Genomic DNA, 111931 nt, shown 5'->3' on the forward strand with positions numbered 1-111931 from the left:
CTGTCGGTGGTGCAGCGGGTTGTTCGTGGGCCTCGGCGGCGGACGGCGCCCTGTCCTCGGCCGCGCCGTCCGGTCACCAGCCCGCGACCGGCCCGGCCACCTCAGCACCGAAACCGTGCCGGTCGCTTGTGGAGGCACGGTGGCGCGACTGCCTGGCCAGCCGGCAAACGGCTGTCCACAGGGTTCGCGGCGCACGTCGAAGGCCGATCTGGGAGGGCGCATGAGTCTGTTCGATGAGGTTGAGGCGGTGCTTCGGGGAGTGCCTGCGCTGCGGGATGAGCTGCGGCGGATGGGGGAGCCGGTGCGGGTCGCGGTGGCTGGGCAGGCGCGGGCGGGGAAGTCCACGGTGATCGAGGCGTTGGGGGTGGGTGGGGTCGAATTCGTGGAGGTGGTGGCCGCCGGCCCCCCGACATCCAGCGTAGTGGTGGGGACCGACAGCCTGGGGGTGGCTGACGGCGGGTTGTCCACAGGGGTTGACGCGGTGGTGTTTCTTGTGCGGCAGCTCGGGTCGGTGGTTGCCGGGGTCGATCGGGTGGGGACGATCGTCGTGCTGTCCCGGGCCGATGAGGCCGGTGGCGGGCGGGTGGACGCGATGAGCTCGGCCCGGCAGATCGCCCGCAGGTACAGCGACCAGCACGGCGTGACGGTGGTGGCGGTCGCGGGGCTCTTGGCGCGCGCCGCGGGGACGCTCACCGAGGCCGAGTTCGCGACGCTCAACGATCTGGCGACCCGGCCGCGGGCGGAAACCGATTCCGTATTACTGTCAGCCGATCGGGTCGGCGACCCGGAACTCGTCCGGCGGTTCGGGATGTTCGGCATCCGGATCTCCGTGACATTGTTGCGCCAGGGATTCGACGATCCGGAAAAGCTGGCCGCCGAGCTGGCCCGGCGCAGCGGGATAACCGAATTGCGCGAGCAGATCGGCATTCAGTTCGGTCAGCGGCGGTCATTGCTCAAAGCGAGAACGGCATTGACCGCGGCGCGGCACACCGATGCCAAAGCCGAAGTGGAACGGCTCGTCGCCGGCGCCCACGAGTTCGCCGAGATCCAGCTCCTGGACGCCGTGCGGGCTGGCACCGTACACATCCCAGAGGACATCCGGGCCGAGACAGAACGCCTGCTCGGAGCCTATGGTGACGCTGTCAACGTGCGACTCGGCCACGTCGGCGACCCGAGGCGGACCCTGCTCGCGACCCTCGAGGACTGGCAGCGCCGCGCCGAAAGCCCGTTGTCCAGCCGTCAATTCGCGGCCGCCGCCCGGGTGATTGTCCGGACGTGTGAAGGCATGCTCGCGCAGATCACGATCACGCAAAACCGGTAGCCACGCAGAGTATCCTGAGGTAGAAAATAACGGGTTTCGGCGGACCGCCCACCGGGAATGAAACTGTTTCATGAAATGGTGTGGCCGGATGAAGGTCGAGGGCTGGAAATGGGCCAGCGGGCACCGATCGTGACAGCCGGACCGGTTAGCACCGAACCCATCCGCAAACTGCGCGACACGATCATCGCGAACCCCGCGGCCCCGCTGCGGCTGGCCATCGTCGCCCCCGGCGGATACGGCAAATCGACCCTCCTGCGCGAGCTGAGCCGCGCCTACCGGGACGCCGGCGTCGATGTCGTCACCGACTGGCCGACCACCGGCGCGGACGACTGGCGCAAGACCGCGATGCTCGTCGACGACGCCCACCTGCTGCCCGGACCGCAACTGCGGCTGCTGCGTGAGGTCGGCTGCGCCCGCCTGGTCGTCACCGCCCGCCCCTGGCCCCGCCCGCCCGAACTGGCCGAGCTGATCCACACCCTCGGCCGCGGCCACCCGCCGATGACCCTCCCGCCCTGGGACCCGCGGACCGTCCGCCGCGTCGCCGACCCCGGCGGCGCCGAGATCCACGACCTCACCGGCGGAGTACCGCGCTGGGTGACCAGTCTGGCCCGCGCCTGGCCGTGGAACGACGTCCCCGTCGACGTGCTGCGCCCCGACCTGGAAGCCCTCGACCCGGACGTGGTGCGCTACCTGATGGCCGTGCACAGCGGCATGGGCCTGCGCCTGGACCTGCTCAGCGGCCTGCTCGGCCGCGACACCGATGGCGTGACCGACGTGATGCGCGCCGCCCGCGCCACCGGCCTGCTCACCCAGGACGGTGCCCTGCTGCCGTTGTGCGCCCTGGCCATCCCCGAGGTGGTCCCCGCCGAGCAGTACCTCGGCGTCCTGCAGCGCCTGGCCGAACTGCAGCTGGACCACGCCGAACCGATCCTGCCGTTCGCCCGCTTCCTGCTCGGCAGCGGCGCCACGGGAGCCACGGTGGCCGCCGTGCTCGACCAGGCCGCCCGCGAGGTCGCCGGACACGACCCCGAGACCGCCGCCGAACTGTTCGGCGCGGCGGTCTCGGCCGGCCGGCCGCTGACCGCGGTGGTCGCGGACTGGGCACGAGCCGCCGCACTGGCCGGTGACCTGGATACCGCGCTCCGATTGGCCGACCAGGCCATATCGGGCCAGGAACCGGCATGCCGGGCCGCTGCCGCCCGAGTCGCGGCAGCGGCCCTGGCCCACCGCGGCCAGTGGGCCCGCAGCGCCGAACTCTACGGGTGGGCCGGCGACGGACCGTTCGGCGCCATCGCGGCACTGGCCACCGGCAACCCACCCGTCCCGGCGACCCGCGCCGACGGACCGCCCACCCTGCTCGACGGCGCCGCCGTGCTCATGGCCGAGGGTGTGCGAGCCTCCGTCTCCGGCAGCCCGGTCGAGGCGCTTTCCTTACTGGTGCGGGCATCCGCGTTGCTCGAACCGGCCGGCCGGGACGCGCTCGTCCCCGACAGCCCGGCCGCCCTGGCCGCGCTCGTGGCGTTGCACTGCGGCGAACTGGACGTCGCCGAGTCCGTCATGGACAGTGCCGGCGGGATGGGCGGCGCGGTCCTGCGCAACCGGCACGCCCTGCTGCGCGCCTGGACCTGCATGGCCCGCGGCCGGCTCGCCGACGCCTGGCAGCTCTCCGCGAACCTCACCGATGCGCACCCCCGCGACCGGCTTTTCCACGTGGCACTGGACATCGGCCTGGCCCGCCGGTCCGGCGACACCATGACGTTGCGTCGCATGTGGACACACGTGGGCGACTGCCTGGTGCGCCACCCGGTCGACCTGTTCACGCTCCTGCCGCTCAGCGAGTTCGCCGTGGCCGCGGCCCGGCTGCGCGACCCGGCCCGGCTCGGCACCGCGCTGAGCGATGCCATGGCGCTGCTGCACCGGCTCGGCGATCCGCCACTGTGGGCGGCGCCGCTGCACTGGGCGGGCCTGCACGCCGCTCTCGTCATCGAGAACCCGGAGGCCGCCGGGGAACACCTGCGCGTGCTGGCGATGAACCCCACGTCGTACGGCGCCGCGCTCACCCAGGCCGGCAAGTGCTGGCTCGACGTGGTGGCCGGCCGGGTCGACCCCGACCAGGTCCAGGCCGCCGCGCACGCCCTGCTGGACGCCGGGCACTGGTGGGACAGCGCCAGGCTCGCCAGCGAGGCCGCCATCCGCACCACCGACCGCAAGGACATGGTCACCCTGCTCGACTGCGCCCGGCAGCTGCAGTCCCGCCAGCAGAGCACCCGGCCGCCGCAGCAGAGTCCACTGGAGACCGACAGCCCGCTCAGCGACCGCGAACGGGAGGTCGCCGACCTGGTCGTGCAGGGCATGACCTACAAGCAGATCGGCGACAAGTTGTTCATCTCGGCCAAGACCGTCGAACACCACATGGCCCGCATCCGCCACCGGCTCGGCGTGGCCAACCGCAGCGAGCTGATCACCCAGCTGCGTGCGCTGCGCCCAGGGACGGCTTAGGGTTTGGGCGCGCTCGGGGGCGCGCCCAAACCCTGGCTGTCCGCGAGCACGTCTCCGCTCAGTGCGGGCAGTTCGCCGGCGTGAATGAGACCGTTGATGCTGCACGAGGTCGCCGAACCGCTTCCCGCGTACAAGTTGGTTCCCGCCATCGCGAACGAGATCTCGGCGTCCCGGTTCGGGGGCCGGGTCGAGCCGCACGTGTAGTGCTGGGTCCCGGCCTCACCGTTGCCGCTCGACGGGGCGGCCTGGCTCGTGCTGGCCGATGCGAGGGTGGTCAGCGCGGTGAGGCCGAAAGCGGCATTGAGGGCAGCGAAACGACGCATGAAGTCTCCTTCCTGCACGGGTGTCCGCCCAGACTGTGCGCGGCCCATCGTGTGGGTTGCTTGCACGGTTTGTGCACGCGCATGCTCAGCGTGGCTGGGTCAGCAGGGTGTCGAACACCAGGCTGAAGAAGGCGTCGAACGCGGTCATCGACTGGTCGGCCCGCGCGGCGATCGCGGTTCCCTCCCACGCGTTGAGGATGAACAGGGCGGTGTCGGCCGCCTTCAGGTCCGCGCGGATGCTGCCGTCCGCCTGGGCCTGCTCGATGCACGCGGTCAGCAGGGCGCCCCAGCTGGTGAACGCGTTGTGCACGGCGGCGCGGATCGGGGTGCTGTGGTCGGCCATCTCGGCGCCGAAGTTGCCGAACAGGCAGCCCTTGGTGTACCCGGACCCGGTGATCTGGTCGCGCAGGAACGTGAAGTGCTCGCGCAGCCGGTCCAGCGGCGGGACGCTGGTGTCCTGCAACCGTTCCATCCGCAGCGTCTGGCCGTAGCGCTCCAGCACCACCAGGGCGAGGGCTTCCTTGCTCTCGAAGTGGTTGTAGAACGAACCCTTGGGCACCGCGGCCGCGTCGGTGATGTCCTTCACCCCGGCGCCGTTGAACCCGTGCTGGTGGAACTGCTGCAGGCCGGCTTCGACGACCTGCTCACGAACGCTTCGCTGAGGCACGCTCCCATTCTGGGCGACCGGCGGCCCGGACCGGAAATCGGACCGTCACGTCCAGCCCGCCGCCCGGCCGCGCGGACACCGACAGCCAGCCGTCGTGGGCCAGCACGATCGCGCGCACAATGGACAGTCCCAGCCCGGCCCCGGCCCGTCCGCCCGGACCGCGCACGAAGGGTTCCAGCAGGCCGTCCACTGTGTCCGGTGCGATCGGCCGGCCGGTGTTGATGACCCGTAGAAACGCCGTGCCACCGTCGGTTCCGGTCACCACCCGGACATACCCGCCGGGATGGTTGTAGCGCAGCGCATTCTCGACGAGATTGCCAGCCATCCGCTCCAGCAGCACGGGTTGCCCTCTCACCGGAGCGTGCTCCAGACAGGTCTCCACAGTCACATCCGCGTCCGCGATGTCCACCACCGACGCCAGATCCACCGGATGCCGGTCACCCGTGCTCGCCTGGCTGCGCGCCAGCGCCAGCAGACCGTCGAGTGTGCGCTGACTCCGTGACACGGCGGCGCGCACATCGCACGCCATCTGCCGCAACTGCACCGGGGAGGGATCCCCGTCCAGCGTCACGTCGATCGCCGTGCGCATCGTGGTCAACGGGGTGCGCAGCTCGTGCGCCGCGTTCGCGGTGAACAGCCGCAGGCCGGCCAACGCCTGATCCCGTTCGGCGACGCCGCGTTCGATCCGGTCCAGCATCCCGTTGACCGTGCTCGCCAACGCCGCCAGCTCGTCCCGCGGTCCCTTCACCGGCACCCGCCCGGACAGGTCCTCGGCCGACAACCGCCGCGCGGTCGCCGAGATCGCCCGCACCGGCCGCAGGATCCGCCCGGCCACCAGCCAGCCGAGCACCGCCGCCAGCACCGTGACCACGGCCAACGCGATCGACGCCCGGCCGAGCAGCTCGCTCAGCGTGGCCTCGCGCAGGTCCCGCAACGCCTGGTCGTCCGGCAGCGGCGGCAGTGCGGCAGCGCCGCTGATCCTGATCGACAGGATCCGGTGCCCGAGCCCTTCCCGCATCAGCAGGTACGTCAGACCGGTCAGCGCCACCCCGGCGAGCAGCACCAGCCCGGTGTAAAGCAGGGCCAGCCGGGCCCGGGCGGTCACGGTCCGATCCGGTATCCGGCGCCGGTCACCGTCTCGATCACCGGCGGGCCGCCCAGCTTGCGCCGCAACGTGCCGACCGTGATCCGCACCGCGTTGGTGAACGGGTCGGCGTGCTCGTCCCACACCTTGTCCAGCAACACCTCCGCGCTCACCACGTCTCCGGCGAAGGCCAGCAGCTGCTCCAGCACACCGAACTCCTTCGGCGTCAGGTGTACCACCCGCCCGGCCCGTTCCACCGACCGCCGCGCCGGATCCAGCACGACATCACCGGCCCGCAGCAACGGCGGCCGTGCGGGCGCACTGCGGCGACCCAGCGCCCGCACCCGCGCCACCAGCTCGGTGAACGCGAACGGCTTGCCCAGGTAGTCATCGGCGCCCAACGTCAGCCCGGCCACCCGGTCCTCGACCGCACCCGAAGCGGTCAGCATCAACACCCGGGCCGCCCCTTGCTCCGCCAGCCGCCTGCACACCGTGTCGCCGTGCACGACAGGCACATCCCGGTCCAGCACCACCACGTCATACGGCGTGAACTCGCATTTCGCCAATGCCAGCCCGCCATCGAAGGCCATGTCCACGGCGAACCCGTGCTTGCGCAGCCCGGCCGCGATGTACCCGGCCAGCGGCTGTTCGTCCTCGACCAGCAGCACCCGCATCGGCCCAGCATCCCGGCCGGGACATAAGGATCCGATACGCACCGGGCCCGGCGATGCCGAGTCGCCTACCAGCGCATACGCTGAGCGCGACCGGCGCCGAGCAGCTGCGGAGGAAACTCGCCATGCCCCACACCGTGGACTTCGAGACCGTGTCGACCGCCGGACTGGAGTCCTCACCGGTCGCCGAAGCACTCGCCGGCCTGCGGGCCAACGAGGCCCGGTACTTCAGGAACAAGTACGACCACGTCTTCACCGTCGAGCCCGCGAGCGAGGCGACGGCGGTTATCGACCGGGTGCACCGGATCCTCGAGGAGGAACGCGACATCGTCATCGCCTCCCGCCCGCTCGAGGCGACCGAGTTCCAGGTCGAGAACATCCGGATGGCGTACGTCTTCTACGAGAGCGGCCTGTCGATCAACGTGATGTACACGCTCGACGAGGGCGGGAAACGGGCGGTCGGGTTCAAGCTCTCCGACGGGATGGACGTGCCGGCGGAGCTGTCGTCGTTCAAGTTCGCCCGGCAGCGCTCGAAGCTGGCCGGAACCATCCGCGGCTCGTACTTCGTCATCAAGAACGAGTACTGACCCGGGCGATGATCACATCTTGATCGGCTCCGCACCGCCCGGTCATCAGTGATAGGAAGGCCCTGTGACCCAGACGCTGCCCCCCACCACGCTCGCCGAAGACGAGGCCGTCACCTTCACCAGCGAGCTCATCCGGATCGACACCACCAACACCGGCGACCCGGACACCGTGGTCGGCGAACGCGCCGCGGCCGAGTACGTCGCGGAGAAGCTCGCCGAGGTCGGCTACGAGACCACCTACGTCGAGTCCGGGGCGCCCGGCCGGGGCAACGTCATCGTGCGGCTCGCGGGCGAGGACTCCAGCCGGGGCGCGCTGCTGGTGCACGGCCACCTGGACGTCGTGCCCGCGGACGCCTCCGAATGGTCGGTGCACCCGTTCTCCGGCGCGGTGCAGGACGACTACGTGTGGGGCCGCGGCGCGGTCGACATGAAGGACATGGTCGCCATGACCCTGGCGACCGCACGACGGCTCAAGCGCGACGGGATCACGCCCAAGCGCGACATCATCTTCGCGTTCCTGGCCGACGAAGAGGCCGGCGGCCAGTACGGCGCGCAGTGGCTGGTGGACAACCGGCCCGAGCTGTTCGAGGGCGCCACCGAGGCGATCAGCGAGGTCGGCGGGTTCTCCATCACGGTCAAGGACGGGGTGCGCGCCTACCTGATCGAGACCGCGGAGAAGGGCATCGCCTGGATGAAGCTGCGCGTGCGCGGCCGCGCCGGGCACGGCTCGATGATCCACGACGACAACGCCGTCACCAAGCTCACCGAGGCGGTCGCCCGGCTGGGCCGCCACCAGTTCCCGCTGGTCCTGCGGCCCTCGGTGCGCGAGTTCCTGCAGGGCATCTCGGAGATCACCGGCCTGGCGTTCGACGAGGACGACCCCGAGGGCTCGGTGGCCAAGCTCGGCAACATCGCCCGGATGATCGGCGCCACCCTGCGCGACACCGCCAACCCGACCATGCTCAACGCGGGCTACAAGTCCAACGTCATCCCCAGCGTCGCCGAGGCCACTGTGGACTGCCGGATCCTGCCCGGCCGCGAGGAGGCGTTCGAGCGCGAGCTCGACGAGATCCTCGGCCCGGACGTGGAACGCGAATGGCTGGGCCTGCGCACCCTGGAGACCACGTTCGACGGGCCGCTGGTCGACCACATGACCGCGTCGATCACCGCCGAGGACCCGGGTGCGAAGACCCTGCCCTACATGCTCTCCGGCGGCACCGACGCGAAGTCGTTCGCCGAGCTGGGCATCCGCTGCTTCGGGTTCGCGCCCCTGCGGCTGCCCGCCGACCTGGACTTCTCCGCGCTGTTCCACGGCGTGGACGAACGCGTCCCGGTGGACGCGCTCAAGTTCGGGACCCGGGTGCTGGACCGGTTCCTGCGGTCCTGCTGAGCCGGTCCTGCAGGCGCGCGTGCCGGAACTGGTACAGCGCGCCGACCTGACGCAGCACACCCCGGCGGTGGGCGTCGTCGAGGAACCGCATCAGCCGCACCGGCATCCGGCCGGTCACAGCCAGCCACGCGCGGTGCGCCACGAACGCGCCCCACGCCCGGGACAGCCCGAAGGTGACCGCGACCGCGAGCCCGAACAACGCGCCGACCAGCACGGCACTGCCGATGCTGGTCGCGCGCGGGAACACCTGCCCGCCGACCAGCACCCCGGCCGCGCCATATGTGAGCGCGCCGACGTTGCCCATCATGAACCGGCCCAGCAACGCCGACGCCAGCCCGGCGGCCACCGCGAGCAGCAGGTCGAAGTGCCCGTCCCAGATGGTCACGAACCGGACCTCCTGGGTGAACGCGAACGCCATGCCGTAGAACAAACCGAGCGACACCGTGAACGCCAGCATGAACATCCACGCGGCGACCCGGTCGTTGCTCAGCACGATCCCCGGGCTGGACACCTTGTTCGCGTCCACCGGCGTGGTCACCCACACCAGTGACCCGACGCCCAGCCCGAACACCACACACAACACCGCGACCAGCGGCGGCGACAACGACCAGCCCAGACCCAGCGCGACCCCGATCAGCACGCCGATGCCGAACCGGGCCAGGAACCGCCGCCCGGTGCCGCGCACCCGGAACTCCACCCGCAACGGGCCCGGCCGCGGCCCGACCGCGTGCGCGATCGTCCCGGCCAGCCCGAACGAGAGCCCATACACCCAGCCCACCAACGGGCCACCGGCCAGCCAGCCGGTGAGCCCGAACAACAGCCCGGACGGCAACCCGAGCAGCAGGCCGCGAGTGGCCCGGGGAAGCGCGCGGTCCAGCCGCCACCACGCCAGATCCCTTGTCCGCCAACGGTCCAGGTGGCCGGCCAGGAACGTCAGCCAGCGGTGCGCCTGGTCCGGGTCGTAGCGGACCGGCGCCGGGGACGTCTCGTGCCGCAACGGTTCCGGCCGCTGCTCGTACGCCGCGGGCAGGTACGCGTCGAGCAGCTGGTCCTCGACCGCGGTCCGGTCGGCGGCCTCGGTCAGCGTCGCGGGCGTGGAATCCGGGTGCGAGTAGGCAGTGCGCGCGAGGTCGACCATCAGCGGTGTCCGCAGCGCCTGCGCCAGCGGTCCGCGCGGGTCGCGGCGCAGGTGGTCGATCACCGGCTGCCAGCGCGCCTCGCCGCGGCGGCTGCGCGCGGTCAGGAAGTCGATCGCGTCCTGCAGCCCGACCGGCTCGATCTCGACCACCGCGGCCCGCGACAGGATCGAGCCGTCCTGGTCGGTGGCCCGCTCGTACTCCTCGGTCCGCGAGGTCACCACCAGCGGCCGGTCCCCGGACGCGACCTGGTCCAGCGCGTCGATCGCGGCGGCGTGCAGCGCGGGCGGGATCTCGTCGAGCCCGTCCAGGATCGGCATGATCCGGCCGTCCAGGATCAGCCGCGCGGGCGCGTCCGGACCGTACGCGGCTTTGTTCGCCAGACCCGGATAGTCCTGTGTCAGCCGCCGCTCCAGCCAGCGATGCAGGTGTTCCCGGCGCGGATCCCAGGACTCCAGCGAGAACAACACCGGCACTGGCTCGCCCGGCTGTAAGTCCTTGAGCAGCCCCAGCGTCAGCAGGATCGCCACCACGGACTTGCCCGCGCCCGGTTCGCCCAGCACGACCAGCTGCCGGGTCGGTACCTGCCTGAACTTGGCGACCAAATCGGTGAGACCGCCGCTGAGCGCCTGCTGGCTGCTCGTGGTCACCGGCCTGCCGGTGCTGGACCAGGTGAGCGGCACGGGATCCGGGCGGTTCAACGACCGTAGCTCGGCCTCGGTGCTCCACTGCCGGGCAACGGCGGCGGCGAGTTCTCTCGCGGCCCGGTCCAGCTGGTCCGGGGGAGCGTCGACGGTCTCGGTGGCCTGCCGCGGGGACAGCTCACCGCGCAGGACCTTCTCGTGCAGCCGGGTCAGCTCCGCGCTCGGGTCGATGCCGAGCTCCTCGGCCAGGTAGGTGCGTAACCGCTGGAAGACCTCGATCGCCTCGGCCTGCCGTCCGCTGGCCGCCAGCGCGCTCATCAGCTGTGCGTGCAGGCGTTCCCGCAACGGATGCTGGGTGGTCAGCTCGACCAGCTCATCGGTGATCTCGCGGTGCTCGCCCAGCGCCAGCTGCCAGTCGATGCACTGCTCCAGAGCTGCCAGCCGCTGCTCGTCCAGCCTCGTGGCCCGCGGTTGCAGCGCGGCCGCGCCCAGCCCGTCCAGCGCCGGACCTCGCCACAACGCCAGCGCCTTGCGCATCCGGGCGACCGCGTCGGCGGGTTCGAGCTTGCGGGCGGCGGCGATCCCGTTGGTGAACCGCAGCAGATCCAGGTCCTCCTCCGAGACCACCACGCGATACCCGGGTCCCTCGGTGACGATCGACTTGCTGCCCAGCCGGTCCCGCAACGCCGACACACAGTTCTGCACCTGCTTGGTCGCGGTCGCCGGCGGCTCGCCGTCCCACACCGCCTCGACCAGCTTGCCCACCGGCACCGCCGTGTCCGGCGCGAGCAGCAACGCAGCCAGGACCCGCTGGTGACGCGAGCTCGGCAACGCCAGCCGCTCACCCTCGCTCCAGACCTCCAACGGCCCGAGCACCCGGTAGTCCACCGCCTGCGGCCCTCCCGTCGCGAGTGCCCATCGTATCGGGCCGCAACAGGGCGGTTACGTGCGGGAATGACGAGACGATGACAGCCGGGGGACGGGCTCTGGCAGCGTTGTCACCACGCGAAACACGGTGAGATGTTGTTCGCGTGTCAGAGGGGGAGGGAAGTCTCGTCGGGCCAGAGGACCGCAGCCTTCGGCCCGGCGAGAGGAACCTCGGCCCGGTTGTGGCCGGTGGTCCGTCGAATCACACCCCCCTCGACGGACCTCCCGCCGCAACCGGGCCGCCCCGCTCCAGCCGCCTCAGGTGCGATGGCGAAGATCGGCCACTTTCGGTGCGCATGGCGTGGGATAGGCGTCGCGGCCGGAACTGGTCCGCCGGGCGGCCCAAGATTCCGATGCTCGGTTTCACGCTACGGAAGCGATGCCGACAATCAGCGGCCGCACGATACTGGGCATTCCCTGCCAGCGGGTCTCGGTGATCGACTCGATCTCGAACCGCTCCCGCAGCATCGGCAACGTGTCGCGGTCGCACCGGCAGCCCTGCGCGAACCCGGCCCACAGCCCGGCGAGCCGCCGCTGCCGCCGGGCCAGCCGCCTGTCCCGCGCCAGCACGTGCTCGCAGAACAGCAGCCGCCCGCCGGGTTTCAGCACCCGGCGGATCTCGTCGAGCACCGGCTCCACCTCGGGAACCGTGCACAGCACCAACGTCGACACCACGGTGTCCACACTCGCGTCCGGCATCGGCAGCGCGTCGGCCAACGCCGGCAGCGCCTTGTCGCCCGCCCGCGCGGACAGCCGCCGGAACATCGCCGGCACCGGCTCCGTCATCGTCAGTCCGGTCAGCCCGGCGGGGTAGTGCGGCAGGTTGAGACCGGTCCCCGCGCCGATCTCGACCACCCGGCCGTGCGCGGCGGCCAGCAGCTTCTCGCGCCGCTGCCGCATGCCCAGCCGTTCGCCCCTCGCCACCACCGGCTCGTACAGCATCGCCCCGAACCGCGTCGAGAGCGTGTCTCGAACCAGGTTGTTCTCCATGCGCCCCAGCACACCAGCCCGCACCCGGCCGCCGCATCGCCGCTTCCGGCCATCCCCCATGGCCCGGACCGGCCACCCCCGGATGTCATTCAGCGGTCAGGCGGGCTCGCCGCGTGGTCAGGAAGGCGCGTTCGGTGTCGTTGGTGGCCAAGGCGATCGCCTCGTCATAGGCCGCGGCGGCCTCGGAGGTGCGGCCCAGACGGGTGAGCAGGTCCGCGCGGGTGGCGGGCAGCAGGTGGTAGCCCGGCAGATCCAGCTCGTCGACGACGGCCAGCGCCGCCGCCGGTCCGTGCACCTCGGCGACGGCGACCGCGCGGTTGAGCGCCACGATCGCGGTCGGGGAGTGCTGCAGCAGCTGGTCGTACAGGGCCAGCACCTGCGTCCAGTCGGTCGCCGGGCCGTCGGTGTGCACGGCGTTGATCGCGGCCTGCAGCTGGTACGGCCCTGGCTGAGCCCGGCGCAGGCACTGCCGCACCAACGAGTGCCCTTCGGCGATCAGCTGCCGGTTCCACAACGACCGATCCTGCTCCGACAGCACCACCAGCTCACCCGACGGCCCCACCCGCGCCGGTCGCCGCGCCTCGGTGAGCAGCAGCAACGCCAGCAGCCCGATCACCTCCGGCTCATCGGGCATCAGCTCGGCCAACGCCCTGGCCAGCCGGACCGCCTCCAGGCACAGGTCGGTGCGCAGCAACTCTCCCGACGTGGCCGCGTATCCCTCGTTGAACACCAGGTAGAGCACCGTGAGCACGGACGCCAGCCGATCGGGCAGTTCCGCGGCATTGGGCACCCGGTAGGGGATGCCCGCGTCGCGGATCTTCTTCTTCGCGCGCACGATCCGTTGCGCGACAGTCGTTTCCGGCACCAGGTAGGCCCGTGCGATCTCGGCGACCTCCAGTCCGCCGAGCAGCCGCAGGGTCAGCGCCGTCTGCGCGAGCGGGGACAGCGCCGGGTGGCAGCAGGTGAACATCATCCGCAGCTGGTCGTCGCGCACCGGTCCCACCTCCTCCGGCTCGTCGGGTTGGTGCAGCAGCAACGCCTGCGCGTGCCGGGCCTCGCGGGTGGACTCGCGGCGCAGGCGGTCGATCGCGCGATTGCGGGCGGTGGTGACGATCCACGCGCCCGGGTTGGGCGGCATCGCTTCCGCCCACTTCTGCACGGCCACTGCGAACGCGTCCTGCACGGCCTCCTCGGCGAGCCCGATGTCACCCAGCAGTCGCGTCAGCGTGGCCACACACCGGCCGTACTCGGCCCGGTAGACGCCGTCCAGATCCATCCGCGCTCAGTGCCCCAGCACGATGTCGAACGGCCGCACCTCGATCGGCTGCCCACACGCCAGGGCGCACTTCTCGGCCCACACCAGCGCCTCGTCGAGGTCCTCGCACCGGATCACCCAGAACCCGGCGAGCTGCTCCTTCGTCTCGGCGAACGGGCCGTCGGTCATCGTGGTCGTGCCGTTGGCCGGACGAACCACCGTGGAGGCGTGCGACGGCAACAACCCGCCGACGAACACCCACGAACCGGCGGCCTGCATCTCCTCGGTGACCTTGCCCGTGCGGGCCATCTGCTCCCGCCTCTCCTCCTCGGTCTCCGGCTTGCTTTCGTCGAACTGAACAGCGAGCAGGTACTGCTTCATGAACGATCTCCTTCACCAGATCGGGCCGGCCCCCTCACCCTGGCTACGAACCGGCGCGCCCCCATTCGACACCACGGATCACACGGATCTGGGCCCTCAGCCGGCGAGCAGCTGCTCGCGCAGGATGTCGGCGTGGCCGCAATGGTGGGCCAGCTCGCGCAGAACCTGCAGGTACACCCAGTGCAGCGTGCGCGGTCCGGATCGGTGACCGGTCACGACGGTGTCGAGGGGAAGGTCCGCGACCGCTGCCCTGGCGGTGGCGCAGGCGTCCCGGTGGGCTGCCGTGATCGAGGCGATGGTGTCGTCGGCGTTGAGCTGGAAGGACTCGTCAGGGCTCGTGACCAGGCCAAGCTGCCGGCGCGACGTGCCGCCGACACACTCCTCGAACCACACCCGCTGCATCCACGTGACGTGCTTGAGCAGCCCGAGCAACGTCGTCGCCGAGGTGACGAGCCGGCGGCGGACCTGTTCCTCGGTCAGACCGTCGAGGGTCGCCTCGATGGCGCCGCGGTAGTCCTCGATGAACGCCTCGAGCTGTGCGCGTTCGTCATCCAGCAGAACATCGAACGAACCCATCAAAGCCTCCCAACACTGTGTGGACCCCGCCACGATCTTGCTCGATCGATCACCGGCACCGCGCGGCGACCCACCACGAGTCCGGTGACCAGCCACTAGCCTGGTGGTGTGCAGCGGATCCGGTTCACTCGGGTGCACGGCCGCAAGATCGCCTGGGCGGCCGTGGGGTCCGGGCCGGTGCTGGTCATGGGCGGGTGGTGGTGCAGCCACCTGGAGCTGAACTGGCGCGATGACGTGTTCCGCCGGTTCCTGCTGGGCCTGGCCGACCGGTTCACCGTGATCCGGTACGACCGGCCGGGAACCGGACTGTCCGATCAGGACGGTCCGCTCGGCCTGGATCTGGCCGGGGAGGTCGATGTCCTGGCGGCCGTCGTAGCCGAGGCGGGGGAGCGGGTGTCGCTGTTCGGCGGCTCGTCCGGCGGCTGCATCGCGATGGCCTACGCCGCGGCGCACACCGACACCGTCGAGCGCCTCGCGCTGTACGGCAGTTACGCCAACGGCGCCGACATCGCGAGCCCCGAGGCCCGCGACGCCATCGTGGCGATCACCCTCAACCATTGGGGCGCCGGCTCCCGGCTGCTGGCCGACGTGTTCATGCCGAGCGGCACCCCCGCCGACCGCGAGGCGTACGTCCGCTTCCAACGCGCAGCCGCCACCCCGCAGGACGCGGCCCGGTCACTGGCCGCCGTGTACGACTACGACGTACGCGAACACCTGCCGCACATCACCATGCCCACCCTCGTCGTGCACCGCCGCGACGACCGCGCCATCCCGTTCGCCCTCGGCCGCGACCTCGCCAGAACCATCCCGGACACCCAGTTCGTCGCCCTCGACGGCGCCGATCACCTGCCCTGGCACGGCGACACCACATCGATCACCCACGCCGTGACCACATTCCTCGGCGCCCCCACCCCACCACCGTCGGTGAAAGACCTCTCCCCACGCGAGATCGAGATCCTCCGCCTGGTCGCCCAGGGCCTGAGCGACCACGAGATCGCCGCCCACCTCGTCCTGAGCCCCCACACCGTCCACCGCCACGTCGCGAACATCCGCACCAAACTCGGCCTGTCCTCCCGCAGCGCCGCGGCCGCCCATGCGGCGAAAGCAGGCCTCATCTAGCGGTGCCGTCCGTCCGTTCAGCCGTCGCGAACCGACCGGCGGGATCCCTATTCTCTTGCTGGACAAGGCCACTGGGAAGGGATCGCCAGATGCGCAGAGTTCTGTCGCTGTTCGCCGTTCTCATCGCGGCCCTCGGTCTGAGTGTGGTTCCGGCTGGATCGGCGGCGGCGTTGGGTGGCGAATCGTTGTTGTGCCGGATAGTGCCGGTGTCGGGGAACCCGCCGTTCACTCCGACCTGCAGCAACCGGAAACTGATCACGGGGACCTACAGCGCCGGGTTCCACGTGTTCGACACGTCCGGCACGTACGACAGCATCACCTGGATTCTGCCGGCCGGCTATCCGCCGAACCCGGGCTGCGGCGGATTCGACTGCTCCATCAACATGAGCAGCTCACGCGACCAGGACGCCGTTGTCTCGGTGGTGCTCGTCCAAGGCGGAGCATCGGTGACCTTGACTGCCCGCGCACATATCAACGCTGTCTGCGGAACCGTTCTCTGCTGACGAAACCGGCCTGCACTTCGGCCGGGCGGCCGAGCGGTGCACGTCGCGCAGCCGGCTGTCAGTCAGCAGATCGCCCGGCTGGAGCGGGAACTCGGGGTCCGGCTGCTCGACCGGTCCCCGCGGCGGGTGCGGCTGACCGCGGCCGGGCAGCGGGTGCTCGACGCTCTGCGTGAGCGCGCGCCCGGGTTCGACGTGGTGCTGGTCGATCTGCCTTCCACCGTGGATCGGGTGGGCAGCCCGGACCGTTCGCCGATGCCTTGACAGTGGCTCGGGGTGTGGCCGGCGGCGACTTGGGGTATTGAGGTGTGATGCAGGTTGACCTTGGCGCGCTCACCGCTGTCCTCGACGGACGCTGGGCCGAGCTGCGTGGACAGCTCCGCCACCGGATGAGCGCCACCAAACCGGCCCACTCCACCGGCTTGGACACCGAGACCCACCGGAGTCAGGTGTTCGACCAGTTGCGGGAGCTGGTGGACAGCGGACACCCCCGGCTCGGGTTCGACCCGGAGTATGGCGGCTTGGGCGACATCGGTGGGTCGGTGGTGTCGTTCGAGATGCTCGGATACGGCGACCTTTCCCTGATGGTCAAGGCCGGTGTCCAATGGGGACTGTTCGGCGGCGCCGTGCAGATGCTCGGCACCGAACGGCACCACGAGAAGTACCTGCGCGACATCATGTCCCTCGACCTGCCCGGCTGTTTCGCCATGACGGAGACCGGCCACGGCTCCGACGTGCAACACCTGCGAACCACCGCGACCTACACCGACGGGTCGTTCGTGATCAACACCCCGGACGACGACGCGCGCAAGGACTACATCGGCAACGCGGCGCGCGACGGCCGGGCCGCGGTGGTGTTCGCGCAGCTGATCACCGGCGGCCGGCAGTACGGGGTGCACGCGTTCATGGTGCCGATCCGCGACGAGTCCGGCCGGCCGATGCCCGGTGTGCGGATCGAGGACTGTGGCCGGAAAGCGGGCCTCAACGGTGTTGACAACGGGCGCCTGTGGTTCACCGACGTGACCGTTCCCCGTGCGGCGCTGCTGAACCGGTACGGCGACGTGGCCGAGGACGGCACGTACACGAGCCCGATCGAGAGCGACAGCCGACGGTTCTTCACCATGCTCGGCACCCTCGTCCGCGGCCGGGTCAGCGTCGCCGGAAGCGCGGGCAGCGCGACCCAACGCGCCCTGACTCTCGCCGTCCGCCGTGCCGAAACCCGCCGGCAGTTCCAGCACCCGTCCGGCGGCACCGAGGTCGTCCTGCTCGACTACCTGGCGCACCAACGAAAACTGCTCCCGGCACTCGCGACGACCTACGCATTGCATTTCGCCCAGGAGGAACTGGTCGAGATGCTGCACGAGGTCCAGACCACGGCTCAGCCTGACGAGCGCGCCCAACGCCTGCTGGAGTCACGGGCCGCCGGTATCAAAGCCGTCGCCACCTGGCACGCCACGGCGAGCATCCAGACCGCCCGCGAAGCCTGCGGCGGCTTCGGCTACCTCGCGGAAAGCCTGCTGCCGGACCTGAAAGCCGACACGGACGTGTTCACCACCTTCGAAGGCGACAACACCGTGCTGCTGCAACTGGTCGCCAAAGGACTGCTGACCGACTACCGCGACAACTTCGCCGACCTGAGCCCACTGGCCACCGCCCGCCTTGTCGCGGAACAACTCCTGGACACGGTCTGGGAACGTCTCCCGGCGCGCAAGATCGTGTCGCCGGAGCCGCGTGACCGCAAGTGGCACCTGGACCTCTTCGAAGACCGCGAACAGCACGTGCTGGCCGGCTTGGCACGGCGGCTGCGGGCGGCGGCCTCGGATCCGTTCGGCACGTTCAACTCCGCCCAGGACCACGTGCTGCGAGCCGGACGCGCCCACATCGACCGATTGGTTCTCAACGCTTTCGTGGCAGCGATCGAAGGATGCACGGACGTGGCGGCCGCGGAGTTGCTGAACAGGGTGTGCGATCTGTACGTGCTGGCGAACGTCGAGGCGGACCGGGCCTGGTTCCTCGAACACGGCCGCCTGACGCCCGCGATGGCCAAGAAGGTGGTCGCCGAAGTCAACGCCCTGTGCCGGGAGCTGCGGCCGCACGCGCGGCCGCTCGTGGACGCCTTCGCCATCCCCGAGCAGTACCTTTCCGGGTGACCATCACCGGTGGGCGATGGCGATGTTGTCGAAGCCGGCGGCGGTGTTGAACACGCGGACCCCGTCGGCGCCGGTGGTGTAGCTCGTGTCGGTCACGGAGATCTTGGCCGTTGACATGTCGTCGACGTAGACCTTGATCGACGAGCCGACCGCCTCCACCCGTAGGTGGTAAGTGGTGCCGGACTTGATGGTCATGCCGACCGAAGCCAACTGGGTCCAGTTGTTGTTGGCCTTGCCCAGAAGGACGCGGCCCGTTGCGCTGATTCCGGCGTAGTAGCCGCGATAGCTGTCGGTGCCGGTGGTGGGCTGGGTGACCCGGAAGACGACGCCGCAGTCGCCGACAGCCGAGCGGGGAGTGATGTCGGCGTCGTAGCTGAGATTCGAGAAGTTCGTGTCCAGCAACGCCTTGCCGCCGAAGGACGAGGAGGTCTCATACCGGCCCGTCACGGCCGACCACGAACCGCCGTAGGTCGTCCAGCCCAGGGTGTTGCCGTCGGCGAAGTTGTCCTTCACTTTCATGGTCACCGGTTGGATGGTGCCGTCGGCGTTGAAATACATCCGGTCGTAGCTCAGCTGCCGGTCGTTCGCGCCTGACCGGCTCAGCGGGCGGCGGTGGTAGAGGATGTACCAGGTGTCGGTGCCGGGGATGTTCAGCACGGAGTTGTGGCCGGAACCCACCGCAACGGCAGAGTCTTGGCTCAGGACCTTGCCGAGCTTGGTGAACGGGCCAGTAGGCGAGTTGGCCATCGCGTAGGAGACGGAGTAGTTCGGCCCGCCCCAGTAGTCCTCGGACCACATCAGGTAGTACTTGCCGTTGCGCTTCAGCATCTGCGGGCCCTCGGTGTAGTTCGCCGGAGTGATCTCCTTGAACACCGTCCCGTCGGCGAAGCTGCCCAGGCTGGTCATGTTCTCGTTGAGCTTGACCACGTTCGCGTGTCCGTGGCCGCCGTAGTACATGTAGGCCTGGCCGTCGGAGTCGATGAACACATCCTGGTCGATGGGCTGGGCACCGTTGACGTACTGGCCGATGAGCGGTTTGCCGATGGCGTCGGTGTACGGGCCTTCGGGCCGGTCGGCGACCGCGACCCCGATACCGCCCAGCTCGGCGTTGCCCTGGATGTCGTTCGCGCCGAAGTACAGGAAGTACTTTCCGTTGCACTGCACCGGCGCTGGCGCCCACACGGCTCTGGTGGCCCACGAGACGTTGGCCGTGGTCAGGATGTTCGGGTGCTTGGTCCAGGTGATCAGGTCAGAGGAGGAGAAGGCGTCCAGGTAGGTCTGTTCCGCGTAGGGCCGTGACGAGGTTGGGAACACCCAGTAGGTGTTGCCGTAGACCGCGACATCGGGGTCGGCGTACCACCCGTCCACGAACGGATTTCCCGCCTCCGCAGTGGTGAAGTCGGGCGCAGCGGACGCTGCGGTGGACACCGAACTGATCAACAACACGGCCGGCACTGCGGCGGCAAGGCGGCGAAGCCAGGTTCCCGTCATTTCTCGTCCCATCTGCTACGCGCTCCGGGCGGGCACCCAGTTTTGCAACGTTGTAAATGCGCGCACAACGTGTCGGGGCAAAGCTGTCCAGATCCTGTCGTGGAGTAGCTATGTGACGGCCGTCGGCGCCGGTGGCAGCACCACGGACGTCATCCACCTCTCGGCAGGGTGATCGCCAGTCAGGGCGTGGATGCCAGTTCGCGGGCAGCCTCGTTGAAGCCGCGAACCCGTGCGGTGGCCGAATCCGCGCGCCAGAGCAGGCCCCACTGCAGCGGTGGCGCGTCGTGCAGCGGGACATAGGCGACGTCGGGCCGTGTGTAGTAGCGCCGGACGCTCGCGCCCACCGTGAACACGCCTTCGCCGGCGCCGACCATGGTGAGCATCTCCTGGAAGGTCGCCGCTGACCGGCCGTGCCGGATCGTCCGTCCCGACGGTGTGACCGTGGGGGTGCGATCGGCCCGTAACGATTCCGGCAGCGTGTCCGGGAGGCCAAGGAGGGTGACGCCGGCAAGGTCCTCTATGGACAGTGCGTCGCGAGCCGCGAAGCGGTGTCCCACCGGCACGGCCAGTAGACGCGCTTCGGAGACCAGGACCGGGCCGCTGACGATGCTCGGTTCGTCGACCGGGAACGTGGCCAGCGCGAGGTCGACGACGCCGTCACGCAGCCACGGCATCAGCTCCGCCATCTGCGCCTCGCGGATCTCCACCGAACATTCGGGATGGCGCTCGCGGAACAGCTCGGTGACCCCGACCAGCAGTTGACCACCGGCCGCGCCGGTGAAACACACCCGCAGCGTTCCCGCGAAGCCGCGGCCGGTCTCGACCGCCCGGGTGAGCGCGTCGCCGACCCGGTCCCAGGCCGGCCGGAGGTCCTCTTCGAACCGCCGGCCCACCGAGGACAGCTCCACCCGGCGGCTGGTCCGGTTGAACAGCGGCACACCCACCCGCCGCTCCAGCTTGCGGATGGTCTGGCTGATCCGCGCGGTCGACACCCGCAGCCGTTCGGCCGCGCGACCGAAGTGCAGCTCCTCGGCCACCGCGAGGAACGCCTCGATCTCGTGCCGCTCGAGCACGTCACCACCTCCGGATCGTTAACCGTGACTTCACGATCGTGGCACACATCGATGTTGTTCCCCGACCCGGCCCGCTCCACAGTGGAACTCACACCAAAGCCCTTGACCGGCAAAGGAAGTAGCTGATGAAAGACCTGCGTTCCGTGGTACGGGGCCGCGTTCTGCTGCCCGGAGACGAGGAGTTCACTGATGGGGCCAAGCCGTGGAACCTGGCCGTCGCGCAGCCGGTCACCGCCGTTGTCAACGCCGTTGACGCGGCCGACATCGCCGCTGTGGTCCGGTACGCCCGCGACAACGGCCTCGCGGTGGCGGCCCAGCCCAGCGGGCACGGCGCCAGCGGCAATGCCGACGGCGTGATCCTGCTGCGCACCGGTCGCCTCGACTCGGTTCACGTCGACCCCGGCACCCGCACCGCCCGTGTGGGCGCCGGAGTGTCCTGGGGTGACGTCCAATCGATCGCGGGGCGATTCGGTCTCGCCGGGTTGTCCGGCAGTTCGCCCGCGGTCACCGTGGCCGGTTACACCCTCGGCGGCGGGCTGAGCTGGTTCGGCCGCAGGTATGGGTGGGCCGCCGACAGCGTCACCGCGTTTGACATCGTCGACGCCGACGGGAACCCGGCCCGGGTGACCGCCTCGTCCGATCCGGCGCTGTTCTGGGCATTGCGGGGCGGCGGGGGAGACTTCGCCATCGTCACGGCGCTTGAGTTCACCCTGCATCCCGCTCCCTCGCTGTACGGCGGACGTGTGCTGTGGCCCGCCGATCGTGCCCCGGACGTGCTGGACGTGTTCCGTTCCATCACCGCCGACGCACCGGACGCGTTGACCGTGTGGGTCGATCTGCTGCACTTTCCCGGCGCGGACCCGCTCGTCGCGCTCGACGTCACCTACCTCGGCGATCCGGCCGACGGGCACGCTCTGCTGCGTTCCCTGGACGCCATCGGCGCGCCGATCTCCGACACGCGCGCGCCCATGCCGATCGCCGAGCTCGGCAGCATCACCGCCGAACCGACCGACCCCGGCGCGGGCATCGCGCGCGGCGAACTGCTGACCGAGCTGACCGACGTCACCGTCAAAGCACTGCTGGCCGCGCCCATCGCACCACTGCTCAGCGTCCAGATCCGGCACCTCGGCGGCGCCTTCGCCCAACCTTCCGACAGCCCACACGGGCCGCTGACCGAGCCCTACGCCATCTACCTGTTCGGCCTGCCCGGCGACGGCGTCCCCGCCCGGCAGAACGACCTGATCACCGACCTGACCCCGCACATCAGCGGCCGCAAACCGTTCACCTACCTGGCGCCCGGTGAGAACGCCGCGGCCGCCATCACACCCGACGCCCTCACCCGGCTGCGGACGATCAAGCGGGAGCGCGACCCGCAGGGCGTGTTCCGGAGCAACTTCCCGGTCCTGGACTAGCTTCCAGACTGTCAGGGACGCGGCTGAGACAGTCACCCGCTCCTGTCGGGGAGCGGGTGATCACCCGATCGTGGTGCGGCACACGGAGTAGGGTCGGCCTGTTGTGTCCACTATGGAGGCAGGCGGTCGGTTGTGGGCTGGGTTCGGCGGACGGCAGTGGCCGGGAGTGCTTTGGTCCTGGTAGGCGTGATGACGGGGTACAGCTCGGCGCGCACGGCGGTGTTGCTGCCCGATCTGCGTGAGGCGCCGCCCGGGTGCCAGGAGGGTTCGTCGCCCGGAGTTCCTTGCGCCGCCTTGGATGTCTGCATGGTCGACGACCCGCAGGCGCCGAGCTCCACCTGCCTGGACCGCGGCCCGGCTCAGGCGGTGCGGATCAGGTTCACCTCATCGGTGGACAACGTCGGTGACGGCCCGTTGGTCCTCTATGGACATCGCGAGTCCACCCGCACGGCGACCATGTCCGTGCGCCAGGCGTTCCAGGCCGGCGGATCGGGCCCGATCCCGCAGTCGTTCAACGAGGCGCAGCAGCCGATCCCCGGCTCGATGTACTACGAGCCCTCGAAGTCCCACGTGCACTGGCACTTCCTGGACTTCGAGCACTTCGAGCTGCGCACCGCCACCGGTCAGACCCTGGTCACCGACCGCAAGAACGGCTTCTGCCTCGGCGACCGCTACACCACCTACGACGCCGGCACCCTGCGCAACACCCCGGACCCGGACGACACCACCACTCCACAAGGGACGTTCGCGAAGTTCCTGGCGGACAACAACTGCCGCCACCACGAACCCAACGCCCTGGACGTCACCGAAGGCATCTCCGTCGGCCACGGCGATGACTACAAATACGACGTCGACTACCAATGGCTCGACATCACAACCATCCCCACCGGCACCTACACCCTCGTAGCCACCGCGAACCCCGACCGCCGCCTCCAAGAAACCGACTACACCAACAACAGCTCGTCGCTCGCCGTCTCCATCAAATGGCACACCTCGAAAACCCAGGCCCCAGACCTCAGGGTCGTCCGCGTCTGCCGAGGCACCGACCGCTGCTAACCGACCGCGTGAACCCGCCGAGCCAACGCGGGAAGACCAGGCATATGGCTGGGGGCGGTCAGAACTCGGCGTTGAGGCAGGCGAGGCGGGCGCCCGCGGTGCCGGCGTGGCCGGGATCGGTGTGGGTGTGGGTGGCGTGCAGGACTATCGAGTAGGCGTGGCGGGTGCCGAAACCCCAGAGGGTGTGGGCGAAGACGAGGGCGTTGCCGGCGCGGTCGGTGGTGAAGTCCAGCCAGATCTCGTTGCGGGGGTTGGCGTAGGCGGGGTCGACGGACGGCTGGACGGGGTCCGGGACGTTCTGGAAGTGCGGGCCGGAGTCGTTCGGGTTGGGGCCACACGGTTTGGTGTGCACGTGGGCGCCGTACTGACGTTTGGGGAGCAAGCCCTGGACCGTGAGCATGACGGAGGTCTGCTTGCTCGAGATGGCGACCGTGGCCAGCGACGAGCCGGCCGGGACCAGCGGGGAGTAGGTGACCGCGCCGGTGCCGGGGGAGTAGGGCGCCATCGTGGCGGCGGCGGTCGTGACACGCAGCTCGCCGTTCCAGGACGGGGCGGCGTGAACCGGGCCCGCGGCGGCAGCGGCGGCGGTCATGGCCACGGTCAGTGAGCGAAGGAACACAGCCCGAAGGATGCCGTATTCACGCGAACACCGCTCGTCGGGAGAATTTATTTAGCATAAGGTAACTATGTGGAGCAGATGACCTTGACGCGCCCGTCGGAGCGCTACAAGTGGATCGCCCTGTCCAACACCACGCTCGGCGTGCTGATCGCCAGCGTCGACGGCTCGATCGTGATCATCTCCCTGCCCGCGATCTTCCGCGGCATCGGCCTGGACCCGTTGGCGCCCGGCAACATCGGCTACCTGCTGTGGATGATCCTGGGCTACCTGCTGGTGTCGGCCGTGCTGGTGGTCGCGCTCGGCCGGCTCGGGGACATGTTCGGCCGCGTCCGGATGTACAACTACGGCTTCGTCATCTTCTCGCTCGCCTCCCTGGCCCTGAGTCTCGATCCGCTCACCGGCGGACCCGGCGCGCTGTGGCTGATCGCGTGGCGCGTGGTCCAGGCGTTCGGCGGGTCCATGCTCACCGCCAACTCCGCCGCCATCCTGACCGACGCCTTCCCGGCCCGGCAGCGCGGCATGGCGTTGGGAGTCAACCAGATCACCGCGCTGGCCGGGCAGTTCCTCGGCCTGCTCGCGGGTGGGCTGCTGGCCACGATCGACTGGCGCGCGGTGTTCTGGGTCAGCGTCCCGATCGGCGTCATCGGCACCGTCTGGAGCTTCCGCAGCCTGCGCGAAACGGGGGAGCGGCGCGCGGCCAAGATCGACTGGGTCGGCAACATCACCTTCACCGCCGGCACCGGCATCGTGCTCGCCGCGATCACCTACGGAATTCAGCCGTACGGGGGACATCCGACCGGCTGGACCAACCCGCTCGTGCTCGGTGGCCTCATCCTCGGCGTCGCCCTGCTGGTCACGTTCTGCGTCGCGGAGACCAGGATCGCCGAACCCATGTTCCGGCTCCGCCTGTTCCGCATCCGCGCGTTCGCCGCGGGCAACCTCGCCGCCCTGCTCACCGCGGTGGCCCGCGGCGGCCTGCAGTTCATGCTGATCATCTGGCTGCAGGGCATCTGGCTGCCGCTGCACGGCTTCACCTTCGAGGAAACCCCGCTGTGGGCCGGGATCTACATGCTCCCGCTGACCGTCGGCTTCCTCATCGCCGGGCCGGTCTCTGGGTACCTGTCCGACCGGTTCGGTGCGCGCCTGTTCGCCACCAGCGGCCTGATCCTGGTCGCCGGCGCGTTCCTGGGACTGCTGGCGCTGCCGGTGAACTTCTCCTACCCGATGTTCGCGGCGCTGCTGGTGGTCAGCGGCATCGGCCAGGGCATGTTCTCCGCCCCGAACACCTCGGCGATCATGAGCAGCGTCCCCGCCCACCAGCGCGGGGTGGCCTCCGGGATGCGCTCGACCTTCCAGAACTCCGGCACCGCGCTGTCCATCGGCGTGTTCTTCTCGCTGATGATCTCCGGCCTGTCCAGCTCCCTGCCTCAGGCACTCAGCAACGGACTACAGGCCCAAGGCGTACCACCGGGCACGGCGGCGCAGGTGGCCGGGCTGCCACCGGTGAGCACCCTGTTCGCGACGTTCCTGGGCGAGAACCCGATCGGTCACCTGCTCGGGCCCAGCGGCGTCCTCAACACCCTGCCGCCCGGCCACGCCGACACGCTGACCGGGACCCTGTTCTTCCCGAACGTCGTCACCGGCCCGTTCCACAACGGGCTGGTCACCGTCTTCACCGCCGCCGCGGCAATGGCGGCCATCGCAGCGGTCGCCTCCCTGCTGCGTGGCCGTCACCGCGCGGCCGGGTAGGTACCTAGATCATCAAGCCGGGCACGCCCGCGCGTGTCCTTTTGCGGCGCAGCACCACTTTGCGGGTGCCGTCCGAGTAGAGCCGCACCCGGGAGAGCTCCCACCCCGAGTACTCCGCCTGGATCGCGAGCTGGACCGCCGCAGTCACCCGGGACACCCCTGGCGGCAACTTCAGCGGCCGGTACTCCCAATCCCCTTCGACCACCCCATCGTTCATGGCTGCATCACCTGAACACCTCCACCGGTCGCCGACGCGACGAGCACGCGTCCGCTGTCCGGATCGACAGTCACCGAGTTCGGTTGCACGACAGTGGGAAACCGGTACTTCTCCTGCGGCTCGCCACTGGCGACGTAGTAGCCGACCACCTCGTTCCGTTCGGTCAGGGTGACCCACGCGAGGTCACGCTTCGGGTCGTATGCGATGCCATAGGGCGCGCCCGGGACCGGGTAGCGCTGTTTGAGCAGGACGGGGCCGGTGGCGAACGCCAGCAGGGCCCCGCCGCGGGTGTCGGTCACCAGGACCCGGCCGAACCGGTCGGTCACCGCCTGCCCCGCCCCGGCGCCCGCCCGCTGGCCGGCGCCGATCTTGCCCTCGCCGACGTTCACGTCGAACAACGCCGTGCGCATCCGGTCGAGCACTACGGCGTTCGAGCCGACGGACAGCACCTGGTCGGCGCTGAACAGCCCGCCGGAGATCTGCCTCTGGGATCGCCCGCCGGACACGACGTCCACGGACTTGCGGTCTTGCAGCGCCACCAGGGTCTGGTCACCGGCCTGGCTGACGCCCGCGGGCGTGCCGTCGACCGGCACCGAGGACACCGAACCCGACGGCAGCGAGATCCGGACCACCTGCCTGGCGCTGCCGACCGAGGCCAGAGCGCCATCGGAACCGAGGCTGAGCGCGGTCGCCGGGCCGGGCAGGGCCACGGTACGCGCGGGTTCACCGAGGTTGTCCAGTGACAACAGCAACACGCTCGCCTTGTCAGTGGCGAGCGCGAGGGTCCTGCTCTTCGGGTCGGCGACCAGCGCCGTCACAGTGGCCCCGACCGGCACCACCGTTCCCGCGGGGGAGGAGGTGCCCGGGGAGGTTGCCGGGCTCGCGGCCGTCACGGACTCGCTGACCTGCAGTTCGTCCGTCGGCTCCGACGTCGAGCACCCCGCCAGCAGCGTCGTTCCCGCCGCGAGAGTGGCTACCAGTCGACGCAACAGCAACCTCCGACACTCACACACGACATGCTTCCTACACGCCGCGTTAACTCAGCATCCCCGATATCGGCCCCTAGGTCACGCACTCCGGGCACTTGTCACCCGAGTCGCTGCTCTGGGTAGCCCAGCTCGATGCCGCTGACGTCATCGAGCGCGGCCCGGATCGCGGCCGGCAGGGTCAGCTCCTCGGTGGCCAGCGACCCGGCCAGCTGACCGGTGTCCCGGGCGCCCACGACCGGCGCGACCACGCCCGGACGGTCCCGTACCCAGGCCAACGCGACCGCGAGCGGGGACGTTCCCAGCCCGTCCGCGGCGGTGGCCACGGCCTGCACGATCCGCGCGGCCCGCTCGGTGCGGTGGTGCTCGACATAGGGCGCGTAGTGCGAGGACGCGCCGCGCGAGTCGGCCGGCGTGCCCGTGCGGTACTTGCCGGTGAGCACGCCGCGGCCCAGTGGCGCCCAGGGCAGGATGCCGATCCCGTGGTGCTCGGTGGCGGGCAGGACCTCGCGTTCGATGCCCCGCTCGGCCAGCGAGTACTCCACCTGGGTGGACACGATCGGGGTCGCCCCCGGGGACATCAGCTGCATCGTCGCGGCGGTCGCCAGCTGCCAGCCGGAGTAGTTCGACACCCCGGTGTAGCGGACCTTGCCGCTACGCACCGCGGCGTCCAGGGCCGCCAGTGTCTCATCCAGCGGGACGTTGTTGTCCCAGGCATGAAGCTGCCACAGGTCGATGTGGTCGACCTTGAGGCGTTTGAGCGACCCGTCCAGCGCCGAGAGCAGCGCCCCCCGGGACGCTCCGCCGCCGAACGGGCCCTCGGTGCGGCGGGCCACCGCCTTGGTGGCGATGATGATCTCGTCGCGGGGCACGACCTCGCCCAGCATCGCGCCGAGCATGCGCTCGGCCTCGCCGTCGGCGTACACGTCGGCCGTGTCGACCAGGGTTCCGCCGGCGTCCACGAACGCGGCCAGCTGGCTCGCGGCTTCGTCGGCGTCGGTGTCCCGGCTCCAGGTCATCGTGCCCAGCGCCAACCGGGACACCCGCAGGCCACTACGGCCGAGGTGTCGGTGCTCCACAGCCGGTGAGCCTAGGGGCTGGCGATCTCCACCACTGGGTAAGGGCCCTTCTCGGCTCTCAGATCTCGTAGGCGAAGATTCTCGGCGGCACGGAGACGGTGACATCAGCTGGGAGTAGCGGCGTTGGACTGGTTGCAGGCGATTGTTCTCGGACTGGTCCAGGGCCTGACCGAGTTCCTGCCGATCTCGTCATCGGCACACCTTCGGGTGGTTTCCACACTCGGCTGGGGGACCGACGCGGGGGCGTCGTTCACCGCGGTGACCCAGCTGGGCACCGAGGCGGCGGTGCTGATCTTCTACGCCCGCACCATCGGCCCGCTGCTCGCCGCCTGGTTCAAGGGCCTGGTCAACGCCGAGACCCGGCGCACCGAGCAGTACCGGATGGCCTGGTACGTGATCATAGGCTCGATCCCGGTCACCGTGCTCGGCGTGCTGTTCAAGGACCAGATCCGCTCGTCGTTCCGCAACCTGTGGATCACCGCCACGGTGATGATCGTGTTCGCGGTGATCCTGGCGGTGGCCGACGAGATCGGCAAACAGGTCCGCACCAAGATCGATATGAAGGACGCGTGGGGCATGGGCCTGGCCCAGTCGCTGGCACTGATCCCCGGCGTGTCCCGCTCCGGCGGTACCCTGACCGCGGGTCTGTTCCTCGGCCTGGAGCGCAAGGCCGCCACCGACTACTCGTTCCTGCTGGCCCTGCCCGCCGTGATCGGCGCGGGCCTGTTCTCCATCCCGGACATCGCCGACACCACCGGTCCCGGCCCGCACCCCTCGGTCGCGCAGATGATCGTGGCCACCCTCATCGCGTTCGTGGTCGGCTACGCCACCATCGCCTGGCTGCTGCGTTACGTGGCCAAACACAGCTACGGGATCTTCGTCTGGTACCGGATCGCCCTGGGCATCGTCCTGATGGTCCTGCTCGCCACGAACACCATCCCGGCCACCTGACTGGCGCTGACGATAAGCTCCGGTTATGGCCACGGTGATCCTGTTACGGCATGCCCGCTCGACGGCGAACGGTTCGGGTGTGCTCGCCGGCCGCGCCCCGAAGGTGGCGCTGGCCGAGGCGGGGGTCACGCAGGCCGAGAAGCTGGCTGACCGGTTCGCCGACGTGCCCCTGGCCGCGATCATCGCCTCGCCGTTGCTGCGCTGCAAGCAGACGGTCGCGCCGATCGCCGCGGCCAAGGGCCTGAAGGTGGTCACCGACGCCCGGCTGTCCGAAGTGGACTATGGCGAGTGGACCGGCCGCAAGCTCAGCGCCCTGGGCAAGGAACCGCTGTGGAAGGTCGTCCAGCAGCACCCGTCCGCGGCCGTGTTCCCCGGCGGGGAGGGGCTGGCGGCGGTGCAGGCCCGCGCCGTGGCGGCCATCCGGGCGCATGACGCGCGGATCACCGAACAGCACGGGCCTGGCGCCGTGTGGGTGGCTTGCAGCCATGGGGATGTGATCAAGGCCATCCTGGCCGATGCGCTGGGCCAGCACCTGGACGCCTTCCAGCGGATCGTGGTCGACCCGGCGTCGGTGTCCGTGGTCCGCTACACCGACACACGGCCGTTCGTGTTGCGTACCAACGACACCGGGGGAGAGCTGGCGAGCATCGTGCCGCCGAAGCCCAAGAAGGGCAAGCAGGAGTCCTCCGACGCGGTGGTCGGCGGCTCAACTGGTAAAGGCTAGATCCGCCACGATCGTCACGATCCCGGACAGCACCATGGCGATGCCCGCGGTACGGGCTCGCTTGGCATCCACGCGGGCGGCCGCTCGCCAGTAGAGGCCGAACCCGATGGCCATCAACAGAACCTCCACGGCCACGGACGCCGCGGGCACGCGCCACAGCCCGAACCCCAGCTTGGGCAGATCGCCCGCGTTCCCGGGCAGCAACGGCAGATCCATCCGGTGCACGACCAGATCGAGCACCCAGTGCGAGAACACCACACCGCCCAGGATCAGCCCGGCCCGCCGGCCGAGTCGCCACGCGGCCACCGCACCGAAAATCGCTGCCAGCACGAGAGAACCGACCAGCGAATGGGTGTAGTCGGCGTGGATGACCGCCTCGCCGTACCCGCCGTCGGTGCCCGGCAGGGGATCCAGTGTCTCCACCTTGAACGCCAGCAGGGGAGCGAAGACCACGTCGAGCCACACGGTCGCCAGCATCAGCGTCCACAGTGGAATACGGGTCTGGCTGGCCTTGACGGCCGCGGCGAAGCCGAAGTGTCCGGCGATCATCTGGTCTTCCCCCAGGGTAAGCGGGCGTCCAGGACGCCGAGAACGACAACGAACAGAACTATCCCCAGTACGAACGACATCAGGTCTCCTCTCTGGCCAATGTGGACAAACCCTGGATGAGCATCGCCTTGAGCGTGGCGAAGCTCGCGTCGAGGTCCTGCGGCAGGCCGAACCCGCCGCCCGCCTCCAGGCTGGTGAAGCCGTGCACCGCCGCGCGCAGCGCCCGGGTGACGTGCACGGTCTGGTCCCGGCTGAAGCCGAACGCCCGCAGCCCGGCGAACGCGGCCTCCGCGGTGCCGTGCATGGCTTTCGCCACGTCCTCGTCGGCGAACGACAGCGGCGCGGCCAATGCCGAGGCCCGGTTGGGATACCGGCGCACGTAGCCGCGGTAGGCGTCCAGCAACCCCGCTATCGCGTCGGCGCCGGAGTGCCCGAGGGCGGCCGACCGGATGGCCTCGGTGACCTCGGTGAGCACCCGGATGTCCACCAGCCGGCGCACCGCCGCCAGCCCGGTGACGTGCTTGTACAGCGACGGCGGCGCGACCCCGGCCCGCTCGGCGATCTTGGCCAGGGACAGCGCGTCCGCGCCTTCTTCGTCGATCACCGCCAGGGCGAGTGCCACGACCGCGTCCTGGTTGAGACCCGCTCTAGGCGACATGGCTAATCCTCATAGCCAGAAAGCTACGAGGATTAGCCAAAGATGTCAAGCGGTCTCAGGCACGGGCTCGGCGAGCTCGCTTCGCAGGTGCGCCAACATAAGCGGCGAGGTGCTCGCCGGTCAGGGTGGACCGGTCCGCGACGAGGTCGGCCGGCGTGCCCTCGAAAACGATCTTGCCGCCGTCGTGGCCGGCGCCGGGGCCGAGGTCGATGATCCAGTCCGCGTGCGCCATGACCGCCTGGTGGTGCTCGATCACGATCACCGACTTACCGTTGTCCACCAAGCGATCGAGCAGACCCAGCAGCTGCTCGACGTCGGCCAGGTGCAGGCCGGTGGTGGGCTCGTCGAGGATGTAGATCCCGCCCTTGTCGCCCATGTGGGTGGCCAGCTTGAGCCGCTGGCGCTCACCGCCGGACAACGTGGTCAGCGGCTGGCCGATGGTCAGGTAGCCCAGGCCGACGTCCACGAGCCGTTCCAGGATGGCGTGCGCGGCCGGGATCCGGGCCTCACCCTCGTTGAAGAACTTCTCCGCGTCGGCCACCGACATGGTCAGCACCTCGCTGATGTCCCGGCCGCCGAGGCGGTACTTGAGCACCTCCTGGTCGAACCGCTTGCCCTCGCAGACCTCACAGGTGGTGGCGACCCCCGCCATCATGGCCAGGTCGGTGTAGATGACCCCGGCGCCCTTGCAGTTCTCGCAGGCGCCCTCGGAGTTCGCGCTGAACAGGGCCGGCTTGACGCCGTTGACCTTGGCGAAGGCCTTGCGGATCGGTTCCAGCATGCCGGTGTAGGTGGCCGGGTTGCTGCGCCGCGAACCGCGGATCGGCGTCTGGTCGACCAGCACCACACCCTCACGGCCCGCCACCGAGCCGTGGATCAGCGAGCTCTTGCCGGACCCGGCGACCCCGGTCAGGACGGTCAGCACGCCCAGCGGGATGTCGACATCGACGCCGCGGAGGTTGTGCAGGTTCGCGCCGCGCACCTCCAACGCGCCCGACGCCGGGCGCACCGAGGGCTTGAGCGACGCACGGTCGTCCAGGTGTCGTCCGGTGAGCGTGCCGCTGGACCGCAGGCCCGCGACGGTGCCCTCGAACACCACCTCGCCACCCTCCGACCCGGCCCTCGGGCCCAGGTCGACCACGTGGTCGGCGATCGCGATCGCCTCCGGCTTGTGCTCCACCACCAGCACGGTGTTGCCCTTGTCCCGCAACCGGAGCAGCAGCTCGTTCATCCGCTGGATGTCGTGCGGGTGCAGCCCGATCGTCGGCTCGTCGAACACGTACGTGACGTCGGTGAGCGCCGAGCCGAGCTGGCGGATCATCTTGACGCGCTGCGCCTCGCCGCCGGACAGCGTGCCCGCGGGCCGGTCCAGTGACAGGTAGCCCAGCCCGATCTCCACGAACGACTCGAGGCTCTCCCGCAGCGAGTTGAGCAGCGGCGCGACCGACGGCTCCTTGACGCCCTGCACCCACTTGGCCAGGTCCCGGATCTCCATCGAACAGGCGTCGGCGATGTTGATGCCCTTGATCTTCGAGGACCGGGCCAGCTCGCTCAGCCGCGTGCCATGGCACTCCGGGCAGACGGTGAACGTGATCGCCCGCTCCACGAACGCCCGGATGTGCGGCTGCATCGCGTCGACGTCCTTGGACAGGAACGACTTCTGGATCTGCGGGACCAGGCCGAGGAAGGTCAGGTTGATCCCGTCGACCTTGATCTTGGTCGCGTCCTTGTACAGCAGGTCGTTGAGCTCCCGCTTGGTGTACTTGCGGATCGGCTTGTCCGGGTCGAAGAAGCCGCTGCCGCGGAAGATCCGGCCGTACCAGCCCTCCATGTTCATCCCGGGGATGGTGATCGCGCCCTGGTTGATCGACTTCGACTCGTCGTACAGCGCGGTCAGGTCGAAGTCGTTGACCTCGCCCCGGCCCTCGCACCGCGGGCACATGCCGCCGGTGATGCTGAAGCTGCGCCGCTCCTTGATCGTCCGCCCGGCCTTCTCGATCTGCACCGCGCCCGCGCCGCTGATCGAGGCCACGTTGAACGAGAACGCCTGTGGCGAACCGATGTGCGGCTTGCCCAGCCGGCTGAACAGGATCCGCAGCATCGCGTTGACGTCGGTGGCGGTGCCGACCGTCGAGCGCGGGTCGGACCCGATCCGCTGCTGGTCGACGATGATCGCGGTGGTCAGCCCCTCCAGGACGTCCACCTCGGGCCGCGCCAGCGTCGGCATGAAGCCCTGGATGAACGCGCTGTAGGTCTCGTTGATCATCCGCTGCGACTCGGCGGCGATCGTGTCGAACACCAGCGAGCTCTTGCCCGAGCCGGACACACCGGTGAACACCGTCAGGCTGCGCTTCGGGATCTCGACCGTGACGTCCTTGAGGTTGTTCACTCGGGCGCCGTGCACGCGGATCAGGTCGTGGCTGTCGGCGGCGCGCGTCTTGGGCTTGGTCACTGGTGTCTCCTTCTCGGGCGGGGCGCCGGGCCGCAGCCCGAAGTCCATGCCGCACACACTATGTGCGGCATCCGGCCGGTGCTTCTCGATTCCTGACCGATCGCGGTACGCCGGTTATGTCCGGAAAGATCATTCCTACGACGGGTTCACCACGGGTCGACCGTCTGGTTACGTTCTGTGTCTCCTACCTGCGGGAGGCTCCCATGCCCCGTTACCGGGCCCTGTTCACGGGCACGATCGCCGCTGCCGTGTCGGCGGCGGTCGTGCTGTGGCCGCAGTCCACAGAGGTCACTGCGGCCGCGACGAACCTGACCAACTACGTCTACCGCGTCACCGGCTCCGCAGCCCAGGCCGGCAAGCTGTTCAGCGGCGGCTTCGACGTGCTGGAACAGCGCGACGGCAACGACCTGTTCGTCCTCGGCACCGACAAGGACGGCGCCCGGCTCAGGGCCGCCGGGTTCACCGGGACCGTCGAGCAGGTCCTGCCGCCCCAGGACTTCCAGCCGCAGGCTCTGGCCGAGGCCGGCGTCCAGGACGTCAACGAGACCTACTACGGCGGCTACCACACGGTCAACGCGCAGTACTCGCACCTCGACCAGGCCGCCACCCAGCACCCGGACCTCGTCACGAACGTCACCTTCGGACAGTCGTGGCGCAAGAGCCGCGGCATGGCCAACGGCTACGACCTGCGGGCCATCTGCATCACCAAGAAGCAGGCCGGTGACTGCGCGCTGAACCCGAACTCCGCCAAGCCCCGGTTCTTCCTGATGAGCCAGATCCACGCCCGCGAGATCACCACCGGCGACATCTCCTGGCGCTGGATCGACTACCTCGTCAACGGCTACAGCACCGACGCCACGGTCAAGGCGTTGCTGGACAGCACCGAGATATGGGTCGTGCCGATCACCAACCCGGACGGCGTCGACATCGTCCAGCGCGGCGGCAACACCCCGGTGCTGCAACGCAAGAACGCCAACAACACCAACGGAAGCGGCTGCGCGGGCAACGGCTCCAGCCAGATCGGCGTGGACCTCAACCGCAACACCAACAGCCACTGGGACACCACCGGCATCTCCCACCAGCCGTGTGCCCAGACCTACGACGGTCCCCGCGCGGACTCCGAGGTGGAGAACACCGCACTGGAAGGCCTGTTCCGCAACCTGTTCCCGGCCCGCCGCGGCACCGGTGACAGCGCTCCGGCCCCGGCGGACTACAAGGGCGTCATGATCACCATGCACAGCGACGCCAGCATGGTCCTGTTCCCGTGGCAGTACGACTCCCGCGTGCACACCGGCAACGACGCCCCACTGCGCGCCATGGCCAAACAGATGGGCTCGATCACCGGCTACCAGTACGGCCAGGCCGGCGAGATCCTGTACAACGCGTCCGGCGGCACCGACGACTGGACCTACGACAAGCTCGGCGTCGCCAGCTTCACCATCGAGGTCGGCGACAACAACGGCCGCGGCTGCGGCGGCTTCACCCCGAAGTTCACCTGCCAGGCGAGCTACTTCTGGCCCAAGATGCGTCCCGCCCTGGTCTACGCGGCCCAGCACGCGAACGCGCCCTATCGCACCACCTGAGTGACGGCCGGGGTGCCGGGTCCGGGCTCGGCACCCCGCGGCACTGGACGGTTTCTACTGCTACCTGTGGCAGTTTTCACCCCGCAGGTGCTCGCGGCGGTGGACGTCTGCGCGGGCTCAACGCCACCGGTGCGCGTCGCGTACTGGCCGGAGCGCCGGACGGGTTCGTGCTTCTAGCCAGACAGGCGGGTGACGACTAGGAGGATGCCGAGCGCCGTACCCCGCCGACACCGCCGGTCACGTCTTGAGCACCGACCCAGTCCCGGGCGGCGCCGAAGCGACGACGAGGGCGAACCCCACTGTCATCACGACCACCGGGACTAGGAATGTCCACATTCGACTGCGTTCCTGCAGCACCGTGATCCGCACACCGCGCACGCGTAACCGATCCGGCACTGCTATCGCGCTGCCTGGTTCAGCACGAGCAGCGCCTGGTCCCGGGCGGACGCGGCCCGCTGCCGCTGTCTCTTCGCCCGGTAGGTCATCACCAGCACGGCCACCAGCGACACCAGGACCGCCGATGCCCATATGATCCTGGTCCCGTCGCTCTGGTCGATCGCGAACACCAAGGACCATCCGTTGACGACTGCGCTGCTACCGACGACGATGCTGGACACCACCGGGTGGTAGGGCAGCCGCAGGATGGAGTCCGCCTGCCACACGACGAACGGGGCGTACTCGGCGGGCACCGGGCCCCCGTTGGCGACGATCCGGCCGACCGTGAGCCGGGTGCCCACATCGAGGCCGGCCAGGACGGGGGGCCGTAGATGCCGGACGATGAGTGCTGTGCCGCCGGTCAGCACGCCCAGCGCGGCTCCAGCCATCAAGCCCGTGGTCACCGACGCGCCTTCGACCGGCATCGCGGCCGCGATGCCCGTGAATACGGCGGTCAGTACCAGGACCGGCAGCAAGAACGTCCACATCGGACTGCGTTCGAACAGGACCTTGACCCGCACCTCGAGCATCCGCAACCGATCCACCATCGCTATCGCACCGCCTCGTTCTCACGAGAAGCACCTGTTGGTGCGCCACTTCGGCGCACCCCGCATGATCACCTGTGCTGGCCTGCCCGAACTTCCGCGCCACCCTCAACGTCGCGACGAGCGACGCCGATCGCGGCCGTGAGTCCCCAGATCCCCACCAGTCGATCCCTTGGTCCGGCTCAGGATAGGGGAGTGCTGACAGCCATAGCCACGAGGATTGCGCCCGGACATCCGGGACTGCCGAACAGAGGTTAAGCCGCGTCGATTCGCCGCTTTACCGCCCGATTCGCCTAGATGTCCGGCTCGCGCGGTTTCCGGGGGAGTTGAGCGGGGTGAATGCGCGGGCATTTCCCCGTGGGGCGCGAAAGCCGAGTCGAGACTCTCAGCCCTGAAATCCCAGCTTCACCCTGGTGGCTGGATCCCTGCCCGCACTTCACTAATTTCAGGACTACATCCACAGTGTCATCTCACTGTGACGAAACTCGGCTCACTTTCTACCGAAACGCCAACCATCCAGCGAAATCCAGTTCCGAAAGCCCCGAAGGAACGGGTGTTTTCCCATTTTCACAGTCGTTCTCGGTAGACCGTTCGGGGGCTGACCGGGTGTCATCCGGTCGGTACGGTCAGTGAACCGCTCGGGCCTTTCCTCCCGTCTGGGCGTTTCCCTGCACGTGATCCGGAGGTCTATTTCATGCTGCGTTCCCGGCGCGTCCTGCTGGCCGGGTCCGTGCTCGGCGCGTTGCTCATGACGACCGGTGTCGTCACCGCGACCAGCGCCGAGCAGGCCCAGGACGCCCAGTTCATCCGCCTGGTGACCCGTACGTTCGACCCGGTGCGCTCCGGTGCGGCGAAACCCGCCGCGCAGTCCGGAAACGGCGCCTATCTGGTTCAGTTCCGCGGTGTTCTGACCGATGTGCAACGCGCACAATTGCGGGGATTGGGTGTGCGAATCGGCGCCTACATTCCCGATTTCGCGTATGTGGTGCGAATGGATCCGGCGGCGGGTAAATCCGTCTCGCGGCTCGGGTTCGTCCGCTGGGTCGGCGATTACCAGCCGGCCGACAAAGCCGGGCTGGAGCGCGCGAGCCTGGCGCCGAGCGAGTACCTGATCACCCTCGTCGAGCCGGACGCCGCCGACCAGCGCACGGTCGCGGCCAAGATCGCCCAGCTCGGCGGGCAGAGCGTGGTGGTCTCGGAGAGTCGTCAGCACATCGGCGCTGTCCTGGGCGCGAACCAGGTCGCGGCGCTGACGCAGCTGCCGGAGGTGCTCGCGGCCGGGGCGGTGTCCGCGCCGGAGACGGACATGAACATCGCGCGGGAAGCCAGTGGTGCCAACGCGATCGAGACCGCGGGCGGCTACCGCGGGCAGGGTGTGCGCGGTGAGGTCATGGACGGTGGCCTGCGGGCCACGCACCAGGAGTTCCGGGCCCGGCCGCCGGTCCTGCACGGCGCCAACTCGTCGGACACCAGCCACGGCACCTCGACCTACGGCGAGATCTTCGCCTCCGGGGTGAGCGCGATGCGCCGCGGCATGCTGCCCGAGGGGCAGGGCATTTTGGCGACCTACAACAAACCCGACCGCTACGCGCACACGAAGGAGCTGGTCAACCCGGCCGGCCCGTACCGCGCGGTGTTCCAGAGCAACAGCTGGGGCAACGCCCTGACGACCTCCTACACGACCCTCTCGGCAGCGCTCGACAAGATCGTGTTCGACCTGGACCTGTTGATCTGCCAGTCGCAGAGCAACGCGGGCACCCGCAGCTCACGGCCCGAGGCGTGGGCCAAGAACGTGCTGTCGGTCGGCGGCCAGTACCACTTCAACACGTTGTCCCGCACGGATGACAAGTGGAACCGCGGCGCGAGCATCGGCCCGGCCGCGGACGGCAGGCTCAAGCCGGACATCTCCAACTACTACGACGCGATCGACACCACATCGTCCACAAGCGACACTTCGTACACCTCGTCGTTCGGTGGCACGAGCGGCGCCACGCCGATCACGTGTGGCAATGCCGGTCTGCTGCACCAGATGTGGGCCGACGGCGTGTTCGATGGCGGCCCGGGCAAGGCGCGGGACGTGTTCACCAGCCGCCCGCACGCGTCCACGGCGAAGGCGCTGCTGATCAACACCGCCAACCAGTACCCGTTCACCGGCACGGCGGCCGACATGACCCGCACCCACCAGGGCTGGGGCTCGGCGAGCGTCGGGAACGCCTACAACCAGGCGAAGGCGTACAACTGGAAGCTGCCGGTGCTGGTCAACGAGACCGATCTGCTGACCCAGGGCCAGACCCGGCGCTACACGGTGAACGCGACGGGCAAACCGTTGAAGGCCACGCTCGTCTACACCGACCCGGCGGGCAGCCCGACCGCGTCGGTGGCGCGGGTGAACGACCTGTCGTTGAAGGTCACCGCCCCCGACGGGACTGTCTACTGGGGAAACAACGGCCTCAACGAAGGCACCCAGTCGACACCCGGTGGGGTGGCGAACACAGTGGACACTGTCGAGAACGTGTTCCTGGACGCACCCACCGCGGGCACCTGGATCGTCGAGGTGGTCGCGACCCAGATCAACGCCGATGGTCACGTCGAGACCGCGGCGACGGACGCCGACTACGCTTTGGTCGTTCAGTAACAAATCGGACTGCCGGGCTCGCGCCGATGCGCGAGTCCGGCAGTTCCGCGTCATCGCGTGAAGTCGCGTGGAAGCCGCGTGAGACGTCTCCGTGCTCCACAGTGGTCCGGTCTCGGCAGTCAATCCGGATGACCATCGGTGGATGCCGGGGCCACCATGGTGCGGTGGAGCTTGATGTGGCGGGCTTTGTCCGGGATGGCTGGATCGCCGTCCGTGGTGCTTTCGATGCGGCGACGGCGGAGGCGTGCAGGGAGCTGATCTGGGATGCGTTGGGTGAGCGGGGTGTCCGTGGCGATGACCCGTCCAGCTGGCCGGTTTCGATGCACCTCGACGGCCTCGGTGGCGGTCCGTTCGACGCTGCAGGGACTTCACCCGCGCTGACTGCCGCCTGTGACCAGCTGATCGGCGAACATCGGTGGACCTCGCCGGTGAAGGCCGGTGACGCGGCGGCGGTGCGCTTCCCGTCGGAGGAACGGGGCAACGCCGGGTACCACATCGAGGGCAGATACGACGGGCCTGGTGGGTACTGGGTCAATGTCCGGTCGCGGGCGCGCGGATTGCTGGCGTTGCTGCTGTTCACCGATGTCGGGCCTGATGACGCACCGACCGTCGCCGGCCGCCCAGGCGATCGTCGCCGGGCTGGCCATGAGCGGAGGATCGGACCCGTCCACGCTCAGATCGGCAGCGCCGAGCGCTTGTTGACGGCCTCCACCAGGACTTTGGCCCATCCGCGTGTGGTTACCCACACCGAGCCGTCCTCGGTAGCGCCCGCCACGACCAGCCCCACCAAACCCAGTTCGGTCAACGATTCCGCGGCCACCGCAGCCGCATCCTCAGGCACAGCACCGACCGCGAACTGATTACTCTGGGCTACCGGCGGTGTCTCGATCGGGGAAAACCGAGCCTGGGACGCTCGAAGCCGTGTGGGACAGCAATTTCCAGCCGTCGCATTTCTACACGGCGGCCGAGTACGCCGCGTTGGGTGTCGGCGAGCAGCAGTACGAGCTGCAGGAGGGCGCGTTCATGCTGCTGCCCGGTGCGCCGCCGGAGCGGATGAACGCGGTGATGGCGCTGGCGATCCAGTTGCGGGTGCAGGAGCCGCAGGCGAGGTTCGTCGCGGGCGCCGAGGTGGACCTGGAGCTGGCGGACGCGTCGGCGCCGGGCACGGTCCGCCGCCCGGACCTGGTCGCGGTGTCGGCCAAGGCGCCGGAGACCGGTCTGGTCAAGGCGGCGGATGTGCGGCTGGTGATCGAGGTCGTCGCGCCGGGGTCCGCACGGACGGCGAACGTGGTCAAACGCCGTGAGTACGCCGACGCCGGGATTCCGCACTACTGGATCCTCGACGTCACCAGCACGCCGGTCTCGCTGCTCGCCTGCGAACTGAACGAGTCGGGGTACGTCGACAACGGCCCGGTCACCGGCCGGTTCACCGCGACGGGCCCGTACTCGCTGACCATCGACCTCGCCGCGCTGGTGCGCTAGCGGACAGCTTGGGTGAGCCAGGCAGCGGAGCCGTAGAACACCCCGTCCGCGGTTTGGTGCTGGGCCATGTCCGCGCGCATAGCGGCGATCTTGGCCGCGGCGGCCGGGTCGCTGGGATCCAGGCCGACTTGCTCGGCCACGAACGCGCTGGCGTCATCGGCGTCCGTGCCGAAGTACATGGGCTCGGTCAGGCTGGTGAACCGGATATCGGTGAACCCGGCCTCGGTCAGGATCGCGCGCATGCTGTCCGGCTCGCTGAAGCCGAGCGGGTTGCGCGCCTGGGCCGGAGCCGGCCGTGCGTCGTCCTGGAGGGCCCGGAAGAACAGGCCGACCCACTCGTTGCGGTTGGGCTGCTGCCAGCTCAGCAGCGCGATCCGGCCGCCTGGACGCAGGGCGCGGGCGATGTTGGTGAACGCGGCGACCGGGTCGCCGAAGAACATCACCCCGTTGCGGCTGATCGCCACGTCGAAGTGGGCGTCCGGGAACGGGTGCACCTGCGCGTCACCCTGCACGAACTCGACGTTCGTGAGGTGCTCCCCGGTCGCGAGCCGCCGGCCGAGCTCCAGCATCCGCGCGGACAGGTCGATGCCCGTCACGGCTTTCGCGCGGCGGGCGGCGTCGCGGGCGGTCTGCCCGCTGCCGCAGCCGATATCCAGAACCGTGTCGGTGCCGGTGATCTCGGCGGCGTCCAGCAGCTGGTCGTGGTAGCCGCGGACGCCTTCGTCGATACGATCGGCACGTTTGGCCCAGAACGCACCCCGGGGCCCGTCCCACAGGGCCAGTTCGTCCACATTGGAAGGATCGACGGCAGCGCTCACAAGCGGAGCCTACGCCGTCAGCTTGGGGATCACCTGCTCGCCGAACAGCCGGATCGCGGCGAGCACGTCGTCCGGCGGCAGCCCGCCGACGTCGATCAACACGAGGTGCGCGTCCAGCCCCAGCAGGCTCTGGAGGGCGTTGAGGCGGTCGGCGACCTCGTGCGGGTCGCCGCAGACGGCCGAGCCGTTCATCAGCCGGTCGACATCGACCGGCTGGCCGTCGCCGCGCAACGGGTCGGCGAACGCCGCGTAGGCCGACAGGTAGGGGCGCCAGCGGTCCCGGGCGTTGTCGGGGGCGACGTACACGTGGCTCGGCAGGGCGACCCGGCCCGGCGCCGACAGGCGATCTCGGTAACGGGTGACGACATCGACGTAGGCGTCGGGGGAGCGCAGGGTGCTCGGCAGCATCAGCGGCATGCCGAGTTCGGCGGCCAGATCCGACGAGATCGCCGAGCCGCTTCCGATCCACACGGGGGGATGCGGGACCTGGATCGGCCGTGGGGTGGTGGTGACGTTCTCCAGCGGGGTGCGGAACCAGCCGTGCCAGGTCACGTTCGTCTCGGTCAGCAGTTGCAGCAACAACCGCAGATACTCGTCGAACCGTGGCCGCAGGTCGTCGTGCTGGATGCCGAACGCCTCATCGGTCGCCGGGGACACCCCGCGGGCGACGACGAGTTCCGCGCGGCCGTCGCACAGCACGTCGAGGGTGGCCAGCTCCTCGGCGACCCGCACCGGATCGCGGTGGGGCAGCAGGGTGACGCCGGTGGACAGGCGCAGGGTGCTCGTTCGCGCGGCGATCGTGGCGAGCATCAGCTCGGGCGCGGAGACGATGTAGCGGGTGAAGTGGTGCTCGCCGATGGCGACACCGGTGAAGCCGGATTCCTCGGCGACCACGGCCTGAGCGCACATGGCGTGCAGGCGGTCACGCTGGGACACCGTGCGCCCGGTGCGCGGGTCGGGCAGGTGATCGCCGAGGATCAGCAGGTAGACATCGGGCTGCACGCTTGCGGATGGTACGCGTGGGCGGGCCCGGAAGCCCGCCCACGCCCATCGGTTACAGCGTGCCGCACTGGCCGGATCGCGGCCCCTGCACGGTGTTGACCAGGCCGTTGTTGGCCGGCGGCGGGTTGTTGCCGGAGCAGCTCACCGGGCCGGTGACGCTGGTCGACCCGACCACCGGACCGGCGCTGTCCACAAGGGACACCGGGCCGTTGATGGCCGCCGCGCCGACGCTGACCTCACCGGTCGCCCGGTTGATCGACACCGGGCCGGTGACCTGCGTGCCGATCAGGGCCACGGCGCCGGGCTGGTAGGCGTTGACCGGGCCGTTGATCGTGCCGCCGAAGGCGTAGAGCGAACCGCCCGCGTTGATCTGGACCGGCCCGTTCTGGGTCGCGTCCTGCAGGCAGACCACGCCGGTGACGGTCAGCGGGCCGTCGTGCTTACCGGTGATCGTCTGCGTGCACGCCGGGGTCGGCTTGGCCAGGAACTCGACCTCCGCCACGGTGGCCTGTCCCTCGAACTCCAGCCGGTACTGGGTATAGCGGCTGGGCTTGGCGACCTGGAACGCCTTGGTCTGCTGGCGCCACGCGAACGACTGGCCCTTGCGCTCGTCCACCACGGCCCAGTTCTTGCCGTCGAACGAACCCTTGAGCACCCAGTTCGCCGGGTCGCGGCCGGTGGTCTTGCCCGACGTCACCGTGTAGTACGTGACCACGTCGTGCGGACGGGCCGCGGTGTAGGCGACGGTGTCCAGGGTGGCCTCGGTCTGCGAGCTGTTGTCGAACACCTCCGCCGGGCCACTGTTGGTGCCGTTGCCGGACACGTCGCGCAGCGGCTGCGGCACGGCGTTGCCCTTGGTCAGCGACGGGAACACCGCGTCGGCGCCGGTGCCCCAGTTCGACGGTTTCGGGCCCATGTCGAAGTCCAGCGTGCCGCCCGCCGCGAGCAGGTCGTGCGGCAGGAAGGTCTTGTCATAGGCCTTGCCGTTGACCTTCAGGCCCTGCACGTAGACGTTCTGCGCGTTGTTCTTCGGCGCGTTGATGACGAGTTTCTTGCCGTTCTCCAGGTTGATCGTGGCCTTGGTGAACAGCGGCGACCCGATGGCGTAGTTCGGGCTGCCCATCTGCACCGGGTAGAAGCCCAGCGCGCTGAAGATGTACCACGCGGACATCTCGCCGTTGTCCTCGTCACCGGCGTAGCCCTGGCCGATCTCGCTGCCCAGGTAGAGCCGAGAGAGGATCTCGCGGACCTTGGCCTGGGTCTTGGAGGGCTGACCGGTGAAGTCGTACATGTACGGGATGTGGTGCGAGGGCTGGTTGGAGTGGCCGTACTGGCCCATCCGCACGTCCCGGGCCTCGATCATCTCGTGGATGATGCCGCCGTACGAGCCGGGGAACCGCGCGGTCTCCGGGGTGGCGAAGAACTGGTCCAGCTTCTGCGCCAGCTTGTCCCGCCCGCCGTACAGGTTGGCCAGGCCCTGGCCGTCCTGCGGCACGGTGAACGCCATGTTCCAGCCGTCGGTCTCGGTGTAGTCGTAGCCCCACACGCGCGGGTCGTACTGGTCCTTGGTCCAGCGCCACGACCCGTCGTCGTTGCGGCCCTGGAAGAACCCGACCGACTTGTCGAACATGTTCACGTAGTTCTGCGCCCGGTTGCGGAAGTACTCGGCGTTCTCCTTGTACTCCTGCCTGCGCGGGTCGTTCGGCGCCGCCTTGTCGTACAGCGCCTGGGCCAGTTGCGCGATGCCGAAGTCGTTGACGTAGCCCTCCATCGCCCACGACATGCCCTCGCCGACCGACGTCGGCGTGTAGCCGAGGAAGATCGACTTGTCGATGCCCTTGCGGCCGACGCTGGAGTTGGTGACGTTCGGCGGGGTGACCGTGGCGTTGCGGATCGCGGCGTCGTAGGCGGCCACGGCGTCGAAGTTGCTGATGCCCTTGACGTAGGCGTCCGCGAACGCGACGTCCGAGCTGGTGCCGGTCATCAGGTTGGCGTAGCCGGGGGAGGACCAGCGGGCGATCCAGCCGCCGTCGCGGTACTGCTGGACGAACCCGTCCACCATCTCGCCTGCCTTGCTGGGCGTGAGCAGGGCGTAGGCGGGCCAGGTGGTGCGGTAGGTGTCCCAGAACCCGTTGTTGACGTAGACCTTGCCGTCGACGATCTTGGCGCCGGTCTGCGTCGGGGTGTTCTGGCCGGTGTTCGGCGACCAGGCGCTGGCGTACTGGTACTTCGGCGCCTGGGCGGTGCCGGTGTTCTCGAACCCGGAGTTCGGGTACAGCAACAGCCGGTACAGGTTGGAGTACAGCGTGGTGCGCTGGTCGTCGGAGGCGCCCTCGACCTCGATCACCTTGAGCTGGTCGTCCCACGCCTTCTGCGCGCGGTCGCGGACCGTCTCCAGCGTGTCGCTCGCGGAGACCTCCATCTCCAGGTTCCTGCGGGCCTGCTCGACGCTGATCAGCGAGGTGGCGATCTTCATCGTGACCTGGCGGACGTCGCCGAACTTGAAGTAGCCGGTGACGTTCGAGCCGCCGCCACCGGGCAGCTTGCCGCTCGCGGTGACCGGCTGGTCGAAGGTGGCGTAGACGAACAGCCGGCCGGCGCCCGCGGACAGTCCACTTCGGACATCCGAGTAGCCGGTGATCGTCCTGCCGGCCGCGTCCAGGGTGAGACCGCCGTTGTTGTTCACGTTGTCGAAGATCAGGTTCGCCTGGCCGGGGAAGCCGAACCGGAACACCGCCGCGTGGTCGGTCGGCGTGAGCTCGGTCTTCACCCCGTTCTCGAACTGGACGCTGTAGTAGTGCGCCTTGGCGACCTCGTTGTCGTGCTTGAACGGCAACGCCCGCGCACCACGGTTGGCGTTGGGCACGCCGTCGGCGGTGGACGGCATCACCTGGAAGGTCTGCCGGTCACCCATCCAGGGGCTGGGCTCGTGGCTGGCCGTGAACGCCTGCAGCGTCGGCAGGTTGTCGGCGTTGTTGACCTTGCTGTAGTGGTACAGCCAGTCGGTGGAGTCCGCGTTGGTCATCGGGGTCCAGAAGTTGAACCCATGCGGGACCGCGGTCGCCGGGTAGTTGTTGCCGCGCGAGAAGCTGCTCGTGGCGTTGGTGCCGCGGGTGGTCAGCACGTAGTCCGACAGGTGGCTGCGCGCCGGGGCCTGCGGGCTGCCGACGACGCGGATGTCGTCCACCCAGCCCTTGAACCCGGTGGGGCCGTTCGGGTTGTCGTAGGCCAGCAGGATCCGGTCGATCGTCTTGCCCGCGGCGACCGCGCCGATGGACGAGGCGATGTTGTTCCACTGGTTGGTGTACAACGCCTTCGAGGCACCCTGGCCCTGCGGGGTGAGCGGGAACCCGCGCTGGTCGACGGCCTTGAGGTCGCTCAGGTAGGTGCCGTCGGTGAACGCCAGGTCGACCGACGCGTACGTGCCCGGATAGTTCAGGTCGTCCAGCAGGAACTCGGGGAAGATCTTGTAGGACAGCTGCGTGGTGGGCGTGACGACAACGTTGACGTCGAACACCTTGTTGTACGAGTACGCGCGGCCCTGGGCCAGATGCGTGCCGACGTACCGGAACGCCTTGAGACCGGTGAAGCCGACCTTGGTCTTGCTGGTGTAGGCGCTGGTCGGGCCGTTGCCGATCTGCGTGGTCATGTTCGGCGCGATGGCGATGCGGGCCTCGGCCTGCGGAGTGGTCTCGGAGAACTGCACCTCGGCCAGCTGCACGATCGGGTCGCCGTTGTTGGCGGTGAAGTCCAGCCGGTAGTAGAGGTAGTCCGCGCCGCCGGTGAACTTGTACTCCTTGGTCTGGAACCGCTGGTCCCAGCTCTGCCCGGTCTGCTTGTCCAGGTCGGTCCAGGACTGGCCGTCGTTGGAGCCGCGCAGGGTCCAGTCCCGCGGGTCGCGGCCGGGGAAGTCGTTGGCCGAGGTCAGCGCGTAGCGCACGACGTTGACCGGTTCGCTGAACTTGAACTGCACCCAGCCGGTCGACTCGAACACCAGCCACTTGGTGTTCGGGTCGTGGTCGACCAGGTTCTCCTTGACCTCACCGGACCCGGAGTTCTCGCCGTTCGCGGTGACCTCGGTGACCTTGTCGGTGATGTCGCCGGGGATGCGGGTGGGGTCGTCACCGTTGACGCCCGAGGCCTTGGGCGTGCCGTCCGGCAGGGTCTCGGCGGTGTCGGTCCACGCCGGCTGCGGGTCGCCCGGTTCGAACGACGAGTAGAAGTCCGTGTTGCCTCCCGGCTGCGCCTGCGCGGGTGCCGCGAGCACCGTCGTCGACAATGCCACGCCCACGGCCGCGGCCGCCAGGCGGGAGATCAGCGGTCTTGGCCAGGCATTTCGCCGGTAGCCCATGTTTCGCCTCCGCGTTGAGGAACGCCCCTGCCCCCGGGGCCGCGAACAGGGGAACTCAGCCATGACATCGATGTCAATAGCTCGTTGAGACCTGACACCGAACTGTCTCGCGACTACGACACCTGGCCTACGACGACCGGGGGAGTCCGGAGAGGACGGTGTCCACAATGGCTTCGGCGAAGCCGCTTTCCAGTGCGGTCTGCCGGATCAGCACGCGGTACCAGACCGCGCCGGCCAGCAGGTCGATCACCATCGCCGGGTCGACGTCCGCGGTCAGCTCACCGCGCTGCCGGGCCCGGTCGAAGATCGGTTTCTCGCTCTCCATCCGCTCCGCGCAGAACATCCGCACCAGGCCGGCCAGGCCGGGCCGCTCCAGCCCGCCGAGCGCGGCCGTGGCGACCTTGCCGCTGGGCACCGCGGTGAGCATCCGGATCACCTGGTGGGTCACCGCGATCAGGTCGCCGCGCAGGCTGCCGGTGTCCTCGGTGTTCTTCTCCAGCACCTCGCGGTCGATCATCGCCGCGGCCAGCAGGGCGTCCTTGGAGGGGTACCAGCGGTAGATGGTGGTCTTGTTGACCTTGGACCGCGCGGCCACGCCTTCGATGGTCAGTCCGTCGTAGCCGTGCTGCATCAGCAGGTCGAGGGTGGCCTGGAAGATCGCGGCCGCCTGGCGCGGGCCGCGGCCCTCGGTGCGGGTGGCGCGAAACACAAGCAAAACACTACGCGACGTTGCGTTGTCCCAGCGCGGCTCGGTACGGTGGAATGCAACGCACCGTTGCGTTGCATTCACCCCTGTGGAGGAACTGCGATGGGCAGCAAGTGGACGGCCGCCGACATCCCCGATCAGACCGGCCGGACCGCCGTGGTCACCGGCGCCAACAGCGGATTGGGCCTGGTCACGGCCCAGGAGCTGGCTCGCGCGGGTGCTCACGTCGTGGTCGCGTGCCGGGACCTGACCAAGGGCTCGGCCGCGGTCTCGACCATCCGCTCGGCAGTCCCCGATGCGTCGCTGTCGCTCGAACGGCTGGATCTTGCCGACCTGTTGTCGGTGCGCGAGTTCGCCGAGGTGATGGCCAAGGAGCACGACGGCCTCGACCTGCTGATCAACAACGCTGGCATCATGGCCGTGCCCAAGGGGACGACGGCCGACGGCTTCGAGTCCCAGTTCGGCACCAACCACCTGGGCCACTTCGCCCTGACCGGCCGGCTGGCCGAAATGCTGTCCGCCCGGCCGGGCAGCCGTGTGGTGACCGTGTCCAGCGGCATGCACCGGATCGGCCGCATCCGGTTCGACGACCTGCAGAGCACCCGCCGCTACCAGAACTGGCTGGCCTACGGTCAGTCGAAACTGGCCAACCTGCTGTTCGCCTTCGAACTCGACCGCCGTGCGCCGTTCGGCAGCTACGCCTCGCACCCCGGTTACGCCAACACCAACCTGCAGAACGCGGTCACGCAGGCCACTGGCAGCAAGCTCGTCGAGCGGGCCGTGTCGCTGTTCACGCGCACCTTCGCCCAGTCCATGGAGATGGGCGCGCTGCCGAGCCTGTACGCGGCCACGTATCCCGGTCTTCCCGGCGGCAGCTTCATCGGCCCGGACAACTTTTTCGAACAGCGCGGCCACCCCACGATCGTGCGCGCCCGCAAACCCGCGTACAACGAGGCCGACGCCCGCCGTCTCTGGGAAGTCTCCGAGGAGCTGACAAACGTCACATTCCCGTTCACCGGGGCGGAAAACAAGTGACCCTCAACGTCCATTGAGGACAATTCTTGGTTCGCCGGGATACGAAGGTCAGATCAACTCCCGGGTTTGGTGAATCTCTTGCGGGAGAGCGGCTTGCCGGCCCGTGAACGCCCGGTTTGCCGCTCTGGTACCGAAAGCGGTCCTATCGAAACGTCGTCGCGATATCACGCTGTTGTGCACCCCGAACTGATTGGTCTATACCTTGTCCGGGGTGCAATCGAAGTGCGCGTCGAGGAGGACCCGTGAACCCGTCCCGTTGCTGTTGCCCGGTCCATGATTCGCCACGCCGAACGGGACTGTTCGGCAAGCTGTTCTCCGGCTGGTTATCCGATTCCGTGATCGTCTAGGCCGGCAGGTGGGGGTGTCCTGCAGACAGGCCTTGGTGGGCAGGCAGACCGAGACCACGGCACTGCACCAGGTGCTGGACCGGCTGGCCACGGGCCGACCACAGGTCGTGGAGATCTACGGGGATCCGGGGATCGGCAAGACCAGGCTGCTAGACGAGCTGGCCGGCCTTGCCACGGACCGCAAGCTGGCCCTCCTGGCCGCCCGGTCGAGCGAGTACCAGCAACACATCCCGTTCGGGGTGGTCACCGAAGCGTTGAGCGGGCTCGGTTCCCGCGACGAACTGGCGACGCCGCAGAGCAGCGACCGGTACCGGGCGTACCGCTCGGTCCGCGAGGTGCTGATCCGGCACGCCCAGCCGCCGGGGCTGGCGTTGCTGTTCGACGATCTGCACTGGGCCGACGAGGCCTCGCACGATCTGCTCGAACAGCTGCTGCTGGACATGCCACCGGTCGCGTTGCTGGTCGCGGTCGCCTACCGGGACCACCACGTCCCGCCCGGGCTGCCGGCCGCGTTCACCCGCACGAGGGCGGACGTGACCCGGCTGGCGCTGGAACCGTTGACCGAGAGCGACATCGCGGAGCTGTCGCCGGACCTACCGGTCCGGCGGCTGCGGCTGGTGCTGCGCGCCAGCGGCGGCAACCCGCTCTACCTGGACGCGCTCGGCCCGGTCGACGACGCGACCCTGGAGGTGCTGGCCGACCAGGACCGTGCCGACCCGCGGGACATCCCGGGCCGGCTGCATGCGTTGCTGGACACCGAGTTGCGCCGGCTGGACCCGGTGCAACGGCTGGTGGCCCAGGCCATCGCGATCGCCGGTGACCCGGCGGAGCTCGATCTGGTGCTGGGCATCGCCGACCGGCCGGAGGCCGAGGTGTTCCCGGCGCTGGATGCCCTGGTCGCGCTCGGCGTGGTGCATCCGGCCGGGTTCCGGTTCCGCTTCCGGCATCCGTTGCTGCGCATGGCCGCCTACCAGTCGGCCGGACCGGCCTGGCGGATCTGCGCGCACCGCCGCGCGGAGCTGCACCTGCGCAGCCGGGGCGGGTCGTTGCCGTTGCGTGCCCACCACCTGAGCCGGGCCGCCCGCTACGGCGACACCGACGTGGCCGGGGTTCTGGTCCAGGCCGCGGTCGAGACGCTGGGCACCGCACCGGCCGACTCCGCGGTGTGGACGCGCACCGCGCTTCGGCTGCTCCCCCCGGACGCCGACACCACGACCCGCACGGATTTGCTTCTGCTGCAAGCAGATGCGTTGGGCCGCAGCGAAGGACTGGCCGAGAGCAGGCGGATCCTGCACGAGGTGATCGAACACGCCGGGCCCCGGCGCTGGGAGGCGGTCCTGCACTGCGCGACCGCCGACCGCCTCCTGGGCCGGCTGGATGAAGCCCGTGCCCTGCTGGAGACCGAACTCGGCGAAGCCGTCCCGGCGGCCGGCCGGGGCGCGCTCACCATCGAGCTGGCCGCGACGAACCTCCTGCTCGACGACCCGCAGCGGTGCATCCGGCACGCCACCGCCGCGGTCGCCGACGGGCTGCGCATCGGCGAGCGATGCCAGGTCGCGTCCGGCCGGGTACTGCTCGGCATGGCGTCGCTGCGTGACGGTGACGTCGTGGCCGCCCGGCACCGGCTGACCGAGGCGGCCCGGCTCGTCGACGGCCTGTCCGACGCGGAACTCCGGGAATGGCTGAGCATCCTGCCGATGCTGGCGTGGCTGGAACTGCATCTGGAGCGCTACCCGGACGCCGACCGGCACCTGGCCCGAGGCTTGGAGATCGCCCACACCTCCGGCCTGGCCCGGGTTCTGCCCTACCTGTACACCGTGCGGTCGGCGCTGGCCGAACGCACCGGCCGCCTCGATGTCGCCTGCTCCGCGCTCGTCGACGCCCGGGACGCCTCCGCGGCGATCGGCAGCACGGAGACCAACGGGATGGCCGGGGCGGTCGAGTTGTGGGTGACGTTGTGGCATCGCGGCCCGCAGGCGGCGCTCGACCTCGCGGACGGCGCCCGGCCTCGGTCCCGTTGGTGGGCCGAGGAAGCCGACGCCGCGCGGGTCACCGCCCTGCTGATCGCGGGCCGTCCCACCGCGGCCGCCACCCAGATCGCCGAGCACCTCCAGATCGGCAAAGGCGGCCTGACCAACGCGCACTGGTATTCCTCCTTAGCGCTGGCAGAGCTCGCGTTGGGCGCCCGGGACGAGGCCGTCAAGCTGTCGGAGGACGCGGTGCGGTTCGCCGACGAGCTGGATGTGCCCTACCAGCGCGGGATTACCCAGATGGCGTACGCCCGGGTGCTCGCCGGCTGCGGGCAGCACGGTCAGGCCTTGGCACAGGCGGAGCTGGCGGTGGACTGGTTCGTCACCGCCGGGGCGCCGCTGCACGCCGCGATGGCCCACGGTGTCGTCGCGGAAAACCTTGCCGCGTCAGGGGATCTGCAACGGGCCCGGGTGGAGTTCGGCCTGGCCAAATCCGGCTACGCGGCCTGCGGCGCCACCTGGCTGCTGACCAAGGTGCGCAACAGCGAAAGCCGCCTCGGCGCGCGCACCCCGCGGCCACGCCGGGCGGGCGAGGCCGGCACCGTCGAGGTGCTGTCGGACCGTGAGCGGGAGATCGCCCAGCTGGTGGCCAACGGCATGACCAACCGTGAGATCGCCGCCCGCCTGTACCTGTCCGCCAAGACCGTGGAGGGACACCTGGCCCGCGTGTTCACCAAGCTCGACGTCAAGTCCCGCGTCGGCGTGGCCCAGCGCCTCGCCGCCGCGGCCACCTAAGGCAGCAGCAGCGGCCGGAAGAACTCGCGGATCTCCGTGACGAGCGCTTCCGGCCGCTCCAGGGCGGCGAAGTGACCGCCCCGGTCGAAAACGACCTCAGTCCCGGCCGGTTCCCGAGTACACCACCGGCCGGTCCATCCAGGCCGTGTGGGAGTCGAGAGCCTCGGGTGCACCGGCGCAGATGACGTACCGGCCAGGAGTGATCGTCGAGTACCGGCCGTAGAGCGCGGCCACGCAGTCGTTGTGCAACTGCTTGGGCGACACCGGTTCCTCGGGCGCGAGGTACGCCACCAGCTCACCGTCCACAAAGAACACCCCGCTGGCCGCCCCAGGCAGGACGTCGGCCAGCAACCGCCGTACCGCCGCCAGCTCGACCCAGCCGTACTCGTGCTGAACCCACCCCTCACCCCGCTCCACCGCAACCACGCCGGTGATCGCGGACACCTCACTGATCGGCACCGGCCCCGCCGCCGACGCGACCACCAGCGCCTCCAAGCCGCGCAGCACACCCTCGATATCGGCCTCCGGCAGGTAACGGGTGTCGCCATACAGCGCGACCTGCAGGTGGCTGCCCGCGCTGAGCACCGTGAACAGGCACGCCACCGGGTAGAACGTCTGCGGCAGCCACACGAAACGGCTGCTGTCCTGTCCCTCGTCGGACAGGACCGTCCGGTCTTCCATGGTCGCGCTCACGTCGTTGACAACGCAGTCACGGTGGAACCGGGTGCCGCGGTTGGTGGCGATCGCGTCCAGGATCGGCCACAGTCCCTTGGCGTCGAACTTCCCGTAGCGGTAGGAGTTCATCGTGGCCAGCCGGACCGCGCGAATGGTGTCGTCCACAGTGGAGTCACCCAGGTCGAACGGGATGAGCGCGTCCTGCGCGACCGTGCCGACATACGCGGCCATATCCGGACGGAACCTGTTGCCGCACATGGACACCACCGCGGCCGCCGAGGTACCGGCGCGGACCGCCAGCAGCGTCGCCGCCATCGCCAGCAGCACCGTCGAGTGGCTGACCCCGGTCCGTTCCACCGTCGCGGGCAGCGCCAGCCCGGCCTTGCGGGACCCGAAGTAGGCCTCCCGCGACCCGGGCTGGCCCTGAGTGGGCATCGCGAACATGCTCTGCGGCAGGCGGCGCAGCTGGGTGTCCCAGTACCGCAACGCCGACGCGGCCCGGCGCCGCGCAGGCGGTTCGGCCTCCTGCGCGGCGACATCCAGCGGCTGCGGCACGGCAGGCCCGGCGATCCGCGCCGCGGGATCGTCCAGCATCGCCGCGAACTGACCGGCGAGCAACTGCATGCTGGTGTAGTCGGCGGCCAGATGGGACAACGCGAGCGCGACCAGATAGGGCACGCCGTCGCGGGTCGCGATCGAGACGCGGAACGGCAGATCGCGCCCGAAGTTGAACCGGGTGGCCATGATCCGCTCCCGCAGCACGGACTCCGCGTCCTCCTCAGCGAGTTCCCGCACGTCGGCCACCAACGTGCCCGACCCGATCACGTGCTGTGTCGCGGGCGGCCCCGGCTGGATCGTCGTACGCAGACTCTCGTGCCGCGCCAGCAGAACAGCGACCGAGGCACGGATGTCCGCCAGGCCGCGGCCCGGCGGCACCGGGACGAACCGGCACAGGATGTCCGACCGCTCCTGCTCCTGCTCGCCGATCCACTCCAGCACGTTCCCCTGACCCAGCGTGACCGGGCCACTGCCCGCCCGGTGACCCGCGAAGTCCACCTCGAGATGTTTCATGGCCGCACGCTAGCCAGCCGGGGTAGCGCGAGCATGGGGTGAAACCCTTGCTCGGTCACCGGTTTTCCAGCCGTGGTGTGGACCGGCCGCGCGGCCCGCGGACACCATCGAGCACCGTGAGCACACCTCTGACGCTGCACCGCCACGCCGCCGCCGACGCCCGCGCCCTGCTCGACGAGGCCGTCGCCGTGCACCAGGAGATCTACGCCGGCCAGGGCGTCCCGTACTTCTCGGCCGACCGGTTCCGCGACCGGCTCGCGGTGGCGTTGCGCCAGCCCGAGTTCGAGCTGGTGGCCGCCTGCGACCAGGACCGGATCACTGGCTACCTCTACGGGTTCGCGCTGCCCCGCTGGACCCGGTGGTGGACGCCGTTCGCGGGCGTGCTGCCCGCCGAGCTGACCAGGGAGACCGGCGACCGCACGGTGTTCATCCAGGAGATCATGGTCCGCGCGCCCTGGCGGGGCCGGGGCATCGCCCGCCGCCTGCACGACGAGTTCCTCGCCGCCCGCGCCGAACAGCGCGGCCTGATCTGCGTCGAGCCGGGCAACGAACCCGCCCGCTCGGCCTACCTGCGCTGGGGCTGGCGGCCGCTGGGCAGCACCACGTTCGACCCGGCCGGGCCGGTGTTCGACTGCCTGGTCAAGACCCTTGCCCCCGGTGAACAGGGGTGCCCATAGGGGTTTGCCCGCATGCTCGCCGGGGCCGGGGATCCCTAGCGTCGACCGGCATGCGAGCCACAACCCTGGAGCGGGTCGAGGCGTTCCTGCCGGACCGATCCGTGCCGATCGAGCACCTCGGCGACTCGCTGGGACTGCACAAGTACGTGGTACGGATGTTCCGCAACATCCATGGGTTCGACCGGGTGCACGACGACCCGGCGCTCGACCTGTTCGGTCTCGTGGCCGCCGCGGGTGAACGAGTCGTGCGCGAGCTGCCGGACCCGGGGGTGATCCGGTACCTGCTGTTCGCGCACACCGTCCTGGACGTCACCCCCTCGCACATCGACGCCGCCGACGTGCTGCGCCAGGCACTGGGCCTGGCCGCCGACGTCGAGGCGTTCGGCGTCAGCCACCAGCACTGCGCGAGCGGCCTGGCCGCCATCGACATCGCCGGTGAACTGCTGCGCGCCGACGGCGACCCGGCCGCCCGCGCCCTCGTGCTGACCGGCGAAAAGCCCGTCACCGCGCGGTTCCGGGTGGTCAACAACACCACCATCCTCGGCGAGGCCTCGACGGCGTGCCTGGTCAGCGCGGGCGGTGACGGCGACATCATGCGCTCGTACGCCACCAAGACCCAGGTGCTGTTCTCCGACGGCGTGTACCTGGCCGACGACCGGGTGCAGGAGTTCCACGACAACTACACCCCGTTCCTGATCGAGACGGTCGAGCGCGCGGTCGAACGCGCCGGGGTGACGCTGGACGACATCACCCTCCTGGTGCCGCACAACGTGAGCCGGCTGCTGTGGCTGCGCACTCTCGAGGAGCTGAAGTTCGACCGCTCCCGGGTCTACTTCGACAACATCCCCCGCTACAGCCACTGCTGCTGCGCGGACCCGTTCCTGAACTACACCACGCTGCGCCGCGAGGGCCGGCTGGTCCACGGCGGCCTGTACCTGCTGACCTCGGTCGGCATGGGCGCCACCTACTCGGCGATGGTGGTCGAGCACACCGGAGAGGGCTCATGACCGGATATCTGCGCGCGATCAAGTCCGCCCTGACGGGTTCGCCGGACACGCCTCTGGTGCTGCTGTGCAACTTCGAGGCCGAGGCGCAGTGGGCACGGCGGCACGTCGGGCTGCCCGGTGTCGGGTTCTCCGCGTCCACCGACATGGTGCACCGGATGGAGGAACTCGGTGTGCTGCTGGCCGGTCCCGGCGACACTCTGGTGCTGTCGCACGATCTCGACCCCGGTTTCCGGTCCTACATCGCGGAACTGGGCTTCGAACCGCCCGAGATCGTGGTTCCGTCGGATGTCCGACCAGGACGGTCCACAACGGACAATGCTATCGCCTCACCCGGCACCGTCGACCGGTTGACCCGCACTGGCGGCACGCTGCTGCCGATGGGCACCTCGGAGGCCGAACAGAAACTCGCCGCCGAGACCGGCCTGCCGCTGGCAGTGCCCAGCGCTGAGGTGTTCGAACGGGTCAACAGCAAGATCTACAGCCGCCGTCTGGTCGAGGCGGCCGGGCTGCGTCCAGTTCCGGGGTACTGCTGTGAGACCGCTGATGAGTTCCTCGCCGTGCTCGACACCTACAGCGACGGCACTACTCTCGTGGTGAAAGACGCCTACGGGGTGTCCGGCAAGGGCCTCCTGGTGCTCGACAGCCGCGCCAAAGTGGACGGTCTGGCCAAGCTGGTCCGCCGCCGTGCCACCAGAACCGGCGACGGCCGTCTGCATGTGGTCGTCGAGCACTGGCTGCCCAAGCGGTTCGACCTCAACTACCAGCTCACGGTCGCCCGCGACGGCACGATCACCTACGACTTCGTCAAACAGGCGCTCACCGAAGGCGGTGTCCACAAGGGACACTTGTCGCCGGTCGACCTGCCCGCCCGTCAGCACGAGGAACTGCGCCAAGCGGTGGACGCCGTCGGCACGCGGCTGTTCGCCGACGGGTTCCACGGCGTCGCCGGGGTGGACGCGATCCTGGGCGAGGATGGCGTGCTCTACCCGGTCCTGGAGATCAACGCCCGGCTGAACATGTCGACCTACCAAGGCGGCGTCACCGAACGCCTGGTCCCGCCCGGGCACGTCTGCCTGGCCCGGCACTACCCGCTGCGGCTGGCCGCGCCGATCACGTTCGCCGATGTGCGCCGGGTCCTCGGCCCGCTCCTGGCCGACCGGAGCGTGATCGTCACCTGCTTCGGCACGGTCAACGCGAACGCCTCGGGCGAACCGCCGTTCGACGGGCGGCTCTACACCATGCTCGTCGCCCCCGACCGCACCCGCCTGGCCGGACTGGACTCCGCCGCCACTGCCGCGCTGAAGACCTTGGAGGACTGATGACCAGTGAGTTCACCGTGCAGGGCCGGCCGATCAGCGAACTGGCCGACGAGTTCGGCACGCCGATGTACCTCTACGACGGCGATGTGCTGCGGGACGTGTACGGCTCGCTGCGTGCCCGGCTGACCCCGGAGCTGGACATCTTCTACTCCGCCAAGGCCAACCCGAACGTCAGCGTGTGCGCCGTGCTGCGGTCGCTGGGCGCCGGGCTGGAGGTGTCCTCGATGGCCGAGCTGATCACCGCCCGCCGCGCGGGCGCCGCCGTGCAGGACATCATCTTCCTCGGGCCGGGCAAGTCCGTGGCCGAACTGCGGGCCTGCGCCGAAGCCGGTGTGCACGCGATCGTGTGCGAGTCGCTGGAGGAACTGGAACTCGTCAACGGCCTCGGGTTACCCCGGCCCGTCGATGTGATGCTGCGGGTCAACCCGTCGTTCACCGCCAAGGGCGCCCGGCTGTCGATGGGCGGCAAACCCCGCCAGTTCGGCATCGACCAGGAGGTCCTGCTCCGCTCGCGGTCGTTCCTCCGGTCGTTGCCCGGCGTGCGGGTGATCGGTGTGCACGGCTACATGGGCACCCGGATCCTGGACGCGGCCGCCATCGTCGACAACACCCGCGGGATTCTCAATGCGGCCGAGGAACTCTCCGCCGAGCTCGGCTTTGAGCTGTCCACAGTAGACGTCGGTGGCGGGATCGGCGTGCCCTACTTCGACAACGAGAAGGACATCGACCTCGACCAGCTCGCCGTCGGGGTCAACGCCGCCGTCACGGACTTCCTGGCCCGCAACCCCGGCCGCCGGGTGATCACCGAACTGGGCCGCTACCTGGTCGGCTGGTGCGGCACGTACGTCGTACGAGCCCGGTACGTCAAGGAGTCCATGGGGGAGTGGTTCGTCGTCGCCGACGGCGGCACCAACCACCACATGGCCGCGGTCGGCATCGGCAGCTTCGTCAAACGCAACTTCCCGGTGCGCTCGCTGACCCGGTACACCGACCCCGAGCTGCGGCCCTACAACGTGACCGGTCCACTGTGCACACCCAACGACGTTGTGGCCAAACAGGTCGCGCTGCCCGAGGTCCGCCCGGGCGACCTGCTCGGGGTGGAGCGCTCCGGCGCCTACGGCCCGTCCGCCTCACCCGGCCTGTTCCTCAGCCACGGCTACCCGGCCGAGGTCCTGGTCCTCGACGGCACCGCGCACCTCGTGCGCCTGCGCGACACCGTCGACGACCTGCTCAACAAGCAACTGCTGATCGCACTCTAAGGAGACTCCGAACATGGACCGCGCGAGCATTCTCAAGACCGTCACCAACGCGCTGACCGAGGTCATGCAACGCGACTACTCCGATGCGACCGAGGAGACCCGCCTGTTCGAGGACCTGCACCTGGACTCCACCTCGGTGCTCACCCTGCTGATGGCGCTGGAGGACCACACCGGCATCGAGGTCGACCCGGAGTCCTTGCAGATGGACAACTTCCGCACGCTGGGCACCCTGGCCGACTACCTGCAGGCCAATCTCGACGTCGCCGTATGAGCCTGTCGCTCACCGCGGCGGCCGCCTACGTGGCCGACTACCGCAACCCCTACGAACGTGACGAGTGGCTGGTCGCCTACCAGACCGACCTGCTCGCCCCGTTCGGGGTGGCCTTCGAGGAGCAGCGGCTCGAACGCGGCCCCGGCATCCTGTTCCAGGAACTGGCCGAGCACGCGCTCGACCGGCTGCCCGAGCCGCCCGCGCCGGACCTGATCGTGGTGGCCTACGGGATGAACGACCTGTACCCGTTCCGGTGCATCGGCGGGCATGTGGACCGGTTGCTGGGCGGTGGCTCGGAGAACTTCGCGGTGTCCGAACAGGGCCTGCGCGCCCCGTTCACCGCGTTGCGCATCGCCGACGCCTACGCCCGGTCCGGCCGCTGCCGGCAAGGCGCGGTTGTCGTGGTCGAGCAGAGCACGATCGGCAACGACGATCCGATCGCCCGCGACGGGCTGGCCGACTCGGCCGCGATCCTCGTGCTCGGCTCCGGTGGTCCGTGGCGGCTGGGGACGATCCCGCCCGCGTCTCCGCACTTGACCGCGTTGATCACCCAGGCAGCGGGCGGACAGCCCGCCTTGGTGGTGGCCGGACCTTGGACCGACCCCACGGCGGTCGCTGCTGCGGGCCTGCCGGTTCATCAGGTCTCCCGCGGCTCGTACTGCACCAGCGTCTGGCTGGATCTGGCCCGGCACCACGAAACCTGGGCGCACACCGAGAACGCGCTCGTGCTGTGCGACACCGACCCCCGCACCGGGCGAAGCCACGCGGCGTTGCTGCGCCGCCACACCGAGGAGAGCGCATGAGTGCCTATGCGGCGCAACTAGACCTACTGCACCGGCAGGCGGGTGGCACCACGCCGGTCGCGTCGGCGTCCGGCGTGGTGCTCGGCTCGCTCAACGTCGTTCCCGATAGCCCCGACCATCCGCTGGCGCGGTTCGGCCTGGGCGTCGGACATGCCGTGCCCTCCACGCCGGATGCCCGCGAGGAGTTCGCCACCGGGCTGCTCGGCCTGCACCGAAGCCTGCTGCGGCAAGGAATCGCGCACGCGATGCGGCACCTGGCCAACCGGTCCTCGACCGGCGCCCCGCTGCTGGACCGGCAACTCGTCCAGGCCGCGCTGGCCGATGTCGCCCTGGAGATCCGCGAGACCGCGGCGCTGCCGGTCGCCGATCCCGCTGCCCGCTGGCGGGCCCACCAAGCGCTCGTGGCTGCGGGACGGCTGCTGCTGAGCCTGCTCGGCGCGAGCAGCTTCCTCGTCTCCGGCCCCGGCGGCGACCTGCACCTCGCCGAGGTCACCGGCAACGTCTACCTGCGTGAGGAGGCGGCATGACCGCGCTGTCGGAGGACCTGCTGGACGACTCGCTGCTCCGGCTGCGCGAGCGCTGCCGGGAGGTCGCCCCGTCCCTGCGCGACCTGGGCATGGCGCTGGACCGTGACCCGGACGCGATCACCGAGTACCTGCACCTGCCCGCGTTCGACCTGCTCGACCAGATCTTCACCCCGCCGGAGTACCAGAAACGCACGGATGTCGAGTCGTTCGACCCGAGCTGCACCGCCCTTGTCGTGATCCTGGAGGCCATCTCCCACGGTGACCCGAACGCCGTACTGGCCGCGCCCGGCGCCGGGCTGTCCCGGGACGTCGTGCGGGAACTGGGCGACGATGCCCAGCGCGACGAGTACTTCGGCCGGGTCGTCGACGGTCCCACGTGGACGTTCTTCGGGCTGACCGAACCGGGCAAGGGCTCGGCCGCGTTGGAGCTGGAGACCACGCTCACTCCCGCTCCGGACGGCGACGGGTTCCTGCTCAACGGCGAGAAGCGCTACATCGGCAACGGCGCCCGGGCCCAGATCGGTGTCGTGTTCTGCCGTCGCGCGCCGGGTCCGTGGGGGATCGAGGTGGTCGTGATCGACCCGTCCGATCCCGGGTTCGAGGGCTCGCTGTTGCCGATGGTCGGCCTGCGGGGTGCCCGGATCAGCCGTCTGGTGTTCAACAACGTGCGCATCCCCGCGGACAAGGTGCTCGGCCGTCATCGCCCGCCCAGCCGCCGCGGTGTTTACGGGGCTTTGCATGCGTTGCTGCGGTTCCGGCCCGGGCTGGCGGCGATGACTCTCGGCCAGACCCAGGCCGTCTGCGACTACCTTCGTGCACATCGACCGGTGCTCCCGGCCTGGGACCGGTCCAGAGTGGACGGACTCGAGGACCGGGTGTCCGCTGTGCGGCAGGCGGTCCACGAGGTCGCCGCCGACATCGACCACGGGGTGGTCAACCAGCACCGGGTCGGCGCGGTCAAGATGCGCGCGGCCCAGCTCGGCGAACGGGCCACCCTGCTGGCCGCCGAACTGCTCGGCCCGGCCTCGCTGATCGAGCACCCGTGGCTGGAGAAGGCCTACCGGGACCTGCGCGCGTTCGAGTTCATGGAGGGCACGAGCAACTTGCACCGGCTGTCGGTGTTCCAGGGTCTGCTGAAGAACGACTTCCTCCCGGGAGGCGAGCCGGATGCGGCTTGGGATTGACCTGGCCACCCGCGACGAGCTGACGCGGCTGCTGGCCCGCGACTGGTTCCGGCGGTTCGCCTTCGCCCGTGCCGAGCTGGACCACGCCGCCACCCTGGCGGCCGGCCGGGCGGCCGAATTCCTGGCCGGCCGGTTCGCCGTGAAGGAGGCCGTGCTCAAGGTCCTGGGCACCGGCCTGTTCCAGGGCGTGGTGCCCAGCCACATCGTGGTCACCCGGTCCGGATCCGGCGAGCCGTCGATCGCGCTGACCGCGTCGGCCGCCGAAGCGGCCCAAGCGGTCGGCGTCAGTCACGTGACAGTGTCGATCACCCACAAACGCGACCTGGTCGCCGCCGTGGCGATGGGATGGTGACCCGGATGGTCATCGAGGCACGCGGCCTGCGGCGGGTGTTCGGCGCGGTGGAGGCGGTGCGCGGAGTCGACCTGCGGGTGGCCGCCGGTGAGATCGTCGGCCTGCTCGGGCCCAACGGCGCGGGCAAGACCACCACACTGCGGATGCTGACCACCTTGCTGCGCCCCACATCCGGCACCGCCACCATCGTCGGCGCGGACCTGGTGTCCGAGCCTGCCTTGGTGCGTAAGCGGATCGGCTACGTCGCCCAGAGCAGCGGCACCGACCCACGCTGCCGTGTGCTCGACGAACTGGTGCTGCAGGCGTCTCTGTACCGGGTGTCGCGTCCGCGGGAACGGGCGTTGTCGCTGTGCGAACTGCTGGGGCTCTCGTCGTTGGCGCGTCGACCGGTCGGCCTGCTGTCCGGTGGGCAACGCCGCCGCCTGGACATCGCGCTGGGACTCGTTCACTCGCCGGGTCTGCTGTTCCTCGACGAACCCAGCCTCGGCCTGGACCCACCCAGCCGCGACGAACTGTGGGCCTACGTCCGGTCCCTGCGCGACCAGCACGCCACCACCGTCCTGTTGACCACGCACTACCTCGACGAGGCCGACGCGCTGTGCGACCGGTTGCTCGTCATGGACCACGGCGAGGTCGTCGCGGCGGGGGAGTCGGACGTCCTCAAGAGCGGCTTGTCCGGCGACGTGATCACCATCCAGGTAACTGGCGCGGATGCCGCCATCCTCACCGCACTTCGCGACCACGAGGCCGTCCGCTCGGTCGCCCACGACGACGCCGAACTGCGGCTGACCGTCCACAATGGCGACCGGGTCCTCGCCGACATCGTGCGCCTGCTGGACGCGGCCGGGCTCGCACCCACCTCCGTGGACCTGCGCCGCCCCACCCTCGACGACGTCTTCCGCGCCGTCACCGGCCACCCACTCGTGGATGCCGGGCCGGAGCGGGCCACCCTCGGCAGGGAGCACACCCATGCATGACATCCGGCTGATCTTCCGCCACCAACTGGCGATGTCGCTGCGAAGTCCACTGTGGATGGTCGTCGGCCTGCTTCAGCCGTTGGTGTACCTGGCGTTCTTCGGACCCCTGCTGGCGGGTCTGCCGCTGGGCGCGAACTCCTGGCAGGTCTACATCCCCGGGCTGCTCGTCCAACTCGCCCTGTTCGGCGCGGCCTTCGTGGGTTTTACCGTGATCGCCGACGTCCGCTCCGGCGTCATCGAGCGTCTGCGCGTCACACCCGTCAGCCGCGCGGCGCTGCTGCTCGGTCGGGTGCTGCGGGATGTTCTCTTGCTGGTCAGTCAGGCCGTGCTCCTGCTGGCCGTTGCCCTGATCTTCGGCCTCAGGGCGCCACTTCCGGGTGTTCTGCTGGGTCTGGCCCTGGTCGCGCTGCTCGCCGCCAGCCTCGCGGCGCTCTCCTACGCCCTGGCCATGGCCACCCGCAACGAGGAATCCCTGGCGCCGCTCCTCAACAGCGTCACGGTGCCGCTCCTGCTGTTGTCGGGCATTCTCCTCCCGATGTCCCTCGCCCCTGCCTGGCTGGACATCGTGTCCCGACTGACCCCACTGCGTTACGTTGTGGACGGCATCCGCGCGGCCTTCCTCGGCGAGTACACCAACACCGCTATCCCCATCGCGTTCGCCGTCGCCGTCGGTCTGGCCGCCCTCACCATCGCCTGGGGAACCCGGCTGTTCCGGCGCGAAGCCGCCTAGCGCGTGGTTCGCGGCGAGGAACCACGCTATATCCTGGGCACCTTTCCCTCCCGTCCCAACCACTCCAACGCCTCCCGCACCGCCTCCAGCGAGCTGTACCGCGGCCGATATCCGAGCATCCGCTCCGCCTTCGCGATGCTCGCGTTCGGGCTGTGCGCGATGTGGTCCCACGTGAAGCGGGCGGCCTCAGCGGTCGTGGTCTCCCGCCACTGCTCCCACGGCAGGAACGTCAGGTTGGCCTCCTGCCCGTACCACCCCGCCACCGCTTCGGCGTAGCCCCGCAACGTCAAGGCCGCCGATGACACCACGTGGAAGCTCTCACCCACGGCCGCCGCCCGGTGGGCCATCGCCGCGGTGAACGACTGCGCCACGTCATCGGCGTGCACGTGATGCAGGGTCTCCATGCCCAGGTTCGGCAGCGCGACCTCGGCACCCTCAGCAAGCCGCCGGTACACATCCAGCTCCAGGTTCCCCGCCGGGTTGATCGGCACCCACCCGGGCCCGACGATGTGCCCGGGATGCAGGACGGTCGCCGGAAACCCGTGGCGCTGCGCCTGATCCAGCAGCCACGCCTCGATCTCCGCCTTCTGCACCCCATACTCGCCAAAAGGCTGCCGCGGCACGTCTTCGGGTGTCGGCACAACCGCGCTCGGCCCGTGCACCCAGATCGTCCCGCAGTGCAGGAAATGCCGGACCCGACCGGCCACGGCCTGCACGATCTGCCGCGCGCTGTCCAGCGTGAAGCAGATCAGGTCGATCACCACATCCGGCTCGAGCTCCCGAACCCGATCCCCGAACGCCCCCGCCCGCCGCTCCTCCTCATCCCGGTCGACCACCACCGTGGTGACTGCCGCCCACGCCCCATCCTCCCGGTACCGCGCCGACTTCCCCCTGGTCAACACCGTCACCTCATGCCCAAGCGCCACCAACCTCGGCACCAGGTACCCACCGATGTGCCCCGTCCCACCGATCACCACGACATGCGCCATGCCCCGATCCTTCCCGGCCGGACCCGTCGCGTCGACTGCCACGGCCGGGACCCGGGACCGGCCGGTACGCGTGACCCGGGATAATGGGTTTTGTCAATGCTCGTGAAGGGATGTGTGCGGCAAGTGGATCAGTCGATGGAGGCGGACTGGGTCTCGCGGTTCGCCGACGAGGTCGTCGCGGAGGCGGCTCGCCGAGCCTCGGACGGACCCGTGGTGGCGGCGTCGGGACTGAGCCCGTCCGGCCCGATCCACCTGGGCAACCTGCGCGAGGTGATGACCCCGCACCTGGTCGCCGACGAGATCGCCCGGCGCGGGCATGACTGCGAGCACATCATCTCGTGGGACGACTACGACCGGTTCCGCCGCGTTCCCGCCGGGATCGACCCGTCCTGGGCCGAGCACATCGGCAAGCCGCTGACCTCGGTACCGGCCCCGCCCGGCAGCGACCACCCGAACTGGGCCGAGCACTTCAAGGCCGCGATGATCGAGGCGCTGGACCGGCTCGGCGTGCGCTACCGCGGCATCAGCCAGACCGAGATGTACACCAGCGGCGCGTACCGCGACCAGGTGCTGCTGGCCATGCGCGAGCGGGCGAAGATCGACGCCATCCTCGGCCGGTACCGCACCAAGAAGAAGACCGAGGAGCAGGACGCGGACGGGTCCGGCAACGAGCAGACCGGCGCCGCGTACTACCCGTTCAAGCCCTACTGCACCGCCTGCGGCCGTGACCTGACCACGATCACGAGCTACGACGACGAGACCACCGAGATGACCTACACCTGCGAGTGCGGGCACGGCGAGACCGTGCTGCTCTCGGAGTTCACCAGCGGCAAGCTGGTGTGGAAGGTCGACTGGCCGATGCGCTGGGCCTACGAGGGCGTGCAGTTCGAGCCCTCCGGCGTGGACCACTCGTCCCCGGGGTCGTCCTTCGAGGTCGGCGGCCAGATCGTGCGCGAGGTGTTCGGCGCCGAGCAGCCGATCGGCCCGATGTACGCGTTCGTCGGCATCACCGGCATGGCCAAGATGAGCAGCTCCGCCGGCGCGGTGCCCACCCCGGGCGACGCGCTGGAGATCATGGAACCGGCCGTGCTGCGCTGGCTGTACGCCCGCCGCAAGCCCAACCAGTCCTTCAAGATCGCCTTCGACCAGGAGATCTACCGGCTCTACGACGAGTGGGACTCGCTGAGCCGCCGGGTCGCCGAGGGCAAGGCCGGTCCGGGCGAGCTGCAGGCGTACGGCCGGTCGGTGCGTACCGCGGCCGTCGAGCTGCCGGACACCCCGCGCCGGGTGGCCTACCGGACGCTCGCGTCCATCGTCGACATCACCACCGGCGACGAGCAGCAGACCCTGCGGATCCTCGGCGGCATCGACACCGCCGACCCGATCACCGACCTGGCGCAGGTCCGGCCGCGGATCGACTGCGCCCAGCGGTGGGTCGACGTGCACATGTCCCCCGAGCAGCACACCCGAGTGCTGGCCGAACCGGACGCCGAGCTGCTCGCCGAGCTGGACGACACCCAGCGGCAGATGATCAAGACGCTGGTGGACCGGCTCACCGACGAGTGGTCCCTGGACGGGCTGACCACGCTGGTCTACGGCGTGCCGAAGCTGCAGGCGGGCCTGCCGATGGACACCCCGCCGACGCCGGAGCTCAAGGTGGCCCAGCGGTCGTTCTTCGCGCTGCTGTACCGGCTGCTGGTCGGTGGCGACACCGGGCCGCGGCTGCCCACGCTGCTGCTCGCGGTCGGCGCGGACCGGGTCCGCACGCTCCTCGGCGGCTGACCGTCACGCTTCCGGTGATCGCCACGTCCGCTCGCGGGCGGGCGATCACCGGGCGGAAGTGCCTGGCTGGGAAGATGACCGGATGACTGCGTTCGTCCGGGCCCACACCAAGTTGTCGTCAGCGCCGCACGTGCCGGAGATCCGGCTGTACCTGGCTGACGACGCCTTCGACCTGTGGGAACGGGTGGAGGCGGAGGTGGGGGAGAAGGGGCTGGCGCCGCCGTTCTGGGCGTTCGCGTGGGCGGGTGGGCAGGCGCTGGCCCGGTATGTGCTGGACAATCCGCGGATCGTGGCGGGTAAGCACGTGCTGGATCTGGCGGCGGGGTGCGGGATTGTCGCTCTCGCGGCGGCGAAGGCGGGGGCCGCGCGGGTGGTGGGCAACGAGATCGACCAGTTCGCGATCGACGCGATGCGGCTCAACGCGGAGGCCAATGACGTGACGATCGAGACCGTGCTGGGCGACATGGTCGACGGGGACGCGGACGGCGCCGATGTGGTGCTGGCCGGGGACATCTTCTACGACAAGGCGATGACCGCGCGGATGATGCCGTTCATCGGGCGGCTGCGCGAGCGCGGCGCCACGGTACTCGTCGGGGATCCGGGACGGGCGCACCTGCCGCGGGCGAGGTTCCGCGAGCTGGTCCGCTATGACGTGCCGGTCCCCAAGGCGTTGGAGGACGCCGAGATCAAGACCACGATCGTGTTCACTCCGGCTGATGACGACTGATCACCGACGCGAGGGTGTAGACCGGTGACGAGTCGAGCTTGTGCCGGGCGGCGTCGTAGCCGCGGGTGACCCGGATGTCGTTGTGGGACAACAGGTCCTGCACCTTCTCGATCGGCACCCCGTTGGCCAGCAAGGTGGTGGCGACGGTACGGCGGGAGGTGTGCGGGGTGATGGTGTCGGCGGCGGCGAGACCGGCTTCCTTGGCGTAACGGCGCATCGCGAGCCACACGTCGCGCTGGGTCAGCGGCCGGCCGCCGGCCCTCGCCGGGTCGTGCGGATGCGGCGAGGTGGCCAGCAATGGCCCGGACAGCTCACCCTCCCGTTGGGCGCGCAGCTGGAGGTAGGCGTCCAGCGCGGCGAGCACGGGCGGGGCCAGCGGGACGAAGTCGCGGGTCTGGCCTTTCTTGGTGTACCACAGGATCCGGTGCCCACGGTCGTACGCCAGGTCCTCGACCTGCGCGGTGGTCACGCCGGACACCCGCAGTCCAGTGTGGAACATCAACGACAGCAACGCCGAATCCCGGTGCGCCGCTTCAGTTCCCAGCCGGGCGGCGCGCTGGGCGACGTGGTCGAGCAGCTTGGCCGTCTCCGCCTCGGCCAGCGCCGGAAAAGGGGACTGGCGGTCCACCTTCGGGCGTTTCACCGCCGACACCGGGTTGCGGTCGGTGACGTCGTTGTCTTCCATGTACTGGTACCAGCTGGAGATCGCGGCCAGCCGACGGGCCACAGTGGACGATGACGCCTTGCGGACCGACCCGTCCCGCGCGGTGACCGTGAGCGTGGCCTTCCACGCGTCCACATCGGCCCGGCGCGCCTCCATCGGGTCCAAACCCGTGCGGTCACACCAATCCAGCCACGCCGCCACGTCACCGAAGTAGGCCCGGCGGGTGTGCTCGGTCTTGTCCGCTTCCAGCCACAACACCGTCAACGCCCGGATCCCGTACCGGTCGGACGGATCGGCGGGCGGCAACGCGGGCAACTGCTCCACGGCGTGGACCAGCGCGGCGCGCAACTGCGCGGGCCCGGGGCGGGCGGGTTCGGTGAGCCGGGGTGGCTGGCGGATCAGGTCGCCGGACATACCCCGATCATGTCACGGCCGCAGCCCCGCGACGGCCAACGCGAGCAGCCTGTCGGAGACATCCGTGGCGTCGGTGTCCTGCTCGGCCGCCAGCGCGATCCCGTTGGCCAGCTTGAGCAGGTCGCGCAGGTCCACCTCGGCGCGGACACTGCCCTGCGCCTTGGCCCGGTCGAGCAGCCGTTCCCCCGCGTCATACACCAGCACGTGACAGGAGCGCGCGACCTCGGACCCACGGTCGTGCAGCGCGGCCATCAGCGCTTTGGCCAGGCCGCGGTAGGTGGTGGAGTGCTGGATGATCCGCTTCAGGAACTCCACGAGCGCCTGGTAGGCGTCCGGCTGCCGCTCGAGCTCCTTCGCGGCGTCCATCAGCGTGCCGATCCGCTCGAGGAACACCGCCTCGATCAGGTCCAGCCGGGTGGGGAAGTGCCGGTAGAGCGTGCCGGAGCCGACACCCGCGCGTTTGGCGATGTCGTCCAGCGGCGCCTCGGTGCCGTGCTCGGCGAACGCCGCCTTGGCCGCGTCCAGCAGGCGTTCGTAGTTGCGCCGTGCGTCCGCGCGCATCGGACGGACCGGTCCGATCGTCATTCACCACCACACCCTTGCCAACCGGGGACAGTCTCCGTATCGTAGACGACGTAACCGGGGACTCTCCCCGTTTAAGGCCGCTGGGGTCCTTTCTGATCACATTGTCGCGCAAGGAGCTGCCCACACCCATGTCGACACCCGTGTCACCACCGCGTGCCCGCAGTTCGGGTCTCGCCCTGACAGTGATCGTCAGCTGTCAGCTGATGATCGTTCTCGATGCAACGGTGATGACCATCGCGCTGCCGAAAATCCAAGCTGACCTGGGCTTTAGTGCGGCCGGACTGTCCTGGGTGCAGAACGCGTACCTGCTGACCGTGGGCGGCCTGCTGCTGCTCGGCGGCCGCGCCGGTGACATCCTCGGCCGCCGCCGTGTGTACGTCACCGGTGTCCTCGTCTTCGCGATGGCGTCTTTGGCCGGTGGGTTCGCTGGCTCGGCGGGCTGGTTGCTCGCGGCACGGGCGATCCAGGGCGTCGGGGGAGCGCTGGCCGCGCCAGGAGCGATGGCGCTGATCGCCACCACCTTCCCGGCGGGCCCGCGCCGAAACCGCGCGATCGGGATGTTCTCCCTGGTCTCCGGCTCGGGCTCGGCGATCGGGATGATCCTCGGCGGCCTGGTGATGTCCGCGGCGTCCTGGCGGTGGGCGCTGTTCATCAACGTGCCGGTCGGCGTGGCCATCGCGCTGCTCGCCCCGGTCGTGATCACCGAAACCGTCCGCGTGCCGGGCCGGTTCGACCTGGCCGGCGCGGTGACCTCGACCCTGGGGTCGGCGAGCTTGGTCTACGGGTTCATCTCCGCCGCGACCGACGGCTGGTCCGCGGCAGCCACCCTCGTCGCGTTCGCCGCGGGCGTTGGGCTGTTGGCGGCCTTCATCTCCATCGAATCCCGTGCGGCTCAACCGATCATGCCGTTGCGGCTGTTCGCCAGCCGGACCCGCTTGGCCGCGTATTCGGCGATGCTTCTGTTGCCGGCGGCCATGTTCGGCGCGTTCTTCTTCCTGACCCAGTTCCTGCAGCGACAGCTGGCGTTCTCGCCATTGGGGGCCGGGCTGGCGCTGGTGCCGTTGCCCGCGGCGATGATCGTGGTCGTCCGGCTCATGCCACGGCTCGTGCCGCTGCTGGGCCGGGCACGGCTCGTGATGTGCGGCATCACGTTGATCATCGTCGCCGATCTGTGGCTGACCGCGCTGACGCCGTCGACGGGCTACTTCACCGGCCTGCTGGGCCCGACGCTGGTGCTGGGGGTCGGCGTCGGGTTCAGCTTCGTCCCGCTGAACCTGACGATCCTCAACGACATCCCGCCCGAGGACGCTGGTGCCGCGTCGGGCGCCACCCAGACCCTGCAGCAGACCGGCGGCGCCATCGGCCTGGCCGTCCTGGTCACCGCTGCGGCCGACTTCACCACGCCTTTCATCGTCAGCACGGCATTCGCCGGCGCTGCACTGCTCGCCATTGTGCTGTTTCCGAGGAGGACATGATGATCCTGGTCACCGGCTCGACCGGAACCCAGGGCGGCGCCACCGCCCGCCACCTGCTGCACCGCGGTCGTGAGGTCCGCGCGCTCGTCCGTGATGTTGGTAGTCCGGCGGCGAAGACGTTGGAGTCGCTGGGCGCCACTCTCGTCGCGGGCGACATGACCGACCGTGCCTCGCTGGACGCCGCGATGTCCGGAGTGGACGGTGTGTTCAGCGTCCAGCCCGCCGGCCCGGACGAAGTCGCGATGGGCTTGGCGGTGGCCGACGCCGCGGCGGCCGCGGGTGTCGCGCACCTCGTCTACACGTCGGTCGCGGGCGTCGAGCGCATCACCGGTCTGCCCAGCTGGAACACCAAGCTGCAGATCGAGAACCACATCCGGTCGCTGGGGATCCCGTTCACGTTCCTGCGTCCCGTGAAGTTCATGGACAACCTCCGCAGCAGCCTGGACCTCGAGACCGGCGAGATCCACGACCTGTGGAACCCCGGCACCCCGACGCAGGTCATCGCGGGCGACGACATCGGCTGGTTCGGCGCCGACGCGTTCATCGACCCGGAAACCCATGTGGGCCAGGCGTGGGAGCTCGCGGGTGACGACCTCAGCCACACCCAGATGGCCGCCGAGCTCAGCGAGACTCTGGGCCGGCCGATCACCTACCACCAGGACGACCCGGACGAGTTCGCCGCCAAACGCAGCGTCCCGGCCGAGACCATCCGCCGGGCGGTGTCCCTGATCGGCGACCACATCTGGCAGGCGGACATCCCCGCCCTGCGCGCCATCCACCCGGACCTGCTGACCTTCCGCGCCTGGCTCACCCACCCCGCCAACCCGATCCGCACACCCGTCGCCGGCTAGTGGCTCACGATGAGAAGCGCGATCAAACCGCAACCTCCCAGCGGTCGCCCGCGTTGATCTGGGGCTGAGCCGTGTCACGGTCGTGATCACCGCACCGCAGGCTGGACCCATGCGAACTGGGGTGTTCCTGCGCTGGGTGGCGCATCCGTTGACCGTCGGGGCTACGGCGGTGCTGCTGCTCAACGACCACGTGCTCAAGCAGGCGTGGCCGGGTCTCGTCACCGGCAAGCTCAGTGACGTGGCCGGGCTGGTGGTGGCACCGCCGGCCCTCGGGCTGCTGTTCGGGTTGTTCCTGACCGGCCGGATCGGTGCCGCGGCCGCGGTTCTGGTGACCGGAGCCGGATTCACGGTGGTCAAGCTGACCTCGGCGGGCGCCCAGTTCGCGTCGGAGGCGTGGTCGGTGGTCAACGGTCCGTCAGCCATCCTGGCGGATCCCACCGACCTGGTCGCGCTGCCCGCGCTGGGCCTCACCTGGTGGACGTGGCGCCGGGCATCGGCGGCCGCACCATTGCCGGACAGCGTGGTCTCCCGGTTCCGGGTGATCATCGGGGTCCCGTTCGCAGTTCTGGCGATCGCCGCGACTTCGGCGGCCCAAGGGCCCTCGTCGGTCGACTCGGTGAAAAGCACCGACGCTCTGGTGGTGATCAGTGTGGGCGGACGGGACTACAGCTCCCCGTCCGGTCTCGGCAACTGGACACCTGCGCCCTGGTCACCGATGTCCCCGCCGGAGCCACCGCAGCGCAAGATCGAAGCCTGCGTGCCCGACGACGCCGCACACTGCTACCGGGTGCACGGCGGCGGTGATCTCTACGCCAGTGAGAAGGAGCCGCGCGGTGGCCGCCTGCTCGGCGTTGACGAAACGACGGACGCCCGCCGCACCTGGCACACGGCGTGGGAAGTGCCCGCCGCTCGGTGGTCGTTCATCGTGCGCCAGCACCGGGTCCCCAGCGCGGAGACCTACCCGTCTGAGGTGGCCAGCGTCGACATCGTGGTCCGCACCGTCCCGGGTGGCCACGAGGTGTTCGTGGCCAACGGCGTGGAAGGGCTGGCGGTCCGCGATGTCAACGGCACTTGGCGCCGGGTGCCGGTCGTGGACACGGCGGCCGGGCTGGACATCCGGCCAGTCCCGCTCACCCAGTTCGGCCGGGCGGTCAGCGACGAGTTCATCGCGGCCGGATTGCTGACTCTGCTCGCGCTGCTGCTTGGGTTGACAGTGGCGGCCGGCCGGGCTCGTGCCCAGCGCGGCCGCGCGGGCTCGGTCATGTGGCTTCCCCTCGGTGTTCTGTTCGTCATCGTGGTGTCCATCCCGATCCTCGTCGCGGCGTCATTCATCACCCCGGGCTCCGCGTCGACTCAACTCGCGCTGGTGTTCGCACTGTGCGTGGTCGCCGTCGCCATCGCTGTCACGCTGCCTCAACAGGCACTGCGCCGATCGCGCACCTCAGTGGTCATCGCCGCCGCCGTCCTGACCGGACTGGCGTACATCGGACCCGTTCTGGGCTGGACGATGGGCCACCCCCAGGACCGCAGCCCTGCCCTGCAACTCGGTGCACTCCTCGCGGCAGTGAGCCTGGTCCTGGTCATCGCGGCCGGCTGGTGGGCCGGCCGCAGTCCGACCCCACAGCAGCAACCCGTTGACAGCACAGACGGAAATCCGCGTGCCCTCGAGTGACCCTGCCGGGAAGATGAGCCGTTCGTTGCGGTGAGCGAAGGGGGAGCGGCGTGGGTGCGTTCAGCGACTCCTTGATCGGCGTGGCCGCACTTGAGGACGCGGTGGTCGCCGCGGCCGGTGGCCGGGCTGATGACGCCGAAACCTGCGTCCTTGCTACTCACGCTCAGCCGTCACGGGGACACCGGCCTGATCGCAACACATCCCAGGCGTTGCTGACGCGGTGATCTCGGTGACGGCGACGCGGTAGAGGGCGGAGGCGTGTTCGTTGCGGTGCTGGGCTTCGAACCAGGGTTTGCCGGCGTCCAGAGTGGACACATCGGACCGAAGCCTGAAGCCTCGCTTGGCGAAGAAATCCGGGACCTGGTCGGGGTGCAGGCCGAAAGTCCAGGGTTCGCCTGCCTTGGCCACCGCGCGCACCCAGCGGCGCGCTTCCGGGAACGGTGACGGTTCGGCCAGCGCGCGGATGTCCACATAGGTCACGATCAGGGTGCCGCCCGCGTGCCCGAGGTCGTGGATGACCGCCAGCGTGCCGTCGATCGCCTCGGGGGTGAGGTAGTTCGTCACGCCCTCCCAGACGAACACCGTCGGCTGCGTACGGTCGAAACCGGACTCGAACAGCCGCTCGGTGAGGTCATCGGTCTCGAAGTCCACCGGCACGTAGGTGACGTGCTCGCGCGCCACGTCCAAACCGGCGACCACCCGGCGCTTCTCGGCCTGCGTCAACGGGTGGTCGACCTCGAACACCCGCTTGTCCGCCAACGCCTCCAGGCGATGAGCCCGCGTGTCGTAGCCGGCGCCCAGCAGAACACACTGCGCCGCCTCGGCATCCGCCAACGCGTCGTCGATGACCTTGGTGCGCGCGATCGCCGACGGCCGCGGACCCGGTCCGGCGAACGCGTCGTACAGCCCCGTGGCCAACCGCCGCACCCCTGTCACCCCGCTCGCGGCCGCCAAGGCGCGAAACGCCGGACGCAGGAACGCGTCCGCATACGGGTCCTCGAACAACCGGCTGCCCGCCGGGCGTTTCGACTCGAACGCGCGTTGCAACGCGACCGTCTCGGCGGTGAAACTCGCCCGTGAATCCATCGCTTTTCCTCCCCAGACCGGACCTCCGGTAACCCTATGCCGATCGGCGGTGGGGTCAGGCTCGTTCCGGCGAAGACACGAACGCGGCCTGAAGCCGCAGCAGCCCCTCGACCCCTTCCAGGAAGGTCGCACAGATCGGTTCGGGGTCGGACAGGCAGCCAGTGGCCATTGCCCCGTCTCGCAACAGGACGAAGTGCCGGGCAGCGGGTCCGGTCGGCGCGTCCCCCATGCGGGCCAGCACCTCGGTGATCGTCTGCGCGAACCATTGGCGGTGAGCGAGGACGGCTTTGTGCACGGGGTGGGCCGGATCGGGATACTCCACCGCGGCGTTGAGGAAGGCGCAGCCGCGGAAGCCGGGGGACCGGATACCGGCCGCGATGGATTCGGCGATGGCCCGGAGAGTGTCGGGCGTGGGCAGTCCCTGGGCGACGATGGCGTTCACCTGGTCGCGGATTGCCTGGTCGGCTTCTCGCAGGTAGCAGACGATCAGGTCGTCCTTGCCGGGGAAGTGGCGGTACAGGGTCGCCCTGGTCACTTTCGCCTCGGCAACGATCCGGTCCACGCCGACGGAGTGGATCCCCTCCAGGTAGAAGAGCCGGGTCGCCGTGCTGAGCAGGCGTGACCGCGCTTCGGAGGACTGGCCGTGGACGTTCGTCATCATCAGCACTCTAGCAGATAGAACGTTCGTTCTTGACACGACCGGCGGCGGCTGACACTCTCGAAAGAGACCGAACGTTCTCCCTCTCGAACATCCAAGGAGTTCTCGTGAGTACCCGTGCCGTCGCGGCTTCCGTCACCATCGCGCCTGCCTTGCGACGCTTGTACTTCGTCCGTTTCGGATTCGCCGTTGTCTGGGCGGGCCTGCTGTTCACCACCGCATCACGGCTCGGGCCGATCAGTGTCACGCTGCTCGTGTTGTACCCACTGTTCGACGTCGTCGCAGCCTTCATCGACATCCGCTCGTCCCAGGCCACCAAATCCGCGCTGGGCCTGTACGTGAACATCGTGATCAGCGGGCTCGCCGCCATCGGCCTCGCCGTCGCGGCCACCTCCGGCATCCCAGCGGTATTGCGTGCGTGGGGAGCCTGGGCAATCGCATCAGGTCTTACCCAGCTCATCGTCGGCCTCAGCCGCCGCGCACTGGGCGGCCAATGGCCCGTGATCATCAGCGGCGCCATCTCCACGGTCGCCGGAACGACCTTCATCCTGCAAGCCGCACAGCCCAACGCATCGCTGACCACCCTCGCCGGCTACGCCACCCTCGGCGGCGTGTTCTTCCTCGTCTCAGCGATACGCCTCGGCCACCCCGCCAAAACACTCTGACCCGCATCCAAGTCACCGTCCGGCGTCACAACGTTGTGATGCCAAGGCTCTGCTCAGCTGACCAGAATGGACGGAGATCAGGTGATCGCAGTTCGACCAGAACCAAACCCGGTTGTGGCTCGTCGGTGAGCCAATAGACAGCGATCGAATGCGGCCAAGTCCTTCACCACACCGGACGAGAACGCGATCGACCTCAAGGCGGCCTCGGACAACGAGTCCACCATCCTCGAAACAACCGGATGTGGGGCTTCCGGCGCAACGCCAAACCATCTGGAACCACCGCGTTGGGCGAGATCGTGGCGGACCGGTGGCCGTGTCCCTTTCGGTGGTCTTCGGCAGCGGCGCGGCAGCGAACCTCGTGGAGGAACAGCCGAGCCAAACCTCCGATCGCCTATATGGGGAGCGGTTGCCGGGATCTGGCTTGGCGCCATCGTGCGGCGAGGCGGCCGCACATCGACGCGGCGACGATGGAGACGGCCAACAACGTGACGCTGCCGACGACATCGAGAACGTAGTGATTCCCCGTAGCGAACACGACTGCCGTCATGAGCAACGGAAACAACCACGACAACAGCGCCAGACGTGGATGCGCACCCCGTAGCGCGGACCACACGGCGTATGCGCACCACAGCGACCAACCCACGTGCATGCTGGGCATTGCCGTGTGGTGGCTGGGATGGGTCCAGCTGTACTGGCCAGCGGGGCCCAGGATGTCATACGTGGCAACGATGTCGACGACACCCGGCAGTGCGAAACGCGGTGGTGACATCGGCACCGCCCAGTAGATCAGCAGGACAAGCGCCATCATGGCGAACATCGTCCGGCGGACCTTGCGGTAGGCGTCGGCGTGCCGGACGAACACCCACACCAAGACGCCCGCGACCACCACGTAGTACAGCCGGTAGACGTACACCGCCAGATGACTGAGGGCCACATTTCCGGCCAGCCAATCGTTCATGGTTCGCTCGATGTCGATGTGCACCGCGTGTTCCGCGGACTGCAGGGCCAGCGCATTGGCGGTGGCGGCCGCGAAGTCCTTGCCCACAAGGGCATCCAGGCGGATGAAGAGCAGAAACCAAAGCGCCTGGAGGATCAGCTCGACGAGCACACCTGGCCGCCCACCAACACCTCGCACGAGCACGCTGATCCACTTGCTCGCCTGTTCGACAGCGGCCGCCGCGGGCTTCTCGCCAACCTCGGCTAACGGTGCAGCAGGCCCATCTTTGCCGTCCGGCGGCGGATTCACGCGGACACCATAGCGGACAACGACAGCGGAAAACCGTCGTTTCGGAAACGGTCGCAGGCAGTGCTTGCTTGCCCGAATCGGGTGTGCGCGCTTCCGGGCTCCAGTACAGTGCTGGCTGATGACCGGTTCGGGGGTGGATGACCGATTCGAGGGGGTCACGGGCGGTGAGCGGGTACGAGGTTCAGATCGCTCAGCTGCGGAGTGCGGCCAAAGCGGCGGGATCTGCCGCGGACCAGGCCAGGGCAGTGGACCCAGGTACCGGTTTGGATGCGATCGCGACCGCGTTGCCGGGCGGTGATGCGGCAAAAAGCGCGCCCACTCTGGCTTCGGCGTTCAATGAGCGCGCGAAGGGGTGGGCAGGCGAGATCGACAAGTGGGGCGAATCGATCACGTCGGCCGCGAAGGCGTACGCCGAGAACGAGGATTCCGCGAAAAAGGCGTTCGGCGGATGACCATCGGCTACGACGACGTCCGCAAATGGGACGATGGTGCGCTCGACACGTCGGCCACCAATCTGCGTGGGCGGCGGGACAAGCTCATCGGGCTGCAGGACGAGCTCGACGACGCCAGGAGACTGCCCGACTGGCACGGTTCCGCGGGCGAGAGCGCACGCAACTCGCTGGGAACCACGCGCAACAACGCCGAGATCCTGATCGCCGAGCTGTCCGCCGTCGAACGCGCCCTGCAGGATGCATCTGACAACGTGTCCGCCCTGAAGACCCGGGTCGCCAACAACGACTCCCTCGCCGACTCCTACCAGTTCCGCATCGCCGCCGACGGCACGATCGTGGACAACAAGCCCGCCGACCCGCCACCGAAGTCACGGTTCGAAGCCGAGGACCGCGCCGAGACCGAACGGCACCGCCAAACCATCAAGACGCAGCTGGAGCAGGAGACCAAGGCGATCCTCACCACGGCGAAGAACATCGACGCCGCCCTCGCCGGGGTGATGCGACTCGCCCAGGACCGCAAGATCAGCGACCACGACGCGACCACCCTGGCCGGCGCCAGGAAGGGCGGGGAGATCGACGCCCAGGTGGCCGAGATGGAGCAGTCGCTGCGCGACGCCGGGCTGCTGACCGGGCCGCCCGCGTCCGGCTACTACCGGCAGTGGCTGGAGAACGCCGTGCGCCGGGGCGTATCGATCGACACGATCAAGAAGATGATCACCGAGCACCACATCACGCCGGATGACTTCAAGGTCCTGGACGGCATGGAGGAGATCCGCGAGGACGAGGACGGCGACGGGACCTTCAAGTCGTACTTCCTGATGCCGACGAACATCAGCGGGGACGACGCGGCCAAGGCGGTGCGGATGACCTACATCCTCAACGCAGGCACCGACTACGGCACCGAAGGGGAGGCGACGGACTTCGCGCCGACCCCGTACGGATCCGAGGAACTGCGGCGGATCACCGAGCGGCAAAAGGAGAACTCCTGGAGCTACGACGAGGACGTGGGCTTCGTGCACGGCAACGGCGGCCGGTTGGTGACCACCCCGAACGGCATGATGATGGGCCTGGGCGGGAACCTCATCCAGGACCAGTTCAGCCAACGCGGCGGAACGACGTGGGGCGACACGTTCATGCTGAACATCGACGACCCGAAGGACCCCGCGCAGGCACTCCGGGACGTGGCGAAGTCGGGCCAGGCCTGGTACGAGGGCGACAACGGCCCCTACCAGGGCACGCTCGACATGGACCGGCTGCTGCACCATGAGGAGCGGCACTCCCAGCAATGGGCACGGGAAGGCTACACGGGCTTCCTCGCCTCCTACGCGTGGGAGAAGATCACCGGCGGCAACGAGACCGAGGAAGACGCGGGACTTTCCGATGGCGGATATCGTTAGGTGGCCACGCGTGGCCTGCGCTGCCCTGCTCGTGGCGGTGATGACCACAGCGTGCGACACCAAGGCGCAGTTCGCGCCGTCACTGCCACCGGCGGCAGGGTTCCGCGTCGACAACGGCGTCCTGAAACTGTGGACCGGCACCCCGTGTCTGGGCGTCACCGGCCTGACGTTGATCTTCGACGCAGGCAGCAGCCAGAGCACGGAACAAAGGTGGACCGCGCCACGGCCGGGGGTGCCGGTGGAGCGCATGGACCTGCTGAGAACCAGCCGGGAACCCTTCCCGTACACCGGTGAAGGGCTCGAGGTCCAGCAACCGCTGCCCGCGGACTACGACTGGACCAAGGCAGCCTGGCTCAACTTCTCCGTCGATGGCCCGAAAGCCAACGGTGCCAGGGTCGACCTCACACGGGTGCTGCGCGAGTCGGCCCAGCACCCACCGGAGAGCTACCTGTTCGGCCAGGCCGGATGGATGGACGCGTCGGATGTCCAACGCGAGAACAAGAAGTCGTTCCTGACCGTCTGCACCCCCGACCCGGGATGACGGCGCCCCAACCCCGCGGAGCCGACCACGTGGACACTCCTCGCTTGCGGACAGCGCTCCGGCGCCTCGTCCTCGGCGCGTTCGCCTGCACCGCCATGGCGATCGTGCTGCTCGTCGGCGAGGCGGTGCTCAGCGCCATCGGGTTGTCGGTCGATCCGCACGGCTACGGAATGTTCGCAGGAGTCCTGTTCGCGGCGGTCCTGACACCGGTCGCACTGGTCCTGTGGCTGTTGTACCGATCAATGCGGCGACGCGGCAACTGACCAGGTGGTCCGTCGATCGTTCCAGTCACGGGCAGTGGTCCGGAATTCCGGAAGTAGATCGTCCACAATGGGCTCTAGAGTGCCGGGCGACAACACTTCACTGGAAGGTGCGCGGGTGCGATCTCGACTGAAAGGCATGTGGTGGGGAACGGCCATCGAGGCGCCCGACCCAGGCGGGTTGGCGAGGTTCTACTCCGAGCTGCTCGGGTGGACCATCGGTCACGAGGAGCCGGGCACGGCGATCCTGGCCGCCCCCGAGGGATCCATCTACATCGTGTTCCAGCAAGCCACCGGCTACCAGGCCCCGGTGTGGCCGCCCGTCGACGGCCAGCAGCGCCCGATGATGCACTTCGACTTCCAGGTCGGCGACCTGGACTCGGCGGTCGCCGAGGCAGTCTCACTGGGAGCCTCGGTTGCTGACCACCAGCCCCAGGACAACGTCCGGGTGCTGTTCGACCCAGCCGGCCACCCGTTCTGCCTTTGCCGCGACGACAGCTGATCAGCCGAGTCCCATGCGCACCGTCGCCGATCACCATTCGCGTCAATGGTGCAGGCGACTCCCCGCTCAGCACGTACCGGTCGAGTTCACCAGCTTCGTTGAGTGACAACCTGCCTGGTCACACCGGGACCGACTCGCTGTTGTCGTGGTAGGGGACGCGGTCGGGGCGGGGCGGGCTGTTGTCCGGGGGCCGGGGTTTCTCGCCGCGGTGGGGCACGCCGGTGTCCGTGTCGATCCAGCCGGTGTCGCGGCGGACGGTGATCTCCTGTCCGGCGTCGTTCCACTTCACGATGCGGAGCTGGAACGTGTCGCCGCCGGAGTACAGCTTGATCCTGGCCTTGACGTGTTGTTCGGTGCCGTTCGCGTCGGTGTAGAAGTGGTCCTGGTCGACCTCTTTCCACGTGGACATGGTCTTCCAGTAGATGACCTTGCCGGGCACCACGGGCGGGAAGTCCTCGCCGGACAACAGGTAGTCGTTGGCGGACCCCATCGCCATGCGTTTGAAATCGTCGTCGTTGTAGACGGGGCCGCCGCCGGTATCGCGTTGGACGACAAGCGTTCCCACCGCGGCGTTGCCCGCCGTGCGCTGCAACGCGAGGACGTTGGCCGGACCAAGCAACGCCGGACGGCCGACAGCCGGAGCGCCGGATGGCTGAGCCTGCGGTTCGGCGTCAGCCGCCGACGGAGCCTGCCGGTCACCCCAGACTGCTTTCGTCATACTTCCCCACGGTAGACGCGTTCATGGCAGGAGCCACGTCTGCCGGGCCGCCCGAAAGTCCCACCGGCGCCGCCCTTTGAGGCGACCGCCCAGCGGCGTGAGCGGCCCCTGACACACTGCATTGGCCGAGCCACACGGTGTGGTGACAAATTGGTCGCTAGACCCCACCTTTGGGTGATTGGCTTCAGCGGATGATCAGCGAGGAGAAGCTGCGATCGTGCCTGGTGAACCGCTGGGCCATCACAGGTGCGACGGTGAAAACCCACAACGCCGGCATGAACTCGGCAACGTGGTTCGTCACCGCGGGCAGCGACCGTTGGGTTGCCAAGGCCGTAACGCCGGATTCGCGCCGGGCATTCTTGGGCGGGCTCACCATCGCCGGTCAGGTCGAGGCCGCCGGGATCCCCGCGGGCGCTCCCTTGCCGACGCGGGAAGGCGACATCGTCGTGGACGTCGACGGGGTTCCGCTGACGTTGCTGAACTGGGTTGACGGCGAGGAACTGTCGGGCAGCACCGCACAAGACCAGCGCCTGATCGGCCGGACTCTTGGCGGTGTGCATGAGGCGCTCCGGGATGTGTCCGCCCCGCTAGCAGACCAATTCCACTGGATCGACACCCAGGATCCGTTCGTGGGTTCAGCCCGCCGTCGCGGCAGCTGTGGCAGCCTATGAAGCCGTTGATCCGCGCTTGTTCTCCCGAGGTCTGCTGCATTGCGATCCGGCTCCGGAAGCGTTCCGCCTCAACCACACGACCGGCGTCTGCGGGCTGATCGACTGGAGCGCGGCGATCCGCGGTCCGCTCCTCTACGACTTGGCCTCGGCAGCGATGTACGTCGGTGGCGTGGATCAGGCGGACTGCCTGATCGAGGCCTACCTGGAAAGGGGAGTGGTCACCGAGGCCGAGGCGGAGCTCGGGTTGCTGACCATGGTCAGGTTCCGCTGGGCAGTGCAGGCCGACTACTTCGCCCGCCGGCTGACCACCGGCGACCTGACCGGAGTCACCAGCAGCGCCGACAACGAAAAGGGCCTGGAGGATGCGCGCCAGGGGATGTTCTAGTGACCCCTCGCCGCGGCAGGTAATAGAGGCGTCACGTATCGAGAAGCGCGGCCAGGCTCAGGGCGGCCTCCTCGTCGCCGAGTTCAGCGGCCTTGGTGTACCAGACGATCGCGGCGTCGGGTTCCTCACGGTAGTCGTGGATGTCGCCCAACAGGTTCATGGCGTCGGCCTGCCCCGCGTCGGCGGCCTGCAGTAGCCACGTCACCGATTCCTCGTCGTCCTCGCGCACCAGCCAGAGGAACGACCCCAGCTCGGCCAGCGCCCGCGGCAAACCGTGCTCAGCCGCCCCGCGCAACAGGTTCTCGATCCGCTGCTCGGTGTCGGGGTTGTCGCCGTACCCGTCCAGCTCGCCTTCCAGCTGCAAGGCCAGCGACAGCATCGCCTCTGGATCACCGGCCTCCGCCTGCGCCTGAAGATCAGGGTCACTCATCGAAACAGGCCTCCAGCTTGTGGATCGAGCAACGACATGCGCACCGTACTCATCGGCCCGATCGACTCCCACGACAGGGAGGCCCACTTCTCAGGAATTGAGCGCGCGAGCGGGTGTGACCTGCTGACAGTGCACGATGATGTGGAACCACTCGGCCAACGAGCCGCCGGACAGGTGGTAGGCGGCGTCGTCGCCAGGGTCGTAGACCGGGCCGATCAGCCGTGTCATCGTCGGCCTGTCGAGCCACGCGCGAACCTCAGGTGTGCTCGGGGCACGCAGATCCAGCAGATACGCGTCCATGCCGGAGGCGCCGAGGACGGCTTCGGCGAACTCCGCCGGTGGCGCGGGAATGTCGTAGGACGTCGAGCCATGGTGGAAGGTCAGCCCAACGGAAAGGTGACCGGACCCGAAGAACTCCCTGAAATAGCTGCCCGCACTGCGATGGACGGCCGGTGGCGTCGAGGGCGAGATGGTGCGCGACCTGCTGGTGGCGGTATGCGCGATGCCGCCCCAGTAGACCACCTTGTGCCCGGTGCGTTCGTGCCACCAGATGACGTTCTCGGCCAGCAGCCGCTCGATGTCACCGAGACTGTCCTGTTGGGACACCGGCCGCCGTGGATGACCCGCCAGGTTGACGATGCGGACCGGGTCGCCCGGATGCCGGTCGTTGTGCCAGCGCAACCAGGTGACGGCAGCCAGGAGTTCCCCGGTCCGCCAGAATGATCGGGCGTTGGCCAGCAACACCCGCGGGTCACCAATTCCCTTGCATACATACTCGTCGAGCAGGGCGCTCGTCGCGTCGTCGCCTTCGATCGCCAGCGACCGGAACCCCAGTTCTTTCACCAGCAACCGCAACACCCGATGCGAAACGACCGCCAGCTCATGCGTGTCGCGCAGAGAGACACCCAGGACGACGAGCCGCGCGTCACGCGTCATCTCGTGCAACGGTGACAGGTCGGTGAGCGCACTGTCGGCATCGATCGCGCCCAGCGAGTGCGCGTTGTCCTTGATCCAACGTTCCACGGTGTCGGCGGTTGAAGAAAGCATGAACCGACTGTCCAACCTCCACCCCGGTTGAGGTCAAGGTCGCGTCACCGTTGCTTCTTCCCCTGTTCGAGGAGGGTGATCATTTCGGCGATGCGCGCCGCGCGGACATCGGGACGGCGGGTGGTGGCGTTGATCCAACGCAGGTAGCCCTTGCGGTAGAAGGTCGCCAGCGAGTCGAAGAACGCCCCGGCCTTCGGGCTCGCCGCCAACGCCGCCACGATGTCGTCGGCCAGGTCCTGCTGCTGCGGGCCTTCCGGCGCCAGTTCCGCGTCGACCTGGTCGCCCGCTTCGAAGCCGTTGTCCCGCCGCCAAGCCTCGCCCAGACCCAGGCCGAGGTCGGCGCCGAAGCGGGCGAGCGGGCCGCGGACCTTGCAACCGTTGAGGGTGCCGGTGATGTGGTGGGTGTCCTTCGGGGTCCACGCCTTGTCCGGGTCGAACGGCACCGGCAGGTACACCCGGCCCCCTGGCCCGGTCATGATCGTCCCGGTGAAGCGTTGCCACCGCATGGACGGAATGCTAGCGCCGAGGTCAGGTGACCGCGAACGTGCTCAGAATGGTGGTAAGGCAGCCAATAACCGCTGTCACAATGACAATCGCCGCCAGCAACGTCCCCGGAACGTCGGCCAGAGTTGGGGCCGCCACGGGTTCTGGTGCCGGTGAAGCGTCCGCAACAGCTCCGTACGGTGTACGCGCGGATCGCGGAACGATCCGCCAGGTCGCAGTGCACGGCTTCGACGGTCGGGTCGATCAGGAATGACTACCCGTTCATTGCCTGATCTCGGTGCCCTGCGCGGAAACCAGCCGCCATGAGCCGTCGGCATGGGCGTAGACGTGGGTGTACCTGCTGGCGGCGGTGAACTCCGTTGCGTCCGAGCCGGTGAACGTCATGGCGGTCCGGCCTACGACCACGCCCACCTCGCCGATCACCCGGACGACCGCCTCGTCCGGAAACGACTGCACCGCCGGGAAAACAACCGCGCCGGAGGACACCGCGGCCACCAGGTCGGTCTTGGTGACCACGGCCCCGTCGGCGATGCTGACCAGGATGAAGTCCTCGGCGAGCAACTGGGTCAGCACGGTGCCGTCGGCGGCCACCAGGGCGTCGAAGAAGTCCTGGTCACAGCCGAGCAGGGCGGCGCGTTCGTCCATAGGGGCCGACCGTAGCCGTTGACATCAGTGTCAGGGCAAGCCGGTGTCGTCGTCACAACCGCGCCAACCACCGCCAGACGACAACACCGGCTCTCCGCACGACCCCGCCCATCAACATGCCGGTCACCCCGGAACCTGTACCCCCAGTACGGAACGGCAACAGGTTCTGGGGCACCCTGCTCGAGCCGCGGTCAGTGCGGCAGGACGAGCCGGTTGGCGATGTCGTACAGGTCGGCCTGCGGTACCCGGCCGGCGATGGTGACCGGGGCTCCCTTGACCGCGTCGAGGACCCACAACCGGTGGTAACCGTTCTCGTCGGCGTAGCGCGTCGCGTGGCCTTGCACGGGTTGTCCCGGTGTGCCCGTCGGGTCGCCGCCCACAGCGCTGTTGACGAAGATCGACGGCTGAACGGTGCACGTGCCCAGCGAGTAGCTCGTGTTGGTCGCTGACCCGGCCGCGGATCGCTCCGGACCCTGTTCGACGTCGAAGGCGCAGATCCGCATCCCGTTCGGCAGGTCGCGCAGGCCGTACGCCGGGGTGACGGTCGTCGTGCCCGGGAAGTGGATGTTCTCCGCGATCCGGCGGCCGGCGTCGATGAGTTGCTGCGCGGGCGCTGTGCTGCCGGGCGCGGCGGACACGTTCACATACATCGAACCGCCATCGGGGTGCGTCACGTACAGCTCGTAACCGCCTGGCCCGGTGGACACCGAACTCTCGACCCCGTGCTGCCCGTTGATGGTGACGGACTTGCCCGGGCCCGACTTGAACGTCGCCTGGTCCACCGACACCATCCGGACCTGCTGGACGTCGACCTCCAGGACCTGGCCGTTGGCCGTGACGGTCAGCATGTACTCACCGCCGTACAGGGGCGCGTTCGGGTTGGCCGCGCTGGACCCGGCGTTGATCCGGTGCGCCCGGTAGGCGACCGAGCCCGGCGGGAGCCAGCCGAGGGAGTAGGGCATCTTCAAGCCGGCCGCGGCCTGTCCGGTGGCGGCCGGGGGCTGGCTGCCTTGAGATCCGTTGGCGGGGGCGGTGATCTGGGGTTGCCCAGCGGGGTCCGGCCGGTTCAGCACCACGGCGGTGACCGCGCCGAGGGTCAGCACGGTCGCCCCGGCGGCGACCGCGAACGGCCGGCTCAGCCCAGCGCGCCTGCTGTCGATGCGTTGGCGCGCCGCGGCGAGCACCGCGTCGCTGTCGGGCGCGTCATGTTCGTGCGCGGTGAAGGTGTCCTTGATCAGGTTCTCGATGTTCATCATGTCTCCCTGGCCTCCGCCATCTGCTCGATGGCCAAGCCGTTTCGCAGTGCCGCCAATGCCTTGTGGGCGTGCGCGCGGACGGTGGCCTGGGCGCAGCCGAGCAGCCCGGCGATCTCGGGATCGGGCAGCTGCTCGTAGTACCGCAGCACCACCACCGCCCGCTGGCGCTTGGGCAGCCGCGCCAAGCGCTGCCACATGTCCTCGCGCGCGGCGTGGTCCGACGCGAAATCGTCCGCCCGCGCCTTGTCGGGCAGGTCACCCGACGCGATCACCCGCGCGGACCTGCTGTGTCGCCAGGACAGGTAGCCATTGGTCACCATCCGCAGCACATACCGGTCGGGGTGATCCGCGCCGCTGATCCGGGACCAGTGCCGGTACACCTTGACCAGCACGTCCTGCACCAGATCAGCCGCCTGCTCCCGTTCGCCGGTGAGCATCGTCGCGTACCGCAGCAACCGCGGCAGTTGCGCCCGGGCGAAGTCGTCGTAGTCAGCCATCACCCTTGAAGACTCAGCCCGAGGCCGATCTGTTTACCCGGTTCCGCATCGGATCGGAACCGCTGACCACCACACCCCCGTGGGTCAGTCGAGGAAGCGCTCGGCGACCGTCTGGCCGTGGAAGGTCTGTCCGGTCGGGGTGAAGCCCAGTCGCAGGTAGAACTGTTCGGGGCCGTCGGGATGCGGCACCCACAGAACAGTGACTCGGTTCTGGCCGCGGCGGCGTGCCTCGACGCAGAGTTGCTCGACGGCGAACCGCCCGCATCCGGTGCGTTGGTGGCCGGCCGCGACGTTGAGTCGCCAGATGCCACAGCGGAAGTAGTCGATTGGAGAGTTCGGGTCGAAGCCGCCCATGATGAACCCGGCGAGCCGGTCGTCGGCATAGACCAGCCGGGGCCATGCGACGGTGGGTTGGGCGTAGGCCTCGGCGAGGGACACCGCGACGGGCGCGACGAATTTCTCCTGCCAAGGCTCGACTTGCAGCGCACAAGCGTCCTGGACGTTGTCGGGCGTCACCGTTTCCAGCCGGAACGACATGACCGCCGAGTGTGGACCGGCGTGGGGCACACGTCCACGCACGCGCGGGCCAGATGGACGGCTCGGCACCGTGCGCGGTCATCGGCATGAGCGCGTCACGCGGAATCGCCGATCAGCGGCATGTGCGTGCGTTGCGTCGAGTCCGACGGCGAGGTGGTTCGCTTTGTCGAACTGTGCGCGGCAGGCTCACGGGCTGGTGATCACTCGGTCGAGCCACTCGGTCAGGAGTTGCCGTTCAGCCTCGGTCAACGTCTCTAGGCGGGGCGCGATAGCGCGGAATGCGACTGCCGTCGCGATCGACCTGTTTATGGTGCTGTCGGGCGGGTCGACGAGGATTTGCCGCAGAACGGCCTCGTACATGCTCTCAGCCAGCTCGGTGTCCCGGTGCTCGGTCGGTGTCGCCAGCAGTGTTTGGATGGTGCCGATCCCGGCGGCCTGGATGAGCTCGACGGCGCGTCGCTCGCTGACGCGGAGTCGTCCGGACTCGGCGACGCGGTGCACCCGTGACTCCAGGACCCGTCGGCCGGACTGCGCCGCAGGCGAATGCCGTACCCGGTCGGGGTCGCTGAAGAGGCGGAAGAGGGCCGGGTTCGCGACGCCGAAGTCGATCTGCATCCGCCACCCCGAGTGCAGGTCGCTGAGCGGGTCGATCTCGTCCGCTGACGCCGCCCGCACGATCGCCGCTTTCGCGGATACGTAGGTCGCCATCACGTGCTCGGCCACGGCCTCCAGCAGACCGTCCTTGTCTCCGAACAGGCGGTAGATCGCCGGGGCCTGCACACCGGCCGCCTCGGCGACTCCGCGCGTGGTCACCGCTGCCGGACCCTGCTCCTGCAGCAGGCGTGCGGCGACGTCGATGATCCGCGCTCGCATGTCGGCACGGCGACTCGGCACCTCGGTCACATATCAACGATAACACCTCCTTGATATCACCGATGTATCACCGTTAGCATTCAGCGCATATCGTTGATAACAAGGGAGCGTTCATGATCGTCATCACCGGTGCGACAGGCGCGCTCAACGGCGCCACCGTCGACCACCTGCTCAAGCGCCTACCGGCCGGCGAGATCGCGGTCGCCGTACGTGACACCACCAAAGCCCAGCAGTTCGCCGACCACGGGGTCGAGGTACGCCACGGCGACTACGCCGACCCCGCGTCACTGCCCGCCGCGTTCGCCGGGGCCGACCAACTGCTGGTCGTCTCCTCCAACGACCCCACGGCTGACGCGGTGGCGTTGCACCGCAACGCGATCGAGGCGGCCACCGCTGCCGGGGTGGGACGCATCCTCTACACCAGCCACCAAGGCGCGGCCCCGGACACCCCGTTCGCCCCGGGGCGCGACCACGCGGCCACCGAGCAGCTGCTGGCCGACTCCGGCGTCCCGTGGACCTCGCTACGCAACGGCTTCTACGCACACAGCCTCGCCTGGCTGCTGGGGCCCTGGCGAAAGAGCGGCCGCATCACCGTGCCCGCCGACGGACCGGTGTCCTGGACCGCGCGCGAGGACGCGGCCGAGGCCGCCGCCGTCATCCTTGCCTCGAACGGTGAGTACGACGGGCCGATCACCCTGACCGCGAAAGCCGCACCGACCTTCACCGACATCGCGGCGCTCGCGTCCGAACTGACCGGACGCACGATCACGACCGAGGTGATCCCCGCCGACGCGTGGGTCGACACCCAGGTCGCCGCCGGTCAGCCCGAGCACATGGCCCGGTTCACCCTCGGCATGTACCAAGCCGCCGCCCAAGGCTTCTTCGCCGAAGTCGACCCCCTGCTCAGCACCATGCTCGACCGCGAGCCACAAACCGCGCGCGACATCCTCAACCAACCACCCACTCACTGAACCGGCGACACCGCAGACACCCACAAAGCGGACGGACGCATATCGGCGCGGGACACCAGGACCGCGCGCTCCTCACCATCACCTACTTCGCCGATCGGATCCGCACCGCCCAGATCGAGGTGTTCGCCATACTCGATCAGCTTGCGGTCGAGTGCCTTCAGCATCTGCCGCTCACACCTACGGGTTCTTGACGGTGAGGATCGCCAACTGACGCACGACTGTTGACAGCCGACCGCGCGACTTGCCTGCGACCTGTGCGATCGCCGGTAGATCAGCCGCAACCATCCATGCGCCGCGATCGCAGTACCAGGCCGACGCCAGCGCAGAGGGCCAGCAGGCCGCCGATCGCCAGCCAGATGACGTTGGCACCGGTCTCCGCCAGTTCACCGGTATCGCCATTGCCGGCTCGTTGTTCGACAACCGGCTGCGGCTGCTGCGGTTGCTGCGGCGGCGAGGAACTCGGTGCCGGGTCGGGATCGGGCTGTGGCGGCCCGGGACGGACATACACGTCGTGTGATGGCTTGCCGTCGTCCCCGGCGCGCACCACGAAGTCATAGGGATACGGAAAGACGACCTGCCAAGGCCCCACGACAACGAAATCGTAGATATCCGCGGGTATGTTGGTGAACTGGAACATTCCCGCGGCGTCGGTCACCCAGCGCGCCACCGCCTGGCCGGTTTTGCGGTCTCTCAGGTAGACCTTCTTGCCGGGGAGTGGGTCACCTCCGGAAGGGCCGCCCTGGATACCGATCCCGGCCGTTCGCTCCTGAAGCAACCGGCCGACGACCATTGGTGCGATGCCCCCGGGAACGCGGACTCTCGCCGTGATCTCGCCGGTTCCGTTGCTGCCCGGTGGGGCGCCGAACTGGACAGCCACCGTCAGCCATCCGGAGTCGAACGCCGCCGACGTGACAGGAATGGTCACGTCTGCATATACCGTGGAGTGAGGAGGAACCGCGACACCTGTTCCGTTGAAGGCCAGCGGGCCCCACCCGGAATGTGTTGCGTCATTGGCATCGCCGTTTGCGGTGACTCCCGGAATGGGAGTCGTTCCGCTGTTGCTGAGCGTCACCAACAGATGCGCACTCTCACCCACCTGGTAGGAGCTCTTCGCGAATGCCATCGACGCGGTCAGGGTTCCGGATACCGGTGCTGCGGCCCGAACCAGGACATCGGGGCCGTCAACCGTGACGTTGACCGGACCGGCCGGGAATCTCCAATAGTCGTCGTTGCGGCGGTAGGAGCCGTAATAACTGCCGATCGGGAGGTCAGTGAAGGTGAACCTGCCCTGGTCATCCGTCCTCTGGGTGAAAGTACCGAACTGCCAGTCCAACAGTTCCACGTCCACGTCAGGCAGCGCCTCGCCCGGGTCCAAGGCCGCGTTACCGTTGCCGTCTCCGTATACGATTCCCTTGAACGTCGCGTAGACGAAATTGACCGGCGCCTCGATGGTGACCGTGTTGTCGGCGGGATTCGAGTCCGGCTCGGTGGAACGCGCTTCCACGGTCAATCGTGCCACCATGCCGCGGGCCGTGGAGATCAGGGCCGCGTCACGGTCGAACTCGAAACGTTCGGCCGGTTCCAGCGGCACCCCCGAGTTTCCCTCCTGCAACCGCTCCCAGTAGACGCGCAAGGTCCCGGACGAGGACACGTGCACGCTACTTGCCGTAGCCATACCTACATTCATGATCGTGAGCCGCACCCGAATCTGATCACGGGCGTCATAGGCTGGTTTGTCGAATGCCAGGGACACCCGAAGATCCGGAAGTTCGTCCTCAGCCACCGGGCTCGAGCTCGGCGGTGGCGCACTTGAGGTGTCGGCGTCGATCGTGAGGGCCGCCCGCGATGGTGGCGGCGGTGATGGTGGCAGCTCCGTCGGCTTTGGCTCCGGTGCGGGCTCGGCCAGCTCGACCTGCTCAGGTGGGGCGGGTGCAGCCGATGACTCTGAAGTGACCGATGACTCCGAAGTGACCACTGTACCCGGAACGTCCGCCGCCTCGGCGAAAGCCGGTCCCGCTGACACACCGAAGCACAGTGTCACCGTCAGCACGAATGCTCCCGTCATCCAGGGCAGTCGTCTCGCAACGTGAGCCATGAAAGCCTCCCTTGTAGGCTCTTCACCCGGCCCCTAGCCATTTCCGAGTATTGTCAAAGATCACGCATCGACATCATGCCCGCCGGGAGGGCGTACGGCTGGGAGAAATATTCCCGTGGGAACGTGCCAACAGTTCGGTTTGCTTCTATTCCAAGCGCCGGCTGAGCGGCTGGCCGACAGCAGCAGCTGGCTATGAGAGTGGGGTCTGGCCACGCAACCCGAATCGTGTACGGGCTTCGGGATCCCGAACAAGAGAGACGGCTGGCCGGACGCCGTGCGCTGGGTGCTGTCAGTTGAGCTTAGCCACCATGGACAATGCCAGGCGATTACTATGGCCGGCCACCCGTAACAATCGTGCCGATGGACAGCTTGGAGCTATCGCCTCAAGCGGATGACTTGGATTCCCGAGCCGCCGCTCTCGCAGACAAAAGTCGGCGAGCATAGGAACGCCGAGATCTGGATGGTGGCGTTGCCTTGCCGGAATGGCGCCGGACTCGCGGTGTCCACCCAGACCAGGTAGCTATTGGTGTGTGGCATCCCATCGCAGATGATTGGGTTCTCATTGAATCCTTGGCCGAATGCAATCCTCCCGGATACCGCTTGTCTCAGATTGGCGCCTCCCTGGTTGGTCCGGACTTCCAGTGGGGCGCAAGTGATCTCTGCCGGGACGCGGACCAGCGTTCGGTCCAGCAGGATGCCGGTTGCATTGACAGTAATGGTGACAGATACGTCATCTGCGTGGGCAGTCATGGGCGCCACGATCGTCACCACGACAGGCAACGACAGCGCAAGCATCGAACGTGAGAACCATTTTGACACGCCAACCTCCATAGGGGTCGTTCTCTGATCACGCGGGTCATCAGGATCCACGACGTCAGTGCACCCTCCATCCCAAGAGTGCCTTCGTCGTAATGTCGTAGATGTTCACCGGAAAGTTACTGTGGCAACTCGTATGGTCTAACAAATCCAACTATCTGTCCGAAACGATCGTTGCACCTCGGATCGTCGGTCACCTCTCGATGATCGTTGTTGAGTCCACGGCAAGCCGTTTGGCGAGCGTCCTCAATTCGGCATGAGCGGATCTGGGACGACATGATCAATTGAAGTGCTCACTCAGCACCGAGAAAGTGCGCTGAGTCGACAAGGTCACTTCCAACCACGCGATGTCCTGAACGCCGGACGGCTCTCACCCGAACTTCGTCCAGTGCCCTTCGGAGATCACCTCGACGGAGCCGTCGACGACTTTGATGGCCGTCTGTTCGTCGATGGCGTAGGCCGGGACGCCGATGTCGGCGGCCCATCGCTGCGCGTCGGCCAGGGTGTTCGTCGGGAAGGCGTCCAGGTGCGGGAAGATCGAGAAGTCGACGACTCCCAGGGTGCGGTCGTCCGGCGCGGACAGCCACTCGACGAAGTACGACCCGATCCTGGGCGTCATCACCATGCTTCCAGCACTCACCCCCACCCACACCGTGTCGGGCAGCGAAGGCAGCAGATCGGCCAGTCCGGACTCGCGCATCCAGTGGCACAGGTACGTCGCGTCGCCGCCATCGACCAGGAGCACGTCAGCCTCCTGGACCCAGGGAACCCATCGCTGCGCGCCGATGGTGGGCAGTGCGGTGAGTTCGAGGACACCGAGTGACGCCCAGCCCAGGCCGGAGAACTGCCGCCACCTGGGCTCGGCGGCCACGAATCCCCGCACCGAGACCGGATCGCACATGGGGTGTCCCCACTTTGCCGTCGGAACGCAGAGGGCGTGGCACTCGGAGATCGGCTTGCCGAGAAGCCGCACGAGCGCCGAGTGGATGCTCGGGTTCGTGACACCCCCTGAGGTAAGCAGCAGCTTCACCGGTGCCTCCAAATCCGTGAGTACGAGATCGACATACTGGGAAGACCAGGGATCGAGCCGGAACTCATCGCAGCCGGCGCGATCGTGAGGTACCCGGATGGTGGCGGTCGGACAGCTTCGGGACGGGCCCGTCATGAATAGGTCCACTGAGGGACGCAGCGATGTTCGGACACGACAACACACCCACACAAGCAGCCATGGCCCGGCGGATCAGCACGAGATCCGCCTACCATTGGCGCCACCCTGTTGCCGCTGCTTTTCGAGCTAGACACGCGACACGATGGACTGGATGTACGGCCACCGGATCAAATGGGAGAACTTTCCGGCGGGTCGGACTGCTTGAGTCGGTGGACGCGGCGGCTCTCGCCGCGTAGGTAGGCGACCGTCCGGCCGCTTGGCCGGGTCCGCACCCAGCCATGCTCCTCACTCGACGGCTTCGAGTCGTCCACCTTGGTCATGTCGCCGCGCAGTGGGCGGAAGTCCTGCCACGCCAGGTAGAGGGGAAAGGCCGCGATGAGGACGAAGATGGCGAACAAGACGTACGCCAGGGCTGCGTCGTCGTCACTGTCGTACTTCATCAAGTCGGGAAGGAAACCAAGCCATAGGAGGACTTCGAGTCCCACCGTGATCCCGAGGGAGACCCACAGCGACAGTCTGCGCACCGAGCGCCGGAGCATCACCGAACGTGTCAACAGCCCGACCCGGTAGTGCTCATCACATTCGTAGCACGACAACGTGACGGCCGCGGTGAACACCGGATCGTCAGATGTGGACGTCAGCGGCACCATGGCAGAGACCGAGTGGTCCGGCCACGCCCGCCGGACGCTCGGCTCGTTCGGATTCGGGCCGTAGTCCCTCAAGTGGACAAGTTCAGCTTTGCCGTTGTCCATGTAGTGCAGTAGATGCCCTGCTGCCGTAGGGGACAAGCGGCCAAATCGGCTAACCAGGCTCGGGGGTTTCAGAAGTGGCCCTTCGCTGGCCGGAAACCTCGTCCGTGCTGTTCAGATCCGTATCGACGACCTTGATGGCCGTCTGTTCGTCGACGGCGTAGGCCGGGACGCCGAATGCGCATGCAGCGGCGACTGGATCGGCGACGAAGGAATCCGCTAGCTTCACACCCTTGTGGACACGGCCGAGTGCGCTGCTGACCGGAGGAATCGACGATGTCGATGGCGGGCGAGCTGGTCACCGAGACCTTCGAGTACGACGGAGGTCGTCAGGTCACGGTCTACCTCCCGGCGGGTCGGCCCGAGGCGGTGGTGTTCGCCGGTGACGGCGAGTTGATCTCACAGTGGGGTCGTGACCTTGAGACCGCGGACGTGCCGCCCACGGTGATCATCGGTGTCCACCGCCTGGCCGATGAGACCCTGCGGCTCCATGAATACTCACCGGGCTTCGATCCGGAACGGTTCTCGGCGCACGAGAGGTTTTTCGGCCAGGACGTCGGCCACTGGGCGCGATCGCGGTTCGGAGTGGCCCTGCCCGCCGAACGCACCGCGGTGTGCGGTGTCTCGGCCGGCGGAGAGCTGGCGTTGGCGATGGGGCTTCGACATCCGGACGTCTACGGCACGGTCTTGTGCGCCTCGCCCGGCGGAGGCTATCGACCACCCACCGCCATGCCGAGTTCCCTTCCACGCACATACCTCGTCGCCGGCACGCTGGAGCCGTTCTTCCTCCACAACGCGACCCGGTGGGCAGACGCGCTGCGCGACGCGGGGGCGGAGGTCGTGTTGAACGAGCGGGTCGGATCGCACGGCGACGCATTCTGGCGCGAAGAGTTCCCGCTGATGGTGGCGTGGGCGTTCGGACGATGAAGTCCGAGGTCACCCGCGCAACGCACTGCCCTCGGCATGAGCGGACGCCGGCAACGTGATCAATTCGCATGCGCGTGCTCGGCGGCATGTGAGGATGTTCGACTGTTCTCATGGACTCTGACTTACCTGGGTGTGTGTCGGGCGTGAAGGATGTTGTGCTGTGACTGGGGACTTGATCGCTGCATGGCATGACGCCGGTCTGGGTGTCACGCGGAGTCTGGAGCTTGCTCATCGGTCTTTGCTTGCCGGCGGTCTGCCGGTTGGCGCCGTGGTGATGGACTCTGGTGGTGAGGTGGTCGCAGAAGGCCGTAATCGGGCGTATGACCCGCCCGGCGGTGATGACCGGTTGCAGGGCAGCCCGATCGCTCATGCGGAGATGAACGCGTTGGCCCGCATCGCCGTCAGCGCGGATCTGTCTACGACCACACTGTGGAGCTCCCACCGCCCGTGCGCGATGTGTGCGGCAGCGTGTGAATTCGCCGGCGTCGGGCGGGTTCGGTTCGTGGCCCCTGACCCCTCGGACGATCAGGCCGGCCCCGATCCGATCGGCGTGCACGGCCCGTGGCTGATCGTCGCCAACCTGCTCTTTCTGACCGGCATCCGCGCGTACTCCGGTGCCGGTGCCCCGATCCTCCTGCGGGCCCGCGATCGTGAGCGGGAGACCACCGACCTGCTCGACATGGTTGCGCCGCAACAGTTGCGAACCGCCACCCTGTCGGATGCACTGGGACCCATCTGGCCGCACGTCGTCAACGCCGCCCAGCGGCGGCAGCACCGCATCGGCGGTTGACGTCTCGATCGTGCCAGCCTTGCGTGGCAGCTCATGTCCGACGACAACGGAGTTACCGGCGAGGTCACACGCACCACCCAGCAGAGGAGGGTGTCGCCGATGATCATTTGTCGAAGTTCGATCAGCGGCACGAGAGTGCGTCGAGCAAGGGCCTCCCGTTGAGGTCGTGGGACTACAGTCGCGAACGTCGCGATGGCGCTGCCACCTGTCGGGGTGGTCGTCAGCCGAGGCGGTAGTGGACTCGGCCAACGGACAGCCCTGGCGAGTGCCCTTCGCGCCGCGAGCCGTTGAAGAACACGACCAGGTCGTTGCCCTGTCTGACCGCCGATGGTTTCCACACGCCGTCGCGGTGCCATGGCGTGCCATCGGTGGTGGACACCAGTTGTATCGGTCGCGGCCAGTCGCCGAGCGTTTCGGCCTGCGCCCACCACACCCCGTCGCCGGGACCGGGGGTGGCGGTCAGTGGGTGCTTCGCGGTCACCAGGTCGAGAGCGGCACCTGATTCGGTGACGACGGCGTCGAATTCACCGTCGGCGGCGACGATCCGCCTGCCGGTCCAGCTGGTGACGCCGTCCGGGCTTTCCGCATACCCGACCACCTGGGTGCGGTCAACAGACAGGCCGGTGCAGTACCAGAGCATCCAGCGACCACCGTGGTAAAGCAGGTTCGGTTCGGCGACGGTGCCGAGTTCCCACGGTTCGGTCGCGGTGAACACCGGCTCGGGGTGACGGACCCACTCCGAACCGTCCCATTCCAGGAACCCGATCGAGTACGGCCCGGTGATGTCGGTCCAGGCTGCCGAACTCGCGTAGTAGAGGCGTTCGACCCACCGTCCGCCCGATCGGCCGCGCACATGGGAAACGCAGTGGTAGCCGGTGGCGTCCCAGCTGTTCGACGGGGTCGGCGGCGCGCACCGTCCGTCGATCGTCCACTCCAGACTGTCCACGGTGGCCCCCGGTGGCAGGTGGGCGGCACGCAGGTCGATCCGGGGCACGGCCGGATCGGCGAGTTCACCCATGATCATCCACCAGCGGTCGTCACGCCGCATCAGCGTGACGTCGGCACCGTCGAACAGTCTGGACTTGTCGAGCAGTTCCGGTCGCATGTCGCCATCATGACCGAAAGTGATACGATGGTCAAACAATACGACGATCGAAGGACTCGCATGTCGGTCGAACGACTACTGGCCGCGCAGCAGCGCGCGGCGGCGCGGGGGACCGTGCTCGCCGAACTGATCGCCGCCCGGCTCGGCATCACCCCGACCGACCTGAAGTGCATGCACCTGCTCGCACAGGGTCCTCGAACCGCCCGCGCGCTGGCCGATGAGCTGCGGCTCACGCCCAGTGCGACCACCACGGTGATCGACCGGCTGGAGCGTGCCGGTTTCGCGACCAGGCAACGCGATTCCGCGGACCGGCGGCAGGTGACCGTCCGCGCCGTGCCCGAGCGCGTCGCCGACGCGTCGGCGTTGTACCGGCCGTTGTACGAACGGATGGCTGAGCTGGTCAGCGGCTACACCGACGACCAGGTCACGCTGCTGCTGGACTTCGCCGAACGGTCCGACGAGATCCTGGCCGAGGAGATCGGCAGAGTTGGCGGATCGCTCGTCTGACCTCATGCCGTGACCGGACCCCAGCGGAAGATCGCGGGCGGCTCGAGGTCGGAGGCGCCATGCGGTTGGCCCGGACACAATCGAAGGCGGATCGACCAACCGAGCTTCGGTGCGGTTCGACAGGCTCCACCGTTGAACAGCGGCCCGCCGTCGGACAGCGAATTCACACGGTCGCCACAGGACAACATCCCCGCACCGCCTCCACCTATGGCGACCACGACTGAGCGCGTGATCCCTCATCGGCATGAGTGTGTGTCCTTTTCCGGCCTGGACAACGGAACGCAACCTCTTGCCGCCGGCTTTTCCTTGTACCGCAATGGTGAGGCGCCTCATTTTCGCGTTCCATTCATCCGGCGTCGGCCAGATGCCAAATGGCAACCGGGAACACTTCTGACTGTGACTGAGCGCGCTTAACGTCACCCCAATGGGTACACCCGTTCGCGTTGAAGGGAAAGATCCATGAAGAAGCGCTACACGGGCTCGCTTGCCGCGTTGATGATCGCCGGTCTTGCGGTGGCGGCCGGACCTGCCGCGGCAGCACCGGCGCCGGTGGGGGTTCTGGCGGCCGACAATTTCATCGTGTCGTTTGCCGACTCCGCCGAGTCTCACCAGATAACCCATCCGGGGGTCACGGAAATAGGCGAGACGTCGGTGGGTTCCGTGGTGGTCAGACCGGTGTCGCGGGGTCTGACCAAGGCCGGGGCAAGCCGGCTGATGCGGGAGTTGGCCGCGCAGCCCGGGGTCGTCAGCGTCGAACCGGATCTTCGGATGACCGCGCAGTTCACCCCGAACGACCCGCGTTATGCCGAGCAATGGGACCTCTTCGAGGCCACCGGCGGCATCAACGCCCCCGCCGCGTGGGACACCACCAGCGGCGCCGGCGTGACCGTCGCCGTGATCGACACCGGAATCACACCGCACTCCGACCTGTCCGGGAACGTGTTGCCGGGCTTCGACTTCATCAGTGACGCGGCCACCGCGCGGGACGGCAACGGGCGCGACGCGAATCCCAACGACGAGGGTGACTGGTTCAACGCCGGCGAATGCGGCAGCACCACGCCGGAAGCGTCGAGCTGGCACGGCACGCACGTGTCCGGCACCATCGCCGCGCTGACCAACAACTCCGTCGGCGTGGCCGGCATCGCCCGCAACGCCAAGATCCTTCCGGTGCGCGTGCTCGGCAAGTGCGGCGGTTTCACCTCCGACATCGCCGACGCGATCACCTGGGCGTCCGGCGGGCGCGTGGCCCGGGTCCCGGCCAACCCCACCCCGGCCAAAGTGATCAACTTGAGCCTCGGCGGATCCGGCGCGTGCGGCACCACCTTCCAGCGGGCGATCAACGGCGCGGTCTCCCGCGGCACCACCGTGGTGGTCGCAGCCGGCAACTCCAACGCCAACGTCTCCGGCTTTTCCCCCGCCAACTGCGCCAACGTGGTGGCCGTCGCCGCCAATGACCGCGCAGGCAACCGGTCGTTCTACTCCAACTTCGGCGCCGGCATCGACGTCACCGCGCCGGGTGGCGAGGTCCGCCTGGAGACCGACCCGCCGGGCACCCGCAGCCAGCCGCAGAACGGCGTGCTGTCCACCCTCAACACCGGCATGACCGTGCAGGCCACGGAGACCTACTTCACCTACATGGGAACCAGTATGGCCGCCCCGCACGTGGCAGGCCTGGCCGCGCTGATGCTCAGCAAGACCACCCTCACCCCGGCCCAGGTCGAGGCCGCCCTCAAGGCCAACGCCCGACCCCTGCCGGGAACCTGCGCCGGCGGCTGCGGCGCCGGCATCATCGACGCCGCCCGAACGGTCGCGGCGATCTGACCACCCACCAGCCCGAACCGACATCCCCGCTGCCCGAGTCGAGATTCCGCATACCCCGAACCACGATCACGCCCGCCAACCCTGTGGGTGCCGCTTGAGGTCGGGTGGCCCAGGGGAATCCCACCCCCTGGGCTCCCGCAGACCTGGCGCCGTCACAGTCTCCCGTTACCCGGCTGCCCCGCGGGCCGCGAGTAGCTCCCGAGAACGCGCACCGACAGGCCCTCGACCATCGTCCGCGCCGCGCCGTTACCGGACGATGCCCGCGGCCTCAAGCCGCAACCACCGACACCGACCACCCCCGATGCCGCAGTCGCCCCGCAGAACACCGCCGCCGTCACCACTAGGCCCGCACCAAACTCCCGATTCCAGCTCGGCAAGGGTGTACGGACTGGGCCCAATGGCGGCCATCCCACCGTCAGCGACAGACCTTCGCTAGCCGCAGTCAGGCGGGGCGAAGGGCAGGTCGACGAAACCGTCGATGGTCTCACCGGTGTCCAGTCGCTTGGCGTGTACCGACATGCGATTGGTCTGGTTGTGCTTGGCCGGGTTGGGGTGGACCTCCCTGATTCCCTCTGCCGTGGAGATGTCATCCGGGTTGCTGAAGAACCCGACGCCATTGTCCGCGAAGGACACCGACCAGTGTTGCCCGGCGGCGGTGGCGATCTCGAACTCCTCGCCCGCGACCAACGGATTGCCGACCGGCCCATCGTCGTCGTACTGGGACTTCAGTTTCCACGAGGTCCCCAGTGTGCCGACACCGTTCGTCTTCACCGCTGGGCCGCACCTGCGACCACTCGCTTGCGCGATGCCACCACCCGTCACACTGCTGACGACAGCCAGGCCACTGAGAGCGATGGCGATCCCGGCCGTTGCTTTGCGCATCAAACATCCTCCCACTCCGTCTGGATGCTCACATGTGTTGATACGCAGGAGGGTTACGGTTGCCGATGTGGAGTCGCGGGCGGCGCTCTTCCGCCGTCTGGCCGCCGATCGGCGCGTTGCTGGTGACGGTCGACCCGGCTCCACGCCAGGCCTGTCAGGCCGCGCACGCCCCACTGGACTTCGCCCTGACCCACCCCGGCCTGCTCACCCAGTGGCACAAGCATTCCAACACCCTGGTCGTGCTTGCCGCCCGCGATGAACTCGCCCTCACCCGATGTTTCACCGATGCCGTGTCGGCCGGGTTGCGGGCGGTCGCCTTCCACCAACCCGACATCGGCGGAGCGTTGACCGCGGTCGCGCTCGAGCCCCGTGCCGACCGCCTGGTCGCTCATCTTCCAACATTGGACCAACTTGGCCGGTCGCTGACCGCGGCAGAGTTCCGTGGCGCACGCGACGAGATCGCCGACCGCCAGCTGGTGGCCCGCATCGGCGATCCGGACACGACCTGACACCCAGCAGAATGTGCGGTGGACGGCGCCACCCGTTCACCCACGCCGCCCCCGACGCCCAACGGCCGGGCAGCCGCCTCTAAAGCGGTTCCAAGCGGGTTCGACTCCCGCCGGGGCACCAGAAGTTCCACTAGTTCTCCGCCTGCTTCCAGGCCGTGGTGAGGGCGAGTTTGCCCCTGGTGTGCAGCAGTGACCCGGAGTAGAGCCGGCTCGCGAACAGCACGATCAGGACGGTCGTACCGGCCAGCAGCCCCAGTGCGACCAGCGCCTCCCAGGCCTGTGCGTCGCCGGTGAACATCCGGACCGGCATGGCGATCGCCGCGGAGAACGGGACGTAGGACAGCACGGTCAGCACGATCTCGTTGTCCGACGCCATCAACACGCCCAGGTAGGGGCCGAGGAGCAGCAGCATCACCAGGCTCATGCTGGAGCCGAGGTCCTCCTGGCGGCTGACCATCGACCCGGCGACCGCCCACAGCGCCGTGAGCAGAACGAATCCCAGGCACAGGAACGGGACGAACCAGCCGAGCGCGGGTCCGGTCATCGCCAGCAGTTCGGTGTGACCGCCGAGCCGCAACGCGAGCGGTGCCGCCACGATGAGCAGCACCGCCTGGCCGATGGTGAGCAGCGAATGGCCGATGATCTTGCCCGCGAGCATCGCCCGCACGGGGATGGTCGAGACGAGGATCTCCACCACCCGGGTCTGTTTCTCCGAGACGGTGCCCTGGGCGACAGCGGCCCCGCCCATGCCGAACACGAAGAACACCAACGCGAAGGCCTGGATGACGACGGTGCGAGCGCCGTGGCTGACCGCCGCGGGTGCGAGCAGATCGACCGGTGGCGCGGTGTGCAGCGCGGCGATCACCGTGACCGGCGGGTCGGACAGGGCGACCACGCGGACGCCGGAGCCGTCCGAGACGACCGCCGCGTCCACATCCTCCGCGCGAACGAGATCCTCCGCGGCGCTCCGGGAGTCAACCTGGCGGACGTCCAGGTCCGCGCCGGTCAGTACTGCCGCCGCCGACGAGCCCACGGCGGCGACGCTCGGTTTGCCGCCGCCGAACACCGTCGGCAGGATGGCCACGGCGAACAGCCCGGCCAGCACGACCGCGAAGCCGATCCAGAAACCCTTGAGCCGCAGCATGGTCCTGATCTCACGTTCGGCGATCAGCCGGGTCGCCGCCGCGAACGACGTCATCAGACGGCCTCCTTGAAGATCTCTTCCAGGGTCGGCACGACCGGGGTGAAGCTGCGCACCTCGCCCCGCCGCAGGGCGGCGTGCAGGATCTGCTGGTCGCTGTGTCCGTTGTGGACTTCGAAGACCGCCCTCGGACCGTCCATGTCGACCACACTGACCTCCGGATGATCACGCAGCCAGCCCGCGTCGGAATCCACGACGAGCTCGAAACGCGCTGTGCCGTAACGGTTACGTAGTTCCTGCCGCCCGCCGCTCGCGGTGATCCGGCCGCCGGAGATGATCACCACGTCGTCACAGAGCCGTTCGACGAGGGCGAGCTGGTGGCTGGAGAACAGCACCGAGACACCTCGTGCGGCCCGGTCACGCAACACGCGCAGCACGATGTCGACGGCGATCGGATCCAGGCCGGAGAACGGCTCGTCGAGGATCAGCAGCTCGGGGTCGTGCACGAGCGCGGCGGCGATCTGGGCGCGCTGCTGGTTGCCCAGCGACAGCTCCTCCAGCTTGTCACCGGCCCGTCCGGCCAGGTCGAGCTGGTCCAGCAGCTGCCGGGTGTTGTCCTGGGCCGTCCGGTCGTCCAGCCCGTGCAGCCGGCCGAGCCAGCTGATCTGCTCGGCCACCTTCATCTTCGGGTACAGGCCGCGTTCCTCTGGCATGTAACCGAAGCGCTGGCGGACCGGCTGGGTCACCGGCGTGCCCTGCCAGGTGACTGTGCCACCGTGCGGGGCGAGGACGCCGAGGATGATCCGCATCGTGGTCGTCTTGCCGGATCCGTTGGCGCCGAGGAACCCGGTCATCCGTCCGGAGTGGACGTCGAACGACACCTCGTCCAGGACACGGTGATCGGCGAAGTCGCGGCTCACCGAGGTCACTTTCAACATGCCCCGGACGTTAGGGCGATGGGCGGGTCCGGCGCGTCCGGCGCGGGACCGACCTCCGGGGTCCTCCGCGAGGACTAGGGAGTGCGGCCGGGGGCGACGATTCCGTTCTCGTAGGCGAAGACCACGGCGTGGGTGCGGTCGCGCAAGTCCAGTTTGGCCAGTACCCGCGACACATGGGTCTTCACGGTCGTCTCGGCCAGGAACAAGGCCCGCGCGATCTCGATGTTGCTCGCCCCGCGCGCCAGCAACACCAGCACCTCGAACTCGCGGTCGGTCAGCGTCTCCGGGCGGCGCAGCGGAACCGGGGCGGGAGCGCTGAACCGGGCGATCACCCGCCTGGTGACCTCGGGGGACAGCAGGGCATCGCCGCGGGCGACGACCCGCACGGACTCGACGAGGTCCTCGGGTGAGGCGTTCTTCAGCAGGAACCCGCTCGCGCCCGCGCGCAGCGCCTCGAACAAGTAGTCCTCCCGGTCGAACGTGGTCAGGATGACGACCTTCGCCGGGTTCGTCCCGGGCCCGAGGATGCGCCGGGTCGCTTCCAGCCCGTCGATACCCGGCATCTGGACGTCCAGCAGGACCACGTCGGGTGCCAGCCGGGTGACCTGCTCGACCGCGGTCAGGCCGTCGCCCGCCTCGCCGACCACCTCGATGTCGTCCTCCGCCCCGAGGATGACCCGGAACCCGGCCCGGACCAGGTCGTGATCGTCGGCGAGAACCACCCGTAACCTGCTCACGGCGCCGTGAACTCCTTCATGTCCTGTGTGGACGGAAACGTGGCACGGACCCGGAAACCGCCGTCGCGTCGTGGCCCGGCCTCCACTTCGCCACCGTGTACCGCGACTCGTTCCCGTATGCCCAGCAACCCGAAGCCGCGGTCCGGCTGGACCTGCGTGCCGTGGCCGTCGTCAGCGATCTCGACTTCGAGGGTGTTGTCCAGGTAGCGCAGACGCACGTCGGCCTGCCGTGCGCCGGAGTGTTTGACGACGTTCGTCAGTGCCTCTTGGACGACTCGATATGCCGACAGGGCAACGGCTTGTGGCACTGGCCGGGTGTCCCCGTACACCCCGTACCGCACCTCGATCCCGGCTGAGCGAGTCGCGGACACCAAGTCGGGCACCTGGTCCAGGCCGAACGGCGCGCTCGCGTCGGCGGAGTCGTCCGCTCGGAGGACTCCCAGCAGTCCCCGCAGTTCGCCGATGGCGACCCGGGCGGTCTGCTCGACGTTCCGCAGCGCTTCGCTGGCAACGTCGTGGTCCTTGTCCAGGACGCGCCGGGCCGCGCTGGCCTGGACCCCCATCACCGACACATGGTGGGCCACCACGTCATGCAGATCCCGCGCGATGCGGACACGTTCGGCGACGATGGCGCCCCGCGTGTTCTGCTCCTGGGCCGCCCGCAGCTGTTCGGCGCGGTGCTCGAGCTCGGCCTGCTGGCATGCGGTCACCCAGCCGACGTTGCCGAAGAAGTAGGCGCCCAGGAAGAACATCCCGTTGAAGACGATGTTGTAGAGCACCGCGGCCACCAACGGATCCAGCGGCCCGGCCGCACCGGGGAACTGCGGGGCCTGCTGGTGCAGCAACTGGCTGGTCATGTTGTAGGCGAGCAACGCGAACATCGCCACGATCGCCGTGATCCGCCACCACCGGGCGGCTGTCCGGTTGCGTTCCCACGCACCCGCCGTGTACATCGCGAGGAAAACGGCGATGGACGACACCACGTTCTCGCCGAGGCCACGCATCATGGCCGCGATGAACACCGCGCAGACAATGATGAGGACGGCCAGCGGGTACCGCCTGCGCACGCCGAGCGGCACAGTCACCGCGGCACACCACGCGATCTGCTCGGCGATCGCAGGCGGCCGATCGCTGACCATGGCGGCGATACCCGCGCTGTTGGCGAGCGCCAGCATCAGCAGCGCGCTCACCAGGATGACCAGGCCGATCCAGAGGTCCCGGCGTTGCTCGGCACGGGTGGGCCCCGGTCTCTGCCACCCCTCGCTTGTCATGAGCGACAAGGTATCGGTAAACAGCAGCGGACGGGCGCCGCACCGGCGGGTGCGAATCAGGTGGTGTACACAATGTCCTCGGTCACTGGGGTGCTGCAGGTCATGACGAGTAGGCCCTTGATGAAGTGGTAATAGCAGAGCGTCCAGGTCATCGGGTAGGCGGTGGGTCCGAGCGGAGCGACGGACACCACTTTCTCCCCATCGCAGTTGATCGAAATGACACTGCTTTGACCTTTGTAGGTGTACTTCACGACCTGATAGATGCAGTTGCCGTGGCCGATGATGTGGAACGTGTTGGGCCCGAGCTGGGGTTCGTCGTCACCGGCGGCGTACCACACGTCGAAAGTGGTCGGGCCGCCTCTGTGCGAGGTGTACGCGGCGGCCGGTGTGGCCATCGGCAGGAGCAGCGCGAGGACGGTCGCAACGACGAGCAAGACCCGTCTGGCAAAAACTGAACGGACACGCATGGGAGGACTCCCTTCCGAGCGGGCCGGGTTACCTCTTATGTCATAACCGATCGCTGACACTCACACATGATCAATTCCAGATGGCGGGAGTATGATCAAAGCGCGACCATCGCGCTCGGCCGGTCGTCTTTATCCGGAATAGGCTACAAAAAAAGGGTGTTGCAGACCCGGGACCTCGAAAGATTGGCTCACTGGCAAATTCTGCGCGGTAATTCCGGGCCCTCACCTTTCTCTCGTTCGGCGGCGGGGCGCGGCTGAACGAGGTGGTGCCGAGCGCATGTGGTCTCGCACCGGCGCCAGCAGGCCGGCGAGGGTCTCGACGTCGTGGCGGGAAAGCGGCTCGAAGAGCAGGCTGCCGACCACCTCGACGTGCCCGGGCAGCACTTCGGCGAGCCGCTCGCGCCCGGCGTCGGTGATGGTGACCGTGGTGCTCCGTTCGTCCTCCGGGGAAGGGGCGCGCACCACCAGGCCCGCTTTCTCGAGCAGGCTCGCCTGGTAGGTCAGGCCGCTGCGGCTGTAGACCACGCCGTCGGCCAGGTCGGTCATGCGGTGGCTGCCCGACGGGGAGTCACCGAGCGTGGCCAGTAGCTGGAACTGCACGTAGCTGAGGTCGCCTGCCTCGCGCAGCTGCTGCTCGACCGCGTGCCGCAGCAGGCTGGTCACCTCGATGAGGTCGAAGTAGGCGCCGAGCTGCACGGGGTCGAGCGACGGTGGCGGGTCGGACATGACCGGAGTTTACTGCTTCGAATTCGAAGGGTCGCGTCGAATGCGGGCACCCCGCCGGGGCACACTGGCGCCATGTCGTTGTCCGATCTCGGCGCCGCGGTTCGCTGGCTGCGCGAACACACCGAGCCCGCTGCCGCCGGGCTGCCGGTCGGCGGACTGCGCGCCAACGGCCGGCGAGTCCGCGGACTGCGCCGGGAAGAGCTCGCCGAGCTCGCCGGGGTCTCCGCGGACTACCTCCGGCGGTTGGAGCAGGGACGACGTCACCCCTCGGCCGGCGTGGTGACCGCCATCTCGCGCGCGTTGCGGCTCGACCGGGCGGACTACGAGCGGCTCTGCGCCCTCGCCGGATACGCCGCGGCCGATGGGCACGTGCCACGCGAAGCCGGGCGAGCGGCGATGCAGCTCCTGCGGCGGTTCGACGACACCCCGGCGTTCCTGGCCGACGCGGCGTGGAACGTCGTCGCCGTCAACGGTGCGTGGCTGGCGCTGAGCGGCAGGGCGGCGAGCGGGACCGGGCTGGACTGGAACGTCGCGTGGCGCACGTTCTGCGACCCACGGCGGGAGATCGGTCGCACCGACGAGCACCAGGCCGGTTTCCAGGCCGTGCTCGCCACCCGGCTGCGCGACGCGTACCTGCGCTACCCGGCCGACGCGTCGCTCGGCGAACTCGTCGACGAGCTGCGGAGCACCAGCCGTCCGTTCGACACCCTGTGGCGCACCCCGAAAACGGTGCCCGCCTACGAGAACCGTGCCGTCTTCCGGCATCCGGACGGCGCCGCCATCACGCTCGACGGCGCTCTGCTCGAGGTGCCCGGCGACGACCTGATGGCGGTGGTCCTCACCGCTGAACCGGACTCGGCCGACGCGGCGCGGCTCGGCGAGGTCGTCCGCGCCTCGGGACGGCCGGCCGTGGTCAGGGTGGGCCAAACCGGCCCAGGCTGACCCAGCCCGCGACCACGATCCTGAGGTCCAGTGGATCAAGGGAAACCGCCGGTCCGGCGGTGACCGGCGTCACTTGCTTCGAATTTGAAGCAGCGGTAGCGTGGTCCGCAGTTGCTTCGAATTCGAAGCGAATCACCCTCAGTGAAGGTGGGAACTCCGATGAAGGCAGTGCGTTTCCACGAGTACGGCGACCCTGACGTCCTGCGCTACGAGGACGTGGAGCAGCCGGTACCAGGAGCCGGGCAGGTCCGGATCCGTGTCGCCGCCACGTCGTTCAACTCCGTCGACGGCAATATCCGCGGCGGTTTCATGCGCGGCCCGATCCCGGTGGTTCTGCCGCACATTCCGGGCATCGACGTCGCCGGCACGGTCGATGCCCTGGGCGAGGGCGTCGAAGGCCATCACGTCGGCGACGGGGTCATCGGCTTCCTGCCGATGGACGGCGACGGCGCCGCCGCCGAGTTCGTCCTCGCACCCGCCGAGGTCTTGACTCGCGCCCCCGGCACCATCCCGCTGGCCGATGCCGCCGCCCTGCCGCTGGTCGGGCTGACCGCGTACCAGGCACTGTTCGACCACGCCAAGGTGACGGCCGGGCAGCGCGTGCTGATCAACGGTGCCGGAGGAGCGGTCGGCGGCTACGCCGTGCAGCTGGCCAAGGGCGCCAGTGCCCACGTCATCGCCACGGCCAGCCCGCGCAGCCGCGAAGCGGTCACGTCGGCCGGTGCCGACGAAGTCATCGACCACACCACCACCGGGGTGACCGCCGCGGTAGCCGAGCGGGTCGACGTCGTGCTCAACCTCGCGCCGGTCGATCCGGCGGAGCTGGCCGCGCTGGTCACCCTGGTCCGGCCGGGTGGGGTCGTGGTGAACACGACAGTGTGGATGCCCGCGCCCACAGACGAAGCGCGCGGTGTGCGCGGCATCGACCTGTTCGTCCGCAGCGACGCCAAGCAGCTGTCGGAGCTGGTGGCACTGGTCGAGCGCGGCGACCTGCACGTCGACGTCGCCGAGCGCGTGCCGCTGCCCCAACTGCCGGCGCTGCACGCACGGGCCGCCGAGGGCAAGGCGCACGGCAAGATCGTCGTCGTCCCGGTCGACGGGCTTTGATCAACCTCGTTCACAAATGCCGGACCCGCCATCGACAACAGGCTGACACTTCATTGCGCACAGTTGATCGTGCGCTCATCGGCAGAGGAGTGATAATCGCGGTGTGCTCGCGCACTGAGGGGAGCTGTCGAACTTGGTCCTCATCGTCGTGGCCATCAGCGTCGGCGCCTTCGCGACGGGCGAACTGTTGCAGGCGCTTCGAGTGCGCCGCCGCGCGAAACCCGCTGATGTGCGCGCGGAGATCGCTTTCAGGACGATGTTCTTCGGCGCGATCCTGCTGTTGCCCGTCGGCCGGGCTGTCGCCCCAGCTGCCTCGATGGGTGCGGGTGGGTGGCTGTTCGCGCTCGGGACGGTGATCGGGTGGCTTGGCCTGCTACTGCGCTGGTGGTCCTTTGCCAGCCTGGGCAAGTACTTCACGGTGGTGCTCAGGACCAGTCGCGACCAACCCGTCGTGGACCACGGTCCCTACCGGGTGCTGCGACATCCGAGCTACACCGGCCTCCTGCTCGTCTTCTCCGGAGGCGGCCTGATGGTGGGCAACTGGGTCAGCGCCGTCTCCGCGGCCGGGGCGCTCCTGATCGCTCTGATCTACCGCGTCCGGATCGAGGAACGCGCCCTGAACGCCACGTTGGGCGAGCGTTACCGAGACTACGCGGCAACCCGGGCCCGGCTCGTTCCCTATGTGTGGTGACCATGGTGCAGGCCCCGATCAAGGAACCCCGACATCCGCGCCTGGATCGCACGCAGCTCGGCATGTTCGTCTGTCCTTTGTGGTCACTCGCGATGCGACCACTTCGCGGCATGAGCGGACGTTGACAAGGCTCAGTGACCGCCCCCCGAGGGCCGTATTCACGATGAGGCTGGTTGCCCGGTCAGGCAGTACTGCACGAGAGGGCCGAACCTGTCGACCAGGTCGTCGACGGATGCGGACGCGATCGGTTCGATCCGCATGATGTACCGCGCCACGGTGAGACCGAGGATCTGGACGTTGACCATGGCCGCCCGCAGTGCCGCGTCCGGCGTGCCGAGCATCGCCGCGAGGCGGTCGGTGATCTCCCGGTCGATGAACTCGCGCAGCAGCGCTTCGGACTGAGCGTCGCTCGGCGCGGACCTGGTCAGCATCACGAGCGGGGTGCGGCCGGACTTGTCGAGGTTCTCCAGCAGCGTCCGGACGATGCGCTCGCCGACGGTGTCCAGGTCGCCGCCGGTGAAGATCGACTCTATCGCGGGCGGGACGGTGCCGGGCATGTCGATGGCGGCGCTGAACAGGCCCTGTTTGGTCTTGAAGAAGTAGAACACCATCGCCGGGTCGACCCCTGCCGCGGCGGCGATGGCGCGCACGGTCGTGGCGCCGTAGCCGTGCTGACCGAACAGTTCGCGTGCGGTCTGGAGGATCCGCTGCTTGCTCTCCGCGCCGGACCGCCAGCGTCCGGGACCGCTGCGGGTGTCGTGTTCTGTCATGGCCGCCGCAGCCTAACACCTGTTCTTCACCGCTTGGTGGAGTTTCGCTCGGGTCTGCCGTAGCGTGTTCTTCATCAGCCGGTGAAGAAAGGGGAGCTGGGGGATGAAGGTCATCGTGGTCGGCGCTGGTCTCGGTGGGTTGACGCTGGCCCACGGGCTGCGCCGGGCGGGGATCACCGTCGCGGTGTACGAGCGAGACGGCGCGCTGGGCCGTCCGCAGGGTGTGAGCCTGCATGTCGACGATCGGGGTGCTGCGGCGTTGCGCTCGTGCCTGCCGTCAGCACACGCCGACATGGTGGCGGCCACTATGGGCGGACCGCGAACCCGGACCCTAGCGTTGTCCGAAGTGGACGGTCAGCTCACCGTTGTGGGCGCCAAGCCCGCCGACGGTGCGGTGCGCCCGGGCCGGCAGGTTCACCGGCCTTTGCTGCGGGCGGTGTTGTTGACGGGGCTGCAAGACGTAGTGCGGTTCGGTGCGGAGTTCACACGGTATGAGCGGCACGCCGACGGCACCGTCCAGGCGTGGTTCGCCGACGGCAGCACCGACACCGCGGACGTGCTGGTCGGCGCGGACGGAATCGGTTCGGCGGTTCGCCGCCGGTATCTGCCGGACGTGCGGGTAGCCGATTCGGGACGGCGCATGATCATGGGCGCGGCGCCGCTGCGAGCGGTGGCCGGCACCGGATTGCCGGATCTGATCGGCGATAACCCGGCCGCGGCACGGGTGCGCGGCACGACGATGGTGCTGGCCGTGCTGCGGTTCACTCAACAGCCGGTGCTCGCGCGGGAGAAGTGGTTGCCCGCACTGCGGTCCGGCGTCGTCGCCGAAGCCGAGGACTACGTGATGTGGGCCTTGCCCGTTGCGGGACAAGAGCTTGGTTCGCCGGTGGCGGTGTGGCGCCGGGCTCGGGAACTGGCCGCGGATCTGCACCCGGCGCTGCGGTCGGTGGTCGCCGAGGCGTGGCCGGAAGTCACAGTCGCCCTGCGGATCGGGACTATTCCTGCGATGCCGGCCTGGCCCGCCAGTCCGGTGACGCTCATCGGTGACGCCATCCACCTGGCCCCGGGGTTCGGCGGCAACCTGGCCATGCGGGACGCGCACCACCTCTGCCAAGCATTGACGGAGGCCCACCGCGGCCGGATCGCCCTGGTTGACGCGATCGGCGGCTACGAGAACACCATGCGCCGCAACAGTTTCACGTCCGTCGCGGCCGAGGCGAGCGCATGAGCCTCGACGTGCTGTCCCGCAAGTCGCTGTCGCTGTTCAGCGCGGTGGGTGGCTGGCGCACGGTCGCCGAAGGCGTCGCGTCCCGCGTGGTGTTCCTGATCGCCTACCTGCTGACCCGCCAGGTGTGGACCTCCGCGCTGATCGCGGTCGGCGGCGTGGCGGTGCTCGCGGCCGTGCGGGTGTGGACCGATCGGCGTTACTGGTCGGCGGTGATCGGGCTCGCCATCGTCGGAGGATCTGCCCTGCTGGCCGGCGGTACCGGGCAGGCGATCAACTTCTACCTCCCGGCCGTGCTGATCCAGGCGGTTCAGGGCGCGGTGTGCCTGCTGTCGATGCCGGTGCGGTGGCCGCTGGTCGGGTTGGCGATGGGGGCGGTGCGCCGCGACCGGTTCGGCTGGCGGCGCGATCCGGTGCTGCGGCGGCGATACCAGCTGTGCACGGCGATATTCGTGGTGAAGTGCACGATCGCCACAGCGGTGCAGCTACCGCTGTACCTGACCGAGCAGACCACCGCACTCGGGATCGCCGCCACGTTGCTGGGAGGGGCGCCTTCCGCGGGCGTGTGTATTTACCTGTGCTGGCGGATCCTGCGGAATGATCGCGCAACTACCAGTGGCTGGGGGAGCATGGCAATGCGGGAACAGTAACCACGGCGGGTTCGCCAGCACAGCAGCGCCGCTGCGCTGGGCTGGTGGCACTCGTTTCGCGTGTCTCTTATCGACAGTGACGCCGACGCAACCTGCCACGCCCGCGCATCGACTGGGCGCAGTTCGCAGCGGTGGCATCTCGATCAACCAGCTAACGGTTCACCTTCGTCAACACGACGCGAGCCACGTCCAATCCGATGCGTTGGCCCGAGATGTGGTCGAGGCGGCTGTGCACGCCGGCGAAGATCCGGCTTTCCCCGGCCTCGTCGGCCACCTGCTGGAACGTCTGGAAATGCCGGACGGTCCCCGGCAACGCCTCGGACGTCACCGACAGCATCTGGCGGGTGCCGAGCTCGTGCCGCAGGATCGTCGCCCCCGCTTGGGAGATCACGCTGTGCGCGCCTGGGTATGCCGGATCGGCCGGGGTGGTCGCCAGGCTGTTCCAGGCGGGGTTGGCTGTGGTCGCCGGGTTGCCGTCGGTACCGGCCAACCGGACCGCGGTGATCGGCCGCCAGATCCGGTAGTGGTATTTGGCGTCGTAGAAGGCGATCACGGCGTCGGCGAACGCGAGGTTGAGCCGGGCGTACACTCGCGCGGCCCGCGCTGTGGCGGCGGTGGCCAGCGTGGACTGGGCGATCTCGTTCCAGTAGTTCCAAATCGGGGCGGCCCAGAACTTCGCCTGCACGGTCTGGTCGGCGGTACGAGCGGTGCTGGTGTCCTGTCCCAGCAAGGCGACCTCGTTCGCGGCGGTCGCGTACCGCGCGCTCCTGAGGTCCGGGTACGGTCCGGGCCGGAAAACACTGGCCCGGACCAGCATGAACGGCCGCACGGCCGGCCAGTGGGTGAACACCGCCGGCGCGAACCCGGGCGGCGTCGGGCGGTACTGGCCCGGTTCGGTGCCTGGCGGGATCGCGGGTGGGGTGGCCGTCGAGCCGTCGTTGGCGCGTGCGCGGAGGACCTGTTGGGCGGCCTGCTTTCCAGCGCGGACTCCGGGCGCCGGGTCGTGAGCTGTGGCCAGTTCGTGGGCCAGTTGGGCCGCGAAGTCGGCGGCCATTGCCGGATACAGGCTCGCCAGCACGTCGTGCGCGGCCTGGGACGCGGCGGCCGCGTGCGACCGGGTGGCGGTCACGGCGTCGTGGACGGCCGAGTGCATCATGGCGAAACTGCGCGTGGGATGCACGGTCGCGGGATGTGCCCCGGGAGTTCGGACAATCCGCAACAACGTGCGGTTCCAGGCGATGACCGGTGTGCTGGTGGCCGGTTCGGCGAGGACGGGCACGCCGGTGACGGCCAGCGCGGCGGTCGTGCCGCCGAGGACAAGAAGGCGCCTGCGGGAAAGTGGTGTGGTCACACAAGGGATACGGGCGGAGGTTACGTGTAACCCGGCCGCGTATCCATGGGGGAGAGTTGGGGAGGGTGACACACGTGGCTCAACGGTTCCGCGCCCGGCGCGACGCGCCCGCCGACGCCGAGCAGGATCCACCGCGCCTGCGTGTGGTCGATGTGGACGCGTATCCGGACTGGGATGCCATCTACCGGGACAACGTCGAACGCGTCTACCGGTTGATGTACGCGAAAGTCGGCAACCGGCCGGACGCCGAGGATCTCACCACGGAGGTGTTCATGACCGCTCTGCGGCCTATGCGCGCCTCGGCGAGCGTGGGCGAGGTTCGCGCGTACCTGTTGGCGACCGCACGCACGGTTCTGGCCACGTTCTGGCGGCGCACACTCGGCCGGGAGATCACCACTTTGGACGAGCAACGGGATGTCGGCCTGCTGACCGGCGACCCGCCTCCGGAGGACACCGGGGCGACCGAGGTGGACCGGATCCTGGCCGAGCTGCCCGACCGGCACCGGCGCATCCTGCAGCTGCGCTTCCTGGAGGGCTGCTCCATCAAGGAGGCCGCGGTGACGCTGGGGGTCAGTGTCAGCAACGCGAAGGTGTTGCAGCACAGAGCCTTGCGCCAGGCGACGGCGGTGGCGGAGAGGATGCGGACGTGAGCCCAGCACGGAAGTTCGTCGAGGACATGCTTGCCCGGCGCCGGGTCCGCCGTGCCGAGACAACCGAGGACGACGCGGCCGACATCCGCACGGCGATCCTGCTCAACTCGGCCCGGCCCGGCGGCGACCGGCCGGACGAGGAGTTCGTGGCCAAGCTCGGCGCCCGGCTCGCGGCCGAGGCGGACGGCAAACCCAAGGGCAACAACCGCCGCAGGTTCGTGCAGACCACCTCGGTGGCCGCGGCCGCGGCCGTGCTGGGTGCGACCGTGGATCACCTGGTCCAGCCGTCTCCCGCCACGGAAGAGGCGACCATCGTGCCCGACCAAGGGCAGTGGCGGGCTGTGGTGTCGTCCGCTGAGCTGGTGGAGGGTGCGGTGCGGCCGTTCGACTTCGGCACGGTCACCGGGTTCGTGCAACGGGCCGGTGGCGACGTGCACGCGGTGTCCGGGATCTGCACGCACTTGGGGTGCCGGCTCGCGTTGGACATGGCGGCGCTGCGGTTGAACTGCCCGTGCCACCGGACGGCGTTCACTGTGGACGGTGCGGTTCTGTTCCACCAGTTGCCATCGACGCCGCCGCCGTTGCCCCGGCTGCAGGTCCGGGAGAACGCCGGGAACATCGAGGTCCTGGTGCCGCAACGGCCGGTGTGAGAAGCGGTGGTGAGGACCGCCCCACCGGTCCTCACCACCTTTGCGTACCAGCGCGGCTTCGGGACGTCCTCACTAGAGCCAGTCGTGGCGCTTGTAGGTGGGGGACAGGACACCGAAGCCGAAGTAGTCGGTGCCGGGCAAGCTGTCGAGGAACTGACGGGTCGAGTCGGCGAGCGGTTCCTCGTCGAAGCCGTCGAGCCGCACAACCCGGTCCTTGCCGGCGGCGAGGTCAGCGGCGTGCCAGCCACACATATCCCTGTTGTCACTGCGGGCGAACACAATGACGTCGGCGGTCGGTGCCAGATCCTCCTCGGCGTCCTCGTCGATCAGATCCCCGATGAGCTCCCGGTGCGTGGACATGCCGTCCGGCGCCTCAAAGTGCAGGAACCCCCCGAACGTGCCGACCCCCGACCGCAGGTAGAGCTCGGCCAACGCATCCGGCAGCGGCGCCCCATGCTGCTCAGCGAACGCCGCGATATCAGCCGCCGCGACAACGCCACCAGTTCCGGACACCGACACCCCAGGCCACATGGCGGAGCAGCCTACCGACACGCTCGCACACGCGAACACAATCATGAGGCGTCGATCGGGGAACAGATGCGTCCGTTCGGAAGTTGGCCGTGGCATGAGCCAACTCGTAGACCGCACGATCACCGCGCTCCGCTCCGAGCACGACAAGCTCGCCGATCTCGCCCGGACCCTGACCGACGATCAGCTGGCCACCACGAGTGGCGCTGCGGAGTGGACTGTCGCGCAGGTCCTTTCCCACCTTGGCAGCGGTGCGGAGATCGGCCGCGCGCCGATTGCCCGGGCGGCCGGAGAGACCGTGACGGCCGAGGACAACCAAACGATCTGGGCGCGGTGGGACGCGTCCGCGCCGCGCGCGCAGGCCGAGGGCTTCCTGGAGTACAACACCCGCTGGCTCGACACGGTCGAGGCACTCACGCCCGAGCA

Annotated in this window: 111 protein-coding genes and 1 pseudogene (1 of these 112 cut by a window edge); 57 read left to right on the plus strand and 55 right to left on the minus strand. The window is 68.9% G+C overall.

Going from position 1 to position 111931, the window contains the following annotated elements:
* Nucleotides 1-139 precede the first annotated feature (139 nt).
* Both AB0J95_RS13260 and AB0J95_RS13265 read left to right on the plus strand, forming a co-directional pair.
* A complete protein-coding gene (locus tag AB0J95_RS13260; protein WP_364756654.1) occupies nucleotides 140-1321 on the plus strand; it encodes a hypothetical protein in 1182 nt (393 codons plus the stop codon).
* Between the two features lie 129 nt (nucleotides 1322-1450).
* Nucleotides 1451-3820 carry a LuxR C-terminal-related transcriptional regulator gene (locus tag AB0J95_RS13265; RefSeq protein ID WP_364756656.1) on the plus strand — a complete coding sequence of 790 codons (2370 nt, stop codon included), beginning with the start codon at nucleotides 1451-1453 and terminating at the stop codon, nucleotides 3818-3820.
* Here AB0J95_RS13265 and AB0J95_RS13270 read toward each other — a convergent pair.
* From AB0J95_RS13270 to AB0J95_RS13285, 4 genes are all read right to left on the minus strand, one after another.
* The gene (locus tag AB0J95_RS13270) at nucleotides 3817-4143 is read right to left on the minus strand and encodes a hypothetical protein (RefSeq protein WP_364756658.1); all 327 of its coding nucleotides are present in this window, start codon (nucleotides 4141-4143) and stop codon (nucleotides 3817-3819) included. The genes AB0J95_RS13265 and AB0J95_RS13270 overlap by 4 nt on opposite strands.
* A gap of 85 nt (nucleotides 4144-4228) precedes the next feature.
* Nucleotides 4229-4810 carry a TetR family transcriptional regulator C-terminal domain-containing protein gene (locus tag AB0J95_RS13275; protein WP_364756660.1) on the minus strand — a complete coding sequence of 194 codons (582 nt, stop codon included), beginning with the start codon at nucleotides 4808-4810 and terminating at the stop codon, nucleotides 4229-4231.
* Nucleotides 4788-5915, minus strand: coding sequence for a HAMP domain-containing sensor histidine kinase (locus AB0J95_RS13280; RefSeq protein WP_364756662.1), 1128 nt, complete (start codon nucleotides 5913-5915; stop codon nucleotides 4788-4790). Before AB0J95_RS13280 ends, AB0J95_RS13275 begins: the two co-directional genes overlap by 23 nt.
* A complete protein-coding gene (locus AB0J95_RS13285) occupies nucleotides 5912-6568 on the minus strand; it encodes a response regulator transcription factor (RefSeq protein ID WP_364756665.1) in 657 nt (218 codons plus the stop codon). Before AB0J95_RS13285 ends, AB0J95_RS13280 begins: the two co-directional genes overlap by 4 nt.
* Nucleotides 6569-6690: 122 nt before the next feature.
* Here AB0J95_RS13285 and AB0J95_RS13290 point away from each other — a divergent pair, with 122 nt between their 5' ends.
* On the plus strand, nucleotides 6691-7152 hold the full coding sequence (locus tag AB0J95_RS13290; protein ID WP_364756667.1) for a phage tail protein: 462 nt from the start codon (nucleotides 6691-6693) through the stop codon (nucleotides 7150-7152).
* A 64-nt stretch (nucleotides 7153-7216) separates the two neighbouring features.
* Nucleotides 7217-8542 carry a M20/M25/M40 family metallo-hydrolase gene (locus AB0J95_RS13295; RefSeq protein WP_364756668.1) on the plus strand — a complete coding sequence of 442 codons (1326 nt, stop codon included), beginning with the start codon at nucleotides 7217-7219 and terminating at the stop codon, nucleotides 8540-8542.
* Here the strand turns inward: AB0J95_RS13295 and AB0J95_RS13300 are convergent.
* The 5 genes from AB0J95_RS13300 to AB0J95_RS13320 form a co-directional block, all read right to left on the minus strand.
* On the minus strand, nucleotides 8496-11210 hold the full coding sequence (locus tag AB0J95_RS13300) for a BTAD domain-containing putative transcriptional regulator (protein ID WP_364756670.1): 2715 nt from the start codon (nucleotides 11208-11210) through the stop codon (nucleotides 8496-8498). The two genes, AB0J95_RS13295 and AB0J95_RS13300, sit on opposite strands and share 47 nt — an antisense overlap.
* 402 nt (nucleotides 11211-11612) lie before the next feature.
* The gene (locus AB0J95_RS13305) at nucleotides 11613-12239 is read right to left on the minus strand and encodes a class I SAM-dependent methyltransferase (RefSeq protein WP_364756672.1); all 627 of its coding nucleotides are present in this window, start codon (nucleotides 12237-12239) and stop codon (nucleotides 11613-11615) included.
* A gap of 85 nt (nucleotides 12240-12324) precedes the next feature.
* Nucleotides 12325-13515, minus strand: a complete 1191-nt coding sequence (locus AB0J95_RS13310; protein WP_364756674.1) for an RNA polymerase sigma factor — start codon at nucleotides 13513-13515, stop codon at nucleotides 12325-12327.
* Nucleotides 13516-13521: 6 nt separating this feature from the next.
* On the minus strand, nucleotides 13522-13875 hold the full coding sequence (locus tag AB0J95_RS13315) for a YciI family protein (RefSeq protein WP_364756677.1): 354 nt from the start codon (nucleotides 13873-13875) through the stop codon (nucleotides 13522-13524).
* 96 nt (nucleotides 13876-13971) lie between these two features.
* Nucleotides 13972-14451 carry a DinB family protein gene (locus AB0J95_RS13320; protein WP_364756679.1) on the minus strand — a complete coding sequence of 160 codons (480 nt, stop codon included), beginning with the start codon at nucleotides 14449-14451 and terminating at the stop codon, nucleotides 13972-13974.
* A 108-nt stretch (nucleotides 14452-14559) separates the two neighbouring features.
* Here AB0J95_RS13320 and AB0J95_RS13325 point away from each other — a divergent pair, with 108 nt between their 5' ends.
* From AB0J95_RS13325 to AB0J95_RS13340, 4 genes and pseudogenes are all read left to right on the plus strand, one after another.
* Nucleotides 14560-15570, plus strand: a complete 1011-nt coding sequence (locus tag AB0J95_RS13325; RefSeq protein ID WP_364756680.1) for an alpha/beta fold hydrolase — start codon at nucleotides 14560-14562, stop codon at nucleotides 15568-15570.
* An 89-nt stretch (nucleotides 15571-15659) separates the two neighbouring features.
* Entirely contained in the window at nucleotides 15660-16073 is a 414-nt protein-coding gene (locus AB0J95_RS13330; protein ID WP_364756683.1) for a hypothetical protein, read from the plus strand.
* Nucleotides 16039-16286: pseudogene (locus AB0J95_RS13335) on the plus strand (LysR family transcriptional regulator); the annotation flags it as partial. The gene AB0J95_RS13330 and the pseudogene AB0J95_RS13335, both read left to right, overlap by 35 nt.
* A 95-nt stretch (nucleotides 16287-16381) precedes the next feature.
* Complete coding sequence (locus AB0J95_RS13340; RefSeq protein WP_364756686.1) at nucleotides 16382-18220, plus strand: acyl-CoA dehydrogenase; 1839 nt, start codon at nucleotides 16382-16384, stop codon at nucleotides 18218-18220.
* A gap of 3 nt (nucleotides 18221-18223) precedes the next feature.
* Here AB0J95_RS13340 and AB0J95_RS13345 read toward each other — a convergent pair whose 3' ends face one another.
* Together AB0J95_RS13345 and AB0J95_RS13350 are read right to left on the minus strand one after the other, a co-directional pair.
* Nucleotides 18224-19711 (minus strand): glycoside hydrolase family 43 protein, encoded by a 1488-nt coding sequence (locus AB0J95_RS13345; protein ID WP_364756688.1) that lies wholly within the window; start codon nucleotides 19709-19711, stop codon nucleotides 18224-18226.
* 179 nt (nucleotides 19712-19890) lie between these two features.
* Nucleotides 19891-20784: a LysR family transcriptional regulator gene (locus tag AB0J95_RS13350; protein WP_364756690.1), complete on the minus strand. Its 894-nt coding sequence runs from the start codon at nucleotides 20782-20784 to the stop codon at nucleotides 19891-19893.
* A gap of 125 nt (nucleotides 20785-20909) precedes the next feature.
* Between AB0J95_RS13350 and AB0J95_RS13355 the strand changes: the two genes are divergently transcribed.
* Both AB0J95_RS13355 and AB0J95_RS13360 read left to right on the plus strand, forming a co-directional pair.
* Nucleotides 20910-22196: an FAD-binding oxidoreductase gene (locus AB0J95_RS13355; RefSeq protein ID WP_364756693.1), complete on the plus strand. Its 1287-nt coding sequence runs from the start codon at nucleotides 20910-20912 to the stop codon at nucleotides 22194-22196.
* 189 nt (nucleotides 22197-22385) lie between these two features.
* Entirely contained in the window at nucleotides 22386-23252 is an 867-nt protein-coding gene (locus AB0J95_RS13360; RefSeq protein ID WP_364756696.1) for a lysyl oxidase family protein, read from the plus strand.
* 58 nt (nucleotides 23253-23310) lie between these two features.
* Here AB0J95_RS13360 and AB0J95_RS13365 read toward each other — a convergent pair whose 3' ends face one another.
* A complete protein-coding gene (locus AB0J95_RS13365; protein WP_364756698.1) occupies nucleotides 23311-23871 on the minus strand; it encodes a superoxide dismutase in 561 nt (186 codons plus the stop codon).
* A gap of 78 nt (nucleotides 23872-23949) precedes the next feature.
* Here AB0J95_RS13365 and AB0J95_RS13370 point away from each other — a divergent pair, with 78 nt between their 5' ends.
* Nucleotides 23950-25620: an MFS transporter gene (locus AB0J95_RS13370; protein ID WP_364756701.1), complete on the plus strand. Its 1671-nt coding sequence runs from the start codon at nucleotides 23950-23952 to the stop codon at nucleotides 25618-25620.
* Between the two features lie 4 nt (nucleotides 25621-25624).
* Here the strand turns inward: AB0J95_RS13370 and AB0J95_RS13375 are convergent, their stop codons facing one another.
* From AB0J95_RS13375 to AB0J95_RS13385, 3 genes are all read right to left on the minus strand, one after another.
* Entirely contained in the window at nucleotides 25625-25837 is a 213-nt protein-coding gene (locus AB0J95_RS13375) for a DUF5703 family protein (RefSeq protein ID WP_364756703.1), read from the minus strand.
* The gene (locus AB0J95_RS13380) at nucleotides 25834-26826 is read right to left on the minus strand and encodes a hypothetical protein (protein WP_364756705.1); all 993 of its coding nucleotides are present in this window, start codon (nucleotides 26824-26826) and stop codon (nucleotides 25834-25836) included. Before AB0J95_RS13380 ends, AB0J95_RS13375 begins: the two co-directional genes overlap by 4 nt.
* A 98-nt stretch (nucleotides 26827-26924) precedes the next feature.
* The gene (locus AB0J95_RS13385) at nucleotides 26925-27902 is read right to left on the minus strand and encodes an aldo/keto reductase (RefSeq protein ID WP_364756708.1); all 978 of its coding nucleotides are present in this window, start codon (nucleotides 27900-27902) and stop codon (nucleotides 26925-26927) included.
* 123 nt (nucleotides 27903-28025) lie between these two features.
* Between AB0J95_RS13385 and AB0J95_RS13390 the strand changes: the two genes are divergently transcribed.
* Both AB0J95_RS13390 and AB0J95_RS13395 read left to right on the plus strand, forming a co-directional pair.
* The gene (locus AB0J95_RS13390) at nucleotides 28026-28853 is read left to right on the plus strand and encodes an undecaprenyl-diphosphate phosphatase (protein ID WP_364756711.1); all 828 of its coding nucleotides are present in this window, start codon (nucleotides 28026-28028) and stop codon (nucleotides 28851-28853) included.
* Nucleotides 28854-28878: 25 nt separating this feature from the next.
* A complete protein-coding gene (locus AB0J95_RS13395; protein WP_364756714.1) occupies nucleotides 28879-29577 on the plus strand; it encodes a histidine phosphatase family protein in 699 nt (232 codons plus the stop codon).
* Here AB0J95_RS13395 and AB0J95_RS13400 read toward each other — a convergent pair.
* The 3 genes from AB0J95_RS13400 to AB0J95_RS13410 form a co-directional block, all read right to left on the minus strand.
* Nucleotides 29560-30126, minus strand: coding sequence for a permease (locus AB0J95_RS13400; RefSeq protein WP_364756717.1), 567 nt, complete (start codon nucleotides 30124-30126; stop codon nucleotides 29560-29562). The genes AB0J95_RS13395 and AB0J95_RS13400 overlap by 18 nt on opposite strands.
* Nucleotides 30127-30205: 79 nt before the next feature.
* Nucleotides 30206-30784 carry a WHG domain-containing protein gene (locus AB0J95_RS13405; RefSeq protein ID WP_364756719.1) on the minus strand — a complete coding sequence of 193 codons (579 nt, stop codon included), beginning with the start codon at nucleotides 30782-30784 and terminating at the stop codon, nucleotides 30206-30208.
* Nucleotides 30785-30839: 55 nt separating this feature from the next.
* Complete coding sequence (locus AB0J95_RS13410; RefSeq protein ID WP_364756721.1) at nucleotides 30840-33284, minus strand: excinuclease ABC subunit UvrA; 2445 nt, start codon at nucleotides 33282-33284, stop codon at nucleotides 30840-30842.
* Nucleotides 33285-33439: 155 nt separating this feature from the next.
* Between AB0J95_RS13410 and AB0J95_RS13415 the strand changes: the two genes are divergently transcribed.
* The gene (locus tag AB0J95_RS13415; RefSeq protein ID WP_364756724.1) at nucleotides 33440-34819 is read left to right on the plus strand and encodes a M14 family zinc carboxypeptidase; all 1380 of its coding nucleotides are present in this window, start codon (nucleotides 33440-33442) and stop codon (nucleotides 34817-34819) included.
* A gap of 398 nt (nucleotides 34820-35217) precedes the next feature.
* Here AB0J95_RS13415 and AB0J95_RS13420 read toward each other — a convergent pair whose 3' ends face one another.
* A complete protein-coding gene (locus tag AB0J95_RS13420) occupies nucleotides 35218-35802 on the minus strand; it encodes a hypothetical protein (RefSeq protein ID WP_364756726.1) in 585 nt (194 codons plus the stop codon).
* A gap of 691 nt (nucleotides 35803-36493) precedes the next feature.
* On the opposite strand from AB0J95_RS13420, the gene AB0J95_RS13425 reads away from it, so the two are divergent.
* From AB0J95_RS13425 to AB0J95_RS13435, 3 genes are all read left to right on the plus strand, one after another.
* Nucleotides 36494-38434 carry a S8 family serine peptidase gene (locus tag AB0J95_RS13425; protein WP_364756728.1) on the plus strand — a complete coding sequence of 647 codons (1941 nt, stop codon included), beginning with the start codon at nucleotides 36494-36496 and terminating at the stop codon, nucleotides 38432-38434.
* 164 nt (nucleotides 38435-38598) lie between these two features.
* Nucleotides 38599-39294: a hypothetical protein gene (locus tag AB0J95_RS13430; RefSeq protein ID WP_364756730.1), complete on the plus strand. Its 696-nt coding sequence runs from the start codon at nucleotides 38599-38601 to the stop codon at nucleotides 39292-39294.
* Between the two features lie 61 nt (nucleotides 39295-39355).
* Entirely contained in the window at nucleotides 39356-39916 is a 561-nt protein-coding gene (locus AB0J95_RS13435; RefSeq protein WP_364756732.1) for a Uma2 family endonuclease, read from the plus strand.
* On the opposite strand, the gene AB0J95_RS13440 is transcribed toward AB0J95_RS13435, so the two are convergent.
* The 4 genes from AB0J95_RS13440 to AB0J95_RS13455 form a co-directional block, all read right to left on the minus strand.
* Nucleotides 39913-40734 (minus strand): methyltransferase domain-containing protein, encoded by an 822-nt coding sequence (locus AB0J95_RS13440; protein WP_364756733.1) that lies wholly within the window; start codon nucleotides 40732-40734, stop codon nucleotides 39913-39915. The two genes, AB0J95_RS13435 and AB0J95_RS13440, sit on opposite strands and share 4 nt — an antisense overlap.
* 9 nt (nucleotides 40735-40743) lie before the next feature.
* Entirely contained in the window at nucleotides 40744-41736 is a 993-nt protein-coding gene (locus AB0J95_RS13445) for an LLM class flavin-dependent oxidoreductase (RefSeq protein ID WP_364756736.1), read from the minus strand.
* A gap of 52 nt (nucleotides 41737-41788) precedes the next feature.
* A complete protein-coding gene (locus AB0J95_RS13450; RefSeq protein WP_364756738.1) occupies nucleotides 41789-46087 on the minus strand; it encodes a GH92 family glycosyl hydrolase in 4299 nt (1432 codons plus the stop codon).
* A gap of 127 nt (nucleotides 46088-46214) precedes the next feature.
* A complete protein-coding gene (locus tag AB0J95_RS13455; RefSeq protein ID WP_364756740.1) occupies nucleotides 46215-46796 on the minus strand; it encodes a TetR/AcrR family transcriptional regulator in 582 nt (193 codons plus the stop codon).
* A 99-nt stretch (nucleotides 46797-46895) separates the two neighbouring features.
* Between AB0J95_RS13455 and AB0J95_RS13460 the strand changes: the two genes are divergently transcribed.
* Together AB0J95_RS13460 and AB0J95_RS13465 are read left to right on the plus strand one after the other, a co-directional pair.
* A complete protein-coding gene (locus tag AB0J95_RS13460; protein WP_364756742.1) occupies nucleotides 46896-47828 on the plus strand; it encodes an oxidoreductase in 933 nt (310 codons plus the stop codon).
* A gap of 382 nt (nucleotides 47829-48210) precedes the next feature.
* A complete protein-coding gene (locus tag AB0J95_RS13465; protein ID WP_364756744.1) occupies nucleotides 48211-50940 on the plus strand; it encodes an AAA family ATPase in 2730 nt (909 codons plus the stop codon).
* Between the two features lie 96 nt (nucleotides 50941-51036).
* Here AB0J95_RS13465 and AB0J95_RS13470 read toward each other — a convergent pair whose 3' ends face one another.
* Entirely contained in the window at nucleotides 51037-52686 is a 1650-nt protein-coding gene (locus AB0J95_RS13470) for a condensation domain-containing protein (RefSeq protein WP_364756747.1), read from the minus strand.
* Between the two features lie 116 nt (nucleotides 52687-52802).
* Between AB0J95_RS13470 and AB0J95_RS13475 the strand changes: the two genes are divergently transcribed.
* From AB0J95_RS13475 to AB0J95_RS13525, 11 genes are read left to right on the plus strand one after another with little or no spacing between them, the layout of a single operon-like run.
* Nucleotides 52803-53363, plus strand: a complete 561-nt coding sequence (locus tag AB0J95_RS13475) for a GNAT family N-acetyltransferase (protein ID WP_364756750.1) — start codon at nucleotides 52803-52805, stop codon at nucleotides 53361-53363.
* 50 nt (nucleotides 53364-53413) lie between these two features.
* Entirely contained in the window at nucleotides 53414-54370 is a 957-nt protein-coding gene (locus tag AB0J95_RS13480) for a 3-oxoacyl-[acyl-carrier-protein] synthase III C-terminal domain-containing protein (protein ID WP_364756752.1), read from the plus strand.
* Nucleotides 54367-55689: a hypothetical protein gene (locus AB0J95_RS13485; RefSeq protein WP_364756755.1), complete on the plus strand. Its 1323-nt coding sequence runs from the start codon at nucleotides 54367-54369 to the stop codon at nucleotides 55687-55689. Before AB0J95_RS13480 ends, AB0J95_RS13485 begins: the two co-directional genes overlap by 4 nt.
* Complete coding sequence (locus tag AB0J95_RS13490; RefSeq protein WP_364756757.1) at nucleotides 55689-56948, plus strand: type III PLP-dependent enzyme; 1260 nt, start codon at nucleotides 55689-55691, stop codon at nucleotides 56946-56948. Before AB0J95_RS13485 ends, AB0J95_RS13490 begins: the two co-directional genes overlap by 1 nt.
* Nucleotides 56949-56961: 13 nt before the next feature.
* On the plus strand, nucleotides 56962-57219 hold the full coding sequence (locus tag AB0J95_RS13495; protein ID WP_364756759.1) for an acyl carrier protein: 258 nt from the start codon (nucleotides 56962-56964) through the stop codon (nucleotides 57217-57219).
* A complete protein-coding gene (locus tag AB0J95_RS13500) occupies nucleotides 57216-58022 on the plus strand; it encodes a hypothetical protein (RefSeq protein WP_364756761.1) in 807 nt (268 codons plus the stop codon). Before AB0J95_RS13495 ends, AB0J95_RS13500 begins: the two co-directional genes overlap by 4 nt.
* On the plus strand, nucleotides 58019-58549 hold the full coding sequence (locus AB0J95_RS13505; RefSeq protein ID WP_364756763.1) for a hypothetical protein: 531 nt from the start codon (nucleotides 58019-58021) through the stop codon (nucleotides 58547-58549). The genes AB0J95_RS13500 and AB0J95_RS13505 overlap by 4 nt, the downstream gene beginning before the upstream one ends.
* Nucleotides 58546-59733: an acyl-CoA dehydrogenase gene (locus tag AB0J95_RS13510; protein ID WP_364756766.1), complete on the plus strand. Its 1188-nt coding sequence runs from the start codon at nucleotides 58546-58548 to the stop codon at nucleotides 59731-59733. Before AB0J95_RS13505 ends, AB0J95_RS13510 begins: the two co-directional genes overlap by 4 nt.
* Nucleotides 59717-60085 (plus strand): 4'-phosphopantetheinyl transferase superfamily protein, encoded by a 369-nt coding sequence (locus AB0J95_RS13515; protein ID WP_364756768.1) that lies wholly within the window; start codon nucleotides 59717-59719, stop codon nucleotides 60083-60085. Before AB0J95_RS13510 ends, AB0J95_RS13515 begins: the two co-directional genes overlap by 17 nt.
* A gap of 5 nt (nucleotides 60086-60090) precedes the next feature.
* Nucleotides 60091-61062 (plus strand): ATP-binding cassette domain-containing protein, encoded by a 972-nt coding sequence (locus tag AB0J95_RS13520; RefSeq protein WP_364756770.1) that lies wholly within the window; start codon nucleotides 60091-60093, stop codon nucleotides 61060-61062.
* On the plus strand, nucleotides 61055-61792 hold the full coding sequence (locus AB0J95_RS13525) for an ABC transporter permease (RefSeq protein WP_364756773.1): 738 nt from the start codon (nucleotides 61055-61057) through the stop codon (nucleotides 61790-61792). Before AB0J95_RS13520 ends, AB0J95_RS13525 begins: the two co-directional genes overlap by 8 nt.
* A 26-nt stretch (nucleotides 61793-61818) precedes the next feature.
* Here AB0J95_RS13525 and AB0J95_RS13530 read toward each other — a convergent pair whose 3' ends face one another.
* Nucleotides 61819-62781 carry an NAD(P)-dependent oxidoreductase gene (locus AB0J95_RS13530; protein ID WP_364756776.1) on the minus strand — a complete coding sequence of 321 codons (963 nt, stop codon included), beginning with the start codon at nucleotides 62779-62781 and terminating at the stop codon, nucleotides 61819-61821.
* A 114-nt stretch (nucleotides 62782-62895) separates the two neighbouring features.
* On the opposite strand from AB0J95_RS13530, the gene lysS reads away from it, so the two are divergent.
* Together lysS and AB0J95_RS13540 are read left to right on the plus strand one after the other, a co-directional pair.
* Nucleotides 62896-64563, plus strand: a complete 1668-nt coding sequence (lysS, locus tag AB0J95_RS13535) for a lysine--tRNA ligase (protein WP_364756779.1) — start codon at nucleotides 62896-62898, stop codon at nucleotides 64561-64563.
* An 82-nt stretch (nucleotides 64564-64645) separates the two neighbouring features.
* Nucleotides 64646-65290: a 50S ribosomal protein L11 methyltransferase gene (locus AB0J95_RS13540; protein WP_364756782.1), complete on the plus strand. Its 645-nt coding sequence runs from the start codon at nucleotides 64646-64648 to the stop codon at nucleotides 65288-65290.
* Here AB0J95_RS13540 and AB0J95_RS13545 read toward each other — a convergent pair.
* Together AB0J95_RS13545 and AB0J95_RS13550 are read right to left on the minus strand one after the other, a co-directional pair.
* Nucleotides 65268-66368: a tyrosine-type recombinase/integrase gene (locus tag AB0J95_RS13545; protein ID WP_364756785.1), complete on the minus strand. Its 1101-nt coding sequence runs from the start codon at nucleotides 66366-66368 to the stop codon at nucleotides 65268-65270. The genes AB0J95_RS13540 and AB0J95_RS13545 overlap by 23 nt on opposite strands.
* Before the next feature lie 12 nt (nucleotides 66369-66380).
* A complete protein-coding gene (locus AB0J95_RS13550) occupies nucleotides 66381-66953 on the minus strand; it encodes a helix-turn-helix domain-containing protein (RefSeq protein ID WP_364756788.1) in 573 nt (190 codons plus the stop codon).
* Between the two features lie 203 nt (nucleotides 66954-67156).
* Here AB0J95_RS13550 and AB0J95_RS13555 point away from each other — a divergent pair, with 203 nt between their 5' ends.
* From AB0J95_RS13555 to AB0J95_RS13565, 3 genes are all read left to right on the plus strand, one after another.
* Complete coding sequence (locus AB0J95_RS13555) at nucleotides 67157-68428, plus strand: MFS transporter (RefSeq protein ID WP_364756791.1); 1272 nt, start codon at nucleotides 67157-67159, stop codon at nucleotides 68426-68428.
* Entirely contained in the window at nucleotides 68428-69279 is an 852-nt protein-coding gene (locus AB0J95_RS13560) for an NmrA/HSCARG family protein (RefSeq protein ID WP_364756792.1), read from the plus strand. Before AB0J95_RS13555 ends, AB0J95_RS13560 begins: the two co-directional genes overlap by 1 nt.
* A gap of 109 nt (nucleotides 69280-69388) precedes the next feature.
* Complete coding sequence (locus AB0J95_RS13565; protein WP_364756795.1) at nucleotides 69389-70951, plus strand: hypothetical protein; 1563 nt, start codon at nucleotides 69389-69391, stop codon at nucleotides 70949-70951.
* A gap of 153 nt (nucleotides 70952-71104) precedes the next feature.
* On the opposite strand, the gene AB0J95_RS13570 is transcribed toward AB0J95_RS13565, so the two are convergent.
* Nucleotides 71105-72037 carry an SAM-dependent methyltransferase gene (locus tag AB0J95_RS13570; RefSeq protein WP_364756797.1) on the minus strand — a complete coding sequence of 311 codons (933 nt, stop codon included), beginning with the start codon at nucleotides 72035-72037 and terminating at the stop codon, nucleotides 71105-71107.
* A 55-nt stretch (nucleotides 72038-72092) separates the two neighbouring features.
* Nucleotides 72093-72695, minus strand: coding sequence for a TetR/AcrR family transcriptional regulator (locus AB0J95_RS13575; RefSeq protein ID WP_364756800.1), 603 nt, complete (start codon nucleotides 72693-72695; stop codon nucleotides 72093-72095).
* Nucleotides 72696-72802: 107 nt separating this feature from the next.
* Between AB0J95_RS13575 and AB0J95_RS13580 the strand changes: the two genes are divergently transcribed.
* On the plus strand, nucleotides 72803-73360 hold the full coding sequence (locus AB0J95_RS13580) for a hypothetical protein (protein WP_364756803.1): 558 nt from the start codon (nucleotides 72803-72805) through the stop codon (nucleotides 73358-73360).
* 391 nt (nucleotides 73361-73751) lie between these two features.
* Here AB0J95_RS13580 and AB0J95_RS13585 read toward each other — a convergent pair whose 3' ends face one another.
* Entirely contained in the window at nucleotides 73752-74468 is a 717-nt protein-coding gene (locus AB0J95_RS13585) for a phosphatase PAP2 family protein (protein ID WP_364756805.1), read from the minus strand.
* Nucleotides 74469-74869: 401 nt separating this feature from the next.
* On the opposite strand from AB0J95_RS13585, the gene AB0J95_RS13590 reads away from it, so the two are divergent.
* The 5 genes from AB0J95_RS13590 to AB0J95_RS13610 all read left to right on the plus strand — a co-directional run bounded on the left by AB0J95_RS13590 (nucleotide 74870) and on the right by AB0J95_RS13610 (nucleotide 77758).
* A complete protein-coding gene (locus tag AB0J95_RS13590) occupies nucleotides 74870-75058 on the plus strand; it encodes a hypothetical protein (protein WP_364756807.1) in 189 nt (62 codons plus the stop codon).
* Nucleotides 75055-76455 (plus strand): hypothetical protein, encoded by a 1401-nt coding sequence (locus tag AB0J95_RS13595; RefSeq protein WP_364756809.1) that lies wholly within the window; start codon nucleotides 75055-75057, stop codon nucleotides 76453-76455. The genes AB0J95_RS13590 and AB0J95_RS13595 overlap by 4 nt, the downstream gene beginning before the upstream one ends.
* Before the next feature lie 10 nt (nucleotides 76456-76465).
* The gene (locus AB0J95_RS13600) at nucleotides 76466-76996 is read left to right on the plus strand and encodes a hypothetical protein (protein ID WP_364756811.1); all 531 of its coding nucleotides are present in this window, start codon (nucleotides 76466-76468) and stop codon (nucleotides 76994-76996) included.
* A gap of 44 nt (nucleotides 76997-77040) precedes the next feature.
* On the plus strand, nucleotides 77041-77259 hold the full coding sequence (locus tag AB0J95_RS13605; protein ID WP_364756814.1) for a hypothetical protein: 219 nt from the start codon (nucleotides 77041-77043) through the stop codon (nucleotides 77257-77259).
* A 115-nt stretch (nucleotides 77260-77374) separates the two neighbouring features.
* On the plus strand, nucleotides 77375-77758 hold the full coding sequence (locus tag AB0J95_RS13610) for a VOC family protein (RefSeq protein WP_364756817.1): 384 nt from the start codon (nucleotides 77375-77377) through the stop codon (nucleotides 77756-77758).
* Between the two features lie 118 nt (nucleotides 77759-77876).
* Here AB0J95_RS13610 and AB0J95_RS13615 read toward each other — a convergent pair whose 3' ends face one another.
* Entirely contained in the window at nucleotides 77877-78476 is a 600-nt protein-coding gene (locus tag AB0J95_RS13615) for a hypothetical protein (protein WP_364756820.1), read from the minus strand.
* A 191-nt stretch (nucleotides 78477-78667) separates the two neighbouring features.
* Between AB0J95_RS13615 and AB0J95_RS13620 the strand changes: the two genes are divergently transcribed.
* Together AB0J95_RS13620 and AB0J95_RS13625 are read left to right on the plus strand one after the other, a co-directional pair.
* Entirely contained in the window at nucleotides 78668-79147 is a 480-nt protein-coding gene (locus AB0J95_RS13620) for a phosphotransferase (protein ID WP_364756822.1), read from the plus strand.
* Nucleotides 79134-79532 (plus strand): phosphotransferase, encoded by a 399-nt coding sequence (locus tag AB0J95_RS13625; RefSeq protein ID WP_364756825.1) that lies wholly within the window; start codon nucleotides 79134-79136, stop codon nucleotides 79530-79532. Before AB0J95_RS13620 ends, AB0J95_RS13625 begins: the two co-directional genes overlap by 14 nt.
* A 31-nt stretch (nucleotides 79533-79563) precedes the next feature.
* Here the strand turns inward: AB0J95_RS13625 and AB0J95_RS13630 are convergent, their stop codons facing one another.
* The 8 genes from AB0J95_RS13630 to AB0J95_RS13665 all read right to left on the minus strand — a co-directional run bounded on the left by AB0J95_RS13630 (nucleotide 79564) and on the right by AB0J95_RS13665 (nucleotide 85351).
* A complete protein-coding gene (locus tag AB0J95_RS13630; protein WP_364756827.1) occupies nucleotides 79564-79962 on the minus strand; it encodes a hypothetical protein in 399 nt (132 codons plus the stop codon).
* A 90-nt stretch (nucleotides 79963-80052) separates the two neighbouring features.
* Nucleotides 80053-81009, minus strand: a complete 957-nt coding sequence (locus AB0J95_RS13635; protein WP_364756830.1) for an erythromycin esterase family protein — start codon at nucleotides 81007-81009, stop codon at nucleotides 80053-80055.
* A 44-nt stretch (nucleotides 81010-81053) separates the two neighbouring features.
* Nucleotides 81054-81515 carry a YdeI/OmpD-associated family protein gene (locus tag AB0J95_RS13640; protein WP_364756832.1) on the minus strand — a complete coding sequence of 154 codons (462 nt, stop codon included), beginning with the start codon at nucleotides 81513-81515 and terminating at the stop codon, nucleotides 81054-81056.
* Nucleotides 81516-81774: 259 nt separating this feature from the next.
* Complete coding sequence (locus AB0J95_RS13645) at nucleotides 81775-82158, minus strand: nuclear transport factor 2 family protein (RefSeq protein WP_364756834.1); 384 nt, start codon at nucleotides 82156-82158, stop codon at nucleotides 81775-81777.
* Between the two features lie 191 nt (nucleotides 82159-82349).
* On the minus strand, nucleotides 82350-83411 hold the full coding sequence (locus tag AB0J95_RS13650) for a hypothetical protein (RefSeq protein WP_364756835.1): 1062 nt from the start codon (nucleotides 83409-83411) through the stop codon (nucleotides 82350-82352).
* Nucleotides 83411-83911, minus strand: coding sequence for a SigE family RNA polymerase sigma factor (locus AB0J95_RS13655; RefSeq protein WP_364756837.1), 501 nt, complete (start codon nucleotides 83909-83911; stop codon nucleotides 83411-83413). Before AB0J95_RS13655 ends, AB0J95_RS13650 begins: the two co-directional genes overlap by 1 nt.
* A gap of 84 nt (nucleotides 83912-83995) precedes the next feature.
* Nucleotides 83996-84448, minus strand: a complete 453-nt coding sequence (locus AB0J95_RS13660) for a GNAT family N-acetyltransferase (protein WP_364756839.1) — start codon at nucleotides 84446-84448, stop codon at nucleotides 83996-83998.
* A gap of 186 nt (nucleotides 84449-84634) precedes the next feature.
* On the minus strand, nucleotides 84635-85351 hold the full coding sequence (locus AB0J95_RS13665; RefSeq protein WP_364756841.1) for a helix-turn-helix domain-containing protein: 717 nt from the start codon (nucleotides 85349-85351) through the stop codon (nucleotides 84635-84637).
* An 83-nt stretch (nucleotides 85352-85434) separates the two neighbouring features.
* Between AB0J95_RS13665 and AB0J95_RS13670 the strand changes: the two genes are divergently transcribed.
* Nucleotides 85435-86292 (plus strand): NAD(P)H-binding protein, encoded by an 858-nt coding sequence (locus tag AB0J95_RS13670; protein ID WP_364756843.1) that lies wholly within the window; start codon nucleotides 85435-85437, stop codon nucleotides 86290-86292.
* Here the strand turns inward: AB0J95_RS13670 and AB0J95_RS13675 are convergent.
* The 5 genes from AB0J95_RS13675 to AB0J95_RS13695 form a co-directional block, all read right to left on the minus strand.
* Nucleotides 86286-86456: a hypothetical protein gene (locus tag AB0J95_RS13675; protein WP_364756845.1), complete on the minus strand. Its 171-nt coding sequence runs from the start codon at nucleotides 86454-86456 to the stop codon at nucleotides 86286-86288. The two genes, AB0J95_RS13670 and AB0J95_RS13675, sit on opposite strands and share 7 nt — an antisense overlap.
* 107 nt (nucleotides 86457-86563) lie before the next feature.
* Entirely contained in the window at nucleotides 86564-88075 is a 1512-nt protein-coding gene (locus AB0J95_RS13680) for an LPXTG cell wall anchor domain-containing protein (protein ID WP_364756847.1), read from the minus strand.
* Nucleotides 88076-88762: 687 nt separating this feature from the next.
* On the minus strand, nucleotides 88763-89206 hold the full coding sequence (locus AB0J95_RS13685; protein WP_364756849.1) for a hypothetical protein: 444 nt from the start codon (nucleotides 89204-89206) through the stop codon (nucleotides 88763-88765).
* A 367-nt stretch (nucleotides 89207-89573) separates the two neighbouring features.
* Nucleotides 89574-90233, minus strand: coding sequence for a Type 1 glutamine amidotransferase-like domain-containing protein (locus tag AB0J95_RS13690; RefSeq protein ID WP_364756851.1), 660 nt, complete (start codon nucleotides 90231-90233; stop codon nucleotides 89574-89576).
* A 305-nt stretch (nucleotides 90234-90538) separates the two neighbouring features.
* Nucleotides 90539-91093 (minus strand): hypothetical protein, encoded by a 555-nt coding sequence (locus AB0J95_RS13695; protein ID WP_364756853.1) that lies wholly within the window; start codon nucleotides 91091-91093, stop codon nucleotides 90539-90541.
* A gap of 303 nt (nucleotides 91094-91396) precedes the next feature.
* Here AB0J95_RS13695 and AB0J95_RS13700 point away from each other — a divergent pair, with 303 nt between their 5' ends.
* Nucleotides 91397-92047 (plus strand): alpha/beta hydrolase-fold protein, encoded by a 651-nt coding sequence (locus AB0J95_RS13700; RefSeq protein ID WP_364756855.1) that lies wholly within the window; start codon nucleotides 91397-91399, stop codon nucleotides 92045-92047.
* 160 nt (nucleotides 92048-92207) lie between these two features.
* The gene (locus AB0J95_RS13705; protein WP_364756856.1) at nucleotides 92208-92837 is read left to right on the plus strand and encodes a nucleoside deaminase; all 630 of its coding nucleotides are present in this window, start codon (nucleotides 92208-92210) and stop codon (nucleotides 92835-92837) included.
* Nucleotides 92838-93057: 220 nt separating this feature from the next.
* Here the strand turns inward: AB0J95_RS13705 and AB0J95_RS13710 are convergent, their stop codons facing one another.
* Complete coding sequence (locus AB0J95_RS13710; RefSeq protein ID WP_364756858.1) at nucleotides 93058-93942, minus strand: hypothetical protein; 885 nt, start codon at nucleotides 93940-93942, stop codon at nucleotides 93058-93060.
* Between the two features lie 60 nt (nucleotides 93943-94002).
* On the opposite strand from AB0J95_RS13710, the gene AB0J95_RS13715 reads away from it, so the two are divergent.
* On the plus strand, nucleotides 94003-94449 hold the full coding sequence (locus tag AB0J95_RS13715) for a MarR family transcriptional regulator (protein ID WP_364756860.1): 447 nt from the start codon (nucleotides 94003-94005) through the stop codon (nucleotides 94447-94449).
* Between the two features lie 459 nt (nucleotides 94450-94908).
* Entirely contained in the window at nucleotides 94909-96270 is a 1362-nt protein-coding gene (locus AB0J95_RS13720; protein ID WP_364756862.1) for a S8 family peptidase, read from the plus strand.
* A 432-nt stretch (nucleotides 96271-96702) separates the two neighbouring features.
* On the opposite strand, the gene AB0J95_RS13725 is transcribed toward AB0J95_RS13720, so the two are convergent.
* Nucleotides 96703-97152 (minus strand): hypothetical protein, encoded by a 450-nt coding sequence (locus AB0J95_RS13725; RefSeq protein WP_364756864.1) that lies wholly within the window; start codon nucleotides 97150-97152, stop codon nucleotides 96703-96705.
* Nucleotides 97153-97217: 65 nt separating this feature from the next.
* On the opposite strand from AB0J95_RS13725, the gene AB0J95_RS13730 reads away from it, so the two are divergent.
* Entirely contained in the window at nucleotides 97218-97661 is a 444-nt protein-coding gene (locus AB0J95_RS13730) for a hypothetical protein (protein WP_364756865.1), read from the plus strand.
* A gap of 130 nt (nucleotides 97662-97791) precedes the next feature.
* Here AB0J95_RS13730 and AB0J95_RS13735 read toward each other — a convergent pair whose 3' ends face one another.
* From AB0J95_RS13735 to AB0J95_RS13760, 6 genes are all read right to left on the minus strand, one after another.
* A complete protein-coding gene (locus tag AB0J95_RS13735; RefSeq protein WP_364756866.1) occupies nucleotides 97792-98859 on the minus strand; it encodes an ABC transporter permease in 1068 nt (355 codons plus the stop codon).
* Nucleotides 98859-99740 carry an ATP-binding cassette domain-containing protein gene (locus AB0J95_RS13740; protein ID WP_364756868.1) on the minus strand — a complete coding sequence of 294 codons (882 nt, stop codon included), beginning with the start codon at nucleotides 99738-99740 and terminating at the stop codon, nucleotides 98859-98861. Before AB0J95_RS13740 ends, AB0J95_RS13735 begins: the two co-directional genes overlap by 1 nt.
* 74 nt (nucleotides 99741-99814) lie before the next feature.
* Nucleotides 99815-100477, minus strand: coding sequence for a response regulator transcription factor (locus tag AB0J95_RS13745; RefSeq protein ID WP_364756870.1), 663 nt, complete (start codon nucleotides 100475-100477; stop codon nucleotides 99815-99817).
* Nucleotides 100474-101748 (minus strand): sensor histidine kinase, encoded by a 1275-nt coding sequence (locus AB0J95_RS13750; protein WP_364756872.1) that lies wholly within the window; start codon nucleotides 101746-101748, stop codon nucleotides 100474-100476. Before AB0J95_RS13750 ends, AB0J95_RS13745 begins: the two co-directional genes overlap by 4 nt.
* Nucleotides 101749-101804: 56 nt before the next feature.
* Nucleotides 101805-102215 (minus strand): hypothetical protein, encoded by a 411-nt coding sequence (locus AB0J95_RS13755; protein ID WP_364756874.1) that lies wholly within the window; start codon nucleotides 102213-102215, stop codon nucleotides 101805-101807.
* A 222-nt stretch (nucleotides 102216-102437) separates the two neighbouring features.
* A complete protein-coding gene (locus tag AB0J95_RS13760) occupies nucleotides 102438-102941 on the minus strand; it encodes a MarR family transcriptional regulator (RefSeq protein ID WP_364756876.1) in 504 nt (167 codons plus the stop codon).
* 72 nt (nucleotides 102942-103013) lie between these two features.
* Here AB0J95_RS13760 and AB0J95_RS13765 point away from each other — a divergent pair, with 72 nt between their 5' ends.
* The 3 genes from AB0J95_RS13765 (at nucleotide 103014) to AB0J95_RS13775 (ending at nucleotide 105681) form a co-directional block, all read left to right on the plus strand.
* On the plus strand, nucleotides 103014-103883 hold the full coding sequence (locus tag AB0J95_RS13765) for a helix-turn-helix domain-containing protein (RefSeq protein ID WP_364756878.1): 870 nt from the start codon (nucleotides 103014-103016) through the stop codon (nucleotides 103881-103883).
* 159 nt (nucleotides 103884-104042) lie between these two features.
* Nucleotides 104043-104990, plus strand: coding sequence for an NADP-dependent oxidoreductase (locus tag AB0J95_RS13770; protein WP_364756879.1), 948 nt, complete (start codon nucleotides 104043-104045; stop codon nucleotides 104988-104990).
* A 133-nt stretch (nucleotides 104991-105123) separates the two neighbouring features.
* Complete coding sequence (locus AB0J95_RS13775; protein ID WP_364756881.1) at nucleotides 105124-105681, plus strand: isoprenylcysteine carboxylmethyltransferase family protein; 558 nt, start codon at nucleotides 105124-105126, stop codon at nucleotides 105679-105681.
* 158 nt (nucleotides 105682-105839) lie between these two features.
* Here AB0J95_RS13775 and AB0J95_RS13780 read toward each other — a convergent pair whose 3' ends face one another.
* Entirely contained in the window at nucleotides 105840-106451 is a 612-nt protein-coding gene (locus tag AB0J95_RS13780) for a TetR family transcriptional regulator (protein WP_364756883.1), read from the minus strand.
* A 103-nt stretch (nucleotides 106452-106554) separates the two neighbouring features.
* On the opposite strand from AB0J95_RS13780, the gene AB0J95_RS13785 reads away from it, so the two are divergent.
* Both AB0J95_RS13785 and AB0J95_RS13790 read left to right on the plus strand, forming a co-directional pair.
* On the plus strand, nucleotides 106555-107679 hold the full coding sequence (locus AB0J95_RS13785) for an FAD-dependent monooxygenase (protein WP_364756885.1): 1125 nt from the start codon (nucleotides 106555-106557) through the stop codon (nucleotides 107677-107679).
* On the plus strand, nucleotides 107676-108326 hold the full coding sequence (locus tag AB0J95_RS13790) for a DUF3159 domain-containing protein (RefSeq protein ID WP_364756886.1): 651 nt from the start codon (nucleotides 107676-107678) through the stop codon (nucleotides 108324-108326). The genes AB0J95_RS13785 and AB0J95_RS13790 overlap by 4 nt, the downstream gene beginning before the upstream one ends.
* 151 nt (nucleotides 108327-108477) lie before the next feature.
* Here the strand turns inward: AB0J95_RS13790 and AB0J95_RS13795 are convergent, their stop codons facing one another.
* The gene (locus AB0J95_RS13795; protein WP_364756887.1) at nucleotides 108478-109677 is read right to left on the minus strand and encodes a vanadium-dependent haloperoxidase; all 1200 of its coding nucleotides are present in this window, start codon (nucleotides 109675-109677) and stop codon (nucleotides 108478-108480) included.
* 74 nt (nucleotides 109678-109751) lie between these two features.
* On the opposite strand from AB0J95_RS13795, the gene AB0J95_RS13800 reads away from it, so the two are divergent.
* Together AB0J95_RS13800 and AB0J95_RS13805 are read left to right on the plus strand one after the other, a co-directional pair.
* On the plus strand, nucleotides 109752-110327 hold the full coding sequence (locus AB0J95_RS13800; protein ID WP_364756889.1) for a sigma-70 family RNA polymerase sigma factor: 576 nt from the start codon (nucleotides 109752-109754) through the stop codon (nucleotides 110325-110327).
* Nucleotides 110324-110977, plus strand: coding sequence for a Rieske 2Fe-2S domain-containing protein (locus tag AB0J95_RS13805; RefSeq protein ID WP_364756890.1), 654 nt, complete (start codon nucleotides 110324-110326; stop codon nucleotides 110975-110977). The genes AB0J95_RS13800 and AB0J95_RS13805 overlap by 4 nt, the downstream gene beginning before the upstream one ends.
* Before the next feature lie 72 nt (nucleotides 110978-111049).
* On the opposite strand, the gene AB0J95_RS13810 is transcribed toward AB0J95_RS13805, so the two are convergent.
* On the minus strand, nucleotides 111050-111508 hold the full coding sequence (locus tag AB0J95_RS13810; RefSeq protein ID WP_364756892.1) for an SMI1/KNR4 family protein: 459 nt from the start codon (nucleotides 111506-111508) through the stop codon (nucleotides 111050-111052).
* A 94-nt stretch (nucleotides 111509-111602) separates the two neighbouring features.
* Here AB0J95_RS13810 and AB0J95_RS13815 point away from each other — a divergent pair, with 94 nt between their 5' ends.
* Nucleotides 111603-111931: the beginning of a maleylpyruvate isomerase family mycothiol-dependent enzyme gene (locus AB0J95_RS13815; RefSeq protein WP_364756894.1), read on the plus strand. It continues 445 nt past the right edge of the window; the window shows 329 of its 774 coding nt (coding positions 1-329); its start codon is at nucleotides 111603-111605; its stop codon lies off the right edge, out of view.

The organism is Actinocrispum sp. NPDC049592, from assembly GCF_040675465.1.
In the GTDB taxonomy this organism is placed as follows: domain Bacteria; phylum Actinomycetota; class Actinomycetes; order Mycobacteriales; family Pseudonocardiaceae; genus Kibdelosporangium.

Excerpts from the sequence above, each read along its gene's own strand:
- AB0J95_RS13270 (WP_364756658.1), bottom strand. The coding sequence starts at position 4,143 with ATGCGTCGTTTCGCTGCCCTCAATGCCGCTTTCGGCCTCACCGCGCTG.
- AB0J95_RS13285 (WP_364756665.1), bottom strand. The coding sequence starts at position 6,568 with ATGCGGGTGCTGCTGGTCGAGGACGAACAGCCGCTGGCCGGGTACATC.
- AB0J95_RS13290 (WP_364756667.1), top strand. The coding sequence starts at position 6,691 with ATGCCCCACACCGTGGACTTCGAGACCGTGTCGACCGCCGGACTGGAG.
- AB0J95_RS13305 (WP_364756672.1), bottom strand. The coding sequence starts at position 12,239 with ATGGAGAACAACCTGGTTCGAGACACGCTCTCGACGCGGTTCGGGGCG.
- AB0J95_RS13310 (WP_364756674.1), bottom strand. The coding sequence starts at position 13,515 with ATGGATCTGGACGGCGTCTACCGGGCCGAGTACGGCCGGTGTGTGGCC.
- AB0J95_RS13315 (WP_364756677.1), bottom strand. The coding sequence starts at position 13,875 with ATGAAGCAGTACCTGCTCGCTGTTCAGTTCGACGAAAGCAAGCCGGAG.
- AB0J95_RS13320 (WP_364756679.1), bottom strand. The coding sequence starts at position 14,451 with ATGGGTTCGTTCGATGTTCTGCTGGATGACGAACGCGCACAGCTCGAG.
- AB0J95_RS13330 (WP_364756683.1), top strand. The coding sequence starts at position 15,660 with ATGCGCAGAGTTCTGTCGCTGTTCGCCGTTCTCATCGCGGCCCTCGGT.
- AB0J95_RS13340 (WP_364756686.1), top strand. The coding sequence starts at position 16,382 with ATGCAGGTTGACCTTGGCGCGCTCACCGCTGTCCTCGACGGACGCTGG.
- AB0J95_RS13345 (WP_364756688.1), bottom strand. The coding sequence starts at position 19,711 with ATGACGGGAACCTGGCTTCGCCGCCTTGCCGCCGCAGTGCCGGCCGTG.
- AB0J95_RS13355 (WP_364756693.1), top strand. The coding sequence starts at position 20,910 with ATGAAAGACCTGCGTTCCGTGGTACGGGGCCGCGTTCTGCTGCCCGGA.
- AB0J95_RS13360 (WP_364756696.1), top strand. The coding sequence starts at position 22,386 with ATGACGGGGTACAGCTCGGCGCGCACGGCGGTGTTGCTGCCCGATCTG.
- AB0J95_RS13370 (WP_364756701.1), top strand. The coding sequence starts at position 23,950 with ATGACCTTGACGCGCCCGTCGGAGCGCTACAAGTGGATCGCCCTGTCC.
- AB0J95_RS13375 (WP_364756703.1), bottom strand. The coding sequence starts at position 25,837 with ATGAACGATGGGGTGGTCGAAGGGGATTGGGAGTACCGGCCGCTGAAG.
- AB0J95_RS13395 (WP_364756714.1), top strand. The coding sequence starts at position 28,879 with ATGGCCACGGTGATCCTGTTACGGCATGCCCGCTCGACGGCGAACGGT.
- AB0J95_RS13400 (WP_364756717.1), bottom strand. The coding sequence starts at position 30,126 with ATGATCGCCGGACACTTCGGCTTCGCCGCGGCCGTCAAGGCCAGCCAG.
- AB0J95_RS13405 (WP_364756719.1), bottom strand. The coding sequence starts at position 30,784 with ATGTCGCCTAGAGCGGGTCTCAACCAGGACGCGGTCGTGGCACTCGCC.
- AB0J95_RS13410 (WP_364756721.1), bottom strand. The coding sequence starts at position 33,284 with ATGGACTTCGGGCTGCGGCCCGGCGCCCCGCCCGAGAAGGAGACACCA.
- AB0J95_RS13415 (WP_364756724.1), top strand. The coding sequence starts at position 33,440 with ATGCCCCGTTACCGGGCCCTGTTCACGGGCACGATCGCCGCTGCCGTG.
- AB0J95_RS13420 (WP_364756726.1), bottom strand. The coding sequence starts at position 35,802 with ATGGTGGATCGGTTGCGGATGCTCGAGGTGCGGGTCAAGGTCCTGTTC.
- AB0J95_RS13425 (WP_364756728.1), top strand. The coding sequence starts at position 36,494 with ATGCTGCGTTCCCGGCGCGTCCTGCTGGCCGGGTCCGTGCTCGGCGCG.
- AB0J95_RS13450 (WP_364756738.1), bottom strand. The coding sequence starts at position 46,087 with ATGGGCTACCGGCGAAATGCCTGGCCAAGACCGCTGATCTCCCGCCTG.
- AB0J95_RS13460 (WP_364756742.1), top strand. The coding sequence starts at position 46,896 with ATGGGCAGCAAGTGGACGGCCGCCGACATCCCCGATCAGACCGGCCGG.
- AB0J95_RS13470 (WP_364756747.1), bottom strand. The coding sequence starts at position 52,686 with ATGAAACATCTCGAGGTGGACTTCGCGGGTCACCGGGCGGGCAGTGGC.
- AB0J95_RS13480 (WP_364756752.1), top strand. The coding sequence starts at position 53,414 with ATGCGAGCCACAACCCTGGAGCGGGTCGAGGCGTTCCTGCCGGACCGA.
- AB0J95_RS13485 (WP_364756755.1), top strand. The coding sequence starts at position 54,367 with ATGACCGGATATCTGCGCGCGATCAAGTCCGCCCTGACGGGTTCGCCG.
- AB0J95_RS13490 (WP_364756757.1), top strand. The coding sequence starts at position 55,689 with ATGACCAGTGAGTTCACCGTGCAGGGCCGGCCGATCAGCGAACTGGCC.
- AB0J95_RS13495 (WP_364756759.1), top strand. The coding sequence starts at position 56,962 with ATGGACCGCGCGAGCATTCTCAAGACCGTCACCAACGCGCTGACCGAG.
- AB0J95_RS13500 (WP_364756761.1), top strand. The coding sequence starts at position 57,216 with ATGAGCCTGTCGCTCACCGCGGCGGCCGCCTACGTGGCCGACTACCGC.
- AB0J95_RS13505 (WP_364756763.1), top strand. The coding sequence starts at position 58,019 with ATGAGTGCCTATGCGGCGCAACTAGACCTACTGCACCGGCAGGCGGGT.
- AB0J95_RS13510 (WP_364756766.1), top strand. The coding sequence starts at position 58,546 with ATGACCGCGCTGTCGGAGGACCTGCTGGACGACTCGCTGCTCCGGCTG.
- AB0J95_RS13515 (WP_364756768.1), top strand. The coding sequence starts at position 59,717 with ATGCGGCTTGGGATTGACCTGGCCACCCGCGACGAGCTGACGCGGCTG.
- AB0J95_RS13520 (WP_364756770.1), top strand. The coding sequence starts at position 60,091 with ATGGTCATCGAGGCACGCGGCCTGCGGCGGGTGTTCGGCGCGGTGGAG.
- AB0J95_RS13525 (WP_364756773.1), top strand. The coding sequence starts at position 61,055 with ATGCATGACATCCGGCTGATCTTCCGCCACCAACTGGCGATGTCGCTG.
- AB0J95_RS13530 (WP_364756776.1), bottom strand. The coding sequence starts at position 62,781 with ATGGCGCATGTCGTGGTGATCGGTGGGACGGGGCACATCGGTGGGTAC.
- AB0J95_RS13540 (WP_364756782.1), top strand. The coding sequence starts at position 64,646 with ATGACTGCGTTCGTCCGGGCCCACACCAAGTTGTCGTCAGCGCCGCAC.
- AB0J95_RS13545 (WP_364756785.1), bottom strand. The coding sequence starts at position 66,368 with ATGTCCGGCGACCTGATCCGCCAGCCACCCCGGCTCACCGAACCCGCC.
- AB0J95_RS13550 (WP_364756788.1), bottom strand. The coding sequence starts at position 66,953 with ATGACGATCGGACCGGTCCGTCCGATGCGCGCGGACGCACGGCGCAAC.
- AB0J95_RS13555 (WP_364756791.1), top strand. The coding sequence starts at position 67,157 with ATGATCGTTCTCGATGCAACGGTGATGACCATCGCGCTGCCGAAAATC.
- AB0J95_RS13560 (WP_364756792.1), top strand. The coding sequence starts at position 68,428 with ATGATCCTGGTCACCGGCTCGACCGGAACCCAGGGCGGCGCCACCGCC.
- AB0J95_RS13565 (WP_364756795.1), top strand. The coding sequence starts at position 69,389 with ATGCGAACTGGGGTGTTCCTGCGCTGGGTGGCGCATCCGTTGACCGTC.
- AB0J95_RS13570 (WP_364756797.1), bottom strand. The coding sequence starts at position 72,037 with ATGGATTCACGGGCGAGTTTCACCGCCGAGACGGTCGCGTTGCAACGC.
- AB0J95_RS13575 (WP_364756800.1), bottom strand. The coding sequence starts at position 72,695 with ATGACGAACGTCCACGGCCAGTCCTCCGAAGCGCGGTCACGCCTGCTC.
- AB0J95_RS13595 (WP_364756809.1), top strand. The coding sequence starts at position 75,055 with ATGACCATCGGCTACGACGACGTCCGCAAATGGGACGATGGTGCGCTC.
- AB0J95_RS13615 (WP_364756820.1), bottom strand. The coding sequence starts at position 78,476 with ATGACGAAAGCAGTCTGGGGTGACCGGCAGGCTCCGTCGGCGGCTGAC.
- AB0J95_RS13620 (WP_364756822.1), top strand. The coding sequence starts at position 78,668 with ATGATCAGCGAGGAGAAGCTGCGATCGTGCCTGGTGAACCGCTGGGCC.
- AB0J95_RS13630 (WP_364756827.1), bottom strand. The coding sequence starts at position 79,962 with ATGAGTGACCCTGATCTTCAGGCGCAGGCGGAGGCCGGTGATCCAGAG.
- AB0J95_RS13635 (WP_364756830.1), bottom strand. The coding sequence starts at position 81,009 with ATGCTTTCTTCAACCGCCGACACCGTGGAACGTTGGATCAAGGACAAC.
- AB0J95_RS13640 (WP_364756832.1), bottom strand. The coding sequence starts at position 81,515 with ATGCGGTGGCAACGCTTCACCGGGACGATCATGACCGGGCCAGGGGGC.
- AB0J95_RS13645 (WP_364756834.1), bottom strand. The coding sequence starts at position 82,158 with ATGGACGAACGCGCCGCCCTGCTCGGCTGTGACCAGGACTTCTTCGAC.
- AB0J95_RS13650 (WP_364756835.1), bottom strand. The coding sequence starts at position 83,411 with ATGAACATCGAGAACCTGATCAAGGACACCTTCACCGCGCACGAACAT.
- AB0J95_RS13655 (WP_364756837.1), bottom strand. The coding sequence starts at position 83,911 with ATGGCTGACTACGACGACTTCGCCCGGGCGCAACTGCCGCGGTTGCTG.
- AB0J95_RS13660 (WP_364756839.1), bottom strand. The coding sequence starts at position 84,448 with ATGTCGTTCCGGCTGGAAACGGTGACGCCCGACAACGTCCAGGACGCT.
- AB0J95_RS13670 (WP_364756843.1), top strand. The coding sequence starts at position 85,435 with ATGATCGTCATCACCGGTGCGACAGGCGCGCTCAACGGCGCCACCGTC.
- AB0J95_RS13675 (WP_364756845.1), bottom strand. The coding sequence starts at position 86,456 with ATGCTGAAGGCACTCGACCGCAAGCTGATCGAGTATGGCGAACACCTC.
- AB0J95_RS13700 (WP_364756855.1), top strand. The coding sequence starts at position 91,397 with ATGTCGATGGCGGGCGAGCTGGTCACCGAGACCTTCGAGTACGACGGA.
- AB0J95_RS13710 (WP_364756858.1), bottom strand. The coding sequence starts at position 93,942 with ATGCGACCGGAACTGCTCGACAAGTCCAGACTGTTCGACGGTGCCGAC.
- AB0J95_RS13715 (WP_364756860.1), top strand. The coding sequence starts at position 94,003 with ATGTCGGTCGAACGACTACTGGCCGCGCAGCAGCGCGCGGCGGCGCGG.
- AB0J95_RS13720 (WP_364756862.1), top strand. The coding sequence starts at position 94,909 with ATGAAGAAGCGCTACACGGGCTCGCTTGCCGCGTTGATGATCGCCGGT.
- AB0J95_RS13725 (WP_364756864.1), bottom strand. The coding sequence starts at position 97,152 with ATGCGCAAAGCAACGGCCGGGATCGCCATCGCTCTCAGTGGCCTGGCT.
- AB0J95_RS13730 (WP_364756865.1), top strand. The coding sequence starts at position 97,218 with ATGTGGAGTCGCGGGCGGCGCTCTTCCGCCGTCTGGCCGCCGATCGGC.
- AB0J95_RS13735 (WP_364756866.1), bottom strand. The coding sequence starts at position 98,859 with ATGACGTCGTTCGCGGCGGCGACCCGGCTGATCGCCGAACGTGAGATC.
- AB0J95_RS13740 (WP_364756868.1), bottom strand. The coding sequence starts at position 99,740 with ATGTTGAAAGTGACCTCGGTGAGCCGCGACTTCGCCGATCACCGTGTC.
- AB0J95_RS13750 (WP_364756872.1), bottom strand. The coding sequence starts at position 101,748 with ATGACAAGCGAGGGGTGGCAGAGACCGGGGCCCACCCGTGCCGAGCAA.
- AB0J95_RS13755 (WP_364756874.1), bottom strand. The coding sequence starts at position 102,215 with ATGCGTGTCCGTTCAGTTTTTGCCAGACGGGTCTTGCTCGTCGTTGCG.
- AB0J95_RS13760 (WP_364756876.1), bottom strand. The coding sequence starts at position 102,941 with ATGTCCGACCCGCCACCGTCGCTCGACCCCGTGCAGCTCGGCGCCTAC.
- AB0J95_RS13765 (WP_364756878.1), top strand. The coding sequence starts at position 103,014 with ATGTCGTTGTCCGATCTCGGCGCCGCGGTTCGCTGGCTGCGCGAACAC.
- AB0J95_RS13770 (WP_364756879.1), top strand. The coding sequence starts at position 104,043 with ATGAAGGCAGTGCGTTTCCACGAGTACGGCGACCCTGACGTCCTGCGC.
- AB0J95_RS13780 (WP_364756883.1), bottom strand. The coding sequence starts at position 106,451 with ATGACAGAACACGACACCCGCAGCGGTCCCGGACGCTGGCGGTCCGGC.
- AB0J95_RS13785 (WP_364756885.1), top strand. The coding sequence starts at position 106,555 with ATGAAGGTCATCGTGGTCGGCGCTGGTCTCGGTGGGTTGACGCTGGCC.
- AB0J95_RS13790 (WP_364756886.1), top strand. The coding sequence starts at position 107,676 with ATGAGCCTCGACGTGCTGTCCCGCAAGTCGCTGTCGCTGTTCAGCGCG.
- AB0J95_RS13810 (WP_364756892.1), bottom strand. The coding sequence starts at position 111,508 with ATGTGGCCTGGGGTGTCGGTGTCCGGAACTGGTGGCGTTGTCGCGGCG.